The sequence below is a fragment of the Planctomycetia bacterium genome, assembly GCA_015075745.1.
Lineage (GTDB): Bacteria > Planctomycetota > Phycisphaerae > UBA1845 > UTPLA1 > UTPLA1.
Genome location: JABTTW010000002.1, coordinates 749,390 through 864,732 on the forward strand (window position 1 = coordinate 749,390; position 115,343 = coordinate 864,732).

At 61.4% G+C, this 115,343-nt stretch carries 84 protein-coding genes and 3 tRNA genes (2 of these 87 running past the window's edge); 34 read left to right on the forward strand and 53 right to left on the reverse strand.

Going from position 1 to position 115,343, the window contains the following annotated elements; translation table 11 throughout:
- Window positions 1–2,580: the 3' portion of a pyruvate dehydrogenase (acetyl-transferring), homodimeric type gene (aceE, locus tag HS101_16660; GenBank protein ID MBE7507898.1), read on the forward strand. It extends 96 nt beyond the left edge of the window; 2,580 of the gene's 2,676 nt are visible here — the last part of the coding sequence; its start codon lies off the left edge, out of view; it ends in the stop codon at window positions 2,578–2,580.
- 78 nt (window positions 2,581–2,658) lie between these two features.
- Here the strand turns inward: aceE and HS101_16665 are convergent, their stop codons facing one another.
- The 22 genes from HS101_16665 to HS101_16770 form a co-directional block, all read right to left on the reverse strand.
- A complete protein-coding gene (locus tag HS101_16665) occupies window positions 2,659–4,617 on the reverse strand; it encodes a hypothetical protein (GenBank protein MBE7507899.1) in 1,959 nt (652 codons plus the stop codon).
- Between the two features lie 593 nt (window positions 4,618–5,210).
- Entirely contained in the window at window positions 5,211–6,032 is an 822-nt protein-coding gene (locus tag HS101_16670) for an alpha/beta hydrolase (protein ID MBE7507900.1), read from the reverse strand.
- A 491-nt stretch (window positions 6,033–6,523) separates the two neighbouring features.
- Complete coding sequence (dprA, locus tag HS101_16675; protein MBE7507901.1) at window positions 6,524–7,696, reverse strand: DNA-protecting protein DprA; 1,173 nt, start codon at window positions 7,694–7,696, stop codon at window positions 6,524–6,526.
- A gap of 134 nt (window positions 7,697–7,830) precedes the next feature.
- Entirely contained in the window at window positions 7,831–8,292 is a 462-nt protein-coding gene (locus HS101_16680) for a DUF2203 domain-containing protein (GenBank protein MBE7507902.1), read from the reverse strand.
- Between the two features lie 312 nt (window positions 8,293–8,604).
- Complete coding sequence (locus tag HS101_16685) at window positions 8,605–9,189, reverse strand: hypothetical protein (GenBank protein ID MBE7507903.1); 585 nt, start codon at window positions 9,187–9,189, stop codon at window positions 8,605–8,607.
- A gap of 122 nt (window positions 9,190–9,311) precedes the next feature.
- Window positions 9,312–10,853, reverse strand: a complete 1,542-nt coding sequence (locus tag HS101_16690; protein ID MBE7507904.1) for a hypothetical protein — start codon at window positions 10,851–10,853, stop codon at window positions 9,312–9,314.
- A 133-nt stretch (window positions 10,854–10,986) separates the two neighbouring features.
- Entirely contained in the window at window positions 10,987–13,179 is a 2,193-nt protein-coding gene (locus HS101_16695) for a S8 family serine peptidase (protein ID MBE7507905.1), read from the reverse strand.
- A 935-nt stretch (window positions 13,180–14,114) separates the two neighbouring features.
- Window positions 14,115–14,687, reverse strand: coding sequence for a hemerythrin domain-containing protein (locus HS101_16700; protein ID MBE7507906.1), 573 nt, complete (start codon window positions 14,685–14,687; stop codon window positions 14,115–14,117).
- A 189-nt stretch (window positions 14,688–14,876) separates the two neighbouring features.
- The gene (locus HS101_16705; protein ID MBE7507907.1) at window positions 14,877–16,139 is read right to left on the reverse strand and encodes a tryptophan 7-halogenase; all 1,263 of its coding nucleotides are present in this window, start codon (window positions 16,137–16,139) and stop codon (window positions 14,877–14,879) included.
- Window positions 16,140–16,172: 33 nt separating this feature from the next.
- Window positions 16,173–17,000 carry a 2-hydroxyglutaryl-CoA dehydratase gene (locus tag HS101_16710; GenBank protein ID MBE7507908.1) on the reverse strand — a complete coding sequence of 276 codons (828 nt, stop codon included), beginning with the start codon at window positions 16,998–17,000 and terminating at the stop codon, window positions 16,173–16,175.
- 14 nt (window positions 17,001–17,014) lie between these two features.
- Window positions 17,015–17,851 (reverse strand): 2-hydroxyglutaryl-CoA dehydratase, encoded by an 837-nt coding sequence (locus HS101_16715; GenBank protein ID MBE7507909.1) that lies wholly within the window; start codon window positions 17,849–17,851, stop codon window positions 17,015–17,017.
- Window positions 17,848–19,143 (reverse strand): 2-hydroxyacyl-CoA dehydratase, encoded by a 1,296-nt coding sequence (locus tag HS101_16720; protein ID MBE7507910.1) that lies wholly within the window; start codon window positions 19,141–19,143, stop codon window positions 17,848–17,850. Before HS101_16720 ends, HS101_16715 begins: the two co-directional genes overlap by 4 nt.
- 11 nt (window positions 19,144–19,154) lie before the next feature.
- A complete protein-coding gene (locus tag HS101_16725) occupies window positions 19,155–20,309 on the reverse strand; it encodes a 2-hydroxyacyl-CoA dehydratase (protein ID MBE7507911.1) in 1,155 nt (384 codons plus the stop codon).
- Window positions 20,306–22,822 (reverse strand): hypothetical protein, encoded by a 2,517-nt coding sequence (locus tag HS101_16730; GenBank protein MBE7507912.1) that lies wholly within the window; start codon window positions 22,820–22,822, stop codon window positions 20,306–20,308. Before HS101_16730 ends, HS101_16725 begins: the two co-directional genes overlap by 4 nt.
- 27 nt (window positions 22,823–22,849) lie before the next feature.
- Window positions 22,850–24,097, reverse strand: a complete 1,248-nt coding sequence (locus tag HS101_16735; protein ID MBE7507913.1) for a thiolase family protein — start codon at window positions 24,095–24,097, stop codon at window positions 22,850–22,852.
- On the reverse strand, window positions 24,087–27,509 hold the full coding sequence (locus tag HS101_16740; GenBank protein ID MBE7507914.1) for an AMP-binding protein: 3,423 nt from the start codon (window positions 27,507–27,509) through the stop codon (window positions 24,087–24,089). Before HS101_16740 ends, HS101_16735 begins: the two co-directional genes overlap by 11 nt.
- Window positions 27,499–28,311, reverse strand: a complete 813-nt coding sequence (locus tag HS101_16745) for an ATPase (GenBank protein ID MBE7507915.1) — start codon at window positions 28,309–28,311, stop codon at window positions 27,499–27,501. Before HS101_16745 ends, HS101_16740 begins: the two co-directional genes overlap by 11 nt.
- Window positions 28,308–29,546: a 2-hydroxyacyl-CoA dehydratase gene (locus HS101_16750; protein MBE7507916.1), complete on the reverse strand. Its 1,239-nt coding sequence runs from the start codon at window positions 29,544–29,546 to the stop codon at window positions 28,308–28,310. The genes HS101_16745 and HS101_16750 overlap by 4 nt, the downstream gene beginning before the upstream one ends.
- 18 nt (window positions 29,547–29,564) lie before the next feature.
- Window positions 29,565–30,587: an alcohol dehydrogenase catalytic domain-containing protein gene (locus HS101_16755; GenBank protein MBE7507917.1), complete on the reverse strand. Its 1,023-nt coding sequence runs from the start codon at window positions 30,585–30,587 to the stop codon at window positions 29,565–29,567.
- Window positions 30,588–30,602: 15 nt separating this feature from the next.
- A complete protein-coding gene (locus tag HS101_16760; protein MBE7507918.1) occupies window positions 30,603–31,373 on the reverse strand; it encodes an enoyl-CoA hydratase/isomerase family protein in 771 nt (256 codons plus the stop codon).
- Between the two features lie 10 nt (window positions 31,374–31,383).
- Window positions 31,384–32,127, reverse strand: a complete 744-nt coding sequence (locus tag HS101_16765) for an SDR family oxidoreductase (GenBank protein MBE7507919.1) — start codon at window positions 32,125–32,127, stop codon at window positions 31,384–31,386.
- Window positions 32,128–32,142: 15 nt separating this feature from the next.
- Window positions 32,143–33,291 carry an enoyl-CoA hydratase/isomerase family protein gene (locus HS101_16770; GenBank protein MBE7507920.1) on the reverse strand — a complete coding sequence of 383 codons (1,149 nt, stop codon included), beginning with the start codon at window positions 33,289–33,291 and terminating at the stop codon, window positions 32,143–32,145.
- 259 nt (window positions 33,292–33,550) lie between these two features.
- On the opposite strand from HS101_16770, the gene HS101_16775 reads away from it, so the two are divergent.
- The 4 genes from HS101_16775 to HS101_16790 are packed head-to-tail and all read left to right on the forward strand — an operon-like array spanning window position 33,551 to window position 39,446.
- Window positions 33,551–34,288, forward strand: a complete 738-nt coding sequence (locus tag HS101_16775) for a TetR/AcrR family transcriptional regulator (GenBank protein MBE7507921.1) — start codon at window positions 33,551–33,553, stop codon at window positions 34,286–34,288.
- A gap of 3 nt (window positions 34,289–34,291) precedes the next feature.
- Window positions 34,292–35,167, forward strand: coding sequence for a xanthine dehydrogenase family protein subunit M (locus tag HS101_16780; protein ID MBE7507922.1), 876 nt, complete (start codon window positions 34,292–34,294; stop codon window positions 35,165–35,167).
- A gap of 3 nt (window positions 35,168–35,170) precedes the next feature.
- Window positions 35,171–38,074 carry a molybdopterin-dependent oxidoreductase gene (locus HS101_16785; protein ID MBE7507923.1) on the forward strand — a complete coding sequence of 968 codons (2,904 nt, stop codon included), beginning with the start codon at window positions 35,171–35,173 and terminating at the stop codon, window positions 38,072–38,074.
- 25 nt (window positions 38,075–38,099) lie between these two features.
- Entirely contained in the window at window positions 38,100–39,446 is a 1,347-nt protein-coding gene (locus HS101_16790; protein ID MBE7507924.1) for a coproporphyrinogen III oxidase family protein, read from the forward strand.
- 109 nt (window positions 39,447–39,555) lie between these two features.
- On the opposite strand, the gene HS101_16795 is transcribed toward HS101_16790, so the two are convergent.
- Window positions 39,556–41,682 (reverse strand): tetratricopeptide repeat protein, encoded by a 2,127-nt coding sequence (locus HS101_16795; protein ID MBE7507925.1) that lies wholly within the window; start codon window positions 41,680–41,682, stop codon window positions 39,556–39,558.
- Between the two features lie 1,470 nt (window positions 41,683–43,152).
- Between HS101_16795 and HS101_16800 the strand changes: the two genes are divergently transcribed.
- Both HS101_16800 and HS101_16805 read left to right on the forward strand, forming a co-directional pair.
- Window positions 43,153–43,226 (forward strand) — tRNA-Arg (locus HS101_16800).
- 234 nt (window positions 43,227–43,460) lie between these two features.
- Window positions 43,461–43,922, forward strand: coding sequence for a PilZ domain-containing protein (locus tag HS101_16805; protein MBE7507926.1), 462 nt, complete (start codon window positions 43,461–43,463; stop codon window positions 43,920–43,922).
- Window positions 43,923–44,000: 78 nt separating this feature from the next.
- Here HS101_16805 and HS101_16810 read toward each other — a convergent pair whose 3' ends face one another.
- Both HS101_16810 and HS101_16815 read right to left on the reverse strand, forming a co-directional pair.
- Complete coding sequence (locus HS101_16810; protein ID MBE7507927.1) at window positions 44,001–44,651, reverse strand: nitroreductase family protein; 651 nt, start codon at window positions 44,649–44,651, stop codon at window positions 44,001–44,003.
- Window positions 44,652–45,073: 422 nt separating this feature from the next.
- Entirely contained in the window at window positions 45,074–46,465 is a 1,392-nt protein-coding gene (locus HS101_16815; protein MBE7507928.1) for a PP2C family protein-serine/threonine phosphatase, read from the reverse strand.
- Window positions 46,466–46,568: 103 nt separating this feature from the next.
- Here HS101_16815 and HS101_16820 point away from each other — a divergent pair, with 103 nt between their 5' ends.
- Together HS101_16820 and HS101_16825 are read left to right on the forward strand one after the other, a co-directional pair.
- Window positions 46,569–46,991 (forward strand): transposase, encoded by a 423-nt coding sequence (locus HS101_16820; GenBank protein ID MBE7507929.1) that lies wholly within the window; start codon window positions 46,569–46,571, stop codon window positions 46,989–46,991.
- 526 nt (window positions 46,992–47,517) lie between these two features.
- The gene (locus HS101_16825; protein MBE7507930.1) at window positions 47,518–48,909 is read left to right on the forward strand and encodes a tetratricopeptide repeat protein; all 1,392 of its coding nucleotides are present in this window, start codon (window positions 47,518–47,520) and stop codon (window positions 48,907–48,909) included.
- A 7-nt stretch (window positions 48,910–48,916) separates the two neighbouring features.
- Here HS101_16825 and prfA read toward each other — a convergent pair whose 3' ends face one another.
- Window positions 48,917–50,011, reverse strand: a complete 1,095-nt coding sequence (prfA, locus tag HS101_16830) for a peptide chain release factor 1 (protein ID MBE7507931.1) — start codon at window positions 50,009–50,011, stop codon at window positions 48,917–48,919.
- Window positions 50,012–50,120: 109 nt separating this feature from the next.
- Window positions 50,121–50,363, reverse strand: coding sequence for a 50S ribosomal protein L31 (rpmE, locus tag HS101_16835; GenBank protein MBE7507932.1), 243 nt, complete (start codon window positions 50,361–50,363; stop codon window positions 50,121–50,123).
- A gap of 253 nt (window positions 50,364–50,616) precedes the next feature.
- Here rpmE and HS101_16840 point away from each other — a divergent pair, with 253 nt between their 5' ends.
- The 4 genes from HS101_16840 to HS101_16855 all read left to right on the forward strand — a co-directional run bounded on the left by HS101_16840 (window position 50,617) and on the right by HS101_16855 (window position 53,769).
- Window positions 50,617–51,138: an NUDIX hydrolase gene (locus HS101_16840; GenBank protein MBE7507933.1), complete on the forward strand. Its 522-nt coding sequence runs from the start codon at window positions 50,617–50,619 to the stop codon at window positions 51,136–51,138.
- The gene (locus HS101_16845) at window positions 51,135–51,992 is read left to right on the forward strand and encodes a rhomboid family intramembrane serine protease (protein MBE7507934.1); all 858 of its coding nucleotides are present in this window, start codon (window positions 51,135–51,137) and stop codon (window positions 51,990–51,992) included. Before HS101_16840 ends, HS101_16845 begins: the two co-directional genes overlap by 4 nt.
- Before the next feature lie 65 nt (window positions 51,993–52,057).
- On the forward strand, window positions 52,058–52,957 hold the full coding sequence (gene nadC / locus HS101_16850) for a carboxylating nicotinate-nucleotide diphosphorylase (GenBank protein ID MBE7507935.1): 900 nt from the start codon (window positions 52,058–52,060) through the stop codon (window positions 52,955–52,957).
- Window positions 52,954–53,769, forward strand: coding sequence for a biotin--[acetyl-CoA-carboxylase] ligase (locus tag HS101_16855; protein MBE7507936.1), 816 nt, complete (start codon window positions 52,954–52,956; stop codon window positions 53,767–53,769). Before nadC ends, HS101_16855 begins: the two co-directional genes overlap by 4 nt.
- Before the next feature lie 39 nt (window positions 53,770–53,808).
- Here the strand turns inward: HS101_16855 and HS101_16860 are convergent, their stop codons facing one another.
- Together HS101_16860 and elbB are read right to left on the reverse strand one after the other, a co-directional pair.
- The gene (locus tag HS101_16860; protein ID MBE7507937.1) at window positions 53,809–54,102 is read right to left on the reverse strand and encodes a hypothetical protein; all 294 of its coding nucleotides are present in this window, start codon (window positions 54,100–54,102) and stop codon (window positions 53,809–53,811) included.
- Between the two features lie 113 nt (window positions 54,103–54,215).
- On the reverse strand, window positions 54,216–54,881 hold the full coding sequence (gene elbB / locus HS101_16865) for an isoprenoid biosynthesis glyoxalase ElbB (GenBank protein ID MBE7507938.1): 666 nt from the start codon (window positions 54,879–54,881) through the stop codon (window positions 54,216–54,218).
- An 857-nt stretch (window positions 54,882–55,738) separates the two neighbouring features.
- On the opposite strand from elbB, the gene HS101_16870 reads away from it, so the two are divergent.
- Window positions 55,739–56,527, forward strand: a complete 789-nt coding sequence (locus tag HS101_16870; protein ID MBE7507939.1) for a polyprenol monophosphomannose synthase — start codon at window positions 55,739–55,741, stop codon at window positions 56,525–56,527.
- 525 nt (window positions 56,528–57,052) lie between these two features.
- Entirely contained in the window at window positions 57,053–57,991 is a 939-nt protein-coding gene (locus HS101_16875) for a bifunctional oligoribonuclease/PAP phosphatase NrnA (protein ID MBE7507940.1), read from the forward strand.
- Window positions 57,992–58,012: 21 nt separating this feature from the next.
- Here HS101_16875 and HS101_16880 read toward each other — a convergent pair whose 3' ends face one another.
- From HS101_16880 to HS101_16890, 3 genes are all read right to left on the reverse strand, one after another.
- Window positions 58,013–58,786: an AMP nucleosidase gene (locus HS101_16880; protein MBE7507941.1), complete on the reverse strand. Its 774-nt coding sequence runs from the start codon at window positions 58,784–58,786 to the stop codon at window positions 58,013–58,015.
- A gap of 176 nt (window positions 58,787–58,962) precedes the next feature.
- Window positions 58,963–59,745 carry a PEP-CTERM sorting domain-containing protein gene (locus HS101_16885; GenBank protein MBE7507942.1) on the reverse strand — a complete coding sequence of 261 codons (783 nt, stop codon included), beginning with the start codon at window positions 59,743–59,745 and terminating at the stop codon, window positions 58,963–58,965.
- 178 nt (window positions 59,746–59,923) lie between these two features.
- Window positions 59,924–60,586, reverse strand: a complete 663-nt coding sequence (locus HS101_16890; GenBank protein ID MBE7507943.1) for a sigma-70 family RNA polymerase sigma factor — start codon at window positions 60,584–60,586, stop codon at window positions 59,924–59,926.
- A 75-nt stretch (window positions 60,587–60,661) separates the two neighbouring features.
- Here HS101_16890 and HS101_16895 point away from each other — a divergent pair, with 75 nt between their 5' ends.
- On the forward strand, window positions 60,662–62,767 hold the full coding sequence (locus tag HS101_16895) for a serine/threonine protein kinase (protein ID MBE7507944.1): 2,106 nt from the start codon (window positions 60,662–60,664) through the stop codon (window positions 62,765–62,767).
- Here HS101_16895 and HS101_16900 read toward each other — a convergent pair.
- The 15 genes from HS101_16900 to gcvT all read right to left on the reverse strand — a co-directional run bounded on the left by HS101_16900 (window position 62,711) and on the right by gcvT (window position 92,619).
- Window positions 62,711–63,415, reverse strand: coding sequence for a PEP-CTERM sorting domain-containing protein (locus HS101_16900; GenBank protein ID MBE7507945.1), 705 nt, complete (start codon window positions 63,413–63,415; stop codon window positions 62,711–62,713). The two genes, HS101_16895 and HS101_16900, sit on opposite strands and share 57 nt — an antisense overlap.
- A 356-nt stretch (window positions 63,416–63,771) precedes the next feature.
- Complete coding sequence (locus HS101_16905) at window positions 63,772–68,889, reverse strand: S8 family serine peptidase (protein MBE7507946.1); 5,118 nt, start codon at window positions 68,887–68,889, stop codon at window positions 63,772–63,774.
- A 219-nt stretch (window positions 68,890–69,108) separates the two neighbouring features.
- Complete coding sequence (locus HS101_16910; protein MBE7507947.1) at window positions 69,109–71,154, reverse strand: tetratricopeptide repeat protein; 2,046 nt, start codon at window positions 71,152–71,154, stop codon at window positions 69,109–69,111.
- Between the two features lie 609 nt (window positions 71,155–71,763).
- Entirely contained in the window at window positions 71,764–72,255 is a 492-nt protein-coding gene (locus HS101_16915) for a hypothetical protein (GenBank protein ID MBE7507948.1), read from the reverse strand.
- 208 nt (window positions 72,256–72,463) lie between these two features.
- Window positions 72,464–73,558 carry a glycosyltransferase gene (locus HS101_16920; protein MBE7507949.1) on the reverse strand — a complete coding sequence of 365 codons (1,095 nt, stop codon included), beginning with the start codon at window positions 73,556–73,558 and terminating at the stop codon, window positions 72,464–72,466.
- Window positions 73,559–73,569: 11 nt separating this feature from the next.
- Window positions 73,570–80,001 (reverse strand): hypothetical protein, encoded by a 6,432-nt coding sequence (locus HS101_16925; protein MBE7507950.1) that lies wholly within the window; start codon window positions 79,999–80,001, stop codon window positions 73,570–73,572.
- A gap of 195 nt (window positions 80,002–80,196) precedes the next feature.
- Window positions 80,197–82,812: an FHA domain-containing protein gene (locus tag HS101_16930; protein ID MBE7507951.1), complete on the reverse strand. Its 2,616-nt coding sequence runs from the start codon at window positions 82,810–82,812 to the stop codon at window positions 80,197–80,199.
- A 474-nt stretch (window positions 82,813–83,286) separates the two neighbouring features.
- The gene (locus tag HS101_16935; protein MBE7507952.1) at window positions 83,287–83,925 is read right to left on the reverse strand and encodes a hypothetical protein; all 639 of its coding nucleotides are present in this window, start codon (window positions 83,923–83,925) and stop codon (window positions 83,287–83,289) included.
- Between the two features lie 99 nt (window positions 83,926–84,024).
- Entirely contained in the window at window positions 84,025–84,645 is a 621-nt protein-coding gene (locus HS101_16940) for an ATP-dependent Clp protease proteolytic subunit (protein ID MBE7507953.1), read from the reverse strand.
- A gap of 93 nt (window positions 84,646–84,738) precedes the next feature.
- Complete coding sequence (locus tag HS101_16945) at window positions 84,739–85,344, reverse strand: ATP-dependent Clp protease proteolytic subunit (protein ID MBE7507954.1); 606 nt, start codon at window positions 85,342–85,344, stop codon at window positions 84,739–84,741.
- A gap of 185 nt (window positions 85,345–85,529) precedes the next feature.
- Window positions 85,530–87,167, reverse strand: coding sequence for a trigger factor (tig, locus tag HS101_16950; GenBank protein MBE7507955.1), 1,638 nt, complete (start codon window positions 87,165–87,167; stop codon window positions 85,530–85,532).
- A 293-nt stretch (window positions 87,168–87,460) separates the two neighbouring features.
- Window positions 87,461–87,532 (reverse strand) — tRNA-Gly (locus tag HS101_16955).
- A 201-nt stretch (window positions 87,533–87,733) separates the two neighbouring features.
- Complete coding sequence (gene gcvP / locus HS101_16960) at window positions 87,734–90,640, reverse strand: aminomethyl-transferring glycine dehydrogenase (GenBank protein MBE7507956.1); 2,907 nt, start codon at window positions 90,638–90,640, stop codon at window positions 87,734–87,736.
- Between the two features lie 172 nt (window positions 90,641–90,812).
- A complete protein-coding gene (gcvH, locus tag HS101_16965) occupies window positions 90,813–91,193 on the reverse strand; it encodes a glycine cleavage system protein GcvH (GenBank protein ID MBE7507957.1) in 381 nt (126 codons plus the stop codon).
- A gap of 337 nt (window positions 91,194–91,530) precedes the next feature.
- The gene (gene gcvT, locus HS101_16970) at window positions 91,531–92,619 is read right to left on the reverse strand and encodes a glycine cleavage system aminomethyltransferase GcvT (protein ID MBE7507958.1); all 1,089 of its coding nucleotides are present in this window, start codon (window positions 92,617–92,619) and stop codon (window positions 91,531–91,533) included.
- Window positions 92,620–92,804: 185 nt separating this feature from the next.
- Between gcvT and HS101_16975 the strand changes: the two genes are divergently transcribed.
- The 6 genes from HS101_16975 to HS101_17000 all read left to right on the forward strand — a co-directional run bounded on the left by HS101_16975 (window position 92,805) and on the right by HS101_17000 (window position 98,291).
- Window positions 92,805–93,614, forward strand: coding sequence for an RNA methyltransferase (locus tag HS101_16975; GenBank protein MBE7507959.1), 810 nt, complete (start codon window positions 92,805–92,807; stop codon window positions 93,612–93,614).
- A 72-nt stretch (window positions 93,615–93,686) separates the two neighbouring features.
- A complete protein-coding gene (locus HS101_16980) occupies window positions 93,687–94,106 on the forward strand; it encodes an Hsp20/alpha crystallin family protein (protein ID MBE7507960.1) in 420 nt (139 codons plus the stop codon).
- Between the two features lie 325 nt (window positions 94,107–94,431).
- The gene (locus tag HS101_16985) at window positions 94,432–94,716 is read left to right on the forward strand and encodes an acylphosphatase (GenBank protein MBE7507961.1); all 285 of its coding nucleotides are present in this window, start codon (window positions 94,432–94,434) and stop codon (window positions 94,714–94,716) included.
- 236 nt (window positions 94,717–94,952) lie between these two features.
- On the forward strand, window positions 94,953–96,101 hold the full coding sequence (rho, locus tag HS101_16990; protein MBE7507962.1) for a transcription termination factor Rho: 1,149 nt from the start codon (window positions 94,953–94,955) through the stop codon (window positions 96,099–96,101).
- A 45-nt stretch (window positions 96,102–96,146) separates the two neighbouring features.
- A complete protein-coding gene (locus tag HS101_16995; protein ID MBE7507963.1) occupies window positions 96,147–97,157 on the forward strand; it encodes a zinc-binding dehydrogenase in 1,011 nt (336 codons plus the stop codon).
- A gap of 510 nt (window positions 97,158–97,667) precedes the next feature.
- Window positions 97,668–98,291 (forward strand): hypothetical protein, encoded by a 624-nt coding sequence (locus HS101_17000; GenBank protein MBE7507964.1) that lies wholly within the window; start codon window positions 97,668–97,670, stop codon window positions 98,289–98,291.
- Between the two features lie 64 nt (window positions 98,292–98,355).
- Here HS101_17000 and HS101_17005 read toward each other — a convergent pair whose 3' ends face one another.
- The 3 genes from HS101_17005 to HS101_17015 form a co-directional block, all read right to left on the reverse strand.
- On the reverse strand, window positions 98,356–99,063 hold the full coding sequence (locus HS101_17005; protein ID MBE7507965.1) for a DNA alkylation repair protein: 708 nt from the start codon (window positions 99,061–99,063) through the stop codon (window positions 98,356–98,358).
- A gap of 84 nt (window positions 99,064–99,147) precedes the next feature.
- Entirely contained in the window at window positions 99,148–99,555 is a 408-nt protein-coding gene (locus HS101_17010; protein ID MBE7507966.1) for a DUF1801 domain-containing protein, read from the reverse strand.
- Window positions 99,556–99,569: 14 nt separating this feature from the next.
- Window positions 99,570–100,265, reverse strand: a complete 696-nt coding sequence (locus HS101_17015) for a DNA alkylation repair protein (protein ID MBE7507967.1) — start codon at window positions 100,263–100,265, stop codon at window positions 99,570–99,572.
- A 530-nt stretch (window positions 100,266–100,795) separates the two neighbouring features.
- On the opposite strand from HS101_17015, the gene HS101_17020 reads away from it, so the two are divergent.
- A complete protein-coding gene (locus HS101_17020) occupies window positions 100,796–101,602 on the forward strand; it encodes a type III pantothenate kinase (protein ID MBE7507968.1) in 807 nt (268 codons plus the stop codon).
- Window positions 101,596–102,675, forward strand: a complete 1,080-nt coding sequence (locus HS101_17025) for a GTP-binding protein (protein ID MBE7507969.1) — start codon at window positions 101,596–101,598, stop codon at window positions 102,673–102,675. Before HS101_17020 ends, HS101_17025 begins: the two co-directional genes overlap by 7 nt.
- A 51-nt stretch (window positions 102,676–102,726) precedes the next feature.
- Here the strand turns inward: HS101_17025 and HS101_17030 are convergent, their stop codons facing one another.
- Window positions 102,727–104,130, reverse strand: a complete 1,404-nt coding sequence (locus HS101_17030) for an MFS transporter (GenBank protein MBE7507970.1) — start codon at window positions 104,128–104,130, stop codon at window positions 102,727–102,729.
- 135 nt (window positions 104,131–104,265) lie between these two features.
- Window positions 104,266–105,492, reverse strand: coding sequence for a serine/threonine-protein phosphatase (locus tag HS101_17035; GenBank protein ID MBE7507971.1), 1,227 nt, complete (start codon window positions 105,490–105,492; stop codon window positions 104,266–104,268).
- A gap of 611 nt (window positions 105,493–106,103) precedes the next feature.
- Between HS101_17035 and HS101_17040 the strand changes: the two genes are divergently transcribed.
- From HS101_17040 to HS101_17080, 9 genes are all read left to right on the forward strand, one after another.
- Window positions 106,104–107,459, forward strand: a complete 1,356-nt coding sequence (locus HS101_17040; protein MBE7507972.1) for a hypothetical protein — start codon at window positions 106,104–106,106, stop codon at window positions 107,457–107,459.
- A gap of 172 nt (window positions 107,460–107,631) precedes the next feature.
- Window positions 107,632–107,922, forward strand: a complete 291-nt coding sequence (locus tag HS101_17045) for a winged helix-turn-helix transcriptional regulator (GenBank protein MBE7507973.1) — start codon at window positions 107,632–107,634, stop codon at window positions 107,920–107,922.
- Window positions 107,923–107,950: 28 nt separating this feature from the next.
- The gene (locus tag HS101_17050; GenBank protein ID MBE7507974.1) at window positions 107,951–108,214 is read left to right on the forward strand and encodes a hypothetical protein; all 264 of its coding nucleotides are present in this window, start codon (window positions 107,951–107,953) and stop codon (window positions 108,212–108,214) included.
- 118 nt (window positions 108,215–108,332) lie between these two features.
- Window positions 108,333–109,100, forward strand: coding sequence for a sigma-70 region 4 domain-containing protein (locus tag HS101_17055; GenBank protein MBE7507975.1), 768 nt, complete (start codon window positions 108,333–108,335; stop codon window positions 109,098–109,100).
- 193 nt (window positions 109,101–109,293) lie between these two features.
- Window positions 109,294–109,485 carry an AlpA family phage regulatory protein gene (locus tag HS101_17060; protein ID MBE7507976.1) on the forward strand — a complete coding sequence of 64 codons (192 nt, stop codon included), beginning with the start codon at window positions 109,294–109,296 and terminating at the stop codon, window positions 109,483–109,485.
- A gap of 95 nt (window positions 109,486–109,580) precedes the next feature.
- Window positions 109,581–112,118 carry a bifunctional DNA primase/polymerase gene (locus tag HS101_17065; protein MBE7507977.1) on the forward strand — a complete coding sequence of 846 codons (2,538 nt, stop codon included), beginning with the start codon at window positions 109,581–109,583 and terminating at the stop codon, window positions 112,116–112,118.
- Between the two features lie 20 nt (window positions 112,119–112,138).
- Window positions 112,139–112,561: a hypothetical protein gene (locus HS101_17070; GenBank protein ID MBE7507978.1), complete on the forward strand. Its 423-nt coding sequence runs from the start codon at window positions 112,139–112,141 to the stop codon at window positions 112,559–112,561.
- 233 nt (window positions 112,562–112,794) lie between these two features.
- Window positions 112,795–112,995, forward strand: coding sequence for a hypothetical protein (locus tag HS101_17075; GenBank protein MBE7507979.1), 201 nt, complete (start codon window positions 112,795–112,797; stop codon window positions 112,993–112,995).
- Window positions 112,996–113,024: 29 nt separating this feature from the next.
- The gene (locus tag HS101_17080; protein ID MBE7507980.1) at window positions 113,025–114,479 is read left to right on the forward strand and encodes a tyrosine-type recombinase/integrase; all 1,455 of its coding nucleotides are present in this window, start codon (window positions 113,025–113,027) and stop codon (window positions 114,477–114,479) included.
- Here the strand turns inward: HS101_17080 and HS101_17085 are convergent.
- Window positions 114,442–114,514: transfer RNA gene (locus HS101_17085), tRNA-Glu, on the reverse strand. The two genes, HS101_17080 and HS101_17085, sit on opposite strands and share 38 nt — an antisense overlap.
- A gap of 638 nt (window positions 114,515–115,152) precedes the next feature.
- On the opposite strand from HS101_17085, the gene HS101_17090 reads away from it, so the two are divergent.
- Window positions 115,153–115,343: the 5' portion of a hypothetical protein gene (locus HS101_17090; GenBank protein MBE7507981.1), read on the forward strand. Its footprint extends 1 nt past the window's final position; 191 of the gene's 192 nt are visible here — the first part of the coding sequence; the start codon lies at window positions 115,153–115,155; only part of the stop codon is in view: it crosses the right edge, with 2 bases visible at window positions 115,342–115,343.

Consider the following 115,343-nt stretch of genomic DNA (forward strand, 5'->3'; position numbering starts at 1 on the left):
GCCGAATTCCTTCTGTCGGAGCTCAGAGACTGGGCCACCAACAAAGGCATTGCCGCTCCGTTCAATGCCAATACGCCCTATGTGAATACGATTCACGTCTCCCAGCAGCCCCCTTACCCTGGGGACCGGGAGATCGAGCGGCGGATCAAGAGCTACATGCGGTGGAACGCGATGGCGCTCGTGGTGCGAGCCAATCGACGGTCGCCGGGTATCGGCGGACATATCTCGACTTTCGCCAGTGCTGCAACCCTGCTGCAGGTCGGACTGAATCACTTTTTTCGTGCCAATACGCCGGAGCGAACGGGCGACCAGATTTACTTTCAGGGACACAGCTCGCCGGGTATTTATGCTCGCGCTTATCTGGAAGGGCGCATCTCGACGGAACTGATGCACAACTTTCGTCGGGAACTTGCCGAGGGCGGCGGGCTGTCGAGCTATCCGCATCCGTGGCTCATGCCGCACTTCTGGGAATTTCCCACCGTCTCGATGGGGCTCGGGCCGCTGACGGCGATCTATCAGGCGAGGTTCAACAGATACCTGCACGATCGAGGATTGGCGGATACCGATCATTGCCGGGTCTGGGCGTTTCTCGGCGACGGCGAGATGGATGAACCCGAAAGCATGGGGGCGCTGACGCTTGCTTCACGCGAAGGACTCGACAATCTGTGCTTCGTCGTGAACTGCAACCTCCAGCGACTCGACGGACCGGTTCGGGGAAACGGCAGCATCATTCAGGAATTGGAAGCCGCCTTTCGCGGCGCTGGCTGGAATGTCATCAAGGTCATCTGGGGCGACGACTGGGACCCACTCTTTGCGGCCGATACCGAGGCGCTTTTGCCGGCGAGGATGGCCAATGTCGTCGACGGTCAATGGCAGCGGTACAGTATTTCCGACGGCGCATACATTCGCGAGCACTTCTTCGGGACGGACCCGCGCATCCTGAAGCTCGTCGAACATCTGAGCGACAAGCAGCTTGAGAAGCTGAGGCTCGGCGGTCACGACCCGGTGAAGGTGTACGCGGCGTACAAAGCGGCGATCGACCACAAGGACCAGCCCACGGTCATTCTTGCCCGAACGATCAAGGGCTACGGCTTGGGCGAGGCGGGCGAAGGCAAGAACATCACGCACCAGCAGAAGAAGCTGAACGAGGTGGAGCTTGCCGAGTTTCGAGATCGGTTCGGCATTCCCATCTCTGACAAGGAGCTGCGCGACGCGCCCTTTTATCGCCCACCGGCGGGCAGCCCGGAAGAGAAGTATCTCCTTGACCGCCGGGCGGAACTGGGCGGGTTCGTCCCTCGGCGGATGGTTCGGGCCAAGCCATTGCAGTCGCCGCCTGACAAGTTGTTCGAGGAGTTCTACAAGGGCAGCGGAGGTCGCCCGGCGTCCACGACGATGGTGTACGTGCGTCTGCTCACGCGGCTCCTGAGTGATAAGCAGATCGGCCCGTTGATCGTTCCGATCGTGCCGGATGAGTCCAGGACGTTCGGCATGGACTCGTTGTTCCAGAAGCATGGCATCTACGCGCACGCGGGCCAGAAATACGAGCCGGTCGATCGCGGGTCGCTGATGTACTACCGCGAAGAGCAGGACGGCCAACTCCTGCAAGAGGGCATCACGGAAGCGGGTTCGATGGCGTCGTTCACCGCGGCGGGCACGGCCTACGTCACCCACGGCATCAACACAGTGCCGTTCTTCACGTTTTATTCGATGTTTGGTTTTCAGCGCGTGGGAGACAGCATCTGGGCGCATGGCGACATGCGCGGGCGCGGCTTTCTCATGGGGGCGACCAGCGGTCGTACGACGCTGGCCGGCGAGGGCTTGCAGCACCAGGACGGCAACAGTCAGTTGATAGCGACCCTTGTGCCGAACTGTCTTGCCTACGACCCGGCCTTTGGTTATGAGGTCGCGGTATTGATCAAGGAAGGCATCCGGCGGATGTACGAGGCGCAGGAGGACGTCTTCTATTACATCACCATTCACAATGAGCCGTACGAGATGCCATCCATGCCGGACGAGGCAGGGATTTCCGAGGGCATCCTCAAGGGTATGTACCTCTACCGGGCCGCCGAGCGCAAGCGCAACTGGCCGCGCGTGCACCTGTTCGGCAGCGGCTCGATACTGAATGAGGCAATTCGTGCTCAGCAGATGCTTGCCGACCGATACAAGGTCGCCGCCAACGTGTGGAGCGTGACCAGCTATCAGCAGCTTCGCCGCGAGGCACTCATTGTCGAGCGATGGAATCGCCTGCACCCGACGGCGACACCGAAGAAGCCGTTCTTCGTGAAGCAGCTCGAAAGCGACCCCCGTCCGATCATCGCGGCCAGCGACTATGTGAAACTGGTCGCGGAGCAGGTTGCAAGATGGGCACCGGCCGAGTTCGTTCCGATGGGCACGGACGGCTACGGTCGAAGCGAATCACGCGAGGAGCTGCGCCGCTTCTTCGAGGTCGATGCCGAGTCCATTTGCGTGGCGACGCTCAACACCCTTGCACTGCGCGGGGAGATCGACGCATCGGTCGTCGAGGCGGCGGTTGAGGAATTCGGGATTGACCCGGAGCGACCTGATCCTGCTCGGTCGTGAGCAAGCCGTGCAATCACGTGGTGCTACGGGGCTTTCCTGGTCCCGAAGGCGAATCCGTCATCTCATTCATAACGGCCGTCACTGCGGGAAGCAGTTGATCTTGGGGACCGCCAGCAAACGCTCGACAAACAGCGTGATATCCATTTCCGTGAAGATTTCATCAGGGAACACATCTGCGCAGGCGCATTGAGGCGGGATGGGTCCGTCGAAAAAGTTCATGAAGCAGTCCACGAATGCCTGAATATCACTCCCGGTAAGCAGCCCGTCGCCGGTCATGTCTCCGGGGCAGGGACAGAACAGACGGCAATCGCAGCAAAGATCGATCGAGCCGTCCTGATTGACGACGCGTTGTGATTCACAGACGGTTCCCTTGGGACAGATTCCCTGGCACCGGGGCACTGCGCCGGTAGAAATCCTCAGGGTACGAGTGGTGGAGCCGGACCTTCCGGCCAAGACGCTGCCCGGCGCGCCGACGAAATCAATGCGATAGGTCAAATCAAAGAAGCTATCGACAGCCCAATCGCCGCCGGGCAACTGTGTCAACGTGGTATGACCCGGACTTGGCAGGCCAAAGTCCGTGCCGCCTGTGATGCGCAGGAGGTCAAAATCGGGATCACCGACTAATTGACCGAAGAGGCGAAACATGTCGGTCGGAAAATCCTGTACCGGCGCATTTAAGATCCTTTGGCCGGTATGAATCTCAAAGCTGACCGGAACGCCAATAAAGCGGCTGTAGCCGAGTAGCGTGCCGGTCCCCTCCATGTCGAGGAATAGCGTGGAATCCGAGCAGTTCTTCTCACCGGAAAGCGTGCCACCCGGCTGAATGCAGCCCAGCATCGTGGAGAATGAACAAACTCCCCCGACTGGATTACAGAAGAAATTCGTGTCTTCGCCATCAGCGCGAATCGTCGTGCCGGCCGGGAGGCCATCGATAATCTGGAAAGGATCGTCGGGTTCGGTCTTGTAGGAACAGCCAGCGGGCGGAAGATGGACGGTCCCCGCACCTCCATCCGGCACAACGCAGCCATTGCCGGACGTATCCGCGATATCAACATGGCACTCTGAACTGAAGCGACATGCGCAATCGAGCACATGTGTGACGCCGGCATCGGGAAACAGTCGAACACAGCGAGGCAAACACTGTTGAGACGAATCCGGACAGGGCGTGTTACGACAGGCGGAAAGGTCGGGGAGCGGTTCGCAGACGAGCGGCACACAGTCGCAGCAGATGTCGATCGTGCCATCGGGGAGGACGGTGCGCTCCGTCCGGCACTCGTAGCCCTGAGGACAAAGGCCCTGGCAAAATGGCTGGCTGCCCATGTATATCCGGGCGGTGCCGGTGGTGGAGCCGGACCTTCCGGCCAGGACGCTGCCCGGTGCGCCAACGAAGTCGATGCGATACGTGAGATCGAAGAAGCTGTCGACCGCCCAGTTTCCACCGGGGAGTTGTGTCAGGGTTGTATGCCCGGGACTTGGAAGACCGAAGTCAGTTCCCGCCGTGAAGCGCAGCAGATCAAAATCGGGATCACCGATTATTTGACCGAAGAGGCGAAACATGTCGGTATCAAATTCCTGAAAGGGCGCAAATGGTGTGCGCGGAGCGGTGTGAATTTCGAAGCTAATGGGAATCGCAATGAAGCGATTGTATCCGACCAGTGTACCGGTACCGTCCATGTCGAGGTACAACGAAGCCTCGGAGCAGTTTTTCTCGCCGCCCAATGATCCACCGGATTGGGTGCAGCCAGTCATCGTTGAGAAGGAACAGACGGCGACCGAGGGATCGCAAATGAAATCGCCATTGATTCCATCGCACTGAATCGTGGTTCCGGCCGGCAGCCCATCAACGATCCGAAACGGATTGCCCGGCTCAGTCTGGTAGTAACACCCTGATGGCGGCAGATGAACCGTTCCGTCGATGCTGAACGGAGCGGTGCAGGCATTGCCCTCGACGGTGGGCCGGTACACCCTGCAGGCCTCAGGATTGAGACACTCACACGCGATGACCTTTGTGACGCCCTTGACGGGGTCCAAATTCATGCAACGTGGCTGGCACCGCTGACCTTCGATCGGGCAGGCCGCGGCGCGACAATTCGACCCGTCGACTTCTGGCTCACACATCACAGGACCAACGCCTGCAAGTATATTCACCGGTGCAAAAAGAATTCCACAAAAAATGCCCATGACGGCGAGGCAAAGCCATGCACCTCGCGGAATGCAGCAGATAACGAGATCATTGTCCAGCCTGAACGCACCTTTCCCGCACTGACCTCGTACGCGATGCATGGTGATTTCTCCTGAGTAGGCTGAATTCGGGAAACCGAATTCGAATTACCCCGAATGGCTTCGGCAACATCTTGTGGAAGGCTGCGGCGCAGGTCGCTGGAAATGGGGGGCAATCTGTCACGCGAAACCTGACGTACCGCGTACTTGTTACCTTCCCTTAACTAAAGGTGAGTCTAATCAAATTGAGGCGCTGAAATCAAGGAAAAACGTAATCCAATTGCGCAAAGTGAGTGCGATAGTCGTTCATCAAGCCCACAAGGCAGCCACTGCCTGTTTAGATTTTATGGAGTGCACCACCCAACCGGAGTCATCGAAATGTGGCGGGCGACTCGGAGGGCGGCCGCGGACTAGGGCGCAAGAGCCAACCAATCTTGTAGTATCAAAAAGAACCGGCCTCGTGCGAACTCTTCGAGCCACGGGTAGTGGCCGCATTGGGTCAGTTCGTGATACTCGAGTTGCGGCAGGTGCGGCGCGAGATTGTCGCGGATCATTTTTCCCGGATGGGGATCGTCCGCGCCGTGAATCATCAGCACGGGCGCGCGGATTGTCGCGAAGGCGGCGGGATAGATACTCTCGGCCTGCAGCCGAAGCATGTCGCCCCAGGTTTCCTCGTGGCCGCGGGCGTCAAAGGCAGCGGTCTCGTCGCGGTGCGGAATCAGCCGGACTGAGTCAATCCGCTGGTTGAGACTGCCCATGGCGCGAAGGCGTTCATCGGGCTTGGGGAATCGTTTCAGGAGCCTTGCCTGGCGCTCGAGGACCGCGGGCGTCATGCGCGCCGCTCGAATTTCCTTGAGACGCTGGCGCGACGCCGGATCGAAGGTGCCGCAACCGATGAGCACCAGTCGGCTCACGCTCTCGGGGAACTCCGCAGCGCAGGCCAGAGCGAGCATCGCGCCCCAGGAGTGGCCGACGATGATGCACGGCTCTGTGGGGCATATGGCAGAAATCAGATGATGCAGGTCGAGAATGTGCGTACGGACGGTGAGCGGTTGGTCGCCGCTGCGCCGCTGGAACGGCTCGACCGCGCGGGCGAAGGCGGCAATCCCTCGCGCGACGGGCGCCATGTAGCCGGGTGCACCGGGGCCGCCGTGGAGGACGAAGACCAGAGGTCCCTCGTCGCCGTATCTGCGGAAAAAGAGCGGCGGGGACTCAGACGAACCGTTCGACATGCACACGGCGCCTTGCTGCGAGCCGGAGGGTTCAACCTAATAGGTTACAAATTCGCCTTTGGCAATCCAGTACGCAGATTCTATCGAGCAGATGCGACATGCGAACAGTAACAAGCCGGCGTGGCGGAAAAAATTGACCGGGCCGACGGACAAGCCGGTCGGGGTCGTATCTACTTACCCGTGGCCCGATCATGTCATAGGATCGGCAGTATACATGTCAACCCACACATGAATACACAAATACGGCAAGAATTAAGCTGAGGTGAATGTCATAAGTGACCGGATAACATATCATTGTCAGGATAGTGCCACCTTTCGAGAAACTACTTCGCGCGCACCGAGGTTGGTCAATCAATGCCGTGAAATCGGTTGAAACACTTCCTGGTCAATGAATGCTAACGATCGTTTGGTTTCAACTGACAGTCAGTGAATCGCTTTAGCGCGGCTCATGGTCCTCCATCCGGAAGCAGCGATATTCCACCGGCAATTCTTCAGACCTTTCCTGTCGCATTAAAGTGTTCGCTGGGAAGCCTGCGCACGGCCCCCTTCAATTGCAGACCGGTCAATGCGACGGCCACGCGCGACGGAATCATTCCGGACCATTCGCAGATTTTTTCGATGCCCATCGATTCCTGGTTGAGGCAGTTCAGGACAGCCTGCTCGGCCTCGTCGAGTTGAAGGACGCCGGCGGGGGAAGGCGACATTTCATGTCCGTTGTCGAACAATGTCTGGGCAAGTTGCGGCGACGCGGCCTCGCGAAGTGAGGCGCCCACTGCGCCGAGCTCTTCCAGCACGTCGCCGAATTGAGTGATCAGCTTGGCCTCGCCTTTCTTCACCAGCTCCAAACACCCCTCGGCCTGCGGCGTATCGACGCGGCCGGACAGGGCGAACACTTCGCGGTCGTATTCGGTCGCCAGGCGGGCGGTGATGAGCGCGCCGCTACGCCGGGCCGCCTCGACGACCAGCACCCCCATCGAGAGCCCGGCGATGATGCGGTTGCGCGGCGGGAAATTCTTGGCATCGGGCGCGACGCTCATCGGCAGTTCGGAGATCATGGCGCCCGATTCCACGATGCGCTGCGCCAACTCGACAGAATCAGGCGGGTACACGTGGCACAGCCCGCAACCCAGGACGGCGAGAGTCCTTCCGCCGGCGGCCAGCGCGCCGGAGTGGGCATGAAAATCGACCCCGCGCGCCATTCCCGAGACGACGGTCATTCCAGCGCCGGCCGCGAGAGCGCCGAAACGCTCGGCCTGTTCGGCGCCGTAGCGCGAGCAGGCCCTGGAGCCGACGATCCCGAAGGCAATCGCATCGCGACGATCCAGCGTGCCTTTGACATAGAGGCAGATCGGCGGGTCGTAAATGCGGCGCAGCGGCAGCGGGTAATCGTCATCCTCCAGGCAGACGATGCGCACGTTGTGACGCTCGGCCAACAGGACTTCCGCGTCGACATCCACCCGGTCGCGCAGGGAGGCGATTCCCTGGGCGACCTTGGGGCCGACCTTTGAGACAGATTGAAGCTTCTGGACGCTGGCCCCCAGAACGGCGTCGATTCCGCCCAGCTCGCGCAGGAGGTTTGCAAAACGAATGGGCCCGACTTCGGGACACATCGAAAGCCGAAGATGCTTGCGGGCCGCCTCGCTGGCGATCGGGCGCAATGTCATGGGGCGTCGCCTCCTGATCCCCCCGGAGGAACGATTCTAAACAAATAAGGGTCAAGGCGAGAAGGGACAAACCGCGGCGTCGGCGGGCGCTGGGATCCGGCGGGATGGGACGTGAGGCCGCGGCCGTGGCACGGTCAGGACTGGGTCACGGCTTCCTGATTGAAATCGACGTCGAGCGGCTGACGACCGGCGAAGCCGGCCCCAACTTCGTGCCAGTGCTCGATCTTGTCTTCGCCAAGCTGCCAGCAGAGCTCGATCTGGCGACCGTCCCTCATGGAGAGGAAGTCGATCAGGCCGCGCCGCCAGTCCTTCAGCTCGCAACCGACTGCGGCGAGTTCCTCGCAAAGATCGCGGAGGTTGTCGAGTTCCACTTCGTAGCGCTTGCGGATCGCCTGATGTTCTTCCTGAGTGACGCGCGGGCGGCGCATGTGGCAGCGATCTTCCAGTGAACAGACGAGCTTGAACTGCTTGACCATGTCAGCGACGATTCGCTTGACGAGTGGAAGCGTCCGATTGGCGTGCTCCAGCGTGAAGACGCGGCGTCGATCGCCACGCTCAGCGCGGCTCTGCGATCTGGGTGCCTCATATACTTCCATGGATACCTCGCTGCGCCGACTCCGCATTTGGAAATGGGAATCTCATCACTCGACCGCGCGACACGTTTCTTATCACCAACTCGGAAAATACCCTGATTGACGGACCCTTGTCAATGCGCTTTCCGCAGGTTGGGACAGTTAACCTCTCAGAAGCGACAGATCGCGCGAGCCATCGGATTCAACGGATTGCCAAGCGTCCGCTAAGAACCGAATGCATGGGGTGTCGGCCGCTGCGCGCAAGAGATGAAATGAAAGGCCTGCCCGCGCACTTGGATTATTGGACATTCAAATAATCTTCAATGAAGGCAAGGCCTACGGAACCGCGGCGCCCTGAGCGGGGAGCTGCGCGGCCTGCAACATAATCCAAAAACACATGAGGAGGATGATCAGCCCGCTGATACTGAGCGAGGTAATGGCCGGCCACTTGGGGGGCGTGCGCTTCACAAGGGCGACGATGGCAAACACGATGCCAAGAGGCGGAAAAACGCAGAAGCCCAGAGCGCCGGCGAATTGAACGCCTGTTCGTGCGATCATCTCCTCCTGCAGAATCTTGTTGAACTCCGCTTGCGGCATTTGCTGGATGTCATGGTCCTTGGCGATGGACAGCACGAACCCGACAAAGACCGCGAAGCAAATGAGCGAGCCCGAAATGCAGGCCAGCGAGAGCCAGCTCAAGATATTTGTGCCGGCCGCGACCGGAACCGGCGGATGGTGAGCGGGACCGGAGGCGGCGGCGGTGGGCCTCGCCGCGGCGGGATCGTGAAGGGTCTGATGCTCGCTGACCAACGGGGCCGTGACCACCTTGCGGCAGTAGGGACAGGTCACGGCCTGGTTCGCCATTTCGTCGTCGACTTCGATCGGCTGCCCGCAGGCCGCACACATAAACTGAATTGCCATCGCGCCCTTTCCATGTCACGCCGACCGTCGCCGACGAGGCCACGGTCGATTCGGGCGCGTACTTTAACCGATTGCCCAATGATGCCAAACGAGGCCGGCGCCGGGTCCCGTCGGGTGCGTCGTCAGGGCGTGAGAAGCGCGTCAAGGAACTGGGGGACATCCGACAGCGTGACCTGCCGGTCCCCGGTGAAATCGCCGCGGGCGATGGGGTCCAGCGTCGGGAAGGCGGTGTAATAGTTCGGCGGGCCATTGATCACGACATCCGTGAAGGGAGCGATGTCCAGTCCGTTGACCTGTCCGTCTCCGTTCATGTCGCCCAAGGGAAGCCCGGGATCGTCGAGAATCACGGGCACGGTAAGCGGATCACCAAAGACGACATTCTGCCAGCTCAGAGCGGGAATGGACGAATAGGCCGCCTCGCCCCATGAGAGTCCGTTTACCAGGAAATTGACGAAGAGAAACTCGTTGTCGGCGATGGTGAATGTGAAGGGCTCATAGACGTGGCCGACGGCAAAGGTGCCTCCTGCGGCCAGGAAGTCGGCTACCTGCTCGAGTCCGAAGACCGAGCCGAGGCCGTTGAGCGCACGGGCGTTGTCCGATTCAAAGGTATTGAAGATCGCGCCCGGGGGGAAGTTGAAGCCGTTGATGTAGGTTGCGCTGCCCGGCGGGTTCTCGCCGAGTCCGGCGACGGCATCGTGATTCTCTCCGTAGGAGCCGTAGGCAATGATCGGGTTGGTCTCTTCGGTGGAATCGATGAAGTTGAACGTTCCGTCGTAGCGAACGTCCCAGCCCGCTCCGGTCAGGATCGCCGTTGTTTCCTCGTAGTCATCACCCGCGAAGAATGGATCGTTGAAGGCAAAGAGTTTGTCGTCGTCAAAGTCCTGGTTTGTGGACACGTCGAACTCATCGAGCAGCACGCGTACCAGGGCCTTGTTGATCCTCAGATTCTGCGCCCGATCCAGTGCGGCGGTCGCCTGCAATAAGGTGGTGCCGTCGATCCGGCTGACAAGGTACATATCACCCGGTGTCAGCAGCGTCGCTCCGCTTCCGCTTGGAATCCAGCAGATGTTGGAACGATTCATGAATGTCTTGGCGATCTGGATATTGGCGCGAGAAAAGGAACCGATCATCGCGGCGGTCTGGTGGTAGGGATTGTCGATCATGTTGTCGGAAAGGCTGTCCATCGTGCCGCCTGCCTCGCCGGCGTCGAGATTCTGCCAAAGGAGGACCAGTTCGGCGTCCACGCTGGCGTAATCCGCATCGCCGTTGGTGAGATCCGTTGCGGCGCTGCCGGGCATGTCTCCCACGGTGGGGATGTCGGTGTCCTGAATCCGATGCGGGATGGGACGAATCAGGACGATGTACACGATGCCGGAGGGCGTCGGATCGCCGGGCAGCAAGAGGTACGCTCGAATGGGGTCGCGGATCAGCGTGTTGAACTGGGCCCGGGTGAGGTCGGCGGCCGGAATGGCGGCGTTGCTGAGGTCGAAGACGTTCGCCGCGGGGATGGCGGGATGATGAGCGAGATAGGCGTCCTTGAGCGTGACCGCCTCGGGGAAAGCCGAGTTGTAGACGACGAGAACCCGATCTTCCGTGATGATCGCGCCGGCCGGCTGAGCGGAAATACATACGACGATGACCGCGGCGAAAATCAGACTTCGCACTTCATGAGATGATTTGGGCGATGGAATCTTCACTGTGCTTTCGCTCCCGTCCTCCCCCTTCGTTCGGTTGTGATGCTTAATGCGGCGTGCATTCGCTCGGATTGCGTAACCGGCGCCGTTCCCCGCCTTTTCGTCAGGCGCCGAGCAAGACGGATACGAATCCGTCCACATCCATGATATCAGGTGCGCCGGAGTAATTCATGTCCGCGGCGCACTTCGGGAAAAATGGTCCGCCCCCTAACAGAATTTGTACGAATTCCTGAACGTCGAGTCCGTCGAGGATTCCGTCTCCGTTCACGTCGCCTTTGATGCAATCCACGTCGCCCGTTACGACCAGGGCGTATCCCTGTGTGTCCTGATTGACTGCGGTTCCGGCGACATCGATTCGCCATACGCCGGCTTCGGGCGCGGCGAGGTGAACCTGTTCGGAATTATTGACCGAATCCGAGGAGCCGCCGGTCATGGACTCCGCTCCACTGAAGACGTTTCCGAGATAAACAGCGGCCGACGGGGAATGGACGGACAAGTTCAAGTTGTTGATGGGTGTCAGCCCGGCCATGACGGCTGCGGGGGCGTCGGTCCAGACGAGCGTGACTTTTAGCTGAGTCACGGTGGGACCGACGACGACGTAGTGCGACTTGGTCTCGCCGGTGGAAAGGCCGGAGGTGTTTCGAATGTCTTCGATCAAGGTCTTGCGGGCGTCACCGGCGAAGTAGATCACATCGTCCATCTTGATGAGACCCCAACCCTCCGTGGCGTTGAAGTAGCCGGCGATGCCGGACATGTCCGCCGCGGCGTTGATCACCATGGCCTTGAGTAATGCGCCGCTGGGGGTGAAGGCATGAGCGAGGTCGGGGACACCGGTGGGATAGAAGCCATCCATGAAGTATTGGCGGGTAAGCAAGCCCATCGCGGAGACGGCAGGCGTGGCGTAGGACGTTCCGCCGCTACTACCGGTGTCGTCGTTGCCGCAAACTGTATTCACGTCGGCCGAGCGCGAGCCGCAACCGGGGGCGAAGACCTCGGGCTTTTGCCGACCATCCGCGGTCGGACCGGCGCCGCCCATGCATTTCTGGTTCTGGTTGGGGGAATCTTTGCCGGCGGCGACGGAGAGACAGTTCTTTGCGTTTTCAGGCGCTTTGACGATGCCGCTGTTGATGACGGCGACGAGGACCAGGTCGTCTTCGTTGTCCCACGTGAAGGCGTCGATGTCGTGGGCCCACTGATTGTAAAAGTAGTCGTTATTGCCCCAACTGTTGTTGTGGACGCGGGCGCCGTCGTTGTGGGCGATGGTGAATCGGTTGTAGGCGTTGAAAACACCGCCGACCGCAACGCCGCTGTAATGTTGAAACACGATCTTGGCTTCGTAGGCCAGGCCCTTGAGGTCGGGATTCAACTCGGCGACTTCCTTGCCCGCGAAGGTACACCCGACGTGGGTGCCGTGAGCGCCGTAGCCCGGATTGATGCCCATACCGTAATAGGCAAGGAGCTTGCGATGCATGGGCCCGATGGGATTCGCGGGATCATCAAACGAGCAATGATCGGCCCGCAGATCCCAGTCGACGATCCCGGCGATCTGGTTTTCACCGTGGAGGCCCATGTCCCACAGGGTGCGGACATTGGCGATGTTGCTTTGGACGATCCAGGAAGTCGAGGCGTTTCGCGGCTGTGCCTCGGGGGCCTCATCGACGAAGAGGATGTCCTTTGATTTCAGGAAGGGCTCCATGCGGCGTTTGTCGAGTTCGATGCCGAGGCGACGAGAACCGTCGCGCGACGGAAGGCGCAGTGTCTTGCCGCCCAATCTAGCGGCCTCGGCGATAATCCGTTCGTTCCCGGCATCCTTAAAGGGATGCACGACGAGCAAACGGCGGCCACGGGCGTCGAGATCGCGTCGCTCTTTGGTGACGAATTCAGACTTGCCGATGGTGGGGCTGATTTTCCAGGCATCCTGAAAAACGCCGACCCAGGTGACGAAGCTGGCATCGACCAGCGCGGTCGCATCGGCGGCGCCGAGGTCTGCGATATAGGCGTGGACCGGAAGATACTGGTGGAGCTTCACGCCGGCGGCCGAGAGCACTTCGCGCCGGGCCGGCGTCATCGGGCCGTCGAGTTGAATGACGTAGGGAACCGCCGGGTCGAAGCGCGCCCTGGCGTGGAGTAGGGAGGGAATCTGAGACAGGTCGACGGTCTCCGTCCGGAATATCAACTTGCCGGGCGGGACTGCGGGTGCCTGCGCGCTTGCCGCGGCGGGCGCGAGCATGCACGCGGCGCAATGAATGCACGCTGCACCGAGCAGGAGATTCCAGCCCTTGGACCGATTACCCATTTTTTGAATCCGCCTCCAGAGAATCGGAGATCACCGAATTCTCTCCGTGCGAGCCTGTTTCCCCCTGCCGAGCGACGGCGAGCCGGTTGACGGCTCGGCCCCTGCCCGCAATGTCCACCATGGTTAATAGTATGCAGGCGACGGTTGAAAAACGAGCGTTTACGGGCCAATAATGTTGGGTTCCACGGGGTCAGCCGACCCCGTGCGGGGATGCACAAGCCGGTGGCGAGATTATCGGTTGGCATTCGCCGTACGATCCCCCGTGGCTCAGTTGGATCGAGCAACGGTTTCCTAACCGATTTTTTCCATGTCTTGCCGCATTCCAATCACGTTTTCGAGCCCGTCGCCGATCGAAGGCGTGCCCAACCGCCCGAATGTGTGCGAGCGGTTATCGCGACAACCGTCCCTTCGTTACGCGGCTTCTTGAGGAGCTGCACTTTCAACGCCCGTGATCGTGGCAATCGATCAGCGCGACACGCGATCGTCTGGCCGCCGGCGTGAAATCAAACTCCGTACACGGTGAACGTCTGTTAACGAACCCGGCGATCGTTTCACGCGCTGCGGCGGGACGGCGAAATCGTCTCGTACGCGACCAAGCACTCAAAGAGCTGGCGAAGCGAAAACAGCGCTCGTGCTGCCTGCGTTTCTCCTGAAAAGTACACGGCTCAGCCCGCGGTGGGATGCGCAGCCATAACAATGAGGTCTGACAGAATCCGTTAAGAGGAGAAGCACGACGCGACAAACTGCGCAACTCCAGTAACTGCAGAAAACGCCGCGATCACTGAATCTCGACAGGAAAGCCCTCGACGCGAAGAGGGGCGCCGGCTCGTGAAATTGCTCGTTTCCTGATCGTCTCCCGCGACCTTTTGAACGCCCAATTCCTTGCTTCTGGGTGTCCACTTCTAGTGGGGAACCTCAGCCTGCCCGATCCCCCGTTAGCGAGCCGAATCATCGGCATCAGGTGATTCGGAAACCAGCCGATCCGCGATGGCGCGACACATCCGGTAGGTTTGTTCATAGTCGCGATTTTGCTCCACGTCGCGATAGGAACTCGTCAAGTGCGAAAGCGATTCTCCCTGAATGATCTCATCCGCGATTTGGAAGAGGACTTGGTCCTCTTTGCCGATGTGGTTTCGAAGTAGATCGAGAAAAGCAAAGCCGTGCCGCAGGAAAGCATCGATCGCCGCGGCCTCTCCCTTTTCGGCCGGCCCCAGACAGTCGGCCATCGAGCGGACGTGAAGGCGACCTTGCCGGTGCTCTTCAAGCATGACCGCAATGGGTCCACAATCGCCGGGCATTCCGCAGCGCTGGAGGCAGGGGAAGAGTTTTTCTTCCTCCTTGCCATGGTGGCAAAGATCCGCGAAACCCCGGAAAAACTCGATGTAGTGCCCAAAAACCGATCGGTCAACGATTTGTGATTCGCGGGCGGAGGCGAGGGCCGGTTCGAAACTGTCCAGCACTTTGAGGATTAGTTGGTGCTCCTCTCGAAGGCATCGAGTTGCGTCCATGAGAGTATCCTTGTCTGAGTTCGCGGGTCAAACTACAACGATTGTAGCGAGTGATCCAGCCGAAGCGCGACGTTTGTGAAGCCGACTGAGGCCTGGCAAGACGGCTCCGTAGGCGGCGACGAGCGCCCGGCGCCGCGCTCCGAATGATCCAATGGTGTCCGTGATCCTGCACGAAGTCATCGCAATCTCCTACGTCTCGCTGACGCCTGACAGAGCGGGGGGCGGCGGCGTCATCTGGGCCAGCGCCGCCTTGAAGGCGTTCAAGTCTTTCAAGACATCGCCCACGAGGCAGTCGATAAGGGCGCGTCGTTGCCCGGGGAAGCGCTTTACGAACTCGCCGAAACTGAAAGTCGGGTCGTAGAAGGCGTAGATCAGGCGCCGGACGACGTCTACTCCCGCCATCAATTGCGGCTCGAATGCGCCGAGCCGCGCGGCGCTAACGTCGTCTGCTTCGAGGGCCTGGCGAATGGCGTCGGCCGCCAGCTCCGCCGAAGCCAGAGCGAGAAACAGTCCCGAGGAATAGATGGGGTCCAGAAAAGCCCGCGCGTCACCAATCGCGACCCAACCGCAACCGGATGTCCGGCGATTGAAGTACGCCAGCTCTCCAGGGCCGCCGTACACCTTCGCGCAGCGCTTTGCCGACTTGAGACGCTCCAACAGGGGCGCGCAGGCATTGACTTCCCGCTCGTAAATGGCTTCGGTTTCCTGTTCATTCGAAAAAAGCTCGTCCGGGTCGGCGACGACGCCCGTGCTGACTACGTCGTTGGGCAAGGGGATGTACCAGAACCATCCTCGGCGGCGGATCATGAAGATGGTGGTTTCGCCGGAGTCGATTCCGCTGAGGCGCTTGCCGCCCTTGTAATACGACCAGACCGCGGCCTTTCTCAGACCCGGCACAGGACCTTTGAGACCCAGTTGTGCTCCTATCACCGTGGAGCGGCCGGAGGCATCCACCAGCACGCGTGCGGCCACATCGTACGGCCTGCCATCGGCGGGCTGCGCGCGGACGCCTACCGCCCGATCGCCCTCGAACAGTACTCGTTCCACGGTCGTTCCCATACGAACGTCCGCGCCGTTATCCCGCGCGTGATCGAGACAGAGCCGATCGAACGAAGATCGCTCGACTTGCCAGGTCCGACTCCGCTCGCCCTCGATGGTTTCCGAGAAATAAAACGGCGTCGACTCCGTGCCATCGGGCGAAACGAAACGCACACTGTACTTTTCCGGATAATCGGACGCCCGCAGTTTCGGCAGCAGACCCAGACGATCCAATACTCCGTAGGTATGAGGGATCAAAGATTCGCCAATGTGATATCGCGGGAACTGCCCTGATTCGAACACCAGGCAATGATACCCCGCGCGCTCCAGGAACACAGACAATGCCGCGCCGGCGGGACCCCCGCCGATGACGGCTACGTCGATCGGTCGGCTTAAGACGGATTCGCGGGCCATGAAACGTCCTTCACGAGTGGTTTATCATCACCATCAAACCACCAGGTCTGTGGCGAGGGGAGCCGTGGTTGCGGAGCGTTTACGGAGCCGACTGAGGCCTAACAGGGCGGCTCCGTAGGCTGCGACGTGGGACGAATGCTCGGGTACGAGGACGGGATGCGCGAACTTCTTGCGACACGCCTCGACCATTCCCTCTTGCAATGCCACGCCGCCAATAAAGACGACGGGGCCGTCGAATCCCACCATCTTGAGCTGGCTCATCGCCCGTTCGGCAAGCGAATCGTGAGCCCCGCGGACAATGTCCGGAACGGTCCGGCCTTCGGAGACGTGGTTGATAATCTCCGACTCGGCCAGGACAGCGCAAACGCTGCTGATCGGCTGCGGATGCTCGGCTTGCATAGAGACGCTTCCCAACTCCTCGATCTTGACTTCCAAGTAGCGCGCGACGCGCTCCAAGAATCCCCCGCTGCCCGCGGCGCATTTCTCGTTCGTGCGGAAAAGCTTGACTTTTCCGTTGGCGCGCAAGGCGATGGCGCGGGTGCACTGGGCTCCCATATCCAAGACAAAGCGGGCTTCCGGGAAGAGCGCATGCGCTCCGTGTGCACCGCAGGTCAGGTCGGTGATCTGGATATCGCGACCGTCAAAGCTGTACCGTCCCAGACCCGTTGAGGCAACGTAGTCAAGCTGATCGGGTTGTATGCCGGCCTGTTCGCACGCAGCGTTGATCGATCGCCGAGCGACCGCGTCGAAATCGGCCTGCGTGCGGGCAAGTCCGATGCCGCGAAAACGCCCTGCTTCGTCGATGATGACCGTCTTGGTCGCGCCGCTGCCGAGATCAACTCCCGCGATATGTTGCATCATGCTCTCCTTGATGTTCAGCCATCGACCCAGACTGCCGGTTCATCCGGGACGGTTCGACGTGTGGCTTCCGCCGCGAATACATGGTCTAGCGCAAAGAGGGCCGCCCCCAATGCGCCGGTGAATTGCGAGTCCGGCGTCACGTTGAGCGGCGCCCCCAGCTTTTCTTCCAGGGTCGAGATCATGCCGACGTTTCGGGCGACCCCACCGGTGAACGTGATTTCCTGCTCGATGTCCACGCGGCGGACCAAGCCAATCGTGCGTGAGGCAATGGCCTGATGCACGCCAGCGAGGATGTCCTCGATCTTTTTCTTCTGGGCGAGGTAACTGAGGATGTCCGACTCCACAAAGACGGTGCAAACGCTGGTCAGTCGGATGGGGTTCGTGCCCTTGAGTGAAATAGGCCCGATTTCATCGAGCGTAAGACCCAGCACATCCGCGGCGGCGGCGAGAAATCGGCCGGTGCCTGCGGCGCATTTGTCGTTCATGCAAAAGTCCAGCACGTCGCCGTCCGGACCGACTTTGATCGCCTTGGTATCCTGGCCTCCCATATCGATAACGGTCCGGGTGCCGGGAAACAGCATGTGCGCGCCGCGGGCATGACAGGAGATTTCCGTCACCTGGGCATCGCCTGCTTCGATTTTGTAGCGGCCGTACCCTGTGCCCACGACAAAGCCGAGCCGTTCCCGCGGCACGCCAGAATCGGCAAGCAGGGCGTCGAGGGCGACCTGTCCGGCACGCTTGACGTTGGCGCCGGTGTCGATCAGTTTTCTGGCGATGATCGATCGAGCGTCGTCGATGAGGATGGCCTTGGTTTGCGTACTTCCTACGTCGATGCCGGCGGCATAAGTCATGTTTGTACCTCTTTGGTCTGACTTCCCTGTACCTGTCGGATCCGCTTGTAGCGCAGAGACTCGAAGAAGGCGTCGATGCGGTTGCGGAGCTGGGCCTCGGCGTAATAGCGCGGATCTTCCAGGTCCGACTCGACCATCAAGGTCGGCACGCCGCATTCCTTGATGAAATACTCGCGCATATCGCCCTGACCGGCGGAGAAGAGGCGACAGCTCTTGACGCTATGGATGACCAGGGCGTCGGCGTGCCATTCCTCGACATAGCGCTTGATCTGCCGGTAGCGCTCCAGCATCGAGCGGTTGCACAGGTTGTGCAGGATCATCTGCTCGGCGATGCTTTCCAGCGGTCGATCGGGGTCATGAACAAAGCCGAATTCCCAGATGCCGCCCACGGTGGAATAGGTGCTCTGAACAGCGACCGCGCCCCATTTTTCGAAAAGACTTCGGAAATTGCGGTAGTAAGGGTACGGCGGCGGCCCCTCGACGACGATGCGGAACTCCTCCTGGTCGGAGACTCCGATTCCCTCGGCCGTCATTTTTTCATAGACCTCGACGGTCTTGTCGAAAAAGTCCACGGCCTCCTTCGTGCCGCGCAAGGCGTTGATCGGACCCATCATGTTGATGCTGTCGAAGTAGGCGTCGAAGGGGGCCGGCCGGTGCTTGCACAGATCTTTGGCGCGCTTCCAACCGCGCTCGGCCCGCGCCGAATAACGCAGAATCTCGCGCAACCGGTCGATGTCGAACTTCTTGCCGGTCAGCGCCTCGCAACGGCCGATCAGTTCGCGCAGTTGGGTGATGACGTAGGCGATATCCTCCTTGCTCGGATTCGCCTCGCGGACGAAGGGGATGTCGAGCATGACCAACGGCACGTTCATCATGCTGGCGCAATGCTCGAACCATTTGATGTAAACATTGCAGCCGACGAAATTGCAGACGATCAGCGAGGGTTTGGGCGTCGTTCCGTTTTCGCCGACGCCGCCGCAGAGCGTGTAGCCGATGTCGGCCTTGACGTAGGCGCAGTTGTCGGAAGCGTAGCCGATCTCCTCGGCCTTGATGATGTAGGGAAGTGAGTTCTTGCGGATGGCCAGTTGGAGGGCATTGATCTCCGGAAAGACCGGCAGGATGTCGAAGCATCGCAGGATTTCGACGCAGTTGCCGCTAACCATCAGATAGGCGGAGGGTACGCCGGACTGCGTGGCGTCCTTGAGCTGGGACATCCAATCGCTCATGAGGTCTCGGGAGAGCGTATGAACATCGCCCCGGTAGTCCTTGGTCTGCACGGGTGCCGCTGACATCTTGTGTCCTTTCAATCAAAAAGAATCGATTCGGCGAAGGTCTCCACCTCCGTCCGCGGCGCGTCGAAGGTCCACATCTTTTCCTCGAACTCCAGCTTCAGGTGCGGAATGCCGGCTTCGTCGAGACGCTGACGAAAAAGCACGTAATCCAGCAGTGCCGGCTCACAGAACTTGGCGGGCGTGAAGAGCACAGCCTCCGCGCCGGCCTGGCGCATTCGCAGAATCAATCCTTCCGAGCGGGGGTGCCCGTTGTCATGCCGCACTGACGTATAAACGCTGCCGTGAAGGTACGCGTCCGCGAGCGCGCCCAGTGGATCACCATGGCAGACAACATCCGCATGGAAAAGCCGGGAGCCGATGATCATGTCGTCGTCCTTGACCTGGCAGCCGGCCGCCTCGATGGCATCGAGTAATTCGATCGGCGGCTGCTCGCAGAATGCCCCTTCAACGACGACCTTGACGCTGTCGCGCGGGTGCACTTTTCGCGCCTTCACCTGCTCGACCAGTCGTTCGAGGAGCGGTGAGAAGTCCTCCGGCATCATCCGTGTGCCGGCCTGCACGACGGCGCGGAGGTCTCCGGCGGAAATGGACCCCGGGCGGCTCTTCCGCTCGTCGTACAACGCTCGAGTCATGCGACGGATGCGGTTGTAGACGTCCAGGCTTCCGGCGATGGCGGTGTCGGTAATCTCACGCCCCTGTTGTGCGGCGAGATTTGTTCGGAAACGTTCGAATTCCGCCCGCGTGTAGGCCTTCGACGCGGCGCTCGACATGTTCTGCGGCAGATGAAGAAACTCCACGTACAAGTCCGGCGAATTGCGCTTCACGACGCTGGCCAGGTTCCGGGCGACGTCGCAAATGGAGCTGAACACGACCCCGTCGAAATTGTTCATCTCGCCGCACAGGAAAAGCTCCAGTGTGCTCTTAGCGATCGAGCAAATGAAAGATTGGAAACGCGAGTCGGCATGGGTGATTTCCAGCTTGTTGCCCGCGCCGAAAACACTCACCGGCATCAGCCCGGCGGCGTGGATCACTTCCACGGGCGCATACACCGGAAATACCGCGAAGGCGCCGAGCCCCTCGCGACGTTGCCGGGCCTGGGCCAGCACCTGGCTGGGGAGAAGATCAAGCAGTTCGCGACAATGTTGAATGATCTCTTCGTATTTCATGGCGACTCGCTCCGCGCTCTCGCGCCGTTCGTCGGCGGCTCGATTGTGACTGCCTCCGCCAGGCCGTCGTCCGCGGGGTAGGTCCAACCCGGCAGCGGCGTGTCCCGACAGGCATAATCCATTTTGGCTGGGGCGCCTCGCCGATCGAGCAGCGCCAGCAGTCCGGTTCGAATGAAAGGATTCTTCTTGGGGTCGAAAGCATCGGCCGTCTCGCGAGGCAGGGCCTCGTCGTCGGTTCCGCGAGACAGTTCATGCTTGAACAGAGCGCGTGAATAGGGAGCGTCTTTGGCCATCAGGCGGGCGCGCTCGTAGCCGCGCCGCAGCGCCTCATATTCGTCATCGAAGACGCCGTTTGACAACCCCACCTGCCAGGCCCGATCGGCCGTCAGGCCCTGGTCGAAAATTTCGAAGATCATCGAGTCGCCCATGCCCAGGCGCTTCAGCTCACCGGCCGCGCCGAATCCGGGGAGGATCGCGTAGTCTAACTCCGGCTGGTTGTAGGAGTTTCTCTGAATCCACCGCGTAGAGCGTTCCAGTGAATCAAAGGCGAGGCCCATCGCGCGGAGGTCGTAGCGCAGATCCAGGAAATAAGTAAACTCCGCTCCGCCTCCCCACTTTTCGCCGAACACGCCGATGGTCGCGACGGGGCTGCGCTGGATCAGCCGGAAGATGCCCAGCGCGTTTCGACTCGACGATGCTGCTTCCTCATGCGAAAGCGGCACATAGCCCTTCTCCCGCTCGTACCAGCCGCGGTTGAATTCGCGGGCATCCGCGCCGAGCATCCTCATGCCGCCGCCGGCCGCGGTGAAGAGCACGGCGCCGCACTTGCCGTCGCGATGCAGCTTTAACGCGTGGTGATAGGCGTGGGTGAGCTGGTCGATCACCGCCTTGTTGAACACGTTGCCGCGCAGCGGCTGATTAAACACGATGCTGGCGACGCGATCTCGGATCGACGGCCCGTGGAACTTGAGCGTCGGATAGAACGGTCGGTACTCGCCGGTCTCGAGGTCCAACTCCGCCACCGGCGTGCGATAGGATTTGCCGTATCCCAGAAGGCCGCCGAGATTGCGTTTCTTGAGTTCGAAAAGCAGGCTGGGGCAGCCGACCCGCGGTCCGGCCTTTCCGTCGATGTCGAGCATGGCGAGAATCGGCGGATCATCCGCGTTTTCATCCTGCGCCCGGCGGATCAGCTCGATCAGCCCGTCAAGCGTCAGTTTGGCAATGAGCGCGTCGATCAATTCAATGAGGCCGATCTTGAAGCGCAGGCCGGTGCGCGTCGAAAGATTGATCTGGCCCGGTGTGGCGATGCGATCCTGAATCAGGTCGAGAGCGTACAGGCAAATCGGCAGAGCGTATCGTCGAAAGGCCCGGCCGCCGGCGTCATCGGCGCAGCCGACATGGATCAGCGACTCGGCGCTGCGAATCCTGCCGGCGCGGCGGTCGCGCTCCATCGCGTCGTAATACGACCAGAAGTCCTTGCGGGATATCTCGCCGATGGGCACATACTGCCCGCTGGCGGGATCAAATACTTTGTTGGGTCCGGGATTGTCGCGGCACGCGCTCCATTGATAAAAGCCCTGCTGAGACGGGCTGTTGACACCCGTCGAACCGTCTTTTTCGAACCCCGCAATCCAGTCCGGGTAATACTTTCCGTCCCGATGATAGAGGCCTCGCAGGCGGTCGGTCGGCGGCAGTGCCTGGCCGAAATGCCGTGACGACTCGGTGTACGGCATATGGCCGGTCTGATCGAGCACGGTAAACGGATTGGCGGTCAGCAGGGTCCACAGCCCGCCGAGTTGAACGATGTCCTGCGCCGTGCGGACGTCCCAGGAGATGATCGCCGCCATCGCCTGGAAGATCGGATCGGTGATGTAGCCGTGGTGGTCGACGGGCAGTGCGATAACCGTCTTTTCAAGAATCTGATCGGCAAAGACGACACCGATGGCGAACGTCTCGTTGGAGGCGTACTTGCCCTTCATCACGTCGATCAGGGCATTGGCCTCAAAGGGGAAATAACCATGCACGGTGAGAAACTTCTCCCGGAACGCCTCGCAAGGAAAAAGTTCGGCCAGTTCGCTGGTCGTGTGCGACGAAGTGTTCGAAAAGATGGCGGCGATTTTCTCGGGATCGAGGACTTTCGTGAGCGCTTCGAAGATGTTTGATTTAATGTCGGCTCGTTCCGTGGCCACCTCCCAGACAATGTCGGCGTCCCGGAGAGCAGCGTAGTCCTGGGTGAAGGCGGTTCGCGCCGCCAGGGCCTTGGCGTCCTCCGGGCGAATCCGATTCTGCTGCTCCTGTTGGCCCACGAATGCTTCGAGCCGTGTTTGGGCCCGTTCGAGGGCTGCGGGCTGGACATCGAGCAGAGTGATCTGGTAATCCGTTTTCTGGAGCAGATCGATGGCAATGCCCTGGCCCATCGTGCCGGCGCCGATGATCGCCACGCGGCGGATTTCGTTGATACGGCGAACTGCCGATTCAATCGACTTGTCTCCGAATGAGAATGCTCGCTTCATGACAAACCACCCTTCAACGACCTCTGATCAGGTCATCTCCGTGTCGCGGATGATGACCGCGATACCCTGCCCACCGCCGATGCACGCCGAGGCACAGCCATAATGCACGGTTCGTCGCTGCATCTCGTACATCAGGTCCACGAGCAGGCGGGCGCCGGTCGCGGCCAGCGGATGGCCGATGGCGATTGCGCCACCGTTTACATTCACGATTTCGCGGTCCAAATCCAGCTCCTTCTCGACGCCCAGAGACTGCGCTGCAAAGGCCTCGTTGATTTCCCACAGGCCGATGTCCTTTTTCTCAATTCCCGCGCGGGTCAATGCCTGTTGAACTGCGGGCACCGGGCCACGGCCCATCACGCGAGGATCAACACCGCACACGCCGCAACCGGCGATCGCGTAGCGCCCCGACAACCCCAAGGCGTCGGCCCGCGTCCGGTCGGTCAGGATCACCGCTGCTGCGCCGTCGCTGATCTCGCTGGCGTTACCGGGCGACACGAGCTTGTTGGGTGTAAGCCCCGGCAGCCTGGCCAAGACGTCCACTGAAGTCTGGCGAACACATTCGTCCCGGGCCAGGTGAATGGGTCGCCCAACCGGGTCCTTCGTCTCGACCGCGAACATGCCACGGAGTAAATCACCGCCGTTGAAGCAGCTACGGCGATATGCGGCTCGCGCCTTTTCGTGAGACAGATCGGCGTATCGATCGCATTCCTCGCGCGTGACGCCCATTCGCGCGCCGTATTCGTCGGCAGTCAGCATCATGCTGGTGCGAGCCAGGTCATGATTGAGTGAGGTGAGCATGGCGTCCTCGACGCAACCTCCCTCGGTAAATTCCCAGAACGCCGAGCGCGATCGTCGCGAACGGACGATTTGTGGAACGCGCGACATCGTTTCGGCGCCGACGCAAAGCACCGTCCGGGCGCTGTCCAGGTGGTCCGGCAGAAGAATCTGGTGACAGCCGGTAACGATGGTTTGGAGACCCGATCCGCAGATCCGCTGGACCATGAGGGCCGGGATTTCGACGTTCAAATGGCATCGCAGTGCGACATTTCGTGGAAAGTAAATGTCTTGCATGCCGGGGGCGGTCATTTGATAGACGTTGGCGCCGACCGCTGCATCGATCCTGTCCCGCGCAATACCGCTTCGTCGAATGGCCTCTTCGGCGGCGAGTACCGCAAGGTCCTCCGCGGCGCAGCTTGCCAGCGTGCCGCACTTGACGCCGATGGGCGTGCGTGCGGCGCCGACGATGACGACTTCTTCATGACCGTTACGCGACACCGGCACAGGTCCTCCGAGTCTCGGGTTGGGGTACGTCAATCACACCCTCGGGCGGGTCAGCCGAAAACATCGCCTCGATCTGTCGTTGGTAGTTGTTCAAGATGACTTTACGGACCAGTTTTCCTGACGGCGTCAGTTCGCCCTGATCCAGAGAAGGTTCGTGGTTGGCGACAATGGCGCGGCGAACGCGCTGGTACTTAACTTCAATCAGGGAATTCAGGCGGGCGAGTTCGTTGGCCATCAATTCGCGGAAGGCGGAATGGTCGGTCAACTCTCCGGTAGAAAGACCCCGTTGGGCCGCCCAGGATTGCACCTTTGACCAGTTCGGATAGAGGATGGCGCCGACGAAGTCCCTTCCCGAACCGATCACCACCGCACAGTTGATATACGGCGATTCGTTGACCAGCACCGACTCAATCCGTTGCGGATGCACCTTCTCGCCGGTCGTCAGCTTGAAGGCGCCATCCTTGCGGCCAAAGAGGTGCAGGCCTTCGGGCGTGAACTCGCCCAGGTCGCCGGTATGGAACCAGCCATCCTCGTCGATGGCGCGGCTGGTGGCGTCTTCGTCGTCGAGATAGCCCAGCATCACATTCGGCCCCTGGACCATCAGCTCCTGGTCACTGCCCACGCGCACGCGCACGCCCGGTATGGGCTGGCCGACGAATCCGCACCTGCGGGGCAAGTCCGGAGTGGAAAGCGTCACACAAGGCGAATTCTCCGTGAGTCCCCATCCCTCCAGGACTGGCACGTTGCGCTGACGGTAGGCTGCATCCACGGTGGTCGGCAACGGCGCCCCGGCGGTGAACACGAATCGCAGGCGCGCTCCGAAGACGATTTGTTCAGCCGCGGCGTCTTCTTGACAGCGCGTCATAATCATGTCGTGAACGCGCGGAACGCTGCAAAATATCGTTGGCGAGAAGACCTTCCAGTTGGCGATCAAACGGTCTATGTCGCGGCCGCGGGAGTCATCAAGGCAAATTTCCGTGCCATGATAAAGCGTCAGAAATCGCTCGAAGAGGCCCCCGAAGCTGTGATGCCAAGGCAGGAAACTCATCAGCACGTCGTTGGGGCATAAATCCCAAATGAGCGCCAGGGCTTTCTGTTGGGAAATGAGACTGCGGTGACAGAGTTGGACACCCTTGGGTGGACCCGTCGTTCCGGACGTATACATGATGATGCACAAATCGTCCGGACAGACGGAGTCGATCCTTTCGTTCAGCCGATCGGCGGCTGCGCCTCCATCCATGAGCAACTCCGCGAAATCCAGCGCGCCCCACTCCGCACTACGACGATCGAAGTCCATGCAGTAGTACCGCTCGATCCAGGGATACAAAGAGCGATCGATCTTCTCAAGCTGGTGGTGGCCCGAGACAACCACATACCGCGGCCGTGCATGGCCCAGCACATACGCCACCTGCGCCTGAGGATAGCCCGCGAACACGGGAACGCTGACCGCGCCGATGGTCGCCGCCGCCAGTTCGAAGAGATACATCTCGACGCGGTTCTCGGAAATCATTCCGATGCGGTCGCCCCGTCGAACGCCTAGGTCGATCAAATGGCTGGCGATCCGGAAAACCCGATCGGCGAACTCCATTCGCGTGATCGACTTAACTTGCTCGCCCTCTCGATACCGCAAGTACACTCGGTCGGCCCATTTCCGCGAAGTCTCCCGCAACACGACTCCGAGAGACGGCTCGTATTCACCGAGGGGAATCGGATGACTATGTTCCTCACCGACCCGACGGATTCCGATCTGTTCATCAAGCCCGCGCGGCGTCGTTTGACAATAGGCCAGGCAGGAATCACGGAGCAGACTTTGGGTGAGCGTGAATCGCTCTTCCGGCGGCTTGAACGTGAAATCCGTGCTCATGGGATCGATGCCGCTGCGGCGGCGGACCAGATGCGACGCCGCGAAGTAGATGATGTTCGTCGCCAATTCCTTGATATGCGAGCAGCCGGCGCGGCCGCCGACGCGCTTGGCGATTTCGTTCAGCACGCCGCGTTCGATACGCAGGCCGACGAGCCGCTCGGCGACGGCCTCGACCTCGCGGCAGACGGGAAACGGCACGCGGATCATGTCGAGCCGGCTGCGAGTGATCTGCTCGTCGGGCAGGTAGACGTTGAACTCCAACTTCACGAGGTGCTCGTCGTCGAGCATGGTGCCGATCAGGTTCACGTTGTCGGGACCCGCATCGTAAAGTTCGACCGTGAAATTCCGTTGTGCGATGAGCTTCATGTTTCGCGCCCTTGAACCGCCCAGAGATGACTTTTGATCGCGATACCGAATGGCCCGCGCCATCGACTCCTGAACCTGATGACCCAGCGCCTTGAACAGCTTTTCCTCGACAAGGAGCCCGGCCTTGGCGGCGTAGCGGCCGAGCGGCGTCAGGATCCATTCCTCGTTGGAGAACAACCGCACGCTGTTCAGCCCGCGGGTCAACGCGTCGCGAAACTGTTTGACCGAGCTGGTGACATGATTGGCGTGCGCCAGGATCGTCGCGCGGTGTACGGCCCATATCTCGTCGTACGTCGCAACGGGCGGATAGGCGCCGACGGCCCGGCCCACGTCGAAGACCGCCCGCGTAACGCGATCGACGAACTCGGCCTTGCTCTCGTCCTTGCAGAGGTCGCCCATCCGCAGGTCGATCAACTCGCCGTCGGACTTCACCATGTGGATCAGCCCACCGACGTTCAGCACGATCGAGATCATGGCCTTATCGAACTCGATGCGCGTGGCCGGCACACCACGGATGTGCTGGGCTGGATAGTCGTGGGCCGCCAGGATGACTTCGATCCGGGCTCGCTCGTCCTCGCCGCCGCCGGCGAACAGCAGAGTGCCTTTGCGCTCCAGGATGTAGACGGTGTCCGGCCCGCTGCCGCGCCGCCCCCCGGCCTGGAGCGAGACGCCGCGCACCACTCGATCGAGCAGCGCGGCGACCATCTCTTCCGTCAACTCGGGCAGCCGCCGCATCAGGAGCGATTCGTGCAGTTGGTCCTCGTAGGTGTGCAGCGTTTGCTCCGCCAGGACGCCGTTGGGCAGGACCAACGCGATCGGCACGCGGGCGCGGATATCCGCGACGCTGCGAAGCCGCCCGCGCCCCGCGAGGTTCTCCAGAAACTGCGTCAGCATCCCGGTAAAAAGCGGGAGCTGGTCGGGATTACAGCAGACGAAAAGCAGCTCCGGCAGCCGCCCCAGCGCGTCGGCCTCAAGCACGTTGGAAAAGACGCGATTCCGCAGTCCCACCGCCCGCAGCGCCCCTTGCTCGTCCAATTGCAGACTGCCCGACTTCTTGAGCAGCTCGGTGATGCCGTCGGCGTTGTGCCCGATGAAACAATTTGCCTGTGCGTGAACGAAGAACCCGACGCCCAGCGCTCCGGGCGGGTGCACGCCGATGTGTCCTTCACACAACATGGTTGGACACCCTCCTGGACATTGCGAACTCCCGGGCCAGCAGAGCTCCGCCGTATGCGCCCGCATGTTGCGGCAGCGGCGGTCGAAGCACCGGCCGCTTCAGAACTTCCTCCAGCGCCCGTACCATCGCCCGGCAGTACGTCACGACGCCGCCCGTGGCCGCGACGGGACCGCCGCAAAACGGAAACATCTCAAACACGCGCGAGGCAATGGATCGAAAAAGCCCCATGGAAATGTCCTGCGGCGGCTGGCCGTCCTTGATGCGTTCAAGCACCTCTGTCCCGGCGAATACCGTGCAATAGCTGTTGACCACGGTGGCGGATGTCGATTGCATCGCCAGTTCGTCCACGTCGGTGAGCGGCATGCCCAGACGAAGGGCGATCGACTCCAAAAAAGCTCCCGTACCTGCGGCGCATTTGGCGTTCATTCGGTAGTCGGCCATCTTGCCATGCGGATCGACCCGGATGACCTTGGTGTCCTGACCGCCGATATCGACGATGTACTCAACCTCGGGATACCACTGCATCGCCCCGCGGGCATGGCAGGTGATCTCCGTAATCTTCCGGTCGGAAAAGGCCACACGACCTCGGCCGTAGCCGGTCGAGACGCAGAAGGCGATGTCCGCGCGGGATTGCCCGGCTTGCTCCAGCGCCTGCGTCAATACGCGCTCGGCGGCGGCGCTGTAATCGAAGCCGGAGGACGTGACGCCGGTGCTTAACAGGTTGCCCTCGATGTCGACCACCACGCACTTGGTCGCCGACGATCCAGCATCGATCCCGACATAGAGGGAACCGTTCATCACTTGCGGCTCTCCAACTGTTCCATAAAGGCCTCGAGGTTGGTCATGGTTTGCGCCGTGGAAAAGAAGCGCACGTCTGATAGGTCGCCGTCGAAGACCAGCACCGGCATGTCCAACTCGTCGCGGATGCGCCGAGTCATGCCGAAGCGGGAGTTCGTGTTGTTCGGACATGTCCGGGCGTTGTGGAAGATCGCCCCGTGGATGTCGAACCGATCAAACATCTCCGCGAGGAACGCCTGTTTGTATTCCTCGTCTCGATTGATGAAGATCTCGATGCTGGTGCGGGCCATCCAATCCAGCGGGTCCCCGCCTTCATACTCGGCGAAGGCCCACGAATTACAATACGTGCTGGCGGCGATGACGGCGCCGAGATCGAAGAACTTTTCGGACAGTTCGCGGATCTTCGGCCAGACCGGCATGCCTTCCCAATACAAGCGATGGCGTTCGTCGGGGATGGCGCCAAGACCTTCGTGAACGCGCTGTTGCATCTCCGCCAGCAGCGATTCGTAGTACTGGATCGCGTCCTGACTGCAGCGCATCACGACCACCGGCGCCATGTGGATGAGCCCATCGAAGAACGTCAGCGGCGAGGGGTGGTTTCGCGCCGTATCCAGAACCCTCTTCCACAGCATGCTCACCCGGCTGGAACGATGGACCAATTCCTCGAGATGGGAAAAACTGAATTCTCGGCCCGAGGCCCCGCTGATCTGATGGATTAGCTCCAGTAATTGGCCCCGCACGTATGACACCATCTCCGACGTCACCGCGCCCAGATGCCCCGGCGGCCGAATACCAAAGACCGGCGCATGATGCCTTCGGCTGAAAAAACTCAACCAGTCCTGTACCTCGCGACATTGGTTCGTGCTGTACACCAGGAGGTCCGGCGCCGGAGGGCCCGAGATACCATAAGCGTCCTGAAGCGGGCTGTAGCCGGCCAAGGCTGCGCCTATGTCGCTGTTCATGTAGGAGCAGGACTCAGCGCAATAGCCTGTGTTTACCGCGTGGGGGATATACTTGTGGCTGATTTTCCGGGCGCCGAGCATCGCGCCGTGGTTCTCGGGAAAGTACACCGCATAGCCGAAGGCGGCCAGGATTTCGCACGGTCCGACGGACGTGCACCAGGCCACCTGCCGCGCCGGGTCTCGCGTGGCGGCATCGAGATCGAGAAAATAATCGCGCAGCAGCGATCGGAGTTGTTTCTGCGCCTTGATCTCCACCCATTTCTCCGTCGTCGGCATCTCGGAAGCTCCGCCTGCTTACGGAACAACAATGGAGCGCAGCGAAGCGCCCTCTTTCATGACTTCAAACGCCTTCGACAACTCGTCGAGCCTGAACCGATGCGTCACCAGTCGTTTCACATCGATCCGGCCCTGGGCAGCCATGCGGATCAGCGGGATGTAATCCACCGGCCGGCAACCCAGCGAGCCGACGATCTCGATCTCTTTGAACATGATTTTTCCGGCGACCAGCGAGATGGTCTCATTCGTGTATCCGACAACGACCAGTCGCCCGCCGATGCGGACCGACTCGAAGGCCTCCTCGATCGTCTTCGGATTGCCGATGACCTCCAGGGCGATGTCCGCCCCGCCGCCGGTGAGTTTCTTCACCTCTTTGCTGACTCGCTCGACCTTCGTCGCGTTGATCGTCTTGGCCGCGCCGAAATCGGTCGCCCACTGAAGCTTGCGGTCGTTGATGTCTACTGCGATGACGTAGCCGCCCGCGGCGGAGGCAAGCTGCACCGCGTTGATCCCCACGCCGCCGCAGCCGAACACGACCACCGTGTCGCCCGGCCGCACCTTGGCGCGGTTCTTCACTGCGTGATAGGGCGTGGAAACGGCGTCAGCGATAATGCAGGACTCTTCAAGCGGCAGTGACTCCGGCAGATCCAACGCGTCCTTGGCCGGGGCGGCGACGTACTCCGCATACGCCCCGTCGAAGTGATTGCCGAGCATCTTCATGTCGCTGCAAATGTTTTCCCGCCCGTCGCGGCAGAAGACGCACTTGCCGCAGGTCAATACGGCCGGCAACAACACCCGCTGGCCCTTTCGGACGTTGTTCACCTTGACGCCAACTGCCTCGACGATGCCGGAAACCTCGTGGCCCAGCACGATCGGCGGCTTCTTGAACGTCGGCACGCCATGCTCGATGTAGTGCAGGTCCGTGTGGCAAACGCCGCAGGCCGCAACCTTGAGCAGAATGTCCTCCTCGCCGATCTTGGGAACGGGAATGTCCTCGATCTTCAATCCGGCGCTGCCGCCGTGGAATACCGCTGCTTTCATGTCCGCACTCTGCTCCTACGCGTGCTTCCAGTTGGGAGTCCGCTTCTCCAGGAACGCCGCGATGCCTTCGCCGGCGTCCGACAATTTCATTAACTCGCTTAGATACACGTGTTCGTTGCACTCCAACTCGCTGAGAAAGAGCCGTCGGGCTGATTGGCTCACGGTCCGTTTGGCCAGCCGCACGACGGGACGAGAGAGCGATCCAAGCTGGCTGAGGTACTTTTGGACGTCGGACTCGAAAGTCACGGCGGGAAAAATCTGGTTCACCAATCCGATTCGCCGCGCTTCCTCGGCGTCGATGGTCCCGCCCAGCGCGGTCAGCTCGATCGCCTTGGCCAGCCCGACCTTGAGCGGCAGGATGCCCGCCGCCACCGGCGCCAGCGCCGCCAATTTCACTTCCGGTTGCCCGAATGTCGCCTTTTCCGATGCCAGGACGATGTCACAGGAGCTGGCCAGCTCGCAGCCGCCCCCCAGCGCTGCACCGTGAACGGCCGCGATGGTCAGGGCATCCGACACTGCCAACTTGCGGAAGATTCCGTGAAAGAGCGGAATCGACTCGCCGACTTTCGCCGGCGCATGGTCGGCGACATCGACGCCCGCGCTAAAGACCTTGCCCCGGCCTCGCAATACAATCGCCACGAGGCTTGTGTCTCTCACCACGCCTTCCAGGATCGCGTTGAACTCGGCCATCATCGCGCTGTGAAGCACGTTCAGGGGCGGACGATTCATGGCGATGTCGGCGATGCCCTCGGCCACGGTTAAATCGAAGAATTCGTAGTGACGCATGATTACCTCGCTAGATGTACTGGCCGCCGTCAACGCGCAGAACTTCGCCGGTAATAAACCGCGCCCTGTCGCTGCACAGAAACGCCACCGCCTCCGCCACGTCTTCAACTTGCCCCGAACGACCCAGGAGGATCTCGGCCAGTGATTGTTCCTGAGCCTTGGGCGACATCTGCTGGAGCGCCGCGGTTTCGATCAGGCCGGGCGCCACGGCGTTGACAGTCACGTTGAATCGAGCCACTTCTCTCGCCAACGCCTTGGTGAGGCCGATGACACCGGCCTTTGCGGCCGAGTAATTCGTCTGCCCGAATTTGCCGCGCAGGCCGTTGATGCTGGAGATGTTGACGATCGCTCCCCAGTCGCCCTGGCGCATGATCGGTACGGCCGCGCGGCAGAAGTAAAACACGCCGTTCAAATCGACGCCGATGACGTCCGACCATTCCTCGTCGGTCATCTTCCAGATCACCTGATCGCGGAAGATGCCGGCGCAATTCACCAGCACCTCCATGCCGCCCATCGCGGCCGTGAACCCTTCGACGGCGGCGTGAACCTGCTCCGGGTGGCGCGCGTCGCCGACTCCCGACCAGGCCCTGCGGCCGAAGGACGCAATCCGTTGCAAGACCGGCGCCCCGCCGGTGGCATCGCCCTGATAGAAGATGCCAACATCGGCGCCGTCGCGCGCCAACGTCTCGGCAATACAGCGTCCGATCCCGCTGCTACCGCCCGTCACCAAGGCTCGTCGTGGCATCTTCGACATGCTCTGCCTCATGAATCAGACCGACGCCGTCTCCTCGTCGATCGCGGACGACAGCGCCGCGCCACAGCTTCCGCAATGGGTAAACTGCTCCGGCAGGCTTTTCGCGCCGCACTGCGAACAGTTCAGAGCGAACGGACCCCACACGAATTCGCTCGATCCGCCTTCGGCGGCGCGGCGTCGCAGACCGGCGTAGTCGGCTTTGCGCTTCTCCACGAATGCTGCCATGCCCTCGTGGGGCTCCAGGCTGGTGTAGTGAATCGAGAGCCAGTCGCGGGCGTGGCCGACCGTGGAGTGCCACGCGAGTTCCTTCCAGAAGTTCGTTTGAGCCTTCGTGTAACGCGTACACTCGAAGAACTTGTTCACGACTTGCCCGCACAGGTCGCCGACGACCTGATCCAGAAGCGAAAAGTCGAGGCGAAAGCCGTCCTGACCTTTCACCGCCTTCTCCACCTCGCCAGCGGACGCGCGCGATTGGAACGGGTTCTCCCAGGGGTCCGTGTTCCAATCGGCCATATAGGCCCGGCTATTGGTAAAGTGGGTGCGGAACTCGCCGTCGGGCCCTTTCACCGTGGGGACGACCGCGTTGACCAGCCCCATTCCCAGGGCGGTGTACGCTGGATAGCGCTGGTTGAGAAAGAGCATCCCGCGTGCGCGACGGTCGCCGACGTGAATCGGTAGCCATTGCGTAGCGCCGCCGCAGGCCACCGATCCAACATTAGTGCCAATTTGACCCAGGTAGGCGTGCTCACCCATCACGGCCAGGTCGCAGGCCAACTGGCTCTCGTTGCCGCCGCCCACGGCCATGCCGTTGATCCGGGCGATGACGGGCTTCGAGCAATTCAGGATCGATTCAATGTACTGCTTGAAGCAGCACATGTACTTCCAGTAGTCGCGAGGCCGGCGCGTGTAGCGGGCGTGGTATTCCTTGACGTCGCCGCCCGTGCAGAAGGCCCGTTCGCCCTCGCCCGTGAAAACCACGACGGCGATCTGGTCGTCCCAGGAAGCGTCTTCAAAGGCGCGGACCAGTTCCCGAAGGGCCTCGGTGCTGTAGGCGTTGTAATTCTGGGGACGATCAATGGTGATTCGAGCGACCCAATTGTCCTTTTGATAACGGACTTCGTGGAAATCGAGGCCAACGCAATCGCGTTGAAGGAACGATGACATGAACGGATCCTCCGTGGGGCAGCCATGTATTTCCGAACGGACGTTCGTTCGCGAAGAATCCGGAGGACCACCGGCATTGAATGGCCGAATTTCATCATCCAGATCAGCGTGCCTGAATTATGCCATCACTCGCCCAGTAAGCAAGCGCGTTTTTGCGAGGAGTTTCTCTTGACATGGATCCCAGGAAGTGGCATAGTCTGGACAATCGTCCAGTATTCATCGGACATGTTCGATAATGATAGAAACAGAAACAGAACGTTTGTTCGACAGCTTGAATCCGGCCTCCTCTACCCGAACCTCCGGCGCCAAAGTCACTTATGACGACCGCCTCAATCGCATCCTCGAAGTGGCCACACACCTGATTGCCAGGGTCGGCTACCAAAACGCCTCCATGCGGGCCGTGGCCAGGGCGGCCAAGGTAAGCCTGGCGGGCATTTACCACTACTTTGACAGCAAGGAAAAAATGCTCTTCCTGATCCAGTCTCGTTCATTCAATTCCCTGCTGAGCAACCTCCGCGAGAAGCTCCACGGCGTATCCGACCCGAAGGAGCAAATCGCCATCATGATCCGTGCCCATGTGGAATACTTTGCCGCCAACATCGCCGCCCTGAAGGTCTGCTCGCACGAGCTGGATTCCCTGACCGGCGAGGCCTATGAACAAACCTATGTGATTCGTCGTCAGTACTATGACGAGACACGAAAGATCATCGACCGGCTTCTGGATGCGGACGGCGCCAGCGGCGGCATCGATCGGCATGTCGCAACGATGTATCTCTTCGGTACCCTCAACTGGCTCTATCGTTGGTATGACCCCAAACGCGGCCGGTCCCCCAGCTCCATCGCCAAGCAGATCACGGCCCAATTTCTCCATGGCACCATCGGCGCACCATTGACCAGTCGCCGCTCGGTCCCCGACCACACAGTCGCCGCCGGGGATCCCGGGCCCGACGGCAGTCGCCGACCCGGGCAGGCTTCGACCGATCACACACAGGAGTGATCCATGTATCTTCCGGACTTCGAGCTTCATGAGGCCCGCACCATTACCGAGGCAGCGGACTATTTAGCCCGATTCTCTCCGGATGTTCGAGTCTTGGCCGGCGGAACCGATCTGCTCGTCGACCTGAAGGTCGGCAGGGTAAAGGTTCGCCATGTCGTCTCTCTGACGCGTCTTTCCGAGCTGCGCGGCCTCCGCGAAGACGGCCCTTCCTTCCAGATCGGCGCGCTCACCACGCCCAATGAACTAGCAACTTCTCCGATCGTTCGAGAGCGATTTCCCGCGTTGCTCGATGTCCTCCGCGACCTGGCGGCGCCGCAGATTCGAAACATGGCGACGGTCGGGGGCAATCTTGCCAGTGGCGTTCCCTCGGCCGATCTGCCGCCGATTTTGATCAGCCTCCACGCCGCGATCACCCTCCAAATGGGAACCAGAGAACGATGCGTGCCCCTCGATTCGTTCTTCCTCGGCCCGCGCCGCACGGTTATGCAGGCCGGCGAAATCCTGACCGCCATCCGACTACCTTATCCTCCCGGAAGTTCTGGTTCGGCCTACGCGCGTTTTGCTATGCGCCAAGCCAACGCCTGCGCCATTGCCGGTGTCGCGGCGAGCCTTCAACTCGGCCGCGACGGCGCCGTCGCCGCGGCGCGGATCGTTCTCGGTGCGGTCGCTCCGACACCCCAGCTGATTGAACCTGCGGCGGCAAGCCTTGTCGGGAGAATGGTGAATGAGGATTCCATGGAAGTCGCCGCGACCGCCGCAATGGAGGCCGCTTCTCCGATCTCTGACATCCGCGGATCGGCCGATTACCGCCGCGAGATCGTCGGTGTCCTGACTCGCCGAGCCTTGGCCCTCGCCCACCGCCGGGCGCAAGGAGCGTGAGCGATGACTGTCTGCACCCTGAACATCAACGGTGAAAAACACACGGTCGCCCAGGCCGCACACGACACGCTGCTCGACGTTCTCCGTGACAAGCTCCGACTCACGGGTACGAAGAAGGGCTGTAACCTGGGCGACTGCGGCGCCTGCACCGTTCTCGTCGACGGCGTCCCCATGAATAGTTGCCTCCTGCTGGCCGCCGAAATGGAAGGCAAGGCGATCACGACCATTGAGGGTCTGGCCCGCAATGGCGAACTCACGCCCATTCAGCAAGCCTTCGTCCACGAAGGCGGGATCCAGTGCGGTTACTGTACCCCCGGCATGGTCCTCAGCGCGAGCGCGTTCCTGGAAAAGAACCCTCATCCCACGCCGGATCAGATCAAGGACGCCCTCGCAGGCAATCTCTGTCGCTGCACCGGCTACGCAGGGATCCTTCGCGCCGTCGATCGCTGTGGAAACTACCGACCCGACGGCACGTGTGCCAAGAAGACCGCCGTGCCAGGCACCGAGGCCCCTCATCGAACTTCGGCCGCGGCGGGCCTCCAGTCTCAAGACTCAAGCCTGGCCTTGGGCGTGTCCATCCCGCGCGTTGACGCCGTCGATAAAGTCACCGGACGCGCCGTCTACACCGCCGATCTTCACCTTCCAAACATGCTGCACGGCAAGATTCTCGGTTCGCCGATTGCCCACGGCATGATCAAACGAGTGGACACCTCCCGGGCCGAGGCGTTGGAAGGCGTGGTTGCGGTAATCACCGGCGCGGATGTTCCTGACACGATGCACGGCGTCTCGCCTGCGCGATACGACGAGTATGTGCTGGCCAAGCAAAAGGTCCGTCACGTCGGCGATCCCGTAGCCGCCGTCGCCGCCATCGACGAGCGCACCGCGGAGCAGGCACTGTCACTGATCGAAATCGAGTATGAAGAACTGCCCACCCTGCTTGATCCCTTCGAGGCGACCGCGGACGGAGCCCCGCTGATTCATGACCGTTACAAGCGAAATGTCGGCACCGAAGTCCACCAGCACTTTGGCGACGTCGACAAGGCCTTTGCCGATTCCCACCTCGTCCGCGAAGAAACTTTTACTGGCAACAGCATCTCCCAGTCCCCACTCGAACCCCACGCCGCCATCGCCACTTGGGATCCAGACGGCACGCTCGTCCTCTACACCTCGACCCAGGCCCCGCACTACGTGCAGTACATGATGGCCCACGTCCTGCACATCCCCGTCGGCAAGATCCGCGTCATCCGCCCGACCGTCGGCGGCGGCTTCGGCGGCAAGGCCGCGACGAATCCGCTCGATCTTTGCGCCGCCTTTCTCAGCAGGAAGACCGGCCGCCCCGTCAAGATGGTCTATTCTCGCGAAGAGATGTTCCATTACGGCCGCGGCCGCCATAAGCAGCACATGAAGTTCAAACTCGGCGTCGACCGCCAGGGAAAAATCGAAGCGTTCCAGAGCGAGATTTATCTCGACGGAGGGGCCTACTCGTCGTTCGGCGTCGCGACGGCCTACTACGCCGGAAGCATGATCCCCACGCTCTACCGAATTCCAAACTACAAGTACGACGGTTATCGCGTCATGACCAACAAGCCGGCCTGCGGCGCCATGCGCGGCCACGGCGTACCCCAGCCGCGCTTCGCGTTTGAGTGCCTGCTGAACATGATCGCCGACGATCTGGGCATCGATCCCGTGAAAATCCGCCGCCTCAACGCCATGACGCCGAATACCCGCACCGTCAACGATATGGACATTCAAAGTTGTGAGTTTCGCGCGACGCTGGACGCGGTGGAGGAGAAATCGGAGTGGAGAAGCAAATACGGAAAGCTTCCCAAGGGCCAGGGCATTGGAATCGGCTGCGGCGGATTCGTATCCGGCGCGGGCTACTGCATCTATCGCGGCCAGGTCCAGCTTTCCCACGAGAAAGGCCCTGAGCCTTTTCAGAAACACTCGATCTTCCCGCACGCCAACGCCATCGTGAAGATCTCCGAGGACGGCATGGCCGTGGTTTGCCTGATCGGCGCCGCCGAGATCGGCCAGGGCAGCGACACGGTGTTGGCCCAAATGTGCGCCCAAACCCTCGGCATTCCGGTGTCGCGCATCCGAATGCGCAGCGGAGACAGCGACATTTCGCCCATCGATCTCGGGGCCTACTCCTCGCGCGTGACGCTCATGGGCGGTCACGCGGTCTCAAATGCCGCTGCGGCTGTCGTCGAAAAGATGAAGCCCTATGCCGCCAAGCTGCTTGGTTGTGATCTGTCGGATGTCGCCGCCCGCGATGCCAAAATGTTTCCTGTCGGCGACCCGTCCCGCTCCGTCGCATGGGAAGAAGTCGCCAGGAATTTTTTCAACGAGAACGGCCCACTCGTCGGAACAGGCTGCTACAAACCGCCGGACGGGTTGGGCGGCGACTACAAAGGCGCTACCGTCGGCACGAGCCCGGCCTACTCTTTCGGCAGTGCCGTCTGCGAGGTCAACGTCGATCTCGAAACGGGAAAGGTCAATATCCTCCGTTTCACCGACTACCACGACTGCGGCACGCCAATCAATCCGATGGCGGTCCACGGCCAGGTCGAGGGCGCCATCGTCATGAGCGCCGGCGAGACCATCCTCGAAGATGTGCAGTTCGACAACAAAGGCCGCATCCTCAACCCGAACCTCCACGGCTACTTAATGATGTCCATCAAGGACGCACCGGAGATTTTCAGCGGCTTGGTTGATTCCTATGAGCCACGCGGACCGTTTGGTGCAAAGGAGATCGGCGAGGGCAGCACGCTGCCGGTGCTGGGCGCCGTCGCTCATGCCATCGCCAACGCGACGGGCGTGTGGATCAAGGACCTCCCGATCACGCCGGAAAAGATTCTCCGTGCGATGCGCGCCGCGCAACCCGCGCGAGATCTCGTCGGCGTTTAAGGTTTGCGTCGGGGGACAGGTCATCATGGCCACGACATCGACTCAGGCATCCGCCTGCACAAACCTGATGTGTTCGGAGCCAGATAGTGGCAACTACTTCGTCTCCACGTACCCGCCGTTCTCCACGTGGACCGCAGATCAGATTCCCGCCGTGCAGCAACGGCTGGAAACTCCCACCGCTTTGACGAAGGACGAACCGCTGGGCCTTTACATTCACATTCCTTTTTGCGCCCGCCGCTGCCATTACTGCTACTACTTGTCCTACGCGGGCCGGTCTTCGGACGACTTGGATGAATACATCGAGTGCCTGCTTCAGGAACTCGCGATGTATCGTTCCGCTCCGGCCCTCGGTCTTCGCGAATTGTCTTTTGTTTATTTTGGCGGCGGCACTCCATCCTTATTGTCCGAGAGCCAACTTGCGCACCTGCTTTCCGGACTCCAGGCCCTGTATTCGTGGCGCCATGTAGAGGAATCCACGTTCGAGTGTGCCCCGCAATCCGTGACGGCGCCGAAGTTGCAGCTCCTTCGCGACATGGGCATCACTCGAATCAGCCTTGGCGTCCAGGATCTGAATGACGAAATCCTCCGACTGAGCGGCCGGGTTCATCTCGTCGAGGATGTCATGCGCGCCTATGACCTCATCCGCCATGTCGGTTTCGACGTGGTGAACCTCGACATGATCGCCGGCCTCTGCGGTCAGACGGACGCATCATTCTCATCGAGTATCCAACGCGTCATTGAAATTCAGCCCGATTGCCTGACGATCTATCCGCTCGAGATTCCGCACAACACGCCCCTCTATCGACGGCTTCAAACAGACGCCGCGGGCGAGCACCCGGCGTCGTGGGACACGAAGCGAGCGCGTCTGGCGACAGCCTTCGACCAGTTGGAAGCCGCTGGTTACACGATGCGAAGCGCCTATGCGGCGGCAAGAGACCCACACCGACAGCGCTTCGTCTACCAGGATGCCCAATACCGGGGCGCGGACTTATTGGGGATCGGAGCGTCGGCCTTTTCCTACCTCGCTGGGACGCACTCGCAGAACATGCCATCTCTCGAGGATTACGGTGCGTGCCTGCGGGATCGGCGTCTGCCGCTGGTCCGCGCCTATGCGTTAACCGACGACGAGCGTCTCATCCGCGAGTTTATCCTCCATTTGAAACTCGGCTTCGCAGATGTTGGATTTTTCCAAAAGAAGTTTCAGACAGATATCCGCGAACGCTTCGCACGTCCGCTCGCCTCTCTACAGGCAAACGGCTGGCTTAGCGTTGACCGTCAAGGCGTTCGCATGACGCGGCAGGGGCTTTTTCTCGTGGATCGTTTGCTGAGCGTTTTCTATCTGCCGCAACACCAGGGCCTGCGCTACACCTGACTCCATGATGTTCTGATTTGTAAGGGGAACCCGCTCTGGCGGACCCGCGCGAACGCCGCCGCGATCGGGCGTCCGCTTCAACCGATTCCGGCGATGACAACCCCTCGCGTCAAGGCGGCGGGGCCTCAAGTTCCGCCAACAGCGATCGGGCGCCGGGTTCGTCCTGATCCAGCGCCACCAGTTTCCGAGCGAATTCGATCGCGGATGATCGGTCGCCGCTGTCCCGACTGATCGTGGCCAGCGCGATCAGCAGGTCACGGTCTCCGGGATGCCGCGCGTACGCGGCCTTCAACACCGCCAGGCTGAGATCGGGCCGACTCGTCGACTGCAGGGCGATGCCGTAGACGTAAGCGTATCTAGCGTGGTCGGGCATGAGTTCGGCGGCTCGGGCGAGATGTTTCAGGGCGCTCGACAGGTTGTTCCGGCGTGCGAGCGTCAAACCGAGCGAATGATGCAAGGCGGGATCGTCCGGCGCGCGGTTCAACCCGGTTCGCAGCGTGCGCTCCGCCTCGTCCTCGCGTCCCATCACACGATACAGATCGGCGAGGTTGACGTAAGTCGGCGCAAAGCGAGGGCTCAACTTCAGCGCGATTCGATACTCGCGCTCGGCCTGATCGAGTTCGCCGAGTTCGGTGTGCAGCGAGCCCAGATTGAGATGGGCTTCGGCGCGATCGGCGTCGACAAGCTGCGCCCGACGATACTCGTCCATGCCATCCACCAGTGACTTCCGTTGATTCGGCGTCAGCCGCTCAGCCGGCGCCGTCGCCAGGGCGCGTGCCGCGTCGATCCGAACCATCCGGACCGGGTCGTTGAGCAAAGGCGCCACGAGGCGGACCAGCGGCTCCGGCGGTGCCGCACGAATCGCGCTGACACCCGCGGCGCGAACCAGAGGGTCGCGATTCTGCAGTGCCCGCTCGAGGGTCGGTACGGTCCCCGGGCCCAGGAAGCCGCCCAGCAGCGCCACGGCGGTTGCCCGAACAATGCCCGGTTTCGTCGCATCATCCGCAAGCGCAGAAAGGGTCAGGCTGGCGCCGGGCAGCGTCTCAATGCCCGCATGAAGTGCTTCGCCGTAGTGGGGGTCGTGCGCCCGTTTCGTGCCCCACCACTTCACCGTCGCGTCGGCGGCCCACTGCGTCGTGCGATCAGTGTGGCATCCGTTGCAAGCATTCGGGGCGCCTATCTTGGCGGACAAGTCCGGCCTCGGCACGCGAAAACTGTGATCGTGGCGGGCGTGGACGACCATGTAGTTTCGCGTTGGCGCATGGCATTCCACACACCGCGAACCGGGACCGCCGACCTTGTGGAAATGATGCGCGGCGGTGTCAAACTTCTCGGGCGGGTGGCAGGTGGCGCACAAGGTGTTTCCGGCGGGTATCTTCAAGCTATGAGGATTATGGCAGTCTGTACACGTCACCCCGGCGGCGTACATCTTGCTTTGCAGAAAAGACTGGTACTCATAAACTTCGTCCCGGATCTGGCCGTCTGGTTCATACAGCCCGGCATCAAGGACCGTCGGGCGATGCGTGTCCATCAGCGGCCCGCCATGAACGTAGTCTTCGCTGAATGCGCCGCGACGTGAGTGACATCGAGCGCACATCTCGATCACAACATGTAAGGTCCGCTGCGGCTCCCGCCGGGGAACGCCCGTCCTCGGATCGATATTCCACGAGACCGATCGCGGTTCCTTGAGCTGGACGACCAGACCTTTCCGCGGGCTCTCGGTGGATCGCATGCCGCGCTTCGCCGCCTGCGCCCAGGCGACGTGTTCGGAGCCGGGACCGTGACAGCTTTCGCACGAAACGTTGATCTCCGACCAGGATGTTGTGAATCGATCCGAGGCTGCGTCGTAATTCTTGCGAACGTTGGTCGAGTGACACTCGGCACACATGTGATTCCAGTTCTGGTACGGACCGGTCCAGTGCAGAATATCGTCGTGTCCGACATTCTCATCGGGATAGAGATGGAACCATCGCTGGCCACCCTGCTCTTTCGGGCGAGTATCCCAGCACACGTTCAACGCCTGATAGCGGCCATCTGGAAACCCGATCAGATACTGTTGAAGCGGATCGATGCCGAAGGTGTAAGAAATCTCGTACTTCTGCAGCGTGCCGTCCGGGCCGTCCGTTTGTACGAAGAATTTCCCGTCCTTCTTGAAGAATCTGGACGTCACCTCGTGGTACTTGAACTCCCCGTCATCGAAGTTCCCCAACACCGTCTGAGCGTTGGCCACCTGCATCGCCAGATCATGGTGCGATCCACGCCACAACCGATCCTCCGGCTCATGGCATTCCGCGCAAACCGCCCGACCGAGAAAACGAGCGGTCGGCCGCGTCGAAAGCGAAGAAGCAGTTCCATTTGAACCCTGGGATTGGACGATGGGCCGAGTGCGACGGGGAGCCCAAACGGCTGCAGTGATCGCGCCGGCCGCGAGGGCGCAAATAACAAGTCCATGCGGAACGAAGCGATTCGCTTTCATTTTATTCGGTGCGATCGGCAGGGCTGCTCACCCGCGAGATTCCATTAAGGAAAGCATGCAGCATTAGGCGACAGCCTCTGGGTTATGAGTGCTTTAACCCTGATTTTGACATCTTCTGTCGCCTGCCGGAATGAAGGTGAAATGCAGTAACGACAAGGCGATCACTCAGAACAACATAATCACCGTGATCACCATGGTCAAGCAAACACCAATGAATTTCCACGACAATCGCTCGTGCGCCAGCGCCGGGATGCTTCAATACGAGTGGACGTCCACTACAACCTGGCCGATGCCGACAACGACCCGTGTATCGTGTGGGTCTCCGTCAGCGATAACGGCGGGGCCGGCTTTCGTGTCGTGGCTCGAACGTTCACCGGAGACTTCGGCAACGGCATCGCACCCGTCACGAACAAAACGGTCGCGCGAGATGCTGGCGCCGACTCGCGTTTGCCGTTCCACCGCAGTCACGGGACTGGGATATCGCCGTTCCCACGAACAAAATCCGTGATGTTGGATCAAGAACGCAAAGAGACGATGAAGGACCTCGCGAAAATCATTCGCGGTCTTCGCCGACCACGCGTTCTCGCGAATTCGATCTGAGATGAAACGGTTCATCACGGCCGGAGTCACATCGCCCAACAGATCAGCCTTGACATGGGCATGGGCGAACTTGTCTGTAAGCCGTCGTAGAGATGCCGCCGGTATTCGCCGAAACCCGTCGGTCCCACATCCGCGCCGGTCCAAGGGAATGGATAAGAGCCTTGGTGGCATGAAGACCGTCAAAGAACCAGGCGGGCGAAATCAGGCTCCCGTTTTGCCTTCTGTTGCTGGCCCTCCATGTAATGATGCGCAATGTCCCCAATGCCCGTGCCGTCTTTGCGATGGAGCCACGGCTTCCGCCCCACGTGCAAATCGGCTGCCTGACGCGTATACTCATACCCATGCAAGGCCGTCCTGGGATCGGCCCAGACGCCAAAGAAATGAACTTTGCCGCGGATTTTTTTGCACCACTGACCACTAGGGTGTGCAGTCCAGGGAAACGTGGGCGGCGGCTTCTTGGGCCTGGAGGTACTGCTTTGTGTTGCTGACACGACGACAGCTCTTTCCGACACAGTGCCGCAAACCTGCGAGTGCGTGCATTGTTGCAGGCGAGCCGTTTGTCGTTAAGGTTGTCGTCGACTGTTTATGGCTTCCATCGTATTTCTGCAAGCCATTGTCATTTTGTTAGTTGCGCCCGTAGCTCAGCTGGATAGAGCAACGGTTTCCTAAACCGTAGGTCGTAGGTTCGAATCCTATCGGGCGCGATTCCCTTTTCCTCTGTTTTCCTTTCTGAAGATTCCATGCCCAATGGCCCATATCGCGGGGCGCGTCCCGGCGGGATCGGTTTCGTCCGAATAAGTTTTCGAGGCGGCGAAACGGGTCGCGGATTATTGGCGAATGCTCATCCTCGGGGGTCATCGAACCGATAGGGCCTGACAACTGATGCGGTCCCATTCCGGGCCCGTTTAGGCGAAAAACGGTCGACTGGGGATGCCACGATGAACTTCAGAAACTTAGAGCGACGAGAAGACCCCCGCATTCAGTCATTTCTGCCGGTTACATTGTTGGTTGAAGGCTCGGAACAGGAAACTCCGGCGCAGTTGCTCGATCTTTCGATGGGCGGTGCGGCGATTCTGACGACGGCATACAACGCGCCGGAGCTCGGCCATCAACTGAATCTCTTTTTCGACAGTCCCAATAACGACGGCGGCAGCGAGAAGTCGCAGCGCCGCGAGAACTGCGTCGTCGTCAATTCGTCGTCGCCCGAGCGGGGCATTCGACGCGTGGGCGTTCGCTTCTATCAGCGACCCGATCTTCCGCTCAATCCGCAAGACCCGAGCGACTCGTTTTCGGGCCATCGGATGACGGACGACGCAGCGCGACCTTCCCGGTCGTGGAACACGGCACGGAATTTCCGAACGCCGGCGCAGGCGTACTCGGGCAGCGGGCTTCCCAACTAACTGCCGCCGCCCTCTTGAACTCAATCATTCTCACGGGCCCATCGCGCTTGAATTCCTGCGCCGACACTCTCGGTGCGCCTAACGATTCCACTGCAATGCCTCTTGCACCGGCTTCTTGACGAGGTCGGGAACCTGACAATTCTCGGCCGGATAGCCTACGGGAATCAGCAGGAACGGCTTCTCGCATTCGGGACGACGGCAGATCTGCCGGAGGAAGTTCATCGGGCTGGGAGTGTGGGTCAGCGTGGCGAGGCCAAGCTGGTGACACGCCATAATAAAGAAACCGGAGGCGATGCCGGTGCTCTCGATGGGGTAGTAATTTCTCAGTCGGCGATCCCCCGACTCTTCCCAGTCGATGCGAAAGATGATGACGAGGTACGGGGCGATCTCCAGAAAGGGTTTTTCCCACGTCGTGCCGATGGTTTCGAGGGCCTCGAGCCATTCGGCGGGCATTCGATGATCGTAACTCTCCTTTTCCTCGGTCTCGGCGGCGATGCGGATTTCTCGTCTGACGGCGGGATCGTCGATGGCGACGAAGCGCCAGGGCTTTCGATTAGCGCCGCTGGGGGCGGAGTGGGCGATGGCGATGGCCTGCTCCAAGAGTTCTCGCGGGACGGGCTTCGGTGAAAAGTCGCGGCAACTGCGCCGGCCGTTCATCTCGGCGATGAGCTCGGCGGCGCGGCGAGCCTGCCAATCGGAATCGCGAGGCGGGAGCGCGTAGGGGATCATTTTCGGGGGCATGGGTTGCTCCGGGATTGCGTTTGTCGCGATTATACATCGGGTCGGAGCGATCGCCTTTTCGTCGGGCAGAGCATTGGCGATGGGGCAGCGCTCGGAGCCGGACCAACGCGAAGTGCATCTTGCACGCTCGGCGGCATGCATGGCCGGTGGATCGGCCGCGGAATTAGTTGTCGGAGGTCAATCGACAAGTGGCGGCGGAGTCGATCGAGGCGGTGCGCAAGAGCATGGCTCGCGGCCTGCCGTTCGGTGGCGCCGCCTGGCAGCGCAGAGCGGCGGCGCAACTCGGGCTACAAGTAACGCTTCGCCCAAGGGGAAGGCACCGGAAGGAGGAGAGAACATCCTGACAAGTTTTTGTTGTCCTTTTTGGGCACGGAATGCTTCCCGCTGCGGGTAGTATTCCGACAGCTTGGTCAGGTCACAGTTCGCCGGACGAATACGGCCGTAAGATCGTCTGCCTGAAGAGTCCTGCCCGCAAACTCCACGACGAGGGAATAGAGCTTGCGGATGAGTTCGCGCGCCGGCAATGATGCGTGAGCCCGAACGCACTCTATCACCCGCTCGATGCCAAAGAACTCGCCTTCGTCGTTGGCCCACTCGAAAAAACCGTCGGTCACCAGCAGCAGCAGGTCGCCCGGTTCAAGATCGATGTCTTGAGGTGAACCGTAGTCGATGTGTGATCCAATGCCCAAAGGGATGGCGTGGGCGTTGAAAGATCGAACGGCCTGGTCCGCAGCCGTGTAGAGCAACAGCGGTCCATGGCCGGCGGAGAGCAACTGCACTCGGCTTGACGATGGCGTGAGAATGGCCATGACGTACGTGACGAATCGACCTACCGATAAGTCCTGTGAGATCAACCTGTTGATTTGTGTGATTGCTTCGCCGAGGCCGGCGGCCGTCGGCACGATGGCGCGGGCGAATGCACGGCATTGCGCCGCCACGAGTGCCGGCCCGATACCATGGCCGCTCACGTCCGCCAGCGATATTGCTGCGCGGCCGTCAGGCAGCGTTTGCCAATCGAAGTAATCTCCCCCGGTCTCGTCGGCCGGTTGGTTCCAACCGGCGATTTCGAAGCCGTCGATCTTCGGCGGCTCCTTGGGCAGAAGTCCTTGCTGGATGGACCGAGCGATTTCCAGGTCGTGCTCCATTCGCTCGACCAGCCTCCTGGCCTCAGCTTCGCGCAGCGCGGCAAGAACGTATTTGTGTATGCTCCGTGTTATCCCGGCCGCCAGAAATCCGGACACCAGAAGCACCGAGGCATACATGGCAACGTATCCGCCGAACGGAAACGGAAACTGCCCACTGCCGTCGGGGGAACGCCAGACCGTCGAGACCGCTACAGCGCAGTACCCAAGCGCAGAGAGCATCCCAGTCAGCAGGCAAAGCACAGGACGCAGCCGTAGCACCGAGAGCAAGATGAACACGAAGTACATGAGTGCGACAGGTGCCATGAGCGCGGTGTACGGCCCCATCAGCGTGCTCTTAGTCAGAAGCCACAAGGAGACGGTAGGTAGCTGCGTCTCGGCGATCGTGGTCAGGGTCCAGATCGAGGCCGGGATATGATAAGCGCCGGCGAGCGCACGTTGAATCGCCAGAAGATGAAACGACTCGAAAAGACCAAAGATCGTAACCAGTAACGCGATAGCCGGCAGGGGCCGGGTCACCGTCAAGCCGCTGAGCACGCTGTAAATGAATCCAACAAAGAGGATGGCAACAATCGCGAAGAGCACGCTCGCAGTTCGAATGCGTTCGCTCCGCAGGAGAGCCTCGTCAAAGGCATCGGACTCAATCTGAAGCTGCATCATCTGACTTTCCTCCCCGGTTTAGGTTCTGTCTGACGAATGCCCTTTGCGTCGATGTTAACTCTGAACAACCACGGCAGGAAGCCGGGTTTCAGGAAGCGCATGAATGCGAAGACACGAATTGTCAGACGAAGAATGGGCATTGGTCGAAACTATGTTTCCGCCGACGGGCGGCAAGGGCGGCCCATGGCGCGATCATCGCATGGTGATGAACGGTTTGTTCTGGCGGCTGCGGACGGTCAGCAGAAGAAAAGCTGTTAACATCAAAGAGCTGACCATTCCGCGGCCCATGTGTTGCAGTCCAACTCGGGCATCCGTTCGCAGCGTACACCGAGACGGGAGTTCCGCTGGACATCCTACTACCCTTAACCCAGTCTGTATGGGAAAAGAAATCCTGAATTCCGTGCAGGGCTTGACCCATGAGTTCGCCCCTTTTCACGATCAATTCACCCACGATAAATCCGGAAGAACCTTTTTTTTTGACTCACCAATCCCGCCCCACCACCGTCGGGCCACCAACGAGCCCTGAATTTCCGACGAGCCCCGGCGTTCCGACGAGCCCCGGCTTTCCGATGAGCCCCGGACTTCAGTCCGGGCGGTTCAAAATCCACCAGCGGCCCCCATTTCCGCGCGAGCGCCGAGCAAGAATACTCATTGCGATGTCACCGTCCCGACAACCCCAACCCAACGCCACAGGCCTCCCAGATTTCGACGTTTCGACGTTTCGATTTTTCGACGTTTCCACCCAAAAACTCGAAGCGCCCCAACCCATGCCCGCCACAAGTGTTGGCACAATTCCCGAAAGGCTTGTGTCACCTTATGTCACCTTCAATTCGCAGCCCTCCGCGCCCGGCTCCAGAATCTATCAAGACCAATCCGGACCTTCCCGGACGTCCATCCCCAAAACCGACGATGTCTCACCGCGTCGGTCCATTCCCGGACCCGCAAACATCGCCGCCGACCCGGGCTGCTTATTGGTGCGATTCACCTTGCTTACCAACACTGGCAAACCGATCTTTATAGACACGACACGTGCGCCTTTGGGGGGCGAAGCCTTGGCCAATGCCATCACATCACTATTCGGTTCCGGCGGTCTTGCCGGCCTCTACGCGGCGCCGTCGTCCCGCTCGTCCTCCTCCAGTTCCGCCTCAACATTCGACGCATTCGGACCGGACTTCTTCCTCGGCGCCCTGACATCCTCGCGAATCGGCGCATCCGCCGGATACACCGCCACCGGCCAGCCCATCGGCCTCCCGGAAAACGCGCCGCAGGTCAAGCAGCGACAGACCGATCTCAAGGCCGTGACCAATGCGCTGAAGGTCGGAAACCTCACCGCCGCCCGTGCAGGCGTCGATCGCATTCTCAAAGTCTTCCCCAACGACGTGACGGCGACCTACAACCTCGCGCGCATCCAGTTGCTCGAGGGCGATTACAAGGGCGCGGAGAAGTCGCTGCTTCAGGTGTCGCAATCATCGAGCGACGAGTTAATCACCTCCGACCTTCGCGCCGCCCGGACCCTCAAGAAAGGTCCCTCGGAAACCGTCGCACAAATCCGCAGACTTCTCAGCTCACAGAAGACCGCCTCCGACGGCCTGCGGCTGGCCGACTACTTCCTGCAAAACCAGCCCGATAGCGCCGAGGCTCACCTTGCCGTTGCGGAATTCTACGAAGGGATCGGCAACCTGAATCTCGCCGGCGCGGAACTGCGTCAAACGATCGACAAGGTCCCGGCGAGAAATCTCAGCACTGTCATCTCCCACTTGGAAGGTTTCGCGAACCGACACTCCACCGACCCGGGCTCATACGATCTCCTGGCCCAGGCCTACGCGGCCGCCGGTTCGCTGAACAAGGCCAAGAGCGCCTTCCAAACGGCGATTCGCCTGTCGGCGGACGATCCCGCCTTTCAGGCCGACATCCGAAAAGACTTCGCCGACATTTACAGTCGCCTCGGACGACAAAAGAAGCTGGTTGGTGACACCTCCGGGGCACTGACCGCCTTCGAGCAGGCCATCGACCTGCGCGACGACGACGTGCGCCGCGGCGATCTCTCCGACCTGCAGTTCGAGCGGGCTCAGGCGCTCTTCAAGATCGGCGGCTACGCTCAGTCTCTCAAGGCACTCAATGAGTCCTATGTCAATCTCCCGATCGGCGAAGATGCCGCGCGGAAGGATCGCCTGCTGCCCGCATACGATCGGATCATCGAAAAGCTCACGTCTCTCGGCGACCTGAAGAATCTCGTCACCGCCCGGGCAGGCGCCTTCAATCAGGACCCCGCCGATGACGTGCGCAAGCGCGACCTGGCCGAGGCTCAAAACACCTACGGGCTCGACCTGCTCAGCAAAAACAAGTATCGCGAGGCCTACCGCCAATTCCTCGCCGCGACCAGACTCTATCCGGGGGACACCAACTACACCGCCAATCTAAGCACGGCGCGGGCCCTGTTCTAAGACGTAATTACATATCCTGCAGCCGGCGCTGCCGGTCGAATCGCCGAAGCGCCTCAATGACCTCATCGAGCTGCCCCGCGGAGATCTTCTCAAGCGAGAAATTGTCATTGAGCCGATGATCCGTGCAGCGATTCTGCGGATAGTTATAAGTGCGCACGCGCTCGTTGCGATTGCCCGAACCGATCATCGACTTTCGCGTCGAGTCCCGCTTGGCCCGGTCCTGCTCTTCAAAGTGCGCCTTGACCCGGCTGGCCATGATGCGCCGCGCCTTGGCCCGATTCTTATGCTGGCTCCGCTCGTCGCGCATCGACACCATGATGCCCGTGGCGATGTGCTCCAGCCGGATGGCCGTGGCCACCTTGTTGACGTTCTGCCCGCCCGGTCCGCCCGCCGCGCTGACATGTTCGAGGACGTCCTTGTTCCAGTCGATGTCGACTTCGGTCTCCTCCACCTCAGGCAGAACCGCGACCGTCGCCGCCGACGTATGAATGCGCCCCTGCGTCTCCGTCACCGGCACGCGCTGGACACGATGCCCGCCGCCCTCATATCCGAAGTGGGTATAGACGCCTTCGCCCTTCACGGTGAAGACGACTTCGCGATAACCGCCGTATTCATTCGTGGAGAGATCGAGGACTTCGATCTTGAATCCCTTCGCCACGGCATAGCGCGAGTAAATCTCAAACAGGTCCTTCGCGAAAATCGCCGCCTCATCGCCGCCGGTGCCGGCGCGGACTTCCATGATGATGGAATCCACGTTGGCGTCCTCACCGCCGAGCAGACCGTCGATGAGATTCTCCATCAGCGTAGCGGCGGTCGCGGTCAGCTCCCCCAACTCCGCCTCGGCCATCTCCTTGAATTCCGGATCGGCGGAGGGATCGGCAATGATCTGTTCCGCGTCGGCGATCTGAGCGTGCAGCTTCTGGTATCGTCGATAGGGCTCGACCATCCGCGACAAGTTGGCATGTTCCTTGGCCAGCTTGACGATGCGCGTGGAGTTCGACGCCACCTCGGGCTGATTCATCTCCTCGGCGACAGCGTCATAGCGCGCGGAAAGTTCATCCAGCTTGGCGATAAACCCCGGGTTGACGGTCAGCTCAGCCATGATCGATGTGATGCTCGACTCTACGAAATGAGTCTGCGAAAAAGAACACGCCGCACGATCGCCGGATTCAACCGGCAACAATGCGGCGTACAGATTAACAGGTATTCAGCTAAGCCTTGGCGGCGGGCTTCGCGGCGGGCTTCTTCTTGAAGTAATCACCGCCGAACTTTTTCTGGAACTTCTCGACACGGCCGGCGGTATCGACGAACTTCTGTGTGCCGGTGAAGAACGGATGGCAGGCCGAGCAGATTTCCACGGCGATCTTGTCGCGCGTGCTTCGGGTCTCGAACGTGTGGCCGCAACCGCAGCTCACGACGCACTTGATGTACTTGGGATGGATGCCTTCCTTCATGGTGTCGCCTTCGGGATAAGATGCACTTAGTCGAACTTTTTACCGAGCCAAACATTATATCAGGCGGGAAACCGGCGGCAATCGGCCCAGCGAGACTTGGTGTGGGCGGTTGGGCTTCGAGATGGCCGAGCGTCGCCAATCCCTGCCCCCGCCGGATGCAACTTCCTGTCAGTCAGTGTGTTATGGCGAATGTCGGGGGGCCGCCCCTCAGCCTATAATCTGAACTCGGTCACCAGAGGAGCCCGCTGTATCCATGGAAACGCTGCTGAAATGCCGGAAGTTTGAGGTTCGCCGGGAGGTGGTGACCGGCACGGACGGCGCCTCGCATACCCGGGAGTACGTGATCCATCCCGGTGCAGTCGTGGTGCTTGCCCTTCCTGACGCCGACCACTGCCTGATGCTTCGTCAGCTTCGACCTGCGATCGGGCAGGAAATCTGGGAGCTGCCGGCCGGAACCCTGGATATCCTGGGTGAGCCGCCGGAGGAGGCGGCAGCGCGTGAACTGGAGGAGGAGGCGGGGGTTCGGGCGGGAAGGCTGAAGCGCCTCTGCGAGTTCTATCCGTCGCCGGGAATCATGAGTGAGAAAATCATCGCCTTCGTGGCGGAGGATTTGCAGCCGGGACGCCAGGCATTGGGGCCGACGGAACAGATTCACGAAGTAAAGCGGCTGCCGATCGTCGATGCATTGAAAATGGTGACGGACGGACGAATCGTGGACGCAAAAACAATGATCACGCTGATGGTCTGGGACGCGCGACGCGGGAGGAACGAATGAGCTGGGAGAATCGGCCCTACGCGCACAATGACGAGCCGCAATTCGGCGGCGATGGTCTTCGCTCCTGGTTTGGCGGAATGCCGGCGCCAGGGAAGGCTGTGAAGTGGATTGCAATTGCCAACATCGGGCTCTTTCTCATCTGCATGATTACCGGAGGAAGTCAGGGGCTGATTTTTCGGGCGCTCGAAATGCGCACCGACCTCGTCTGGAAGGGGCAGATCTGGCGGCTCTTCACATTTACTTACCTGCATAGCCAGCATGACCTGCTTCATATCCTCTTTAACATGATCGGCCTGTATTTTTTGGGGATTTCATTAGAGCGGCACCTGGGGTCGAAGCGGTTCTTCTATTTCTATACGGCGGCGGGCTTCGTTGCCGTCGCTGCATATTTTCTGATCACGAGTATGAGTTGGCTGGACCGTGACATTCCCATTGTCGGCGCTTCCGGCGGTGTGCTCGGAATTCTCGGCGCATGTGCGGTTCTTTTTCCTTCCATGCGGATCATCCTCGTGTTTTTTCCCGTGCCGATTCGCATGGCGGCACTGATCTTTGGCGTCCTCTACGTATTCAACCTCGGGACTCGGGGAATCAATGCGGGGGGAGACGCCTGCCATCTTGCCGGGCTTGCATTTGGCATCGCCTACGGCTATCGAGGTGCGCAGTGGTCACGGTGGTTTTCTGATTGGCGGGAATCGACGCAAAGGAGAGGCATTGAGACCCGTCGACAACGTGCCAGAGACCTGGAACTCAACGTGGATCGCATCCTCGACAAGGTGCATCAACACGGAGTCGGCAGCCTGTCCGCCCGCGAGAAAAAAATACTCGAAGGGGCCTCGAAACAGGGGCGTAACTAGCCCGGCGGGCGATATCGCTGCTCGACAAACTCCCACGGCAACATGGGATTGATGAGACCGCCTCCATGTCCACGATTCATGAATTCAATCTTGATCACGTTCGCCGCCTCATTGCGCTCGCGCGGGAAGAAGACCTCGGGGCCCACGGCGACGTCACGACGCAGCTTCTACCGCCGCATACGGCCGCAGCGACGGGGGCATGGCACCTGACCTCGCGGACGACGGGACGATTCTGCGGAAGCGAGCTTCTCCCGATACTTCTGGAAGAACTTGCTCCGGAGGTGCACCTCGACTGGTGCCGGGCGGCGAGCCTGCAGGAAGACCTGGAGCCGGGTCAGCCTGTCGCGCGGCTGAGCGGACATGTCGGGCAGATGCTCGCGGCCGAGCGGACGATCCTGAACTTTCTGCAGCACCTCTCCGGGATCGCCACGCTGACGGCAAGGTTCGTCTCGGCCGTGGCAGGCACGCGTGCGAAGATATTCGACACACGTAAGACCATGCCGGGGATGCGGTCGCTGGAGAAGTATGCCGTTCGTTGCGGCGGCGGGCACAATCACCGCACCGGGTTGTATGACGCCGTGCTGCTGAAGGACAACCACCTTGCGGGAGTCCCGACCGAGCGACTCGCTCATACCGTCTTCGATATGCTCAATCGGCTGGCGTCGCTGCCGGTTCGACCGACTTTTGTGGAGGTGGAGTGCGACGGGCTGGACCAATTCGCCGAGTTGCTCAAGGTCGTCGGCATTGACGTAATCCTGCTTGATAACTTCACGAATGAGGCACTGGGCACGGCCGTGCAACTACGTGACCGCGAAGGTTTGAAGGGAAAGCTAGAACTCGAGGCCAGCGGAGGGGCGACGCTTGAGTCCGTTCGCCGGATTGCCGAAACAGGCGTGGATCGTATTGCGGTCGGGGCGATCACACATTCCGCTCCGATTCTCGACCTGGGTCTGGATGCCGCATGAGGCCGGATAGTGACCCCCACGTGCTGTCCGCCGATGAGATTCGGCGCGGGCTCAACACGGTGCGGATCGGCCGGCATATCACCGTACTCGCCGAAACGGACAGCACCAACACCTTCGCGCTCGACTTCGCCGATTCGCAAGGGGCCGGGCAGTGCGACGGCGCTGTCATTCTTGCTGAGTATCAGACGGCCGGGCGGGGGCGCCTCGGGCGCAAGTGGCTCTCGCCGCGCGGCGCGGGCCTGCACATGACTGTCTTGTTGACCATGCCCCGGACGAAATTCCTGCACGGCCGGCTGATGATGGCGACGGCGATCGCCGTGCTGGAGGGCATTCTCGACTCGACGGACGTGGAGCCGACGATTCGATGGCCCAACGATCTGTACGTCGGCGAGCGCAAGCTGTGCGGCATCCTCGTCGAGACGCGGTCGCAGGCGAATGACACTCTTGTCGTTGCGGTCGGGATCGGCGTGAACTGTCTTCAGCACGAGTCACACTTCCCTCCGGAGCTGCGCGGCCGTGCGACGTCGCTGGAAATGGAGTCGCGCCAGCCCATTGATCGCGCTGCGGTGGTCCGTTCGATCCTGATTCGACTCGATTCATTGCTGGCACGTCCTGAATCCGTTGATGACAGCCATCTCGCCAGGAGGTGGCTGGAGTGGACTTCCGACCTGAACGCCCGAGTGACGCTGCTTCAGGATGGGCGTCGTTTTACGGGCCGGATCGTGGAGATCCATCCGGTGAGCGGACTCATTCTGCAAGAGGACAACGGCGTTTGCCGTCATTTTGAACCGGCGACCACGAGCCGGGAGTGAGTGAATTATCAAACATGCATTCCCAAGGACACTCCCGTCTTAGTATCTCGCGATCCTGGGGTCGATCTCAACCGACCATGCGTCGATACCGCCGGCCATGCTTTTGGATTGCATCAGGCCGCCCTGGCGCAGAATGGCTGCGGCGTTGAGGCTTCGCCCGCCATGGTGGCAGAGGGTGACGATCTGGCGGTTTCCGGCGAGTTCACGGATTTCATCGATTCGATTCGGCAGGTCGGGAAGCGGCAGGAGGTGCGCGCCGTCGATGCGGCCGATGGCGTGTTCCTCCGGCTGACGTACATCGAGCAGCAGGAGGTTCGCGCCAGAATCGAGCATCGCCTTCACATCTGAAACACTGACTTCCCAACTGGGGTTGATTCTGGTCACTTCTGGTTTGACTCCTTCATCATGGTTCGGCAATCACTTCTATTCCCTGTCAACTTTAGAGGCTAAGCGGCGCAGAGGCGAAGGACCTCGGTGACAAGCTTTCGAATGCCCTCGAAAACCTCCGCCGGGCCCTGTCCCAGCATATAGGCGGGGGTGGACACGATCTTGTATTTCTCGTCGGTGATCATTTCGGTGACGGGGCAATCGCGGTGCTGGGCGCCCATGGCGTTGATCGCGTCGGCGGTCTCCTTGTCAGTGCCAATGGTCAGTCGCGGGTGGAGGTCTTTCCTGCCGACGATTCGGGCGAGCATGGCCGGGGCAATGCAGATCGCGCCGATCGGTTTTTTTTGCGCGAGGAACTCTCCCGTGAGTCGCTCCACGTCGGGGTTGACGTTGCAATTTGCGCCGTCGGTGGCGAAGCTGCACAGGTTCTTGGCGGCGCCGAAGCCGCCGGGGAAGATGAGGGCGTCCATCTCGGCGGCGCGGATCTTTTTAACGTCGACGATATCGCCGCGGGCGATGCGGGCGGATTCGACGAGGACGTTTCGCGTGCCGGCGGCGGGCTCCTGCCTGAGGTGGTCGACGACGCCGGCCTGGTTGATATCCGGTGCGCAGCACACGGCCTTCGCGCCGGCCTGATCGATGGCGAGCAGGGTGAGCACGGATTCTTGAATTTCAGCGCCGTCGAGAAACCCGCAGCCGCTGAGGCAAACCGCTATTTTTTTCATGGCAATATCTCCTCGAAAAATCGAAATCGGCCTGTTCGTGCACTGAACTTGTGCCCTTGATTGTAGCGTCGATACGGTGAGCGATGAATGCACCGGCGAGAGACGCGTCTGGGGCCTGTCTGCGCTGGTCATCGCAAGGTGACATAAGGTGACACAAGCCTCGCGGGGATTGTGCCAACACTTGTGGCGGTCGTGGGTTGGGGCGCTTCGAGTTTTTGGGTGGAAACGTCAAAAAATCGAAACGTCGAAACGTCGAAATATTGAGCAGTTGGATCGCGCGGGGGCATTCGAGCGTACTCCGGTGTGATGCGTCCGGCAGGGGCGCCGGACGCTACGGGGGGTGATGAAATTGAAGGTGACAATAGGCGAAAAAAGGGGCCGAGGGATCGAGGGGCCAAGGTGTCGAGGGTGAAGACAAAAACGTTGATCGCGCGCAAGAGCTGCAAAATCGAAGGTGACATATAGTGACACACGCGATTTTTTTCGCTTGCAACTCTTGTGGCGGGCATGGGTTGGGGTGGTTCGGCCTTTGGGTGATTTTTGGGTGGAAACGTCGAAAAATCGAAACGTCGAAACGTCGAAATCTGGGAGGCCTGTGGCGTTGGGTTGGGGTTGTCGGGACGGTGACATCGCAATGAGTATTCTTGCTCGGCGCTCGCGCGGAATTGGGGGCCGCTGGTGGATTTTGCTCGGCGCTCGCGCGGAAATGGGGGCCGCTGGTGGATATTGAACCGCCCGGACTGAAGTCCGGGGCTCGTCGGAAGGGCGGAGTTCGTCGGAACGCCGGAGCTCGTCGGGAGCCCGAGGCTCGTCGGAAGGCCGGGCATGACGCGGCGAATTCGTTACAATCTCCGCCCATGCCGAAGACGAGCGTTTCCATTGTCGTCCCCACATACAAAGAAGCGCTGAACATCCCGATTCTTGTTCCACGGCTCTTTGCCGCGCTGGGGGCCGCGGGGTACGAGGCGGAGTTGATCCTGGTCGATGACAACAGCCAGGATGGGACCGATGCGGTGGTGAAGGAGCTTGCGGGTAAGCACCCCGTGAGGCTGATTGTGCGGACGAACGAGCGGGGGCTCTCATCCGCTGTTGTTCGTGGATTCGATGAGGCCAGCAGCGAGATTCTCTTGTGCATGGACGCCGATCTGTCGCACCCGCCGGAGTCTGCGCCGGACGTGATCGCGCCGATCGCCGGCGGGCAGGCGGACTTCTGCATCGGTTCGCGATATGTGGAGGGCGGGAAGACCAAGGAGGACTGGGGTTTCTTTCGGCAGTTGAACTCGAAAGTGGCGACTCTGCTGGCGAGGCCGCTGACGACGGCGAAGGACCCGATGGCGGGCTTCTTCTGCATCAGCCGTGAGACGTACCGTCGGGCGAAGTCCGCGGGGCTGAATCCGATCGGCTACAAGATCGCGTTGGAAATCATGATCAAGGCTCGGTGCGAGCGGGTCAGGGAGGTGCCGATCGACTTCTCCGATCGCCTGCACGGCAAGAGCAAGCTGACGCTTCGGCAGCAACTTGAGTATCTGCGGCATCTTTCCCGCCTGTATCGATTCAAGCGGCCGGTGGCCTCGGTCCTAACCGTCGTCGGGGCCGTCGTGGTTCTTTTTGCGGGAATCGTCTGGGCTACGAGACTGTTCCGGTAATGCTCCAAACGCCGATACCCTGTTATGAGCACGGTTGAAGGAGGCCCAGACATGTTACGCTTGAACGGCCTAACTCGTTATTTAAAAGGCATTTACGGTGTTTATTCGCCTCCGGGCGTGAAGGTGGAGCCGGGTAAGTCTTTTTGTCCTTGAAAGCCCCCCTTCGCCCGATATTCTAGACCTGCCCAGGGCTTCGGCGCCCCGCGTGTTTCCCCCCAGCACGCAACCGAACCCTGGGCTTTTTTTTGTCCCGGGATAAACCGTGGTTGTGGGCTATGACACGGCGGCGATTGGGGCCGTGCAATCAGCACTGGCGGCACAAATGTTAAAACTTCATTCTCTTCGCGCTTCGGCCGGCACGGACGAGACTGGCACGGGCAGAACGCCTGACCTATTCTTTAATTCATGACAATATCGACGGTCCCCAGCACCATACCGAACGGCCGAGCGGACGAATCAAGGCCCGATCGCACACCGTCTGCAGAATTCTTAAAGCGATTCAGAGCGATCAAGAGGCCGCTGATCGTGGGGCATGTCACGCCGGATGCCGACTGCATCGGATCGATGTTCGGCCTGGCGATGGCACTTCGACAACAGGGCATCGACGCGCATGTCGGATTGCCGACGGGCTGCGTATCAGGCAAGATCACGTTTATGCTGGAACTTGCGGCATCGGTCCCGCAAGTCGGGGCCTGGCAGCCAGACGGGCCATTCGATGCACTGATCGTGGTGGATACGGCGTCCGAGAAGCGGATCAACATCCAGCCGCAACCCGCGATGACCGACGGCCCGGCGACATTCAACATCGATCATCACATTACCAATATCGATTTTGCGCAGAGCAACTGGGTCGATCCGCATTCCAGCAGCGCCAGTGAGATGATCGCGATATTGCTGCGATCGCTGGACATTCAGCCCTCCGCGCAGACGGCCTCGCTTCTGTATGCCGGGATTTATGGGGACACCGGTGGATTCTCATTTCCGGCGACCAGCGCGGACTCGCTGCACATCGCCGCGGAGCTGGTCCGGGCCGGGGCCGACGTGGCCCACATCGGCGAGCAACTTTGCCGGTCGCAGAATCGCAGCGACTTCGAGCTATTGCGGCGCGTGTACGACCACACAACGGTGGTCGCGGACGGGCGCATCGCCTACAGCTACCTTTCCTACAAGGACATCACCGAGGCGGGGTGCAAGGCGGATGACATCGACGACCAGGTCTCGATTCCGCGGGCCCTGCGCGGGGTGCGTCTGGCGATGCTCTTTTCAGAGGGTGAGCCGGGGGTGATCCGCATCAACCTGCGCGGCGAGGGCAAGGTGACGGTGGTGGAACTGGCCCAGCGATTCGGCGGCGGCGGCCACGCCCAATCGGCGGGCGTGCGAATGAAGAACAAGCCGATGCCAGCCGTGATCGATGAAATGGTGAAGGCGGCCACTGAGCATTTGGCTTCGTTCGGCCTGATCTAGGCGCCGCGCGGCGGGGGACGATCAATACTTGAAATGGCGGATCGGCTCGCCCTGGCGATCGATGTGCGTCATGGCCTCGATGCCGATCTGAAGGTGCAGCTCGCTCCACTCCTTGGTTACGTGAACGTCACTTTCTTCCGTCTTCACGCCATCGGGGGTAATCGGTACATCGGAAACGAGCAGAAGGGCGCCCCGGGAGATTTCATTCTTGTGGCCGACGATGAAGATCGTGGCGGTTTCCATGTCGATGGCGATGGCGGTGACGAGTTGGAGGCGATTCTGGAATTCTTCATCATGCTCCCAGACGCGGCGATTGGTGGTGTAGATGACGCCGGTTCGGTAATCCAAGCCGTGCTGAAGGATCTTCTCGGAGACGAACTTGTGGAGCTTAAAGGAGGGCAGGGCCGGGACTTCAGGTGGGAAATAGTCGTCGGATGTGCCTTCGCCCCGAATCGCCCCGATCGGAAGGATAAAGTGGCCGATCTCGGTGGTGCGCTTCAGGCCGCCGCACTTGCCGAGAAAGAGGACGCCCTTGGGGGCGCGGGCCGTGAGCAGATCCATGATGATGGCGGCGTTCGGTGAGCCGATGCCGAAATTGACGATCGAGAGGCCGGCGGAATTTGTCGCGGCCTGCATCGGCCGCCCAAGACCGAAAACGTCGCACTTGAAGCGATCGGCGAAGCGCCCCACATAGTGAGAGAAATTTGTGAGGAGGACATAGTCGCCGAAGCCGTCAATCGGCATGCCGGTATAGCGGGGTAGCCAGCTCTTAGCGATTTCGAGTTTCGTGGGCAAGGTGTCGTCGTCCAGGTCAGTAACCGTTCCGGTCATCATACCATATGGCGTGTCGTTTGCCGAGAGGCCGAGGTGTCTTGGCGGCGCGACGGTCCATCAAGAAAGACAGCCCTCGCGCTACTTTTGGTAGACACGAGGGCCGCTCGAACACGCCTAGATTTAGAGACGTCCAGCTATTAGAGGACTCGACAATTCCGGCGACTTCTCCGCAGGCCGGCGAGACCGGCAAGGACCAGCAAGCCGATGGTGCCCGGCTCGGGGACCGGCGTGAGGGTCATTGGCTGGAAGGAATCCTGGGCGAGGATTTCGGTGCGGAGTTCGCGGGTTTCGTCGCCGAGGACGTTGCCGAAATAGGTAACGCCTTCAGCTGATGGTTCGAGTAGGGAGTGGATCAGTTCGAAATCGCCGTCCACCATCTCGGTGAGGAGGCTTTGGAACATGACCATCGACTGCAAGGGATCGGCGCCGGGGATGGTGTTGAAGACGCGATTCATGCCGTCGATGCTCACGAGGACCGCGCCATCACCGGCAGCGTGGCCACCGGTGAATGACAGAGTCGCCCCGCCGTTGTCGCCGCGCACGGTCCCGACGCGGGCGCCGTCCTGAAAGGCGGTTCCGCCGAGGGTCCACCACCAACTGTTGAGCTTTATCTTGTTGGAGCCGGAGGTGAGTCTGACGGTGGCGGTTCCGTTTGCTGCCACGTTGGCGCCGTAGAGGTTGTGGTTCGTGCCGCCGTCGACTCCGCGCTCGTTTTGGAACGGCGTTGTCTGAGCGAAGTCCACGGTACTTCCATTGGCAAGGTTGAGGTGGAGATCGTCCACATTCTGGCCGGTGTTGTTGACGAAATTGATCGTCCGCGTGGCTCCGAGGGCCTGCGTCGCGGCGGTCACGACGAGGAGGACGGAGAGCGCGGCGAGGCGGGAACTGTTCGCCCTTTTGTTGTTGATTGAGAGATTCATGACTCACTCCTTTCGACTTGCCGCTGTGCGACATTTTTTTTGCGGCGATCGAATCGACACCGCATAGCTGTGAACCGCCTGAGAACCCAGATAACAATCCGGCAGACGCGTTCGTTTATCTAAGAGGGGGAGCGTCAGAATTGCGGAAAATCGGCGCGAAAACTGCGATGCGTTGCGTCTAAGCCCCGGGACATTCGTCGCTGTTGAAGAAACGCGATGCGCTGCGCAGGCACTCTGCGAGGCGCTCGACCGCGCGCGAGGCCATGCGTCGAACGGCGTCCTCTGAGCGGCCCATGTCTGCGGCGATGTTGGAGAGCGGCTCTTCGTCGAGATGGAAGCGCTGCACGACGCTGCGCCAGTCGTCGGGGAGTTTGGCCATGCAGGCCATCAGTGCGCTGACGGCGTCCTGGCGGCGGACGACTTTGCTGGGCGTCAGGGAGTCTTTGAGTTGATTGGCGAGGAACGATTCGTGGCGCGATGCATGGAGGCCGCCGGAGCCGACCTCGCGGGAGACATCGCGTTTCTTGCGCCGGAGGGCGCGTACGCGATCGATGAAGCGGTGTTCGATGAGTCGTGTCGCCCAGCGATAGAACGAATCTTCGTGTTCGTACTTGAAGGAGCTGATGCCGCGGAAGACGTCGACGTAGGCCTCCTGGAGAATGTCCTCGGGGTCGATGGTGCCCTGCCAGTCGGGCCCGATCTTGCGGCGGGTGAAGCCGAAGAGTCTACCGCGATGCGCCCAGAGGAGTTCTTCGATGGCGGCGGAATCACCCTTTGCGGCGAGGCGGCACAACTCCGCCAAGTTGGTCGGTTCACTCGGCGGCGTTTCATCGGGGTGCATGAGGAGTTATGATATCCCTAGCAGCGGGCCGTGAACAATTCCATCCGCGGCGGATGACCTATCGCGATTTGGCCCATGAAATCTTCATCAGACGAGCTTGTGAACCGGATTATCGCGAGGCTGAGCCAGCGGCGCGTGGAGAATCCCCTTGCCGCCCTTGATGACGTGCTGAACGAATTTCCGGAAATCACCGATCGCGAGGCGACGCTTCGGGCCTCGCTGCAGCGCATGTCGAGGACCACGAGCCGGGGCGGTTCGGCGGCGATGGCGGGCGAGGAAGCGGCCGTGCTGCCGGAGCTGGAGGGCTATCACATCATCGACTGCATCGGGCGCGGCGGCATGGGCTCGGTGTACGAGGCGTATCAGCAGTCCACCGGCCGACGGGTGGCGGTGAAGTTCATGCATGCGCCGCTGGAGGCTTCGGAGCGGTCGCGACGGAGATTCGAGCGCGAGGTGGAGCTGGTCGCGCGGCTGGAGCATCCGAACATCGTCTCGATCGTCGATTCGGGCGTCCTGGCCGGGCAGTATTTTTTTGTGATGGAATATGTCGAGGGGCGGACGCTCGATGAGGCGATGCGCGGGGGCGAGGCCTCGATCAACGAGTGTCTGGGGATTGTGTGCGAAATCGCGAAGACGGTTGATTATGCCCATCAGCGCGGGGTGCTGCACCGCGATCTGAAGCCTTCGAACATTGTGCTCGACGATCAGAACCAGGTGCATCTTCTGGACTTCGGATTGGCCAAGGCGCTCGACAGCGGTGGAGAAACCGACGTCGATGCGAGCCTCTCGCGGCCGGGCGACCTTGTCGGAACGCTGGGATACATGCCGCCCGAACAGGCGCGCGGATTGACGCAGTTTGTCAGCGTGCGCAGCGATGTTTATTCGCTGGGCGCGATTACTTATGAGCTAGTGACCGGCAAGCTGCCGGTGAGCGTGGTCGGCGAACTGACGGACATTCTGGTCGACATCCGCGATCGCGAGCCGGCGCGTCCTTCGTCGGTCCGGCCGGCGTGCGATGCCGACATCGACGCCATCCTGCTGAAGGCGCTGGCGAAGGAACCGGAGCGGCGCTACGCGACGGCGGCGGAGTTCGCGGCGGACATCGAGCGGTATCTGGAGGGCAGGCCGATCCTGGCGCGGCGGATCAGCGGCGCTGCGCGGGCGTGGCGCTGGGTTCGTCGACACCGGGCGATCTCGTCGATTACGGCGGCGGCGCTGGCGACGATTTTGACGGTCACCTCTGTTTCGTTCGTGCGCATCTCGATGGCACGCGATCGCGCGGAACGACTGAATGAGACACTTGCCGCGATGCTGCTGATGGTCGATCCCGATTCGGCGGGCGGCCAGGAGATGTCGGTTCCGGGCTTTCTCGATGAGGCGGCGCGATGGCTGGACTCGGACGCCGGCGCGCCGCCTGACGTGGGGGCGATGGTGCGCGAGACGTTGGGGCGGATGTATTTGAAGCTGGGGCCGTCGGCGGCAGAGCGCGCGGAGGCCCAGTTCACCGAAGAATTGAGGCTGTGGCGCGAGCACGGCGGGTCGGAGGCGCAGATCGCCAGCGCGACGATGTGGATCGCGGCGTCGTGGTGGAATCAGCGCAGGTTCCAGGAGGCGGAGGCGCAGTATCTTCGGGCCAGGGACATGCGCATGAAGCTGTATCCCGTGGAGAGCGTGGAAGTCGCCGAGGTGCAGCATCACCTCGCTGCATGTCTGGACAACATGGGCCGACACGAAGAGGCGGCCGACTTGTTCAAGTCGGTGCTGGCGACCCGCGTCCGGCTACTGGGCGAAGCCCACGAAGAGACGGCGGCGTCACATATCTTCTACGGTCTATGCCTGGACAAGCTGGGCCATACCGGCGAGGCCATTGCCCAGACGCGGGCGGCGGTGAAGGCGGTCGAGACGATTTACGGTCCCGATCACTGGCGGGTCGTTCGAGGGGTGAGACAGCTCGCGCGTCTGCTTCAGAAGCACGGCGACCTTGAGGCGGCGCTGATTGAATGGCAGCGCGCCGCGGAGGGTTTGTCGAATCTGCTCGGGCCGGATCATCAGGACGTATTGGAAGCGGAGAGAGAATTGGCTGCGCTGCGCGCGCGAATCAAATCTGAGAATCGTCCCTCTCAGTCAGGCGAGGCGCCTTCTGCGGGCGAGGGCAATGCCAAGTCCGGCAAGAATGATTGAACAGGTCGCGGGCTCGGGCACCGCGCCGACGCATTCCAATTGAATGTCGTACAAGCCGATGTCACTGCTGCCGTTGGCCGACCAGTTATTGATCGGTAAGAGACCGCCTGGACCGTCGGGCCCGGAGATTTCGAAAGGGCTTGCCTGATTGAAAATCTGACCGCCGGCGCTGAGCGGATCGTCGTTGAAACCGGTGATGGCGAGGTAGTAAATGCCGGGGCCGGGAAAGGGCTGAAGGGTCAGATCATTCGCGGGAAATGAGATGAACGATTGCGGCACACCGGGGCCGGCGTCGTCGTTCCCGAGCAGGCCGCGTCCTGAAGCGTCGAAGAGCCAAAGCTGGGTATTGAAATCGTTGATGCCGCCGGGCACGACCATCCAAGTGGTATTGGCGGTGAATCCCTTTCCGCCGCAATCGCGCTCGTCGAGAATGCGAATCTGGTACATGTCTTCGAAGTCGTTTGCCTCGACGCCACGGAAGAGCGAACCGGTCAGGGCTCCCGTGATGTGCGTGACTGGAACGGTGACGGGTTCGGCGGACGAGGGAAATCTTCCCGCGGCGCCTTCGGGCCAGATGGGTCCGGCGAGCGCGCCGGCCGGCACGAAACCCATAAGAATTGTGAACGCGGTCAACTTGAAGCGAGACACGACAGGACCCTCCCTACAGCGGCGGCAAAATGCGGGCTTGCCGCGAACAAGGCTACTGCACATAAGAGCATACACCGAAACGGGTTCACGAAAAAAGCCGCCGGGCGGCTAATCTATCCCGGGGTGGGATTATCAGGGCCCATGCCACTACCGACCGTTAGACGCAAACCGCGATTGGCGGCCTGAAAATGCGACTTTCCGGGCTGCGAAGCTCCATGATCGCGATTCATGGATGCCGCGCTGACGGGCTATATTCTCGGCTCGCCAAGGGCGCACAGAAGAAAGGGCGCCGGGCGGCCTTTGCCGCACCGACGCCCTTGAATTGAGCTGTTATCCGGGTCATCCGGATGAATCAACTAGTTCAGCAGCAACTCGACGAACTCATCCATGTCTACCATGTCAATAGTACCGTCGGCGTGTACGTCGGCCGCGCACTTCTCTGCGGGCGAGGCGGCACCGGGGTTCAGGAGGACATTGGTAAACTTCTGCACGTCGAGGGCGTCAACGGCCGTGTCGATGTTCACGTCGCCGTAAGTGCCGCCGACGCAGAGACCCGGGGCCAGGCCGAGAATCTCAACGTCGTCGATGTTCCAACCGGGATAGGTCACCGAAGTATCGGTGGTACCCATGCCCCAGCGGATGTAGACGGTCGGCTTGTTATCCGCGATCGCCGAGATGTCGTAGGTCTGAAGCGACCAGGCATTCTCCGAGATGGCGGTGGTCGCGGTATGGTTCCAGACCGTCGTCCAGTTCGTGCCGTTGACAGAAATCTCGATGTTGGCGTGGTCGTAAGTCGCCGACTCGACACCCAGCCAGCGGCGGAAGCGAAGCTGCGCGCCCTGGAGGGCCGAGAAATCCATCGCGGTCGTGGTCAGGTACTGGACCGGCGAGAGACTGCTCGGATAGTCGCCGGCCAGGTTGTAGCCGTAGACATTAGTCCCGGTGAAACCATTCTGCGGATCGAGATTGTGCGAACCCTGTCCGGTCGGATCGCCCCAGGCCCACTGGCCCATGGTGGTCCATCCGGGATTGGTGTCCATGTTGAAGGTATAGTAGGCCGTCGGACCGCCCACGGTGACGGTGACGGTGGCGACGTTGGAGTCGTACTGACCGTCGGTCACCTTGAATGTGAACGGATCGATACCGGCGTAGCCGAGGTTGGGCGTGTAGCGCACCACATTGCCGCCGCCCGCGAGATTATACGGGGCAGAGACGATGTTGCCGGTGGCCGGATCGCGAAGGGTTCCGTTGGCCGGAAGCGACAACACGACATAGGTCAGCGGGTCCATGTTGGGATCGCTGGCGACAAGCGTCACGTTGACAAGCGTGTTCTCGGCCGTTGCCACCGCGCCGTTGGAGGCCGACGGGGCGTTGGCGGGCTCGAGCCGGACGTCATCGACAAACCAGTCATCAAACGCTCCGGCAGTCGCCGTGTTGCGGAATCGCAGCCTGAAGGCCGCGTGCAGCGCGGGCGCCGGCAGCAGCAAGGTCTGGGTGGTGTAGGTGGTCATGTCCGGATCGGAGCCGAGATGCTGCTGAAGCACCTGCCAGTTGTTGCTCGCGTCCTGGTATTCGACGAACAGGTCGTCGCCGGCATCGGGCGATTCACCGCCGCCCCTCTGTTCGTATGAATAGGTCAGGCGGACGGCGCTTTCGCCGCTCAGGTTGAAGACGTGCGTGCGAATCTCATCGCCGCCGGAGGGATCACCGTTAAATCGTGCGGAATTGGGTTCACTGGGCTCGGCCGTGCCGACCGTATCGATGGTCGCATTTGAAATGAGCGCCCACTTTTGCGGGTCAAAGGTGGTCGCCGGGAACTCGTCGAGGAACGGAAGTTCCAGAACCGGAACGACGGTGATGGTGACGGTGGCGGTGTTTGAATCGCCGCCGTCGGGAGGCGTACCGCCGTCATTGACCTTGTAAGTGAAGCTGTCGGGGCCGTTGTAACCGCCCGACGGCTGGTACTTCAACTGGTTTCCGCCAGCGGTCACGGTGTACGGCAAATCGCCGGGGACGATGACGTGATTGTCGCCCGCATCCTTCAACTGATAGGTGGGCAGCGAAACAACGATGTACGACAGCGGACCGGGGGTGCCGTCATCGGTGGCGGGCAAGGTAATGGTGACTTCCGTGTCCTCCGGCGCTGTCGCGGAGACACCGCCGGCGGTCGGGGGTCTTGGGCCGCAATCACCGAGGGCGGACAGATCCGACTCGAAGAAGTCGGGATCCAGACCGGTGCCGGCGGAGAGCCCGGCGAGGTAACCGGTGGAGGCGATGTCCAGGTAACTGATCTGAATGCCTCCGTCGAACAAGAGTTCGATCTGGAAGGTGTTCTGATTGGTCCCGTTGTATTCGGTCACGTTCAGCCAGGTGACGACGATGCGATCGGCAAGCTGCTTCCAGCTCACGGTGCCGGCCTGCGACGGATTCAGGTCGTCGTGGACGGCGGCCACGCGCGGCTTGGCGAAATGCTCGGCGAAGCTCGGCGTGTAATCGCTGTCGCTCGAACCGAAGGTGATGTTACCGTTGGCGTTGACGAAGAAGCTGGTATAGGCCGTGCCGTAGATAAAGACGCTCGACCCGCCGCCGATGGCCACGTTGGCGTTGCCGTCATCGGTCAGCGCGAGATTCGTTCCGCCCGCCGGATCGACGGGAAGCTGGACGATCGGCGTCGCGCAGGCAAGGTAGAAATCATTGGAACCGTTGGGCACGAAGAGCAGCGAGGTGTTGTCGAGGTCGGCGTCAGAAGCGTCGAACAGCTCGGTGAAGAAGTCCGGCACCTCGGGCGTGGCGAACGTGTAGCATGCCCCACCGTTGTCGTCGGTGACCATGTTGCCCGCCTCATCGACGGCATCGACGACGTAGAAGTAAGTCGTGTTGTCGGTCAGGCCGGAGAGGCCGATGGAGTGGGCCGAGTTAAAGCCGCTTGATCCCTGGGTTTCGGTCAATGCGTTGCAGGCCAGGCCGTAGCGGATGGTGCCGTTGGCCGGCTCATCGGTATCGAAGCCGATGGTCGCATTTCGGGCGTTGAGGGCGGTGGTCATGACATTGGAGATGACCGGGGGCGAGCAGTCGATGACGGCGAGGTCCGTCACGACCACGTTCATGCCGCCCATGCCGTCGTCGGCGTCGATGTAGGTCGCGGTGACGGTATCGCCATCGGCGATCAGGACCACGCCGGCCGCGTCGACGGTGGCGAGGTTGATGGTGCCGAGGAAGGTCGAGGTCGCCGGATCGGACTCGGTCAGCAGGAGGGACTCGCCGCCGGGCTCCGAGGTGGACGAGATACTCACGGTGACGGTGTCGATGATATTGTCGTCGGTGTTCAGATCGCAATCGACGACGCGGACGGTCGCGGTGGCGCTGCAGGCGTACTTATTGCTGTCCAGCGCGATGACGCCCTGGGTGGAGCAATTGACCAGAAGCGGCGAGGCCACCAGCGAGAAGGTCTGCGGGCCCTGCGGCACGTTGAAGCCGCGGACTTCGACGCGATAGACGCCGGGCGGCGGCGAATTAACGACGACCTGTTCGATGTTGTTGATGTGGTCGGCCTGAGTCTGCACCGCGGGCGCGCCGGGGTTCAGGTGATCAAGCGTCCAGGGGAATCGCTGATTGCTCGAAGGGTCGAAAACGACGAGATCGAGGTCGTTGACGAGGACAGGGTTGGAATTGGGCGTGGCCGGGACGTCGTCCCAGGTGAGGGTGACCTTGAGCTGAGGATCGCCGGGGTTCACGATGACGAGCACGCTGTAGACTTCAGCCTGGGAGATTTGATTTTCGAGCCAGTTTCCGCTGCGCATCTGAAGCAGCGCCGGCTCGACGCGGACCGAGCCGTAGCCGAACTGGTAGTCGGGACCGACGTTGCCGAGATCGACCGCGGTGTGGGCCCAGAAGCCCTTGAGGGTGGCGTTTCGGAAGTCGGGATCGCCGGGGAACTGGATGCGATAGTCCTGGAGGAGCAAAGCCGAAAGTCCGCAGACGGTCGGCGATGCCATCGAGGTGCCGCACTTCACCGAGTACGCCGTGTCGCCACTGCTGGAGCAGGATCGGACGCCGCCGTCTCCGCCGGCCTCGCAACCGGGTGCTGAAATGTCAGGCTTGATTCGTCCGTCGTCGACGGGACCCCAACTGCTGAAGGAGGTCATGGAGTCGTCGTTGGCGTTCAACGCGCCGACGGCGATGTGGTTCTTGGCGCCGGCGGGCGGGGCCGTGCTGTAGTAGTCGCCGAAGCCTTCGACGTCGCAGCGGCTACCCTGTCGCTCGTTGCCGTTCGCCCAGACGATTCGGAATGGAACGCCGGAGCTGACCGAGCCGCGGACGATGGCGTCGATGACGCTGGATGTGAGGCCGTAATCGCCCTGGAAGCTGCAGGGGAAACCGTTCGGCTCGGTGTTGGTGCCGATGGAGTTGTTGGAAATGTCCGCGCCGTGGGCGTTGATGGCGGCGCCGTAGTCAGCTTCGAGGTCGCCGGGGTTGGTATAGAGGAAGGTTCCCGATCCGTCGTATTCAAAACCGTAGCCCCAGATCTGAACCGCGGGGGCCATACCTTTTTCGACGCCGCCGGACGCCGCGCCGCTGCCGCCGATGGTGCCGGCGACGTGGGTCGAGTGGTCAGAGAGTCCTGCCGTGTCGCCGTTGGTGTGTCGGCCGCCGAAATCCTGGTGCGTCGAGCGTCCTGTTCCTCCGTCGTAGACCATGACAGTAACGCCGGAGCCATCGAGGCCATAGGGTGCGGCCTGCACGATGTCAGCGCCGGTGATGAGGCGGTTCTCGGCGTTCATCTCTCCCATGCGGGGCAGCGGCGGCTCGATCCATTGGACCTTGTCCTCTGCCGCGAGAATCGCGATGGTCTGATAGGGCAACTCGATGACGAGGCCGTTAATGGTTTCAAGCACATCGCGCACCGTTGCGCCGTACTGCTGCACGAGCGCGATGCCGTCCTGCGCCAGGTTGACGTCGGGATGGAATTTCAGATAGGCGCCGACCGTCGGGTTGATGAGAAGTTCCTGATCCTTCACGCTGACGGGCTTGCCGTCTTCCATCTGCGGGGCCTTTGACACCGCCGCATACATGGGGACTTCACCGGCCACCAGCATCGGGTGGAGCTTCCACTCGGTGGCAATGGCGGAGACGCCGCTCAATGACTTGACTTCGCCGAGACCGACGGCGTTCAATCGGCTCGCGTCGGCATGGGCGAAGAATGCGTTCTCGCCGAGCGGATCGAGCAGTCGCACACCTGACTGTTCCAACTTGGTGCGGACTTCGTCGGTGACGGGTTCGTTGAATTGGACGACCAGATGCGTCTCACCGAGAGGTTGCGCGAGACTGACCACCGCGGCCGCTGTCTCGACGGATGCCTGAGTCGGAATCAAAGCCCTGCCGTTCTTGAACGGCACGTCGGCGCGGCTCTGATGGCTCGAAGCGAGAATAGATAGCGCAACACAACCAAGGACAATCGATTTGGCTCGGATCATAATTCCCTCGGGAGATTGGCGGGACACAGGATTGCCCCGCTGTTGGGTGATGCTACAGGCATTTCGAACCTGAGCTGGTTTGAACTTCCTCCACCTCCGAAGCCCCCGGGGGTCGCACATCGCGAACCATTCGGGAACCTGATTGCTTGTAGCTTAACCGACAGTTAACGCAAACTAAAGTGTTTTCTCGGCCAACCGAGAGATTTCAGGCCCGGCCACCTACCGGCCAGGCCCAGCCTCCGGGGCGGTCGCCGGGTCGACCGTGATCTGCTGAAGAAGTTTGGCGGCCGAATGATGCGTCGGGCTCAGGCTCAACACCCTGCGAAGATGCGGCGCGGCCTCCTGCTGTCGGCCCGCCTGGAACAGGACCAAGCCGAGGTTGTAGTGGGCCCGAATGACGGTTTCGGGGTTTGTAGTGGGCTTTGAGAATCGGATGGCGCTCTCCAGAGACGAAACGGCCTCGTCGATTCTGCCCAACTCGGAGAGGACCAGACCCATGTTGACCCGGGCCTCGACCAGGCCGGGTTCCGAGGCGAGCGCCTGCTGGAAAACGCCGACCGCCGACTCCCGGCGACCCAGCTTCCAGAGCCGATCCGCGAGGGCGAAGTACGCCTGTTCGAGCCGGGGGTTCTTGCTGATGGCGAGCTTGAGTTGCTCGATCGCCTCCTCGGAGCGACCGGTTTCGGCAAGGGCGGTGCCGAAGAGGAGGTGCGCCTCGGCATTGAGGGAAGATGGACTCACGTGCGTCGCGATGCGAAACTCGCGAACGGCGGATTCCATGTTTCTCTTGCGATAGTACGCCTTCCCCAGATTGACGTAGGCGGGGGCGTAATCTGAATCCTGGCGAATGGCCTGACGAAACAACTCGATCGCGGCGTCGTGAGCGCCGCTACCCAACTCAATAAAGCCGAGGGCGTTGTACGGGCGGGGATTGTGCGGGGCCTTGGCGGCCACGTCGGCCCACAATTTCTTCGGCTCGGCGTACAGGGCATTTCGCTCGCGCGTGAGCATGATCAAGATGAAGCAGGCTATCGCCGCCGCATAGGGACGCCAGGACCACCGGCGGGTCTTCGCCGGGCTACCGCCACTTTGTGACGGCAGCCTTACGGCGTGAATCAGCATGACCAGCGCCACCAGTGCGGGGGCGAGCGGCAGATACATCCGATGCTCGAAGGCGGGGTCCTTCAACGGAACAATGCTCGACGTTGGGAGCAAGATCAGAAACATCGAACAGATAAGGAATCCGACGGCTCGGCGGCGGAAGAAGCACGCAATGCCGAGTGCAGCAAGCAATCCAACGATGATGGACGGTAACAGGATGTCCGAGGAAGACTTCGCCACGGGCCAGGCATAGTCGAGGCACTGGCCGATCGGCCACACGATCAGAGTCAGGTAATGCAGGATGACGCCGGGCTGGGTCTTCAGGTATTCGATGGGCGTGATGCCCTTGAAGCCGAATCCGACGGTGGCGGTCTCGGACGATTCAAAGAACAATCCATGGAATACTCCGAGCCCCAGGGGAACGAGATAGGTTGCCGCGAGGCCGGCGTAGAGCTTCCACCGGCCGCGGAATACAGCCTTCCAGTTTTCAAACAAGAATGCGCGATCGTAGAGCAGCACCACAAATGGCGCGGTCACGGCGACGGACTTCGACGCCATCGCCGCGGCACATGCCAGGATCGCCGTCAGATTCCATGCCCACCGCGTCCCTGACGTCGCGGCTCGCAGCGCGGCGTATAGTGTCAACAGGTAGAAAAGGCCCATCAACGATTCGCTGCGCTGCACGAGATAGGTAACGCTCTCGGTCTGGAGTGGATGGACGGACCAGAGAATCGCGACGACGAAGGCCAGCCCGTCGGCGCTGTCGCGCAGGGTGTCGGAAACGCCCGGCATCACGATCGTCCGCCGGACCAGGCCAAATAAGAGCAACGCGGCGAGACAGTGAATCGCCAGGTTCACGCCATGAAACCCGCCGGGGGACAGGCCGTCCGAAGCGTAGTTGAGGGCAAAGGTAAAGTCCGTGAACGGCTGGGTGGACTGAAGAAACCGCTCGATCGGCAGAACGCGACGGATCAGTTCGTTTTCAACGATGCCTGCCTCGTCGTCGAAGATGAACTTCACATCGAAACTGTTGAAGTATGCCAGGAGCGTGACGGTGCAAATGCCGATCGCGGCCGCAATTGTGCGGACAGGCCCCGGCATGCCTCGCGGCGACGCGGCGGAGACCGAGTCGGAACGCGACTTCGTTCGAGCGCGCCGTGTCATCACCCTCACACCCTCTTGCGAAATCTCGATCCAGCCGTCCGGCGAAGATCGCGGCGGCCGCCGCGACCTTGCGCACTGCGAGCGGGCCATGATAAGGCTCAGGGGTGGAAGATTGAACGCGCGAAGATGTGACGAACCGCCGCGGCCCCCGAAAAACAGGGCAGCCCGGTCACCGTCCATGGTGATCGGGCAGCCTCAACGCGTTGAATCGCATCGCCCAGCCACATTTCGTCGGCGTGCGAAACGAATCGAGGTCATCGCCGGCAACAAGACTACTTCCACCCGCGGCGGCACTCTTTTGTCAGACTGATTTGGCGGCACGGGATGCAGCGCCTCGATCGCTGACGGCGAGTACACCCATTGTCTGCCGAATCAGTAAAAGAAGTCCGTATCGGGGGCCGCGCCCTTGCTTTGCAAAATGCCCTGTTTTCGTTCGTTCCGATCCACTCGCGTTGCTATTCCGGCGACCTTCAGCCGTCCGTGTCCCGCCGCCGGAAACTTGATTGCCAGGTAGAGATAGTGGGCGGAAGGAGGCCCTCATCCGGTACTCCTTCCGCGCCACCTCACTCGAAACTACCTCACCCGGGTGAACACCGCGCCACCCGTTGGTCAGGTTTCACCGGCCTCTCGGCCGGGTTGCCGCCGTGCCTGTTTGTATGCCTCGCGCGCCTTCTGCTGAATCTCGTGGAACTTGGTCCATCGCTCATCCAGCTTCTTGTCGAAGTCATCGCGTCGGCATATCTCTACGTGATCCCGTACACCACTGATCACGACCTCCCGACCAATTTCCGATCTCTTGACCATGCGGTCGGGCAGAAGGATTCGTCCCTGGCCGTCGAGTTCTACGAACTCGGCCAGCGGGAAATAGATCTCATCGAAATCGAGCTGATTCTGGTCAGGGATGAGGCTGGACTCCGCGAACTCGGAGAGGGCCTCGAAGTGACGTTCTGTATAGAGCCAAAGAGTTCCCGACTGACGGCCGGGGACGACGTAGAAACCGTCACCATCCCGATCCCGATTCCACCGAGCTCGCAGCTTCGAAGGAATCGAGAGGCGATTTTTCTCGTCGATGGCATGCTCATAGTGCCCTGCGAAAACCATCCAAAAACCGCCATTTCATTCACCCATTTCATCCCACTTGATGGGATTACTCTACACTAAACCACATTCCGCTTGCAAGCGAATTTCTCAAATAATTCTTGGGCAGAGTCACTCCAAACTCGTCGCTCACGAAAGTTTATTCGCTGTAAGAATTTGCAGATCGGAAGGTTCAAAAATCACAAGCAGCGATGCGACCCGAACGCTCGATTTAGCTTCCGAGCAACCGGTCGTAGACGTGCATCCATTGCGCAGCGACCCGGGCCAGATCGTGCCGCTGCTCAACCCGGGCGATGGCCGCTTCGCTTCGCCGGGAGGCCCCCACGGGATCGCTCAGGACACGGCCGATGGCCCCGGCAAAGGCCGCTGGATCACCCACCGGGGCAAGCAGGCCGTGCTGATCGTGGGTGATCAGTTCTCGACAAGGACCGATATCGCTTGCGACCACGGGGCAACGACATGCCATCGCCTCGAGCAGCACGTTGGGGCATCCTTCGGTACGAGAAGTGAGTACGAGGCAGCTTGCCGCCTTGAGCCACCGAGGCACTTCATTTGACCAGCCAGGCAGCAGAAAAAGCTCCGGCGACCCGCCGTCTCGAATGGACTTCATCAATGCGCTTCGCTCGGGACCATCGCCGACCAGAACGGCCTGCACGTGGCGCCCTGCGGCGACGACGCGAACGGCGCTTACGAATGTCGCTAAATCCTTGACGCGATCCATCCGCCCCACCCAAAGGATGATGGGCACATCCGGGGAAATGCCGAAGCTCGCGCGATCAATCGGCTCGGCCGACTCAAATGCCGCGAGTTCGATGCCGTTGGGAATGACCGCCAGCCGATCGGGCGAAAACGCGAGCTCATTTTCAAGGTGGGCCGCCACTGCCAGACCGTTGGCAACGTGGAGACTCGAGAGACCCGCCGTCGCCCACTCGCCCCACCGATGCCAGGCGCGCTCGATTTCGATGGTGACGGTCGAGGTGATGATCGGCCGCGGGCGATCGCAGCGTCCCATGAGCCGGGCCGCCACGTTCGCATGGAACAGCGAGGCGTGGATCAGATCGGGGTCGAATCGGCGGACGATCTTTGCAAAGCGCCACAGGCAGGAGACGTCCAGGCCGCCCCTGCCTCCGCAGGCAAACACTTCAATGCCCGCCGCCGAGAGCTCGTCGCTCAGAGGGCCGGGCGTCGTCAGGCATCCCACAATCGGCGTAACGCCGAGATCGCGCAGACGCAGCACCAGCCGGCACAATCGAAGGGGAAGTCCGCCGCGCTGCAGGTCGGTCGAGAGATACAGGACGCGGGGCATGGATCGCCGACTCAACGGCCGACCGGAATCGGCACCGGCGTGCGACGGGGAGACCGCATCGCCCATGAAATCAGCAGCACGAGTGCGAAGACGCCGGCGCCGATGGCGAAGGCGGGCCCGCGCTTGCCCGGGTCGAACATGGGCGGATACACGGCGGCGGTGGCCTGGTAGTTGGGAATCCGTGCGGACTTGGCGGCGGCGGCGGTGACTTTGGCGATCTCGTCGTCCATCGCGGCGATCTTCGCCTCGGCGGCGACGATCTTTTTCTGGCCGTCGGCGATTTGATCCTGAAGGCCCTTGAGCTCTGCCATGGCTGTGGCATCGTCGGCGGCGACCTCGTCAATTCGCAGGAACTCGTCGGAGAGGACCTCGTGACGACGGGTGGCGGAATCGGCGGCCTCCTTCAGAGCGAGGTGCTCGGCCTTGGACTGCTCCTGCCTCTGGGCGACCAACTCGGCGGTGACCTTCTCCCTGTGGCGAACCTTCAACTGCTCGATGCGCGGCGCGAGGTCGCGGACTGAATCGCAGGCGGCGCGCAGGACGAGGTTGTATTGAGGGACGACGTTGCGAGCGATGACGATCCACGCGTTTCTGGCTTCCAGACCGGCGTGGGCCAGGCTGGTCAACTCATTCTGAATCACGCGGCGCTTGGTCATCTCCTCGCCTTCGCGGCCGATCGCGTCGGCCCGGTCGGCCGCGGCGCTGAACGGGACGCGCGAGTCACCGTAGAAATTGCGAACGAGGAGTTCCGCTTTGGCCTGATACTCGAGCAGCAGGCCGGGATCACTGGTGCGCGGCCAGCCGGTGATCTTGTCGGTGAGCTCCGTCCACTGGCCCTGAAATTCGTCGGCGAGTACGGCATACTCGGCCAGGTCTTTCGCGATCGAGTCGAGTTCGCCGCGTATCTCGGCATTCGACTGAATCTCTATCTGGTGTTTGACGGCCTCGCGCATCTCGCCGATGGACGCCTTGAGCTTTTCAAACGGCTCGGCGGCCTCGCCGATGGTCTTGTCCAATTCCTTGAAGCACTCCTTGGACTTGGCGTTGCGCTCGCGGAGGGCCTCGGTCAGTTCGACGTCCTTTTGATAGGAAGCGGCGAGCTGCGAATCCGACGGATAGACCGGCGCGTCGGAGGGAGGCGACGCCTCGAACTGCGCCAGGGCGGCCTTGGCCTTGGAGATATCCGCAATGGCCGCGGAGATTTGAATCTTCAGATCTTCCTTGCGTTTGCGCACGGCCTCGACGTCGCGCCCTGACAGGACCGCGGCACGCTGCTGGAGGCGATCGATGTCCGCACGCGCTAAAGCAAGGGCATCTTCCTGACTCTTCCTGGATGTTTGAAGATCGGTGATTTGCTGAGTGAAGCGCTGGGGCATCGCGGAATCGCGGCTCAAGTATTGCTGGAGAGACGCACCGACGGCGCTGAGCCATCGACCCGCGGCAGCCTCGTTCTCTGGAAGCACGCTCGCATTCAGGGCAATGGCATCGCCGGAATCGGCAACAGTCATCTTGAGCGATCCATCGGCGATGAGCGACTTGACGTCCACCCCTGCGGACGCGGAGGCCTGACGGAGCCAGGCATCATCGGTACTCACTGTTTGCAGCGCAGTCGCCGGAACAATCGCGTTTGGCCCGCCCTGCGGCAGGACCAGACGCCCGGTCACCTGAACTTCGCGAACCGGCAACCACATGTACCACAGGGATGAGGTCGCACCGAGGGCGAGGGCCGCGATCACCGTGAGGACGCTGGTGAATCGGGTGCGCGATGGAACGCCGGAGGGAATCGCCGCTCCAGCGGGACGAATCGCCTCGGGCCAGGCATCGGCGGCAAGGAACGGCTCCTCGTGCGCAGCATCGGCATCACCCGGCGCGAGATCGAAGGGATCGTAATCCTGGCCCGCCTTAATCGGCGTGCGATGCGAAGAGCTGGGCGCATCCGCCTCTTCTTCCAAGAGCCCGAGTTCGGAATCTTCGTCCTGTCGCTTGTCATCGACCCGCGCGGCATTTTGCAGGGTGGTGCGCTCGCGGCGCAGGGCGGCCTGCTCTTCGCGTACGGCAGCCTGACGTCGGCGAAGGTCCTCAAGCTCTGAATCGAGACGGCATCGCTTCTGCTCCAGCTCCGCTTCGTCGATCTCACGACGGCGAACCACCTCGCGCTCCATCTCTTCCTGCTGCTGGCGCGTCTCCGCCTTGAGCGATTCGAGTCGCTTGCGGAAGTCGGCTTCGGCCGCTTCAAGCTGAAGGCGAACGGTGCGTTCGGCGTCCTCTTCCTGGCGCGCGCGCTCGTGGAATATCTTGGCGCCTTGCGATCTTGAAGCCTCAAGCTCCGCTTCGAGCTTGGCCCGGAGGCGTTCCAGCTCTTCGGCCTCGCGGTCGAGCTCACGCCGGCGAAATTCCGTCTCTTCGGCGGCGCGTCGCACGCGCTGGTCGGCCTCAGCCATCTCTTCGGCCCTTGCGGCGATGGCGCGCTCGCGATCCGTCAGGGCCTCGTCGCGGGATTGAACCTCCGCGGCCATTTCGCGTGCCCGCTGGGTCATGATGGCAAGCTCGCTCGAGGCGTCGCGGTGATCGCGCTCGGCGGCCTCAAGCTCCATGCGACGTCGATTCCAGTCCGACTGCTCCCGGGCGACCTGCTCGCGGAATGATTCGATCTCTCGGGCCCGCTCTTCGAGGTGCGCCTCGCGCGCTGCAAGGCGGCGGTCGATCTCCTGGAAGTTTGACTCGGATGCTGACGCTGACTGCAGCGACTTGGAAGACTCGGCCTGCTCGCGAATGAAACCGTCGCGATCGGCGGCGAGTTGTCGGCGGTCCTTTTCCAGTTGGCCGCGCTCGTGCGAGATGGCGGAGCGCTCGCGCTTGGCGGCTTCGAGTTCCTCGTTCAAAGTTCTGAGGCGCGCGTCCACCGTGGCGGCGTCCGTGGCCAGTTTCGCCTTGCGCTCGCGGAGCCGCTCGGCCTTTTCCACGAGGGCACGACGAAGCTCCTCCGTCTCGGTGATGCGACGCGAAAGCTCACCGCGAACCTCCTCGGCCTCCTGACGCGCGGCTGCCACGGTCGAGCGCTCCTCGGAAAGCGATCGCTCCTGTGACTTCACGGCGGACAGAGTGCGGTCCAGATCGGCCTGGGCCTTGCGGACTTCGGTATCGCGGGCGGTGAGGTCGTTTTTCTCGCGCTCAAGACGAGCCAGGCCGGCGGTGATTTCCTCCCGCAGTTTCTCGCAGGTCTCCCGTTCAGCGGAGAGTCGCTGCGACTCCGCACGAACGGCAATCTCCTGCTCGCCCAGCGACCGCCGGGCCTCGTTGATGCGAGCGCGCTCCTCTTTGGTCGCCGCTTCCTTTGCGTCGATCTCCGCCTTTCGGCGATCGATGTCCTGGCGGAGCTGAAGGAGCTCCTGGGCCTGCTCTTCCTGGTGCTTTTCGATTTCGGTGAGCCGGAGTCGCTCAGATTCGTGATCGGCGGCGGCGCGGCGCAGTCGCTCCTCGACTTCTCGCGCCTCGGTCAAGCGCTGCGCTACGCGATCCTCGCGATCGCGCAGCTCGGCCTCCTTGGACTCGAGACCCTCCCGGATGGCGTCCAGCTCGTTGCGATGGTTCTCGTGTTCGCGCGCCTCTTTTTGCGCGGCGGAGATTCGATTCTGAAGCTCCCGCTCCTGCCGCTTGACCGCCTCGGCGCGGGCCTCGGCGTCTGCGCGGATTCGCTGATACTCTTCCGTTTTCTCGGCGATGTCTTCCAGCCGGGCGCGCTTTTCGAGGACTTCCTGAGACTCGGCCTCGACCTGCCGCTTGAATTGCCGGATGTCATCAAGCCGCGATTCGAGCGACTTTTCGCGCGTCGCCAACTCCGCATAACGGGCTGCGACCGCCGCCTGCTCGTCGTGCAGACGACCCTCGGCGGCTTTGATTTCGGCGAGCCGGGCTTCGATCTCCGAGGCGCGCTGCCGTGCGACCTGCGCGGCCTGATTGATCTCGGCCTCCTGCTTTCGCAGGGCTTCATGGGCTTCGTTGATTTCCTGCTCGACCTCGTTCGTTCGCCTTTGCCAGGCCTCGTACTTGCGCTCGCGGGCGGCAAGCTCGGTCTGCGTCTCTTCGATGGCGGCGCTGCGGGCTTCCAACTGGGCGTATTTGCCGCGAATCTCGGTCTCGCGGGCGGCCAGGCCGTCGCCGTGGCGCTTCACTTCGCCTTCGTGGCGGGTGAGTTCGACTTCGCGCTCGGCAATCTCACGGCCGCGCGCGTCGAGCGCTTCACGCAGCGACGTGAGCTCCGCCTCGCGTTCCTGAGTCTGCTCGGCAATCCGCTGATGCGAGGCCTTCGCCTCTTCGGCAAGCTTTTCACGCTCAATCTTGGCGAGCTCGGCAAGCTCCTTGGCCTTGGCGCGGAGCTCGGCGACGCGCGACTCTCGCTCCTTGCTGAATTCGTCCTTCTTCTGGCGCAGCTCCATCTCGTGGGCGGCGAGCTGCTGCATGTGTTCTTCGAGTTCCTGGCGGCGACCGGCGATCTCGTCTTCGACCTCGGCCATGCGCGAGGCCGCGGCGCGATCCAACTCGGCGACGCGGCGAGAAAGAATGGAGATGCGGCTTTCGAGGTCTTTGCGCTTCGCTTCGTGCTGCTGCTCGATCTCCGCGGTGCGCTGACGCGCTTCCCGCTCGAGGTCTTCCAACTGCGTGCCGGCCTGACGATCCAGTTCGGCTGCGCGATCGGCAAGCTGCTTCTGCTTGCGATCCATCTCGGCGCTGCGATCTTCCAGCTCCTTGATGCGCGCTTGAAACTCGGATTGGCGGCGCTGCTGAAGATCCTTGAACTCGGCTTCCCGCTCGGCGAGCTCGCGTTCCTTTAACTCCATCTTGCGCTGAAGCGTCGCGGCGCCCTGTTCGATCTGATCCAGCCGGGCGTCGGTCGCCTGCTGCAACTCGGACTGGCGGCGCTGAAAGGCCTTTTCCCTTGCCTCTAAATCCGCCTGCCGCGTGGTGAAATCGCGTTCATGCTCGGCTCGTTTGGCCTGCACGGCGCGTTCAACCTCGGCGAACTTCGCGGCGGCAGTCTTCTCCGCCTCGGCGAGCTTCGCGGCGACGGACCTCTCGGCCTCGGCGAGCTTCGCAGCGACCGTCTTTTCCGTCTCGGCCTCGCGCTGAACCAGGGCGCGCTGGCGGGCATCAATGTCGGACTGCTTCTGGATCGCCTCGCGCTCGACCTGCGACAGGCGGTCGCGCGCGGCGCGATCGGTCTGGGACTCGCGGCGCATGAGTTCCTGCTGGCGGGACTCAAGCTGGGTTTGAAGCTCGGCGGTCTGCCTGCGGTATTCCTCGATGCGCTCGTTGGCGGTGCGCTCGATCTGTGCTTCTCGTTCGGCAATGGCCTTCTGCCGGGCCTCGAGTTGAAACTGTCGCTCGGAGAACTCTTTCTCAAGGTCGCTTCGGCGGGACTGGAGCTGCTTTTCAAGCTGAGCCTCCCGCTCGGCCAGGATCCGCGACTTATGTTCCAGTTGCTGCTGAAGCGTGGCGGCCCCGCGCTCGATCTGCTCGAGTCGGGCCCCCGCCGCCTTTTGCAGGTCGGTCTTCTGCTGTTCGATGAAGGCCTTGTTGGCCTCTTCGATCGCGGCCTGTCGTCCTTCAAGCTCCGCGCGATGGCGATTCAGTTCTTCGCGCTCGGCGGCCAGTTCTTTCCGCTGACGAGAGATTTCCTCGTCGATGGCGCGCTGTCGCTGCTCGGCGAGGCTGCTCAGCTCGCGGGCCTTGCGCTCGAGTTGCGTTTGGTAGCCTCGCAGTCGCTCGCGCTCCTGCGACAGGGCGGACTTAATCTTCTCAGCGCGCTGATCGAGGGCCTGTTGGGCTCGAACGACGCGCTGTTTGAGTTCGTCGGATTTGGAATTGCGACCGTTGCCGCCGGTGTTACCGTGGCCGCCGCCCGCCGAGGGCTTGCCGGATGCGGAGGCATTGGGAACCGTCGAACCGCGGGGCGCGGAATGCGAGTCTTTGGACTGTGCAGCGGCGAGGTCGCCGGTCGCGGATAGCTTGGCCATGGTGGCGCCCCTGCCCCCGGAGGAGTAGTTTACCGGCTCGCGGCGGAACTGCGATGCACTAAAAGCCGAGGGCATGCTGGAGCCCATCTGCCATTGGCCGGTATGCAGCCTCATTAAATCCGGCGTTTTGGCGGGTTGGCGACCGAATGCGGACGGGGCGGCATGTGACGGTGACGGTGCGACCCCGGCGATGGAGGCCCCGCCGGCAAGAGCCTCAAGGGCCGACGCCTCGTCGGGATACTGCTCCGCCCATGATCGGGCCTCGGACAAGTGCGAGGAGACGCGGCGAAGCCGGTCCAGGTCACGCGCCATCTGAGCCTGAAGCTCGTTGCGGGCGTCGCTCAGGACGGGCAGCCCGGAGTCGGTGACTTCGGAGGGCTGTTCGGCGCGATCGTGACCGAACTGCGGCGATTCATTCGGATGATTCATCGCTGGAAGACCTCCGCCTCCGGCTGATTGCAACAAGACAAAGACGACCGCGTCAGCGTGTCGTCGGTTAAAGTTCTCGATCGGAGCAACACTCCGGCCACCGCCCTATGCCTATCCCAGCTTTTCGCCATTCGAGCTCGCTCCGCGATGCTGCACATGGTCAACCGACAGGCGTGGGCTGATCGAGGCAACTCCTCATCCTTGGCCCGTCTTCTGAAGTCCGATGTCGGGCGAATCGGTCCGCGTCGAAGAAGCCGGCTTGCCATCGATTCGATGGCCGGAACCGATCCTGAACGACGAAAACTTCTCCGCGAAACGGGTCGTCAAATCGCCGCTTTTTCGGGCTCCCGAAAGCAACGACGCACGCCGTGACGCAAGACCATCCGTCACGCCTCGGTGATCGGAATCGTCCTCCATGCGCAAAACCGCGCGATGCAGGTTTTCCAGTTCGGTTTCAAGCTGGGCGAGGTGTCGAACCTGCGGCTCCGCGGCCATCGGGGCCGGAGCACCACCCAGTCCGAAAGTGGACTTGGGCGGGCGAGCAATCGACTCGACGCGCTTGGGACCGCCGCTCGACCCCTTGGCGTTGTCCCAGATCGCCATGATCCACGAGTCCAGGCTTTCCTGTCTGGCGAGTAGTTCAGACTCGACATCGCTCAATCGGACGCTCAGCAACTGCTCCAGCTCGGTGGCGGTCTTTTCGAGTTCCGCGCGGCCGGCCTCGGCAATGGCGCTGCGTTTGGCCTTGATGTCCGCCTCGGTGTCCTGAAGCTCGCTCTGCTGCTCGCGGACGATCTCCTCGATGGCGTGACGCCGCGTCCTGGCCATCTTGGCGAGTTCGCTGGCCCGCTTTTGAAGCTCGGTCTGCCGAAGGCGAAGCCGATGCCGCTCGCCCTCCAGGTTGATCCGAAGCTCTCGCAGCCGGTCATCGTGTTCTTCCTGAAGCCTCGCCAGACGGTTCGACTCGCGCTCCATGTCCTTGCGAACGCGCTTGGCATCGGCCATGCGCGTGTTGAGCGCGGATTCCTTGGCATCCAGTCGACGCAGGCGGAGCATGAGCGCTTCGCGTTCCTGCTTGATGCCCTCGCTGCTGCGCTGGAGGCTCTCATAGCGGGCCTCGTGCTCGGAAAACTGAACTTTATGCTTCTCACGGGCGCGTGCGACCTCAGACTTGAGCCGCTCGATCTCGAAGCGCAGCGACTCCAGTCGCTGCTCGGCCTCGTTCATGCCCTGCTGGTCGTCGCGAACGATCTCCATCAACTCGTTGACCTGATGCTGAAGACTCATCGCCTCCGCCTGGGCCTGTTTGCCGACGTCGGCGACCGTCTCGGCGGTCCGCAGCGTGTGGCGGACATTCCGGTCCGATGCGGGAAGCTCGGCCGCGCCGTCGGCGAAGAGCCTTTCCAGCGAGGCGATGGATTCTTCATGGTCGCTGTCGTGAAGCGTCTTGCCAGGGCCCTGCGATGCGACCGACTTCTCCTGACGCGGAATTGCCACCTGCTTTTGCGCGGTCGCCCCGTCGCCCGGGGTTTCTTCATTGGCCTTCGCCGCTTCAAGAAGGCGGCGGGCCTGCTCCTTGAGCTGATCCTGGCACGCCTTGAGGCGACGGCGCTCTGAATCAAGCTCCTCTCTTAACTTTCGGGCTCGCTCGTCGAGGGCATTCTGTGCCGCAATCACACGCTGCCGGAAGTCGGGCGAAAAGGCCTGCGGGCGGGCGTCGCGTTCGTCCACGACTCGTGCCGCGACGAGCTCGTCCGCCGAGAACGTCATCGAGCGCGGCGCAGCCTCCGTCCGGGTGTCGCCATGATGAGTCATGCCGGCGTCGTCTCCTTTCCTCACTTCACCTGAGGAGGCATGTGAATCCATCCTGGCCCCGTCCAATAGCTGGAGGACCTCTGAATCGTCGAGGGCCTCGATTTGTTCGGCATCATGACCGGTCATCCATTGCCCATCGCCTGCTTCATTGCGCTCGAGGTCTTCGACCAGCTCGCGCGCTGCATCGTCCTCGTTCATCCCCTCGTAGTCCGGCGGGCCGGCGACGTTAGGAATCCTGTCTTCTGCCGCGCGGGGGTCCGCCGCGTCGTCCTGCTCCGGGTATTCCTCGTGGAATGTCCGGGGGCGTCCATATTCCGCGGCGATGGCCGGATCGGCGTTGATCGAAGCGGCGGGAGTCTTCGCTTCGATCTCAAATCTCATTTCGTGCGGACCGACGCCGATCGAGTCGCCCGAGTGGACGAGCCTCTGCCGGACGGCCCGGCCGTTGACGCGTACGAGCGACCGGCCCTGCAAATCGCGCACCAATGGCCCATCGCCCGTCCACACCACGATGGCATGCCGGGGAGCGACATGAGCGCCATCCAGCACAACGTCGCAGGCCGCGTCGCGCCCGATCAGCAGGACGGGGTCTTCGCTGCGGATGACGCCGATGGTCAGATCGTTTCTCAGTGAGAAAGGGCGCGTATGCCCCGAGAGGGCGCCGGACGATCGCCCGATCTCCACAAAATAGTAGAAGGACCCGATGGAAAGTTCGTCCCCATCTTCCAGCCGTGCCCAGCGCACGTGGGCGCCGTTGACCATTGTTCCGCCGGGAGCGCCCAGATCGCAGACGAACGCGCCGCCGCCCAGCCGGACGATGACCGCGTGTGCCTCATCAACGCTGCTTGATGCCAGGACCATGTCACAGCCGTCGCCGCTACCGAGAACCGTGACGGGGCCGGTGATCGACCTCGCCGACCGTTCGGCCCTCGGCTCGCCGGTCTTCAGCCGAATCACCGGCCGGCACATGTCGTTGTCATCCAACGTGTTGTTCACTGGCTTTCACCTCGGAGGGCAAGTTGGCCGTCGGGCACGGACTGAGTCAGCAAGCTCCGCGCGAGGCTCGCGCAGGGCCTCGAATCCGTGCGAATCAATAGGCTCTTTAACGGCGTTACCAACCCTTTCGCCTTAGTTCATTACCGATAATAGCGACCGCAAATCATTATCAATGAGGCGATCGTCCTTATCGGACTGGATTCCTCTATATCGGCGATACCAGCGCTGGAACCGTGAGGCAGGGTGGAATTCCGCCCGGGCGACCAAGGTAGGGTGGCTCCCGCGGGAAGGAGACCGGCGGGCGCCCACGGGGAATTCGGCTTGCAATACCTAATAAAGCATAGAACTGCTCGGCCGGTGGATCAAATTCGTTTGGATCCGTTCGGCAACCAACCGGATGGGGCGCAGCAGCATGAATCGGCAATTCTTGCGCGAGACGGATTTCGGGAGGATTGATGGCGCCGTGAATCGAACTTAGAGGGCGGGACCGTTTACCTGGACCGACTGCTGGACCTCGAACGACGCGCCGGTCAGCAGTTCGGTGAAGCGCACCACGATCGTGAGTGACTTGTGTGTCGGCATCCGGCCCGAGGGCCATGGCGCTTTGATGGTGTAATGAGATGTCATGAAACGGCCAAACCAGGTCGCCGCCAGTTCTTCCGGGCCCAACTGGTGCATCAACACCTGACGCTCCGAATCGGGCGCCGCCAGATCGTAGACCTCCATGACGACGGATCCCGCGGCCTTGATGACATCCCCCTCCGCATCCAGCAATTGAAGATAGGCAACGGCCCCGTCGTCGATGCCATCGCGGTCGTCATCGTATCCGCCGGAAAGGGATTGAAGCCGGATCTTATGGACGTGAACCAGTTGGGCGAGTCGATCCGACTCACTGAGGCCCTGGAGCGTTTGAATCTGGCGAGCCTGCTCGGCGATTTGCGATTTCTGCTGGGTCAGCTCGCGGTTCTGAGCCTCGATGTGTTCCTTAAGCTGCTGAATCTCTGTGATGCGCGAATCGCCCGTTTCCGGTGGAAGACAACCGGCGAGCCCAAGCGAGAGAACGACCAGGTGCCGCAGACGCCAACCGTAGTGAGATCGCAGGTAAAGGGGCATCTATCCCGCTCCGCGGTGATCGTAAGATTCCGAACGACCGGGCATCCTACCGCACCCGGTAGGTCGCGGTAAACGTCCATCTCGAAATCGGCGACCGTCCTAGTCGTCATCCACGGCGGAAGGCCGCTTGGTGATCTCCGGCTGCCGCTCGAGGACGCGATCGACCAGGCCGTATTCCATCGCCTCGGTCGGATCGAGCCAGAGGTTCCGGTCGCAGTCCTTGGCGATTTTCTTGATGTCGGTGTTGGAGTGCTTTCCAATGATGGCGTAGAGAAGCTCGCGAAGCCGGAGAATCTCCTTGGCCTCGATGGAAAGGTCCGTCGCGGCTCCCTGCAGGACGCCGCCGATGAGCGGCTGATGCAACAGGACGCGCGAGTGCGGCAGGGAAAATCGCTTCCCCTTGGCGCCGCCGCAAAGCAGGATCGCCCCCATGCTCGCCGAGACGCCGACGCAGTAAGTCGCGACGTCGCACCGGAGAAACTGCATGGTGTCATAGATGGCCAGGCCGGCGGAAACGCTGCCGCCGGGTGAATTGATATAGAAGTGGATGTCCGCGTTCGGATCTTCGTTGGAGAGGAAGAGCATCTGGGCGACGATGACATTGGCCACGTCATCATCGATCCCACCGGCGAGAAAAATGACCCGGTCCTTCAAAAGCCGGGAATAGATGTCGTAAGATCGCTCCCCGCGTCCGGTCCGCTCAATCACGAAGGGGATCAACGATTGGTTGATGCTCATTGGACTCTCCTTAGCCACTATCCTGCGGTTATCGTGCTTCCATCCCAGATGAATCAAGAGACAAGCGTCGCCGCCCTAGCTCTTCTTCTCTTTCATGGCCGCGCTATCGACGATCTCATCGACGAGACCCCACTTGACCGCTTCCTCGGGGGTGATGAAGCGATCTCGCTCGGTCTCCTCTTCGATCTTCTTGATGTCCATCCCGGTATGAAGCCCGAGAATCTCGTTCAACTTCTGCTTGTCCTTGATGATCTCTTCGGCCTGAATCCGAATGTCCTCAGCCTGACCGCTGACGCCGCCCCACGGCTGGTGCAGCATGATCTTGCTGTTGGGCAATGCAAATCTCTTTCCCTTGGTCCCCGCCGTCAGGATGATCGCCCCGCCGCTGGCCGCCTGGCCGATCGAGTAGGTGGCGATGTCGCAGGTAAGGAAGCGCATGGTGTCGTAAATCGCCAGGGTCTGATCCACCATGCCCCCGGGGCAGTTGATGTACAGGTGGATGTCCTGGTCCTTCTTGATGCTCTGGAGATAGAGCAGTCGCATGATGACCAGGCTGGCGCTTCGCTCGTTGATCGGGCCTGCGAGGAAGATGATGCGGTTTTCGAGGAGCATGTCCTCGATCGACATCTCACGGATGCGCTGATAGGGCGCGCCCTGGGCCATCGACTGCATCGAGGCCATGTGCGGCGGCACCATCTGTTGCGGAGTCATCAATCCGGCGTAAGTAATCAGACGATCGTCCATGACCAAATACCCTCTGCATTGTTCGACGGCGCGACTTTGTCGCATGAGCCGTCGAGATGATAGTCGAGGCCTTTTCCCATCGCCCGACACCCCCGGCGGCAAGCGATCCCGCGGCCTCCAGATCACTTCGCTTTCTTCGAACCCGGGGCCTTGGGCTTATCCGTCGCCGATTTTTTGGCGACCCCCTTCTCGGCGGCAGCCTTAGGGGTAGCCGGCGTCTCAGCCGCTTTCGACTCAGCCTGCGGCGCCTTGGCAGCCTTCGCGGGCTTCTCTGACTTTGCGCCGCCCTTTTTCGGCACCTCTGCATCGGTTATCTTGGCTTTCTCCAGTAACTTGTCGATGCACTTCTCGTCCCGAATCTGCAAATAAAGCATCTCGATGCCGTCGTTCTTCGCCAGTTCGTCGCGGACGCGGTCGAATCGGCGATTATAGGTCTGTGCCATCATGGCGATCGCGCCGTTGATGTCCTCTTCGGAGACCTCGGTCTCCAGCTTTTCGGCGATCTCCTCAGTGATGAAGTGCAGCTTCAACTCGGCAGTCGTCTCCTCCCGGGCGATGGTGCGAAGCTCGTCGGCGTGCTTCTCGATCTCGGACATCGGCACGCCCTGGCGCTGCAGGTCGATCATCTTGCGGAGGACGGCCCGCTCGGTCTGCCGGGTGGACAGCCCCTCGGGCAAGTCCAGCTTGGTGTTGTCGAGCAGGTACTTGCGAACCTGATTCCTCATGCCGCGCTTCAGTTCGGACTCAAGCCGACCTTCCATTCGCTGGCGGACCCAGGCGCGGTACTCCATCTCGGTTTCAAATCCCTGGGTCTCGAGGAAGGCCTTGTCCATCGGCGGCAGGTTCATCCGCTTGATGTCGTTTAAGGTGAGTTCGAACTTCGCCTTCTTGCCGCGAAGGTCCTCGACCTCGTAGTCATCCGCGAGTTCGCCCTCGAGGGTGACGGTCTTGCCGACTTTCGTGCCCTTGATTTTCTCGCCGAAGTCGTCGAACGCAGCGCTCTCGATTCGCTGAGGCCTCGCCGAGATCTGAATGTTCTCGGCCTTTTTGACCTCTTTGCCCCCGACTGTCATGACCATGTCGCAGATCAGCAGGTCATCGTCCTCGACGGACCCATTCACCACGGGTGCGTAATTGCCACGCAAGGCGCGAAGCCGATCGATCTGAACGTCCACATCCTCGTCGGTAATCGACAGGGCCGGGCGCTCGATCTTGATGCCCTCGAGGTCCGGCAGTTTGAACTCGGGCTTGACCTCCACCTCGCACTTGAACTCAAAGTCCCCGTCTTCGGGCAACTTCAAGTGGTTCAGCGCCGTGCGCATATCGACGAGCTGCTCATTGCCGTCCGCCGAAGACTTCGACTCCTTGATCTTCACCCACAGCAGGGGATCGCCCAGGACTTTCAGGTCCTGCTTCTCGATGGCCGCCAGGTAGGCATTGGAGACCAGCCGCGTCTGCACCTGCTCGCCGACTTCTCCGCCGAAGCGCTTCTCGATCAGCCTGCGCGGGGCGCGGCCGCGGCGAAAGCCCGGCACGATCGCCTCGGCGACGAGGCCCTTGTATTCCTTTTCGAGCTCCTGATCGATGCTGTCGCGCGGGACGGTCACGGTCATCGTCTTGCGAAGCGTTCCCGCGTCGGAGACGGCGACACTGATGACGCCCTTGAGTGCTTCCTTCGGATCCTGCGGCTCTTCATCTTCGTCCGCGACCGCGGAAGCCGACTCGTCTCGCTGGCTGCCGGTGATTTCTTTCTTCGCCATGATGACGTCTCCTTTCGCCCTGCCTTGCAAAGCGACCCTGGGACCGACGGCGCTCGGGCGTCACCCGCAGCGCAACAATAAAGGCCGGTCAGGCGTCTGATGCGTCCCGACCGACCTGTTGTCGATCTCTTCGGCTTTCGCTGTCCCGCGGCCAACGCCTGACCACTCCGGATCGGTATCCCACGGGAAGCTCGTATGTCTGCTGGCGGCGATCCCTCGCCTGCCTGAATCTTAGCATCGGCTGTTATCGGCGGCAGGTCAAGGCCTGATTTGCTGAAAAGCCCTCATAAAAAAGCGGGTGATGAGATTCGAACTCACGACATTCACGTTGGCAACGTGACGCTCTACCACTGAGCTACACCCGCGTCGCTTCCAGCGAACACCCGTAGGGGCTCGCCAGAACACTATTTGATATACGCCCGCCTTGTCAGCGTCAAGTGCCGCTGCCGGTACGGTTTGGGCGCCGGCTTGGGCACGTCATTTGCCCAGACAATATGGGGCAGCCGCCCCGCCGCCGGGCTGGACTCTCCATAATGGCCGGCAACCGCGCCACGCCAGGTTCCGCCCTATTTCGCGAGGCTCTCACCGCTCGGGCAAGTGCAGAAGAGGTTTCGATCTCCCCAGACGTTGTCGATGCGGCCGACGTACGGCCAGAACTTACGTTCGCGGACCCAGGGCAACGGGAACGCCGCCTGCTCCCGGCGGAATGGATGCGTCCACTCCGTCGCCATCACCGCATCAGACGTGAACGGGGCATGCTTCAGCGGATTGTCCTGCCGATCGGCCCGGCCCTCCTCGACCGCGCGAATCTCTTCGCGAATGGAGATCATCGCGTCGCAGAAGCGATCCAGCTCCGCGCGCGACTCGCTCTCAGTCGGCTCGATCATCAACGTGCCCGGTACGGGGAAGGACATCGTCGGCGCGTGAAAGCCATAGTCCATCAGCCGCTTGGCGATGTCTTCGACCTTGACGCCGGCCGTCTTCTCGAAGCCGCGACAATCGAGAATGAACTCGTGTGCGACTCGGCGATTCTTGCCGCGATAGAGCACGTCGTAGTGCCGCTCCAGTTGCGATGCCATGTAGTTGGCATTCAGAATGGCGATCTGCGTGGCCCGCTTGAGGCCCTCCGCGCCCATCAGAGCGATATAAACCCACGAAATCGTCAGGATGCTCGGGCTGCCGTAGGGCGCGGCGGAAACCGGCCCGATCGCCTGATCGCCGGCGCCGTCCACGCCCGACACCGGATGGCCCGGCAGGAAAGGCGAAAGATGCTTCGCCACGCCGATCGGCCCCATGCCCGGCCCCCCGCCGCCGTGGGGAATGCAAAACGTCTTGTGCAGATTGAGATGACAGACGTCGGCGCCGATGTCGCCCGGCCGACACAGACCGACCTGGGCGTTCATATTTGCGCCGTCCAGATAGACCTGCCCGCCATGCCGATGCACAACCTCGCAGATCTCCCGGATCGACTCTTCAAACACGCCGTGTGTCGAAGGATATGTCACCATGATCGCGGCCAGCTTGTCGGCGTGCTCGGCCGCCTTGGCCTTCAGATCGGCGACGTCGATGTTGCCGTTGGCATCGCAGGCGACGGCGACGACGGTCATGCCGGCCGTGACGGCGCTGGCGGGATTGGTGCCGTGCGCCGAAGTCGGAATGAGACAAATGCCGCGATGCCCTTGCCCGCGACTCTCGTGATACGCACGAATGACAAGCAGCCCGGTGTACTCGCCTTGTGACCCGGCGTTAGGCTGAAGGCTAACCGCATCGAAACCCGTAATCTCCGCAAGCCACGTCTCCAATTGTTTGAACAGTTCGGCGTAACCCCTTGTCTGCGCCTTGGGGGCGAAGGGATGCAGCCTGGAAAACTCCGGCCACGTCACCGGCAACATCTCGGATGTCGCGTTCAGCTTCATGGTGCATGAACCCAGCGGGATCATCGAATGAGCCAAAGACAAATCGCGCGACTGCAGTCGGAAAATGTAGCGAAGCATCTCGGTTTCGCTGTGGTAACTGTTGAACACCGAATGGGTGAGATAACCGCTCTGCCGCACGAAAGCATCGGGAATCTCGGTATCACCGGCGCTGAGCAGGTCATCCACGGACTCGGCCGAGGCTTTAATGCCAAAGCAACTCAATACCCTCGCCACCTCACCCCGATCGGTGAGTTCGTCGAGACTCAGGCCAATCGAGCCGTCGCCGAAGTCGCGCAGGTTGATCCGCTCTTTGGCCGCGGCCGCGAGTACTTTTCGGGCCTCCGCCCCACCGCCGTGCAGGCGAACACGCAGCGTGTCGAAGTAGTCGGCGTCTCCCAAATCGTGGCCGGCTCGTTGCAATCCGGCCGCGAGTGCCGCCGTATAGGCACGGACGCGCTCGGCGATGCGTCGAAGTCCGCTGGGCCCGTGATAAACGGCGTACATCCCCGCCATGATCGCCAGGAGAACCTGTGCCGTGCAGATATTACTCGTCGCTTTTTCCCGGCGGATGTGCTGCTCGCGCGTCTGGATCGCCAATCGAAACGCCGACCGCCCATGCACGTCCTTCGATACACCGATGATGCGCCCCGGCAAGTGCCGCTTGAGATCATCCTTGCAGGACATAAACGCCGCGTGCGGGCCGCCGAAGCCGAGCGGCACGCCGAATCGCTGCGTCGAACCGACCGCGATGTCCGCGCCGAGCTCTCCCGGCGGCCGAAGCAAGGTCAGCGCCAGCAGATCCGTCGCCATCACAACAACAACCCCGGACTGGTGCGCGGAGGCGATGACCGACGTGTAGTCAACGATGCGCCCGTCCGTAGTCGGATACTGAAGCAGCACTCCGAATGCCTGGCCGGCGGCAAAATCAAATCCCTCCACCGGGCCGACAACGACTTCGACGCCCAGCGGTCGGGCACGTGTCTGGATGACGGCGATGGTCTGAGGGTGACAATCATCCGCCACGAGGAATGCCGGCCTTGCGCCGCCCTCACCGGCAATGGCCCGGCACATGGCCATCGCCTCGGCGGCGGCCGTCGCTTCGTCGAGCAGCGAGGCATTGGCCATCGGCAGCGCGGTCAGATCGGTCACCATCGTCTGGAAATTCAGCAGAGCCTCTAATCGACCCTGGGCGATCTCCGCCTGGTACGGTGTGTACTGCGTGTACCAGCCGGGGTTCTCCAGAATGTTTCGCTGAATGACCGGCGGCGTGATGCAGTCGTAGTAGCCCATGCCGAGCAGGCTGCGATGCAGCTCGTTTTTCGAGGCGATGCCGCGCAGCTCGTTCAAGAGTTCGTGCTCCCCGCGCGGACCGCCCAGCGCCAGCGGCTTCTTCAGACGAATCGAGGCGGGAACGGTCTCGTCGACCAGTGCATCCAGCGAGGCACAGCCGATGAGCGTGAGCATATCCTGGACATCCGCCGCGCTGGGGCCGTTGTGGCGGTGAACAAAGGTATCCGAGGGGGCCAGCACGCTGCGGGAATTTTCTACCGAAAGCATCTCTGCGAAATCTCCTCGTACTCGCTGCCGGGGGCGCAAAGTCGACGGACTTCGCCGGGAATGCAACGACTCAGGTGCAGTATTGTAGCGGAAAACTGGAATGCAAGCCGGTCGCCCGGCGACACCAAAAGCGCGACCGTCGGCCGCGCGATCGCCGTCAAGACGAGCCCGGCTAACCGGCGATCTGGGCGTCGTACTGTTGGGCGGTCATGAGTTTCTCAACCTGAGACGGATCGGACAGTTTCACCTTGACCAGCCAGCCATCGCCGAATGAGTCGTTGTTGACGAGTTCCGGTGCGTCGCCGAGCTTTCCGTTGACCTCCGTCACCACGCCCGAGACGCCGGTGTATAGATCGCTCGTCGCTTTGACCGACTCGATCTCCCCCAGCGGCTTGCCCGCCGTCAGCTCCTTGCCGACTTTGGGGAGCGAAACATAGGTGATGTCCGTCAGCTCGTCGGCCGCGAACCTGGTGATGCCGATGGTGCAAATGTCGCCGTCGAGCTTGTGCCACTCGTGCGACTTCAGATATCGTCTGTCAGTTGGAACGCCCACGCCGCGCCTCCATGGGTCAAAATGTCAGAAGAAGAAAACCCCGATTTCAGGGCGACTTCTTTCGACCATTCGTGTCAGGTCTCTTTGAAATAGGTTCGATCCGTGTAATGTGTAACGGATCTACGAATACGGATCTCTCTGGAATGTCTTCCTGGGATCGACCGAGTCCAACCATGACATCTGAGACCGTCACCAGGATGAAATCGGGGTGAGGGACATCGTAGCTTGACCCATCCGAGACATGGATTCGAAACGGCTCGAATGGCTGCTTCTTCATGTGTTTTCTGATGTCTCGGATGTTCATATTCTGATTATATTCTGCCGATTCACGCGCCGTCTAGCCCTGCCGCTTGTAGAACGGTAGCGCGACCACCGTCGCCGGCACCTTTTCTTCCTTGATCTCCAGTTCCAGCGATTGCCCGACATTCGACAATGCCGAATCTACGTAGGCCATGGCAATCGACTTGCCCAGCGTCGGGCTCAGCGTGCCGCTCGTCACGACACCCACTTCCGCGCCGCCGGAGAAAACGCGAGCCCCCTGTCGCGCGATGCGCTTGCCCTCAAGCACCATGCCCGTCATCTTGCGCTTCGGCCCCTCGGCGGCGATGACGCGCAGCGCCGCGGCCCCGAGGAAATCCTTCTCCAGATCGACACACCATCCGCATCCCGCCGAAAGCGGATCAATCGCTTCATTCAGCTCGTGCCCATAGAGCGGCATCCCCGCCTCGAGGCGCAGCGTATCCCGCGCGCCGAGGCCGGCCGGCTTGATCGTCACCCGATCGCCGTCGCCCTCTTTGGTGAGAAAATCCCAGACCAAGGCGCCGGTCGCCGCGCCGAGCACGACCTCCAGCCCGTCCTCGCCGGTGTAGCCGCTGCGAAAGACGCTGTACTTCTGCCCCATGTAGCTGCCGGTCACGAAACCGTAACGACCCATGTCGCCGATCTTGATCGGCAGGTGCTTGGTGAAGAGTTCCATCGTCGCCGGGCCCTGAATCGCCACCATCACCGTCTTCTCGGTAGTGTCGTCCAGCTTGACGTTGCGACCCTGCATGTGGCGCTGAAGATGCGCGACGATCTTCGGGCGATTACCCGCATTGCAGACCATCAGCCAGCGGTCTTCGTAGCGTGATACGATGACATCGTCGAGGATGCCGCCATGCTCGTTGCACACGTGGCTGTAGCCGCTGCGCCCCACCTTCAGCTTGGAGACATTGCGCGTGCAGACGTGCTGGAGCAATGCTTCGACGTCCGGCCCGGTGAAGTTCAGCCGGCCCATGTGCGACACGTCGAAGATGCTGCTGGCGGTGCGCGTGTAGGCGTGCTCGTCGTTGATGCCGCGGTACATGACCGGCATTTCCCAGCCGCCGAAATCAATCAGCCGGGCGCCCAGGCGTTTATGTGCTTCATACAGTGCGGTTCTTAGCATGGGCCGAAGTGTATGTCCCGAACGGAACACCGGTCAAGGCGTTGCGACTCAAGCCGCAAACGGACTCGACGCCCCTGCTCTTGGGCGAGGAACGGGACGCGATTATTCACGCTCAAGCTGTTAGAATGACATCCGGCGCGACGCAAAAGGTTGTTCGCCCCGGTCCTCATTCTTGTGCAGGGGCCATGGAATCTGACGCGATCATCACCAGCGCCGCGAACCCTCGCATCAAGGACCTCGCGAGATTGCGCGCCCATCGCGGTAAGACTGCGGGAGACTTGATCCTCGTCGACGGCCCGCGAGAGATCGACCGCGCGGTCGGCGCCGGCGTCCAACTCGTTGAAGCCTTTTACTGCCCAGCCGCGCTCAAGCCCGAGACCAAGGCCGCCCTGGAACGGTGTCGCGGGCGCGGCGCCAAGTGCATTGAAGTGGCCGCCCACGTCCTTGAAAAGATCAGCTACGGCGATCGTCGCGACGGGCTGGTCGTGACGGCCGCTCGGCCGAGGCGTCGTCTCGCGGACCTGCGAATCACCCCCACTTCGCTGATCGCCGTGATCGAAGCCGTCGAAAAGCCCGGCAATCTCGGGGCGATCCTCCGAAGCGCGGACGGCGCCGGAGTGGACGCGATCATCGTTGCCGACGCCGCCACGGACGTTTTCAGCCCAAACGTCATCCGGGCCAGCACGGGGATTGTCTTCAGCCTGCCGGTCTTTGAGGCTGCCGTGGCCGATGTGCACAATCTACTGCAAAGTAATGGCGTCCAGCTCGTTGCCGCCGCGCCGGATGCGAAGACGCACTACACGGACATCGACTTTCGAAAGCCGTCGGCCGTCATTCTGGGCTCAGAGGCAAAGGGGCTCTCGGCGATTTGGCGGGATTTAGGCGTCATGACGGCTAAGATTCCCATGATGGGCAGGGCCGACAGCCTGAATGTCGGCACCACCGCGGCGCTTTTTTTCTACGAGGCCAGGCGACAGCGCGGCGCGGTATCATAGACAAGTCATGCGTCGTACGTTTTTTTTGGAGGAACAACCGTGGCGAATTTTCCGTTTCAAGGTGACATCCCGATGTCTTTGCAGGGTGTGCGGGACGAATTCGATCGGCTGCTGGATCGCGTCTGGCACGGCGGGCTCTCGACCGCGCCGCTCGACGGCCAGGACTGGGCGCCGGCGATTGACTTCGTTGAAACGCCCGACTTCTTCCAGCTTCGCGTCGAAGTGCCGGGCATGACGGCGGAGGAGATCGACGTCTCCATTCTGCAAAATGTGCTAACGATCAAGGGAAGCAAGAAGCCCGCCGATACGCCGAAGGAAGGCGAGCGGCGGCTCCGCTCGGAATGTCGCTTCGGGAGCTTTCATCGTCGCATCGAGTTGCCCGCGCCGGTCAAGGATGGCGATGTGACCGCGAGTTGTCGCGACGGCATACTTCGACTGACCCTGCCGAAGAAGGCCGAGGCCAAAGGGCAAAGCGTGAAGGTGACTTCGTAAGTTGCAGCGTCCCGACCAGGCGAGGCGCCGGTCGCGCCACGCAGTTCAGCAATGCGTGCCGGACTTATATCTTCTTGCCCTTGGCCTTTGCCTCGTGGGCCTTGGCCTTGAGTCGGGCTTTGCGCTTCTTGTGTTTCTTCAGGGCCAGTTTCTGCTTCTTCTGCATTTTGCCTCATCCGGGTTTGTGGGTATTCAACATGTCCAAGGACCCCGATATTAAGGACCGGCCCTGTTCCTCGCAACACGTTCAACGCCGGCCGGTTGCAGTGTGCAAGCCGTTGTTGTAGGATCAGCGTCGGGTTCCAGTTTGCGATGGAGCGTTGGAATGGAGCCCGGCCCCCGGATTCGAACGACTGTCTGGTTCAGTGGGCGCGTGCAGGGCGTGGGCTTTCGCTACACGGCGTGCGGCGTTGCCCGGCACTTCGAGATCAGCGGTTATGTGCAGAATCTTCCCGACGGCCGCGTAGAAGCGGTCATCGAGGGAGGGCACGGGGAAGTAGAGCGATTTCTGGCGGCGCTGCGGTCGGAGATGCACGGCAACATTCGCGGTGAACAGCGCCAGGACTCCTCGGCGACGGGTGAGTACGTCGGATTCGACGTACGTCATTAACGACGGAACGGCAGGCCGGCCCATGACGGAGCTCGCCGGGCACGACCGTGGCACCTGTCGATGGCGGTTGGCCCCATTGTGTTACGCATCGCGGCGGGAGGTCGCGGGCGGGGTATGTACCGTCGCACGCGTTCCAGTTTTCTTACGCAATCCAGGATGGGTGAGTCCGGCTGCTTATTGACGCGCGGTCGCACTCGACGTGCTATCGTGATTGCACAGCAAGGGATGTCTGTCTGATGAATGATTCCAACAACGCCGTGACCGGCACGCTCGAAGTGAGTGAAAAAGGCGGCTGCGGCTACTTGCGCGATCCGGCCCGTAATTACGCGGTCGGTCCCCACGACCCACAGATCAATCGCGACGTTCTCTCGCGGTTCAAGCTTCGCGGCGGCGAGTCGCTGACGGCCACCTTGAATCGCGGCAAGAAGGGCAAGGGCCCGCCGTTCATTGATCGCATCGAGTCCATCAGCGGCTTGCCGCCTGCGCAGTATGCATCCCTGAAGCCGTTCGAGGAACTGTCCGTCGTACACCCGACGGAACAACTTCGCTTCGAGACCAAGGGCGGCCCGATGTCCACGCGCATCGTCGATCTGCTCGCGCCGATTGGCAAGGGACAGCGCGGCCTCATCGTCGCGCCCCCGCGCACCGGCAAGACCGTCCTGCTCCAGCAGATGGCCGAAGGCATTCGCGAGAATCATCCCGAGATCTTCCTGATGATGTTGCTCATCGACGAGCGGCCCGAGGAAGTCACCGAGATGAAGCGCATCGTCTGCAAGGAAGGCAGCGGCTGGCAGCACGGTTCCCCCGAAGTCGTCTATTCCAGCAACGATCACGACGCCAAGAGCCACGGCCGCATCAGCCGCATGATGATCGAAAAGGCCAAGCGCCATCTGGAGCTCGGCGAAGACGTGCTCATCCTGCTCGACTCGCTGACGCGCCTCGGGCGAGCCTTCAACAATCTCGTCGGCTCCAGCGGGCGAACGATGACCGGCGGTCTCGACGTTCGGGCGTTGGAGCACCCCAAGCAGATGTTCGGCTCGGCAAGAAAAATCGAAAACGGCGGCAGCCTCACCATCATTGCCTCGGTCCTCATCGAGACCGGCAGCCGCATGGACGACTTCATCTTTCAGGAGTTCAAGGGCACCGGCAACATGGAACTCGTACTCTCGCGCGAACTGGCCAACATGCGCATCTGGCCGGCGATGAACCTCTCCGAGAGCGGCACGCGCAAGGAAGAGCTTCTCCTGGGTCAGGTGAACTACGACAAGATGTCCAAGATTCGCCGCAGGCTCCTCAACATGCCGGCCACCAAGCAGATGGAAACCATGCTCGAAGAACTCAAGAAGCATGAGACCAACGAAGACTTCCTGAAGTTTCTGGCATAGGTTGTCGGAGCGAGGCAATTTCCCGGCCCAATTGAGGAACCCATCATGAAAGCAGCCCGTTACCACAAAACCGGCGGTCCCGAAGTCATCCAGTTTGAAGACGTTCCCGATCCCAAGGCGGGGATCGGCGAGGCCGTCGTGCGCGTCCGCGCCGCGGCGATCAATCGGCTCGACATCTTCCTGCGCTCCGGCGCGTCCGGCATGCCCGGCTTTTCGATGCCCCATACCGGCGGGTTCGACATCGCCGGTGAAGTGGCCGAAGTCGGCGACGGCGTCGATGCTGCCTGGCTCGGTAAGCCCGTCGTCGTCGACGCCCGCGTCACAGGCCCTGCCTCGCGCGGTCGGCTGGACATCATCGGCACCGCGCGGCCCGGCGGCTTCGCCGAGAAGGTGCTCGTCCCGGCACACTGCCTGCGACCCAAGCCGGAGAACTACTCCTATGAAGAGGCCGCTGCATTCGGCTGCGTCTATCTCACCGCCTTTCGCGGCCTCGCCGCCTGCGCTTCGGTAAACCCCGGCGAAGTCGTACTGGTACAGGCGGGCAGCGGCGGCGCGGGCACGGCAGCGATCCAGACGGCCAAGGCCATGGGGGCGACGGTCATCACCACCGCCGGCAGCGATGAAAAGTGCGCCAAGGCCAAGGAGCTGCTCGGCTGCGACCACGCCGTAAACTACAAGACGCAGGACTTCGTCAAAGTGGTGAAGGACGTGACCGGCGGTCGCGGGGCCGATGTCGCGTTTGATCCCGTCTGGGGGAGCACCGCACAGAAGACGCTGGACAGCCTGGCCCTCGGGGCGCGCTGGATCGTGATCGGCATGGTCGGCGGCCTCGACGCGAAGATCACCCTGACGAATCTCCTCTTTCGCGAAGTCACGCTGCGCGGCGTGATCGAGTTCTACGCCGATGCGGACCAGATCACGCAGGCCTGGTCCATGGCCCACCGCGACGTGGTCCGGCCGATCATCGCGAAGACATTTCCCCTTGCCGACCTCGGCGCGGCCCAGCGCACGATGGAGTCCGGTGACTTTTTCGGGAAGATCGTCGTCATTCCCTAGGCCCCGCGCATCCAATCGACTCTTCGGGACCGTCCAATTCCAAGGTGACATAAGGTGACACAAGCCCGCGCGGGCGATTGCAACTCGCGTGGCGGGCATGTGTTGGGGCGACTCGAGTTTTAGGTGGTTTTGCGCGAAACGGGCCTGAAGATCGGAGCCAGACATTCGGGCCGTTAAGAAGTCAGTGCGGAGCATGGGATGATCGCCTCCTCGTAAGATGATCCTTGCTCCGCGCTCGCGCCTCGGTGGAGGAGTTCACCGTCGGGGATGATTAGTTTTTTGAAGAGATTGTCCGACGCAGGAATCCATTTTCGTACCCGGCCGGTTTGACTTTGTAGCGCGTACGACCTTTGATGGATTAAGAGTCATCGAGGGCCGTTGATGGTTGAGCCTTCCACCAAAACTCATGCGGACGGAGAGGATTTCGACACGCCCGGCACATTCGCCAGGAAGCGAAGGATCGCAACCGCCCTCGCCGGGTTCGCTGCGTTTGGCGGGTGCTACTGCCTCATGCTAACGCTCAACGAAGGTCGGTCATACATGACTATTGAATCCGCGATTGCGTCTTTCGTACTGCTGTTCTTCGGGGCGGGGACGGCTATCGCGATTCGAGTCGCGGTAAGTCGGGGTCTGGCGCGGGACGCCCGTATCAGACGGTCGTTTCGCCGTGTTGTGTTCGCAATAGATTTGCTGCTCTTGGTTCTCTTCGTATCACTATTGATGGCCGCTTTGTTTCGTTCGCCCGCTGAGCTGGGCGATCCCGCCATAGGGCGCGGCGTGACCGTGTCGCTCGAACCACCCTGGATAATGGGCATCGAAATCGACTACTCCCATGAAACTCGCCACATGCTCATGCACGGCGCTGGCGGTTGGCGTCATTGGAGACTCCGATTGCCGATCGGACTGCTGTTGCCGATTGCAGTGGTTTTCACCTATGCCTTGTTCTTCGATCACGCATACTCCCGGTTTCCCTGGTTGCAGCGGCGTTATCCCGATGGGTATTGTCAATCGTGCGGCTATGACCTTCGAGGCAGCGCAAGTGGAGTCTGCCCGGAGTGTGGCGCGTTACATGATGTGAAAGCACAGACGGGTAAAACCTGCGTCCGCGATCACCATGACCAGTCAAAGGATTAAGCGACCTTACTTGGGGCCGCCGCCCTGTTACTCACCCCAACGACATTCGAAACAGAACAGCACGTCAGCACTTCACCGTCTTCCGCTTCTTCCCAATCGTCCCGCGCTTCTCAACCTTCCGAATGTACTCCACCGCACCGGGCACTTTGCACGCCGTATTGCCCAGATCCACCGAGACGGGCCCGATCTTCGCCGCCGTTTGCAGGGCAAGTTCGCTTAGCGGCTTGACGTAGCTCCCGACGCAGATCACGAAACTGTTCATCGCGTAGCGGACGAGGTTGGGCGCATCGTGGATGGTCTTCTGCACGCGCTGCAGCAGGCGCTTGAGCTCCGCGAGATCGAGGTCCGCGTCGGCCTTAATCGCCACCAGTCCTGAGAGCGTCGACCAACCGGCCGTCGCCGTGTTTTCCTTGGGCGAGTCGATCCACTTGAGCGCCAGCTCCCGCCCGTGCGGGCTCTCCGCCGCCACCCAGGCGATAGTGAACTGCGCCAGCGCGTCCGAAGTGGCCTTCGCCAGCCAGCGCTCGAGGTCCTTCTTCGTCATCTTCGCGTCGTCGGCGATGAGCCCGGCCAGATACATGGCGTCGTACACGCCGGTGTCGTAGAGATCGAGGGCGAGGCGGTAGTCCTTCTTGACGCGCTTCACGATCTTTTTCATTTCCTCGATCTTCACGCCGAAGACCGGTTCGGCGACGCCGTGATTGAGCAGGACCTTCTTGTAGCTGTCGCGGCCCAGCGATTTAAGCTCGGAGAGGATTTCCTTGGCGGTCATGGCGTCTCCCGTTTTTTTGACATCCCGCACAGGCTTGCAACGCGTAGCGCGCCGTCGGTGCCCGTCGCGCCGCGGCGGCCGTGGCTATTTCAATCGCAGGAGCTTGCCCCTGCGTTTCACGATGTTCTTATAGTCCCACTGAATCTTCGCGGACTTCTTGAGCCACCGCTTAAGGTCCGCGGCGATAATCTGATCGACCGATGTGTACCGCGCCTCGGCGGCCTTGAAACTGCCTTCGTCCGCGAGACCGGGCTCTTCAAACGACTGGCCGCTCCAAAACAGCAGGCGAACGCTGTCCTTCAGCTTGCTGTAGCCGACGATCGGGTTGCCGTCGAGAAACCAGACCGGGTGCCGGTGCCAGATCTTGTTCTCCTTCGCCGCGCCGCCGGCGGGAAGGTGCGCTTCGATGGCCTTGGCCAGCGCGCTGCAGATGCGCTTGTCCCCGGCGGATTGCGCTGCGTTGTATGCGAGGATGTCCTTGTGAACCGGCATCGGACTGACGCGCCTTATCCCTGTCGCTTCACCATCGCCTCAACCCACACCGGCACGAAGGGGATGATGCAGCCTTTCGACACCGGCCAGTCCTTGTACAGGCCGACCTTCTCGCCGATGGCGACGGCACGCTTGCGTAGCGCGGCGTGGTTGATGCCGATGGCGCCGAGCGTGTTGTTCATCGTCCATTGCACTTCCGGCTTGGCCTTCGGCAGCTCCTTCTCGAGGCGATCGAGCAGGGCCTTCACGTCCAAATCGTCCGCGGCCTTCCCCTTGGCGGCCTTGTTGATCCGCGAAGCGGTGAAATGCCAGCCCGCTCGGGCAGCCCAGGGGTTTTTGTCCTTCATCCACTTCTCGCGCAGGGCGTCCTTGTCGGGATGCACCGCGACAACGTAACTGTTCAGCCAGTCCGCGACCTGCGCGCAGGTGGTCGAGCGCGTCAGGCGGTCGACGTCCTTTGCGGTCAGCGACTTGGGCTTGATGATGAGCGCGGCCACGAGCTGCGCCTCCATGTTGCCGGTATCCCAGAGCGCCAGCGCGAGTTCGTGATCGGTCTTGATCTTCTTGGCGATTGCCCGGATGTCGCCCATCGGCACGCCGAACTGATTGGCCGGCGGAGTGATGCCGTCAGGCCCGACCTTGGCGTTGTGCTTGCGGCGAGCGTCGTTGCCGAGTGACTTGAGCTTTGCGAGGACATCTTTGACGGTCATGACGCGGATTATACAAAAAGCGCGCCGCCCCGGTCCAGCCGCGCCTGATGCTCACTCAGCCGCCACCGCGACCCGCGCCCCAAAATCAGCTCCCCAGGCGCGCACGCCGAGCAAGTGTTGAGTAAAGGATGGTCTGCCATGCACAAGTCGCTCATCACTTCAACCAACGGCTCCGGGCCCCTCGAATTTCGACGTTTCGACGTTTCGATTTTTCGACGTTTACAGCAAAAATCACCTAAAACTCGAACCGCCCCAACACACGCCCGCCACAACGCTTACAAACGCCCCCAAAAACTTTTTTCGCCTTATGTCACCTTCACATCTTCGCTGCCGCGCCCATTCAGAGCCCCGACCGTCAGGAAGGGGTTACCTCTCGAATGCCCCCGCGCAACCCCGCCGCCGCGCACCATTTCGACGTTTCGACTTTTCGACGTTTCGACGTTTCCCGCCCAGCACGCCGCCCTCCAGCCCCCGTTCGCCAACGCCCCAACCCCTGCTCTATAATGCCCCCAACGAAAGGCGGAGAACGAATGGCTGATGCACTCCAGGACCCCCGGGTTTACGCAAACCTGCTGATTCTCGAAATCGGTAACTCCCACGTCAGCGTGGCGACCAGCATCGGTCCCTCCGTCCGAACCGAGCAGCGTTTCACCCTCGATCAGGCCGACGAAGTCGTCGCCTACTGCGAAACCGCCTGGGCGGCCCTCCCGGAGGACCACCTTCGCGCAATGGCGGCCGCCAGTGTCGTCCCCGACGCACTGGAAAGCCTCCGCGAGCGAATCGAAGAGGCCCTCAGCGACAAAATGATGGTCGTCGGCGAAGACCTCCAGCGCCCCATGTCCCTGGCGGTGGAAGAACCCGAGATGGTCGGCATCGATCGCGTCTGCGCCGCCGCCGCGGCCTACGACGGCGCCCAGGCGGCCTGCGCCATCGCCAGCTTCGGCACCGCCATCACCATCGACTGCGTCAACGGCGAAGGCGTCTTCATGGGCGGGGCGATCCTGCCGGGCCTTCGATTGCAGGCCCGCGCATTGCACGAGGGCACCGCGGCCCTGCCGCAGGTCGAGGTCGTCGCCACCGGCTCCACCTACGGCGCGAGCACCCAGGACGCCATCTCCAACGGCATTCTCTACGGCGTGGTGGGAGCCCTGCGCGAGATCGTCGAACGCTACGCCACCGAGCTGGGCAGTTGGCCGCTGCTCATCGCCACCGGCGGGACGGCCGAACTGGTCGGCGGCCAGTGCGATTTCATCGACCGCACCGTCCCCGACCTCTGCATCCGCGGCATCGGCCTCGCTTATCGCAAGCACTTCACACCATTGACCGAATCATGGTAACCCCGGATAGTGCAACCGTCGCGGCACTCCTCACCCCGCTCGCCCCCGGCGCCATCGCCGTCATCGCCCTCACCGGCCCCAAAGCGCGGGAGATTCTGAGCACCGTCCTCCGCGCCCCCAGGAGCGATGCACCGATCGAGCTGGAACTGGGGCGCTCCCGCCTCTGCCGAATCGTGGACGGCCACGAAGCCCTCGACGACGCCATCGTCGCGATCCTGCCGCACGGCCCTCACGAAGTCGCCGAACTCTGCACCCACGGCGGCGTCCGCATCGCCCAGCGCGTCCTGGCCCTGCTGGCCGCCAAAGGCGCACAGTTGATCGACGCCGAGTCCTTCACTGCCCGAACCTCAACGCAGTTAAGCCCGATCGAGCTGGACATCGACCGCGCCCTCCTTCGCTCCCGCAGCCGAAGATTGACCCAGTGGCTCCTCGCCCAGCGCCGCATCCTTCCCGCCTTCATCGAACGCCTGAATGACCTGAGCGACCGTGACCGCATGGCCTATCGACACCGCACCTTTACGGCCATGCGCATTTTTGATGGATTGCAAGTGGCAATCGTCGGCCCGCCGAACGCCGGCAAGAGCACCCTCGCCAACCGCCTCATCGGCCACGAACGCACCATCACATCCGACACGCCCGGCACAACGCGCGACTGGGTCAGCGAAACAGCACTCATTCAAGGCTGGCCCGTCACCCTCACCGACACCGCCGGCATCCGCGAAACGGATTGCCAGATCGAGTCCGAAGCGATTCGCCGCGGCCGGCATCAGGCCTCCGCCGCCGACCTCGTGCTGATTCTGGCAGACGCGATGCACGGTGAAGAAGCGTGCAAGCGCAGCATCCTCGAAGCAGCTGAGTCGCTCCCGTCGGAGGTCAGGCGCCTCTTCGTCTTCAACAAATGGGATCGGGCACAGACGCTCAAGCCCACCAATGGCAGCACCGCCATCCTGGTCTCCGCCACAACCGGCCTCGGCATCGAAGCACTCGAACAGCGCATCGCCGAGACCCTCGGCCTGGATCAACTAAAGGACGACATCCCAACAGGATTCACGGGGTCGCATTTTCGTGCTTAGAAGAAAGGGGGTGCAATCTGAATTACACCAGCGCAAATGGGAAATCGCAGATTACTCCGGCAATTCCTCCTGCGCCGGCTCGGGCAGGAAAAACGACAGAATAAACCCCGCGACATAGACGCCGCAGCCGATCAGCGCCGCCGCCTGGGCGAATCGGGCGGGCCCCGTATCGCCGGGCATCTGGTTCACCAGCTTGGCGGTCACCATGGCGGCGCTGGTGCCGATCATGCGACCGCCGACGTTCGCGGCAAATCCTTCGCCCGTGCCGCGAAGGTGCGTCGGATACATGCGCGGCAGGTAATTGCCCCAGAAGGAGAACTGCGCGACGGTGAGGATTCCGACGAGAAGGATTCCCCATTTCAGGATCTGCAAATTGCTCTGCGCCGGGAACAGAAAAACAAGCGGCACAATCACGATGCCGGGAATCTGGAAGATGCGCAGCAGTCTCCGCCGGCTGACGATCCGCACGGCGAGAAACGCCAGAATGCATCGACCGATGAGCCCGCCGACCTCCTGCCAGCTTTGGACACCGGCGATGATCTTCTGCTGCAGCGGTTTGGCGAGTTCGCTCACCGTCGGCAGACCGGGAACGATCTGCGGAAGCTGCTGAATCGCGCCGAAGGCCGCGCCATAGCTGCAAGCAAACATAAGCGTCGTCACGATCGTGGTGCGGCGCAGCTCGGGGCTGAACAGGGCCGCGAAGCTGGGGCGCTTCAGCGTGCCCTCGGCCTTCTTCTTCGCCCACGATGGAGACTCAGGCAGGAACGGACGAATGGCAAGAAGCGGAATGGCCGGGATCACGCCGGAGATCAGTGTATAGCGCCACGCCTCGTGTCCACCGTGAATGGCGGGCAGGTTCGGTCCCCAGTGGACGGCCAAATAGTTCGCCCCCGCGACGAGAAGACCGCCAATGGAACTGAATGCCTGAGTCCAGCCGAGCACGCGTTCGCGCTGCTTGGGGTCGGGAAACATTTCCGACAGCCACGCCACGGCGGCGACAAACTCGACGCAAACGCCCACGAAGGTCGTGCATCGCAGAATCAGAAGCATATACACACTCGTGCTGTACCCCGCGGCGCAGGCACTGAAGGCATAAATGAGAATGCTCCAGACCAGCACGCGCCGTCGCCCCAGCCGATCGGTCAGATAGCCGCCGAGCAGACCAAAAACGCCCCCGCAAAGTGCCGGCAGATAGAACAGCCATCCAAGCCAGTTATTAAACTCCGGCGAGCCGGGCACGACGCCGACGAGTTCCTTGAGGGCCGGCGCCAGGATGAGCGGCAGCATCAGCAATTCGTAAATGTCGAACGCGAAGCCGATGGAGGCGATGACACAGATGAGCCATTGCACGCGGGTAAGCTTCAAGCCGCTGGTGACGGCCGCGCCGCACTGCGAGCAGTGGGAGGCGTTCTCCCTCAGTGGCGAGCCGCACTTTCGACATGATGGGTGTGCCATGGGATGCTCTCTCGGCGAATCGATGCGGGAACCGTAATGGCCGAAATCGAGACCGTCAACCGATCTGGAGCATGAACGAGAAGCACGCCGGGAAGCAACGCGCCGAGACTTGAACGAGATGCCTTCGCTTCCCGGTCAGTGAATCTTGGCGACCAGAAGCGTTCGATCGTCATCCGCGGGGTGGCCCACCGTGAAGGCGCTCAAATCGGTGAGGACCGCGTCGATGAGCGACGTCGCCCCGACGCGGCAGTCTTCGAGAACTTTGTCGAGTCGATCAAGTCCATACATCTCGCCGCGGGGATTGTGCGCCTCTGTAATACCATCCGTATAGAAGACGATCTGGTCGCCCGGGCGCAGGAGATGCGTCGCTTCCTTATAGGATTCGTCGGGCATGATGCCCAGCGGCAGGCCGCCGACTTCGTCGAGTGACGCCATGCTTCCATCCTCGCAGCGCTTGAGGCGCGGCGGGTTGTGACCGGCTGAGGCATATATCAGTTCGCGCGATTTCGGATCGTAGATGGCGTAGAAGGCGGTCACGAAGCTGCCGGTGTTTCCGGTGTAGCGACGGGTGAGTTGCGCATTCAGATAGGTCAGCATCCTGCTCGGCGGAGTGGCGACGCCGGGTTGCGTGTGGGCGATGCTGTGAGTGATGGCCATCATGACGGCGGCGGGCGTGCCGTGCCCGCTGACGTCGGCAATGAGGATGCCCCATCGATCGTCGGGCAGCGGAAAGAAATCGTAATAATCGCCGCCGGCCCGGTGGGATGTCTGATAGTAGGCGGCAAGTTCCATGTTGGCGATTTTCGGCAGGACCGGCGGAAGCAGGGATTTCTGGATGTCCTCGACCTGCTTCAGCTCGAAGTCGATCTCGTCGTAGGCATCTTGCACCTGATTGCGAAGGACGAGATTGAGCGTCGCCCGTCCGAACAGGTTGGTCATCCACACCAGCTCGGGGAGCTTCTCGCGATCGAAGGCGGCGGGCGCCTTGCGCATCAGCACAACCATGTTCAGCCCTTCGCCGCCGTCGAGAATCGGCAGCGCCACCAGCGAATTCATCCCGGCGAAGTACTCAGCGCCTGGATCGTCCGGCGGACACTTGATCTGATCGATCAGGGTCGGCTTATCGGAATAAATCAACTCGCCAAGCAGGCCGCGATCGAAGACGGGCAGTCGATTTGTCTGCTTCCAGGGATTTACTTCCTCTTTCCACAGATTGCTTCGCGTGATGCGATACCAGGGGGCCTGAAGGTCACGCCGACTCATCGAGACCATCCGGTCCGAGGGGATCAGTTGACGGACCCGGACACCGTACGCGCGGACCATCTCCTGGGGGTCGGTTTGCACGCTCAATTCGCACATCATCTCCGTGACGATGCGCAGACGCTCATTCCAATCCTGACCACCTTGATTAAGAATCGACACTGCACCTCTCCCGTGATGGCTGGATGAACGGTTCGCCGCGAACTTGCGAGAATTGTATCGCGCCGAAGTCGGTGCGGCATAAGCACGTCATCTTCGCAGTCGATCAAATCTGCTCCGGACCCTGATCGAGACGGCGTACGGTGTCATCGGAGGAGCGCGTCGCCTCGGAATGAGCGGACTACCCCAACGTCAGAAATGGGTGAAAGGACCGACGGTCAATGTGCGGATGCAGCGGGTGTAAAACCACCCCCAAGGGGATTCGAACCCCTTACCGAATCGGCGGAAGTCTCGCCAAACACACACGTTACGGATTCGCAAGAAACCTGCTTACCGACTGGCTTACCGAAATCCGCGCAATTCCGCGCCGACTTGGGTCGCCTGATTGAAGCATGGCCGCGCCTGTCTGAGTCGGTCCGTGCTGCGATTCTGTTACTTGCTGACCCTCCGTCCCCCGACTGCGCGGACGTGTCGAGCCGCACAAGCCCCGCAACTGGCTTGGATGCTGTTCCGCGCCGCGCATCGGGGGCGACATTATCGCAAGGCGGTGAAAAGTGAACGTCGGCATTATCCGAGGTTTCATCGGCCGCATTGCCCGCGACCTGGCTGACGTGGCTATACGGCTCGAAAGTCGGGCTGGCTCACCCGTCGGCGGTTTGTTCATTCCCGGCGCAATATCCGAAACGGGCAGGGCGACGATTCTCGTAAACGTCGGCGATGGACCGTCGGAAGCCGAGGCCCTGGCCGTTGTCGTCCATGAACTCGCGCACTATGCGACCGACCGAACCCCGACATCCCCCCCGGTTTCCGCTGAGGACATCGACCTGCGCCGCGAAGTCGCACGGCGAGCGATGGACGGCGTACTGCCGGAACCGAAAATGCCATATGATAGGCATGAGGCCGACTTCATCCGATGCCTGATTCATCTATGGGTCCGGTCTGATGCGCTTGGCTATCGCTTCACGGCGCAAAGCCTGTTTCCGCACGGCCACTATCAACTCAGCGACTTGTTTGGCTATCTGCGGGCGCTCGGTGACGAGCCGACACGCATGGCGCGATTGACCCTCCACGAAATTCAGCAAATAGAACCGCCGGACGATTTTTCCGAGCTTTGGCGCGAGGACGTTGCGGCGGTGGAACTCTCACAGAAGGAACGTAAGAACATGGCAAGCGGAAGTATTTTTGACCGATTGAGGCGGCGCGAAGTCGCACGGACCGAAAGCCTTTATGAAATCGCGGCGGCGCTGGCTCGCGGAGATGACCGCGACCCCAAGACCGTCGAGGCGGTATTGGCCGACGCCGGTAAGACCGTCGAGGACCTGGAGCAACTGACCGAACAATTCCGCCAGCGACACGCCAAGCGCGAGCACATTCGCGATGCCGAGCAACTGCAAAAAGAAGGCCGACAACTGGAAACCCAGCTGGCGGCAATTGACGAAGCGCACGAGCGCGCCATCTTGAAGTGGGAAGAAACCCGCGACCCGATTATTTTTCGGCTCGGCGAGATTCAACGCGCACAGAGCGCCGCAGATACGTTTCGTGCCGAACTGCTGACCGGCACACCTGCCCCCGAACTGTCTGAGCGACAACGCGAAGCGCACGACCGGCACAATCGGCTTGACACCCGAGCGCGTGAACTGCGGGCGCTTGTCGCGGCGAACCGTCGCGAGCGCGAGAGCGCAGAGCACACAATCAAGCGGCGGCAGGGCCGTCGCATCCCAATGAGCGGATATGTTTCCGCAGGCCATGTCGATTCCGAGCAGATTGAGGATCAGCGAATCGTCGCAGTGGGCAAGTTGTGCGAGTCGCGAGCGACGCGATATGCGGCCGACCTGGCTGGCGTCGAAAAAGAACTGCAAGCGGCCGAGCGCGAATGTGCGGAGATTGACGCGCAAGTAGCGGCTTCCTGAATCGGGACGGCGGTGCCGGGCTGGCGGCACCCCCTCCCGTTCCGGGTCCTCCGCTGGCATTGCTCGCTTTCTAGGGCAAGCGGAATAGCCGCCATACTAGTTTGATTGGTAATGTGCGAAAATGAACTCGATTCTGACCCTAATTCTCCAAGATTGTGAGCGAATAGCGGCAATGCCATTGGAACCGCCAGACATCCCCTATGGCGTGAAGCGTGGCAATCACAAGCTGCGCGTCGGCCTGGCTCGGCGGCATGGGATTGTGCCGCTGGACGTGGCGGCGTGGCTCGGCGGCTCGGCTACCGTTGCCGAGAAATCTAAGTTTCACCGGCACCTGGCGGCGATGGAATCGGCAGGTTTGATTGAACGGCTGAGGCTCCACGGCGCGCAGCGATTCAATCACGTTCGATTAACAGAAAAAGGATTGGCTGAGGCGAGAGCGCTGGCGAATGTTCGCCAGCGATGACGTGTCTTTTTCAAAGGGAGTCTGAGTTATGGCCATAACAGAACTGACCGCGCAGGAGAAAAACCTGTTGAAATTGTATCGGGAACTAAGCGACCCCCAACGCGAAGTGATTGTGAAGGCGATGATGGAGCAACCGCCGCGCGACGCTGCCGATGCCTATCTCTTAGGTCTAGTCCGCGAGCTTGGCCCGGAATACGCCTGTAAGTTGATTCGCGCGGCGGAATGGGAGCTGGATATTAAGAGGCGCGACGCAAGGGCCGAGGCGCGGGCCGCACGTTTTGCCGTGTGTTGACGACGGCATTTACGATGGGACAATGACAACGCGGGCTGGGGCGACGGCCTGATCGGCGGATTTCCGACCGCCTGCCCGCGTTTCTTTTTTCAATCGGAAACCGAAACGGAAATCGGTCATGTCGAAAACAAAACAGAAACCCACAAGAGCATCATTCAAGATTCAATTTCAGAATCTCGCGGATGACTTCAAGGCCCTGGCGGCGGGGAAACCAAGCGACTCGATGGAGATAGTGCACGGCACCTTAGCAGAGGCACGCGCGGGGCAATCCATTATTGAAGCTTTCCGCGCGGGGATGCTGAATCTCCCCGGCTTGCGCGAAATCGTCGCATGGCATACGGCCGCTGATATTCCACAACAGCAAATAGGCGTAATCGTCGAATGGCAGCGCGGCCCCGTTGGTCTTTTCACGGACATCGTAAACGGACCGAATCCGGCCGAATTCAAGGGGGAACGCGCCCCGACCCCTGCTCCGCTGTTTGGCTTGCTGGCGAGTCTTGGATACCTTCCGGAACTCACCCCGATAGGTGCCATGCGTGCTGCTCGCGCCTGCGTGATTTTGGCGAGCTTAGTAGGCTCGAAACCGGGGACCGGGAAGAAGCGAGTCGCTGGCAAGGAACCCAAGGAGTTGAGCAACGCGCAAAAAGCCGTTGTGGATTTGCGAGATACAAAGCACCTGAGCTTTGAGGAAATCGGCCGGAAATTGGGGAAGCGCAAGTCAACGGTGAAGGGGCTGTATGATCGGGGGAAGAAGCGGGATGCCGAACGCGAAGCGTTCGAGGGCACCGGGAAGTCGGTCAAAGCACAATCGCTGCCTCTGGGTGACGCTGCCCCCCGTGGCCAAGGTGCAAAACGGTCCGGCTCCACGGTCCGCGAGCACTATTAGCGTTCGCGCGTCGTTCGCTTTTTTCGTTCGCGCTTTCCAAAAATTCCAAAAATAATTTGTGCATCAAAGCGCCCCAAAATGACGCGGTGCGCACCCTGTCTATTGGCGTTCGCGCGTCGAAACCTACCGAAAATGCGAACGCGCTCCCGGTAATTTTGAGGCCGCAATTGTGCGGTCACCGGGAGTATCAACGATGGAATTGTTCGACGTGAAAGCCGTGGCCCTGCTCACAAGCCTGAGCGTGCGGCAAATCTGGAAGTTGACCGCAAGTGACCGCTTCCCGAAACCTGTGAGGATTTCGCGGTCGGTGCGGTGGCGACGCTGCGATATCGAAAGCTGGATTAAAGCGGGATGTCTGCTCCCCGAGGGGGTGTCCGCACGATGACACCCCAAAAAAATGGGCCGCGCTCCGTGGGGGATGACGCGGCCGCAACTACTAGACACCCAGACGATAACAAACCCCCGGCAAAACCGCAAGCAATGTTGCCGTACGCGCTCGAATACGCGGCGCGAGGCTGGCCAGTTTTTCCGCTGCATGAAGCACACAACGGCGCATGCACTTGCGGGAAATCCAATTGCAAGAGCATCGCCAAGCACCCGCGAACGCCGAACGGCGTGAGGGATGCGACCGTTGACGAAGCGAAGATTCTGCAATGGTTCAAACAATGGCCGACCGCGAATATCGGCATCGCGACGGGCGCAGAATCCGGCATCGGCGTAATCGACATCGACCCCCGGCATGGCGGCGATGCCAACATAACGGCACTGGAGAAAACCTGCGGCCCCTTGCCGGCGACCGTGACCGTCAAGACCGGAAGCGACGGACGGCATGGATACTTTCAACATCATGGCGGCGAGATTCGAAACGCGAGGGACATCGGCGGCGCTCGTGGCGTCGATGTTCGCGGCGACGGCGGCTACGTCGTAGCTCCCCCGAGTATTCATGCGAACGGCAATCGGTACGAATGGATTGGCGAAACCGAAAAAATAGCTGAATTGCCGGAAGGCTGGCGGCAACTGCTATCGGGAAATCGCCCTGAGAGTGCTAAGCCGACGGCATCGGACGCGCCCAAGACCGGCAAGGCCGACGATGAAACGGTACGCCAAGCCGTTTCGTCTATGCTGAAGATGAAAACCCCGGCCGACGAATCCGACGGCTCGAATCGGCTCTACGCCTGCGCCTGCCGCGCAGTGGAGCATGACCTGGCCGACGATGCCGCATGCAAGGCGCTGAGCGCCTATGTGGCCGTGGCCCCGTTTCCGAAGGATTGGAGCAATGCCGAATTTGTCCAGCGAATCCGCGACGCCGAAAAGACCATAGAGCGTGGCTCCGCAAAGGTTAAGAAACCAAAAGAGCGCCGCGGCAATGCGGCGGGGGGATTACTCAAGATTTTCGAAGCGAGCGGCGCGAAGCTGTTTCACGACCCCGAGGGCACCCCGTTTGCCGTCATTCGCGTCGGCAATCATTCGGAAGTCTGGCCGATTCGACGGCGTGAATTCAAAAGCTACTTATCGGCGCTCTACTGGAAGCAAACCAAGTGCGCCGTTGCGTCGCAAAGCCTGGCCGACGCGCTCAATGTCTTGGAGTCTATCGCGCGGCATGATTCGCAAATGTCCGAAACGCATGTTCGCATTGCAGGCGACGATACGCGCATCATTCTGGACCTGGCCGACACCGATTGGCGGGCGGTTGAAATCACGGCCGAGGGCTGGCGAATTCTGGACGCGGCCCCTGTTCGCTTTCGTCGCCCCCGTGGCATGCTGCCGTTGCCAACGCCTGAGCGCGGCGGCGCGATGGACGAGCTGCGCGAATTCATCAATTGCAGTGATTCAGACTGGGCGCTGATTGCGTCTTGGAATTTGGGCGCGATTCGGCCTGCGCGACCTTACGCGGTTATGAACGTCAACGGAGAGCAAGGCTCCGGCAAAACGACGGCATGCCAAATGCTTCGCGCCGTTTTGGACCCGAACGTATGTCCTTTGCGCGCCGAACCGAAGGAACCCCGCGACCTGGCCATAGCGGCAAGCAACGCGCATATCGTCGCAATTGATAACGTGTCGAAGTTGCAAGCCTGGCTGTCTGACGGATTGTGCCGACTCGCGACAGGCGGCGGATTCTCAACGCGCGAACTATTCAGCGATGACGACGAAAAGTTATTCAATGCAAAGCGGCCGATTGTGTTGAATGGCATCGAAGATTTTTGCACCCGGTCTGACCTGATTGACCGCGCAATCTCGGTGACGTTGCCGACGATTCCCGAAAACAGGCGACGGCCGGAAGCGGAAATCTGGCGCGCGTTCGAAGCGGCGAAGCCCCGGATACTGGGCGCGTTTCTCGATGCGGCGGCGGCGGCAATTCGAAAACTTCCGACGGTGAAGCTGGCCACGTTGCCGAGGATGGCCGATTTTTGCTTGTGGAGCGTAGCGGGTGAAAGCGGGTTGGCCCTGCCCCCTGGCTCGTTTCTCGCGGCGTTCGCGGCGCACCGGCGCGCTGGCGTGGAAATGGTCTTGGAGCATTCGCCGATTTACCCGGCGCTGCGGACCCTGGCTGAATCCGGCAACTGGACCGGCACGGCATCGGAATTGTTGGAGCGGCTGGCCGATATCGAGGCCCCGGCCGACCCCAAGACCGGCCGCCGGAATCTGCCGCACGGCTGGCCTAAAGGTGCCCCCGTACTCGGCGGCATGCTGCGACGGCTGGCCCCCGACCTGCGCCGCGCCGGTATCGACGTGGCCCTTGGCGAGCGGGCGAACGGCTCGCGTCAAATCCGACTTGAATTGAAGGGGGAAAACGCTGTCAACGCTGTCACGCCGTCACGCGACCCCGCTGACGGCTCCGAAAATGGAGTATTGACCCCCCAAAACGTGACAGCGATTGACGGCGATGACAGCGACGGCGGCGAGGCCGCTGTCATGGAAAGCCCCGACGATTGGCCCCCAAACGCCGATTCTGACGGCGATGACAGTGATGACAGCGAAGCCCCCGTGTTATCTGGTGATGATTGGGGGACCGTATGACCGGCGAAGCCTTGGCAACTATGGCTCGGCTGGCTCGGCTTGGCGTGGAGCTTCGAGCGGACGGCGTGCGGCTCCGGTATCGCCCCGTCGCGGCCGTGGACCCTGGCCTGCGGGATGAACTGGCACGCCATAAGGCGGAGATTCTGGCGACGCTGGCGGCTCGCGGCGATCCGGCCCCGGCCCCGGTGATACCCTGCCGACAGCCAGATGAATGGGATGAAGCGGACCTGGCGGCGGTGGAGGCTACGCTCGGCCTACGTGAAACGTGGCGACCCCGATCACCCCCGACGGCCGACGGCATCCCTGACGGCTGGACTGCCGAGGGTTGGATACGGCGGCTTCGGTACTTGGCTGACGCCTGTGAGTCGAACCGGCCGGACCTGGCGGCGCGGCATCGGGCAGAGGCACAACGAATTGGAGATATTGAAAATGTACCCTTTTGACGGCCTGGATGACGAGGAGCGCGAAGGCACCATCGGCGGATTCAATCCCAATTGGGATTATGGCGACGACGACGAATTCGATGACGACGACGATGATGACGACTTTGGCGAGTGAACCCCGAAAACCGACGCGCCAGAATCGCATTAGACGAGCGCAGCGCGGCGAGACACCCCAAGAGACGGCGGAAATCGGAGAGCTAGACGGACTAAACAAAAGCGTATAAGATTCTAGCATGACGTGGACCGAAACAATCAGGCGAGCGGTGGAGCGGAGCGGGCTTTCGATGAATGCGGTGGCGAAGCTGGCCGAAGTGCCATACCCCCGCGTGCATCGGCTTATGAGTGGCGACGGTCTGACGCTGCGAGTTGCCGAGAAAATCGGCCGCGCGGTCGGATTGGAACTGCGACCCGCGAAAGGCAAGGTGCGAACGTGAGACTGTTTCGCCAAAAGTATCGGGACAAGATGACCGGCGAGTATCGCGAATCTGAAAAATGGTACGTCGGCATCATGCTGAACGGCCGCGAGATTCGCATACCCGCTTTCAGCGACAAGCGGGCAAGCGATGAACTCGGACGGAAGATAAACGACCTGGCGGCGTTCAAGGCCGCGCGTCGGGCGCTGCCCCCGGATATGGCCCGCTGGCTCGATACGCTGTCTGGCCCAACGCGGCGACGGCTGGCAAGGCATGGCCTGATTGACCGGCAGAGCGCCGCATCATTCAAGACCCTGCGCGACCACCTGGCCGACTATCGCACGGCTCTGAGCGAACAGGAGCGAACGCCGGACTATGTGCAAAAATCATGCTGGCGGATTGAGCGCATTATCGACGGCATCGGAGCGCAGGCGCTGCCCGACCTGAGCGCCGCGGCCGTTTCACGGTATCTTGCTTCTCTGCGGAAACTCTCACGGAAAAAGGGGGGATTGAGCATTAAGAGTGCGAATCACTACCTTGGATGCGTGAAGGGTTTTTGTAATTGGATGGTTCGCGACGGCCGGGCTGGCCTGAACCCCGTGGAATACCTGGAAGCGTTGAACGCTAATACCGACCGGAAGCACGAGCGCCGGGCGCTGGACCCTGACGAGATTCTGACCCTTTTGACGGCGACACGTCGAGGCCCTGAGCGCCGCGGCATGGCGGCCGAGGCGCGATACTGGCTTTATCGCCTTGCGGTCGAAACCGGCTTGCGGTCTGGCGAGCTTCGCAGTCTCACCCGGTCAAGTTTCGACCTGAGCGAATCGGCGGCCGCAACCGTGACGATAGCGGCGAAGAGCGCCAAGAATCGCAAGGCCGCGACGCTGCCGATTCGGCCGGCGACGGCGACGGATTTGACGGCATACCTGGCCGACAAGCTGCCCCTGGCGGCGGCGTTCACCATGCCGCGACCCGAAAAGGTTGTGGTCATGCTGCGCGAGGACTTGGCGGCGGCTGAAATCCCATATTCCGATGCGGCGGGATGCGTGGCCGATTTCCATTCATTGCGGGCGAGCTTCGCGACGATGCTGGTTCACGGCGGTACGGACATCAATACCGCAAAAGACCTGATGCGCCATTCCACGATTGGCATGACGGCCGACATCTACGCAAAAAAGGTACGGCGAGCGGACGCCGTTGCCGTCGAGGCCCTGCCCGATTTTGCCGTCGCGACGGCTGAGGCCCTGCGAGCGACCGGGACAGGGGAAAACGTCGGATTTTGCTTACCGAATAGCTTACCGAAAAGCTTACCGAAACCCTGCACAAACCGAGGCGCGGCGATTCATCGGCATGCACAAGTAGAGCGCGCACCCGAAGATTCGCAAGTCTATTGCGAATCGGCGGATAGCGTCGTAAGTGACGACCGGGAACTGGTTTCCGTCGGTGAGTGCCAAACCCATGGCACACCACCCCCAAGGGGATTCGAACCCCTGTCGCCGGCATGAAAAGCCGGTGTCCTAGGCCTCTAGACGATGGGGGCATTGCCTTGCGCGCCGCGAAAGTATCGGGAGGCGTCACCCAGTTGTCAATATCCGCCTTCAGACGCGCTCTTACCGGCGCAGGCGCGGCGATTGAGCATCCAGAGTGTAGGCGGCCGAATACGACGAATTCCGAAATGGATTCCCCAAAAAAATATCGCGCTGCGCGTCCGGTTCACGGAGGTCGCAGCGCGATGGTGCCGCGATCGATTGGGCGCTCGAACGCGGCGGGGCATTGAAGGCCGGACTGGGCGTCCAACCTTGCGGGGGGCCTGGATGCCTCCGAACCGACGCTTCATGCACGAATCGCACGTAAGCGCCGCGAGTCGGAAGCGACGTTTTGGTCAGGGTACGAGGTGATTCGAACTCGCTCGGCTCGACCATCCTCGACGAGTCAAATTCTGGATGTCCCCCGACGCTCCCGACCAACAATAGGCCCGACAAACCGCCTGAGTCAAACGCGATTGAATCACGGGGCCTTTTCCGCGGTGATCGCTCTTAAGGTTCGCTTATCGGGGCCGCGGGGCGGGCGGCCATATCAGACCTGCCCGGGCTGCTAACCAACGTGATCGGCCCGTGTCTTTAGCACTGTATGTTCCGGCCCTGAAGTCAGGGTCGGCCTTGAACGGGAGGTCGCACGATGAAAACGAGAATTCAAAAACTGCTGCTCTCACTCATGCTCATAGCCCTGCCGGTTTTTTCGACCGGTTGCGATGACGATTTCTACGAGGATGGCCACCTGACCGACGCGATTTACGCACTGGGCGATGCCGTTTCTCAAGTCATCGTTGTCAGCGCCGCGGCATTCGGACCCGGCGGCATCTCGCATTA

What these genes read in the sequence shown, in the direction of transcription:
- HS101_17055 (MBE7507975.1), top strand. Translation starts at nt 108,333, where the DNA reads ATGTCGAAAACAAAACAGAAACCCACAAGAGCATCATTCAAGATTCAA.
- HS101_16795 (MBE7507925.1), bottom strand. Translation starts at nt 41,682, where the DNA reads ATGCAGGTGGCCAACGCTCAGACGGTGTTGGGGAACTTCGATGACGGG.
- HS101_16885 (MBE7507942.1), bottom strand. Translation starts at nt 59,745, where the DNA reads ATGAATCTCTCAATCAACAACAAAAGGGCGAACAGTTCCCGCCTCGCC.
- HS101_16995 (MBE7507963.1), top strand. Translation starts at nt 96,147, where the DNA reads ATGAAAGCAGCCCGTTACCACAAAACCGGCGGTCCCGAAGTCATCCAG.
- HS101_17065 (MBE7507977.1), top strand. Translation starts at nt 109,581, where the DNA reads ATGTTGCCGTACGCGCTCGAATACGCGGCGCGAGGCTGGCCAGTTTTT.
- HS101_17045 (MBE7507973.1), top strand. Translation starts at nt 107,632, where the DNA reads ATGCCATTGGAACCGCCAGACATCCCCTATGGCGTGAAGCGTGGCAAT.
- nadC (MBE7507935.1), top strand. Translation starts at nt 52,058, where the DNA reads ATGTCCACGATTCATGAATTCAATCTTGATCACGTTCGCCGCCTCATT.
- HS101_16945 (MBE7507954.1), bottom strand. Translation starts at nt 85,344, where the DNA reads ATGGCCTCGATGCAGTCGATGGCCCAGGGCGCGCCCTATCAGCGCATC.
- HS101_17035 (MBE7507971.1), bottom strand. Translation starts at nt 105,492, where the DNA reads ATGATGTGCGAATTGAGCGTGCAAACCGACCCCCAGGAGATGGTCCGC.
- HS101_16720 (MBE7507910.1), bottom strand. Translation starts at nt 19,143, where the DNA reads ATGTCAGCGGCACCCGTGCAGACCAAGGACTACCGGGGCGATGTTCAT.
- HS101_16855 (MBE7507936.1), top strand. Translation starts at nt 52,954, where the DNA reads ATGAGGCCGGATAGTGACCCCCACGTGCTGTCCGCCGATGAGATTCGG.
- HS101_17025 (MBE7507969.1), top strand. Translation starts at nt 101,596, where the DNA reads ATGGTAACCCCGGATAGTGCAACCGTCGCGGCACTCCTCACCCCGCTC.
- HS101_16750 (MBE7507916.1), bottom strand. Translation starts at nt 29,546, where the DNA reads ATGCCGACGACGGAGAAATGGGTGGAGATCAAGGCGCAGAAACAACTC.
- HS101_16815 (MBE7507928.1), bottom strand. Translation starts at nt 46,465, where the DNA reads ATGATGCAGCTTCAGATTGAGTCCGATGCCTTTGACGAGGCTCTCCTG.
- HS101_16935 (MBE7507952.1), bottom strand. Translation starts at nt 83,925, where the DNA reads ATGCCCCTTTACCTGCGATCTCACTACGGTTGGCGTCTGCGGCACCTG.
- dprA (MBE7507901.1), bottom strand. Translation starts at nt 7,696, where the DNA reads ATGACATTGCGCCCGATCGCCAGCGAGGCGGCCCGCAAGCATCTTCGG.
- tig (MBE7507955.1), bottom strand. Translation starts at nt 87,167, where the DNA reads ATGGCGAAGAAAGAAATCACCGGCAGCCAGCGAGACGAGTCGGCTTCC.
- HS101_16715 (MBE7507909.1), bottom strand. Translation starts at nt 17,851, where the DNA reads ATGACTTATGCCGCCGGCATCGACGTAGGAAGTACGCAAACCAAGGCC.
- HS101_16895 (MBE7507944.1), top strand. Translation starts at nt 60,662, where the DNA reads ATGAAATCTTCATCAGACGAGCTTGTGAACCGGATTATCGCGAGGCTG.
- HS101_17010 (MBE7507966.1), bottom strand. Translation starts at nt 99,555, where the DNA reads ATGCCGGTTCACAAGGACATCCTCGCATACAACGCAGCGCAATCCGCC.
- rpmE (MBE7507932.1), bottom strand. Translation starts at nt 50,363, where the DNA reads ATGAAGGAAGGCATCCATCCCAAGTACATCAAGTGCGTCGTGAGCTGC.
- HS101_16845 (MBE7507934.1), top strand. Translation starts at nt 51,135, where the DNA reads ATGAGCTGGGAGAATCGGCCCTACGCGCACAATGACGAGCCGCAATTC.
- HS101_16770 (MBE7507920.1), bottom strand. Translation starts at nt 33,291, where the DNA reads ATGTCATCGTTCCTTCAACGCGATTGCGTTGGCCTCGATTTCCACGAA.
- HS101_17075 (MBE7507979.1), top strand. Translation starts at nt 112,795, where the DNA reads ATGACGTGGACCGAAACAATCAGGCGAGCGGTGGAGCGGAGCGGGCTT.
- HS101_17070 (MBE7507978.1), top strand. Translation starts at nt 112,139, where the DNA reads ATGGCTCGGCTGGCTCGGCTTGGCGTGGAGCTTCGAGCGGACGGCGTG.
- HS101_16890 (MBE7507943.1), bottom strand. Translation starts at nt 60,586, where the DNA reads ATGCACCCCGATGAAACGCCGCCGAGTGAACCGACCAACTTGGCGGAG.
- HS101_16670 (MBE7507900.1), bottom strand. Translation starts at nt 6,032, where the DNA reads ATGTCGAACGGTTCGTCTGAGTCCCCGCCGCTCTTTTTCCGCAGATAC.
- HS101_16980 (MBE7507960.1), top strand. Translation starts at nt 93,687, where the DNA reads ATGTCTTTGCAGGGTGTGCGGGACGAATTCGATCGGCTGCTGGATCGC.
- HS101_16840 (MBE7507933.1), top strand. Translation starts at nt 50,617, where the DNA reads ATGGAAACGCTGCTGAAATGCCGGAAGTTTGAGGTTCGCCGGGAGGTG.
- HS101_16920 (MBE7507949.1), bottom strand. Translation starts at nt 73,558, where the DNA reads ATGCCCCGCGTCCTGTATCTCTCGACCGACCTGCAGCGCGGCGGACTT.
- HS101_16665 (MBE7507899.1), bottom strand. Translation starts at nt 4,617, where the DNA reads ATGAATTTGGACCCCGTCAAGGGCGTCACAAAGGTCATCGCGTGTGAG.
- HS101_16760 (MBE7507918.1), bottom strand. Translation starts at nt 31,373, where the DNA reads ATGCGTCACTACGAATTCTTCGATTTAACCGTGGCCGAGGGCATCGCC.
- HS101_16905 (MBE7507946.1), bottom strand. Translation starts at nt 68,889, where the DNA reads ATGATCCGAGCCAAATCGATTGTCCTTGGTTGTGTTGCGCTATCTATT.
- HS101_16915 (MBE7507948.1), bottom strand. Translation starts at nt 72,255, where the DNA reads ATGGTTTTCGCAGGGCACTATGAGCATGCCATCGACGAGAAAAATCGC.
- HS101_17020 (MBE7507968.1), top strand. Translation starts at nt 100,796, where the DNA reads ATGGCTGATGCACTCCAGGACCCCCGGGTTTACGCAAACCTGCTGATT.
- HS101_16710 (MBE7507908.1), bottom strand. Translation starts at nt 17,000, where the DNA reads ATGATGCAACATATCGCGGGAGTTGATCTCGGCAGCGGCGCGACCAAG.
- prfA (MBE7507931.1), bottom strand. Translation starts at nt 50,011, where the DNA reads ATGGCTGAGCTGACCGTCAACCCGGGGTTTATCGCCAAGCTGGATGAA.
- HS101_16730 (MBE7507912.1), bottom strand. Translation starts at nt 22,822, where the DNA reads ATGAAGCGAGCATTCTCATTCGGAGACAAGTCGATTGAATCGGCAGTT.
- HS101_16975 (MBE7507959.1), top strand. Translation starts at nt 92,805, where the DNA reads ATGGAATCTGACGCGATCATCACCAGCGCCGCGAACCCTCGCATCAAG.
- HS101_16680 (MBE7507902.1), bottom strand. Translation starts at nt 8,292, where the DNA reads ATGGAAGTATATGAGGCACCCAGATCGCAGAGCCGCGCTGAGCGTGGC.
- HS101_16780 (MBE7507922.1), top strand. Translation starts at nt 34,292, where the DNA reads ATGTATCTTCCGGACTTCGAGCTTCATGAGGCCCGCACCATTACCGAG.
- HS101_17030 (MBE7507970.1), bottom strand. Translation starts at nt 104,130, where the DNA reads ATGGCACACCCATCATGTCGAAAGTGCGGCTCGCCACTGAGGGAGAAC.
- HS101_16860 (MBE7507937.1), bottom strand. Translation starts at nt 54,102, where the DNA reads ATGCTCGATTCTGGCGCGAACCTCCTGCTGCTCGATGTACGTCAGCCG.
- HS101_16985 (MBE7507961.1), top strand. Translation starts at nt 94,432, where the DNA reads ATGGAGCCCGGCCCCCGGATTCGAACGACTGTCTGGTTCAGTGGGCGC.
- HS101_16725 (MBE7507911.1), bottom strand. Translation starts at nt 20,309, where the DNA reads ATGAAATACGAAGAGATCATTCAACATTGTCGCGAACTGCTTGATCTT.
- gcvP (MBE7507956.1), bottom strand. Translation starts at nt 90,640, where the DNA reads ATGCTTTCGGTAGAAAATTCCCGCAGCGTGCTGGCCCCCTCGGATACC.
- rho (MBE7507962.1), top strand. Translation starts at nt 94,953, where the DNA reads ATGAATGATTCCAACAACGCCGTGACCGGCACGCTCGAAGTGAGTGAA.
- HS101_16925 (MBE7507950.1), bottom strand. Translation starts at nt 80,001, where the DNA reads ATGAATCATCCGAATGAATCGCCGCAGTTCGGTCACGATCGCGCCGAA.
- HS101_16705 (MBE7507907.1), bottom strand. Translation starts at nt 16,139, where the DNA reads ATGGCCCGCGAATCCGTCTTAAGCCGACCGATCGACGTAGCCGTCATC.
- HS101_16740 (MBE7507914.1), bottom strand. Translation starts at nt 27,509, where the DNA reads ATGTTGTGTGAAGGACACATCGGCGTGCACCCGCCCGGAGCGCTGGGC.
- HS101_16810 (MBE7507927.1), bottom strand. Translation starts at nt 44,651, where the DNA reads ATGATCCCCTACGCGCTCCCGCCTCGCGATTCCGATTGGCAGGCTCGC.
- HS101_16685 (MBE7507903.1), bottom strand. Translation starts at nt 9,189, where the DNA reads ATGGCAATTCAGTTTATGTGTGCGGCCTGCGGGCAGCCGATCGAAGTC.
- HS101_17060 (MBE7507976.1), top strand. Translation starts at nt 109,294, where the DNA reads ATGGAATTGTTCGACGTGAAAGCCGTGGCCCTGCTCACAAGCCTGAGC.
- HS101_17080 (MBE7507980.1), top strand. Translation starts at nt 113,025, where the DNA reads ATGACCGGCGAGTATCGCGAATCTGAAAAATGGTACGTCGGCATCATG.
- HS101_16700 (MBE7507906.1), bottom strand. Translation starts at nt 14,687, where the DNA reads ATGGACGCAACTCGATGCCTTCGAGAGGAGCACCAACTAATCCTCAAA.
- HS101_16695 (MBE7507905.1), bottom strand. Translation starts at nt 13,179, where the DNA reads ATGGGTAATCGGTCCAAGGGCTGGAATCTCCTGCTCGGTGCAGCGTGC.
- HS101_16805 (MBE7507926.1), top strand. Translation starts at nt 43,461, where the DNA reads ATGAACTTCAGAAACTTAGAGCGACGAGAAGACCCCCGCATTCAGTCA.
- HS101_16870 (MBE7507939.1), top strand. Translation starts at nt 55,739, where the DNA reads ATGCCGAAGACGAGCGTTTCCATTGTCGTCCCCACATACAAAGAAGCG.
- gcvT (MBE7507958.1), bottom strand. Translation starts at nt 92,619, where the DNA reads ATGCTAAGAACCGCACTGTATGAAGCACATAAACGCCTGGGCGCCCGG.
- HS101_17015 (MBE7507967.1), bottom strand. Translation starts at nt 100,265, where the DNA reads ATGACCGTCAAAGATGTCCTCGCAAAGCTCAAGTCACTCGGCAACGAC.
- HS101_16910 (MBE7507947.1), bottom strand. Translation starts at nt 71,154, where the DNA reads ATGACACGGCGCGCTCGAACGAAGTCGCGTTCCGACTCGGTCTCCGCC.
- HS101_17005 (MBE7507965.1), bottom strand. Translation starts at nt 99,063, where the DNA reads ATGACCGCCAAGGAAATCCTCTCCGAGCTTAAATCGCTGGGCCGCGAC.
- HS101_17050 (MBE7507974.1), top strand. Translation starts at nt 107,951, where the DNA reads ATGGCCATAACAGAACTGACCGCGCAGGAGAAAAACCTGTTGAAATTG.
- HS101_16785 (MBE7507923.1), top strand. Translation starts at nt 35,171, where the DNA reads ATGACTGTCTGCACCCTGAACATCAACGGTGAAAAACACACGGTCGCC.
- elbB (MBE7507938.1), bottom strand. Translation starts at nt 54,881, where the DNA reads ATGAAAAAAATAGCGGTTTGCCTCAGCGGCTGCGGGTTTCTCGACGGC.
- HS101_16765 (MBE7507919.1), bottom strand. Translation starts at nt 32,127, where the DNA reads ATGTCGAAGATGCCACGACGAGCCTTGGTGACGGGCGGTAGCAGCGGG.
- HS101_16755 (MBE7507917.1), bottom strand. Translation starts at nt 30,587, where the DNA reads ATGAAAGCAGCGGTATTCCACGGCGGCAGCGCCGGATTGAAGATCGAG.
- HS101_16790 (MBE7507924.1), top strand. Translation starts at nt 38,100, where the DNA reads ATGGCCACGACATCGACTCAGGCATCCGCCTGCACAAACCTGATGTGT.
- HS101_16820 (MBE7507929.1), top strand. Translation starts at nt 46,569, where the DNA reads ATGCGAAGACACGAATTGTCAGACGAAGAATGGGCATTGGTCGAAACT.
- HS101_17000 (MBE7507964.1), top strand. Translation starts at nt 97,668, where the DNA reads ATGCTAACGCTCAACGAAGGTCGGTCATACATGACTATTGAATCCGCG.